This window comes from Lysinibacillus sp. Bpr_S20, from assembly GCF_023337835.1.
Classification (GTDB): Bacteria; Bacillota; Bacilli; order Bacillales_A; family Planococcaceae; genus Lysinibacillus.
In genome coordinates, this window is the sequence record NZ_JALNLQ010000002.1 from 1 (window position 1) to 115,343 (window position 115,343).

Annotated in this window: 99 protein-coding genes, 1 rRNA gene, 2 pseudogenes, 2 riboswitches and 1 other annotated feature; of the genes and pseudogenes, 70 read left to right on the forward strand and 32 right to left on the reverse strand. The window is 38.1% G+C overall.

All coding sequences use genetic code 11. The features are described 5' to 3' along the window. Window positions 1-261 precede the first annotated feature (261 nt). The 3 genes and pseudogenes from rrf (at window position 262) to MWJ95_RS04675 (ending at window position 2,270) form a co-directional block, all read left to right on the forward strand. A 5S ribosomal RNA gene (rrf, locus tag MWJ95_RS04665) occupies window positions 262-377 on the forward strand. Between the two features lie 227 nt (window positions 378-604). Then, window positions 605-877: pseudogene (locus tag MWJ95_RS04670) on the forward strand (MFS transporter); the annotation flags it as partial. A gap of 184 nt (window positions 878-1,061) precedes the next feature. Further along, a complete protein-coding gene (locus MWJ95_RS04675; RefSeq protein ID WP_249104549.1) occupies window positions 1,062-2,270 on the forward strand; it encodes an alpha/beta hydrolase in 1,209 nt (402 codons plus the stop codon). A gap of 391 nt (window positions 2,271-2,661) precedes the next feature. Here the strand turns inward: MWJ95_RS04675 and helD are convergent, their stop codons facing one another. Further along, complete coding sequence (gene helD, locus MWJ95_RS04680; protein WP_249104551.1) at window positions 2,662-4,887, reverse strand: RNA polymerase recycling motor HelD; 2,226 nt, start codon at window positions 4,885-4,887, stop codon at window positions 2,662-2,664. A 169-nt stretch (window positions 4,888-5,056) separates the two neighbouring features. On the opposite strand from helD, the gene MWJ95_RS04685 reads away from it, so the two are divergent. Continuing rightward, the gene (locus MWJ95_RS04685) at window positions 5,057-5,776 is read left to right on the forward strand and encodes a glycerophosphodiester phosphodiesterase (protein WP_249104553.1); all 720 of its coding nucleotides are present in this window, start codon (window positions 5,057-5,059) and stop codon (window positions 5,774-5,776) included. Window positions 5,777-6,476: 700 nt separating this feature from the next. Here the strand turns inward: MWJ95_RS04685 and MWJ95_RS04690 are convergent. Beyond that, window positions 6,477-7,499: a DUF2804 domain-containing protein gene (locus MWJ95_RS04690; protein WP_249075282.1), complete on the reverse strand. Its 1,023-nt coding sequence runs from the start codon at window positions 7,497-7,499 to the stop codon at window positions 6,477-6,479. Window positions 7,500-7,681: 182 nt separating this feature from the next. Here MWJ95_RS04690 and MWJ95_RS04695 point away from each other — a divergent pair, with 182 nt between their 5' ends. Together MWJ95_RS04695 and MWJ95_RS04700 are read left to right on the forward strand one after the other, a co-directional pair. Beyond that, a complete protein-coding gene (locus tag MWJ95_RS04695; protein ID WP_249075281.1) occupies window positions 7,682-8,176 on the forward strand; it encodes an amidase domain-containing protein in 495 nt (164 codons plus the stop codon). Window positions 8,177-8,541: 365 nt separating this feature from the next. Next, window positions 8,542-9,114, forward strand: a complete 573-nt coding sequence (locus MWJ95_RS04700) for a nitroreductase family protein (protein ID WP_249075280.1) — start codon at window positions 8,542-8,544, stop codon at window positions 9,112-9,114. Window positions 9,115-9,159: 45 nt separating this feature from the next. Here MWJ95_RS04700 and MWJ95_RS04705 read toward each other — a convergent pair whose 3' ends face one another. After that, window positions 9,160-10,542: a dipeptidase gene (locus MWJ95_RS04705; protein ID WP_249104555.1), complete on the reverse strand. Its 1,383-nt coding sequence runs from the start codon at window positions 10,540-10,542 to the stop codon at window positions 9,160-9,162. Window positions 10,543-10,773: 231 nt separating this feature from the next. Between MWJ95_RS04705 and MWJ95_RS04710 the strand changes: the two genes are divergently transcribed. Further along, entirely contained in the window at window positions 10,774-10,962 is a 189-nt protein-coding gene (locus MWJ95_RS04710; protein WP_249104557.1) for a hypothetical protein, read from the forward strand. A 283-nt stretch (window positions 10,963-11,245) separates the two neighbouring features. Here the strand turns inward: MWJ95_RS04710 and MWJ95_RS04715 are convergent, their stop codons facing one another. Further along, window positions 11,246-12,115 carry a DMT family transporter gene (locus MWJ95_RS04715; RefSeq protein WP_249104559.1) on the reverse strand — a complete coding sequence of 290 codons (870 nt, stop codon included), beginning with the start codon at window positions 12,113-12,115 and terminating at the stop codon, window positions 11,246-11,248. 556 nt (window positions 12,116-12,671) lie between these two features. Here MWJ95_RS04715 and MWJ95_RS04720 point away from each other — a divergent pair. Continuing rightward, on the forward strand, window positions 12,672-13,220 hold the full coding sequence (locus tag MWJ95_RS04720) for an RNA polymerase sigma factor (protein WP_249075277.1): 549 nt from the start codon (window positions 12,672-12,674) through the stop codon (window positions 13,218-13,220). Between the two features lie 496 nt (window positions 13,221-13,716). Here the strand turns inward: MWJ95_RS04720 and MWJ95_RS04725 are convergent, their stop codons facing one another. The 6 genes from MWJ95_RS04725 to MWJ95_RS04750 all read right to left on the reverse strand — a co-directional run bounded on the left by MWJ95_RS04725 (window position 13,717) and on the right by MWJ95_RS04750 (window position 18,367). Next, complete coding sequence (locus tag MWJ95_RS04725) at window positions 13,717-14,160, reverse strand: MarR family winged helix-turn-helix transcriptional regulator (protein WP_249075276.1); 444 nt, start codon at window positions 14,158-14,160, stop codon at window positions 13,717-13,719. Between the two features lie 23 nt (window positions 14,161-14,183). Beyond that, the gene (spx, locus tag MWJ95_RS04730; protein ID WP_249075275.1) at window positions 14,184-14,588 is read right to left on the reverse strand and encodes a transcriptional regulator Spx; all 405 of its coding nucleotides are present in this window, start codon (window positions 14,586-14,588) and stop codon (window positions 14,184-14,186) included. Between the two features lie 353 nt (window positions 14,589-14,941). Then, a complete protein-coding gene (locus MWJ95_RS04735; protein ID WP_249104561.1) occupies window positions 14,942-15,265 on the reverse strand; it encodes a hypothetical protein in 324 nt (107 codons plus the stop codon). 75 nt (window positions 15,266-15,340) lie between these two features. Further along, window positions 15,341-16,906 (reverse strand): ABC-F family ATP-binding cassette domain-containing protein, encoded by a 1,566-nt coding sequence (locus tag MWJ95_RS04740; RefSeq protein WP_249075273.1) that lies wholly within the window; start codon window positions 16,904-16,906, stop codon window positions 15,341-15,343. A gap of 39 nt (window positions 16,907-16,945) precedes the next feature. Beyond that, entirely contained in the window at window positions 16,946-17,131 is a 186-nt protein-coding gene (locus MWJ95_RS04745) for an SE1832 family protein (RefSeq protein ID WP_249104562.1), read from the reverse strand. A gap of 189 nt (window positions 17,132-17,320) precedes the next feature. Continuing rightward, on the reverse strand, window positions 17,321-18,367 hold the full coding sequence (locus MWJ95_RS04750) for a PseG/SpsG family protein (RefSeq protein WP_249075271.1): 1,047 nt from the start codon (window positions 18,365-18,367) through the stop codon (window positions 17,321-17,323). A gap of 288 nt (window positions 18,368-18,655) precedes the next feature. On the opposite strand from MWJ95_RS04750, the gene MWJ95_RS04755 reads away from it, so the two are divergent. The 31 genes from MWJ95_RS04755 to MWJ95_RS04905 all read left to right on the forward strand — a co-directional run bounded on the left by MWJ95_RS04755 (window position 18,656) and on the right by MWJ95_RS04905 (window position 57,785). After that, window positions 18,656-19,501 carry an NAD(P)H-binding protein gene (locus MWJ95_RS04755; protein WP_249104564.1) on the forward strand — a complete coding sequence of 282 codons (846 nt, stop codon included), beginning with the start codon at window positions 18,656-18,658 and terminating at the stop codon, window positions 19,499-19,501. Window positions 19,502-19,844: 343 nt separating this feature from the next. Beyond that, window positions 19,845-20,399 (forward strand): NADPH-dependent FMN reductase, encoded by a 555-nt coding sequence (locus MWJ95_RS04760; protein ID WP_249075269.1) that lies wholly within the window; start codon window positions 19,845-19,847, stop codon window positions 20,397-20,399. 121 nt (window positions 20,400-20,520) lie between these two features. Beyond that, window positions 20,521-24,303, forward strand: coding sequence for a DEAD/DEAH box helicase (locus MWJ95_RS04765; protein WP_249104566.1), 3,783 nt, complete (start codon window positions 20,521-20,523; stop codon window positions 24,301-24,303). A gap of 1 nt (window position 24,304) precedes the next feature. After that, a complete protein-coding gene (locus MWJ95_RS04770; protein ID WP_249075267.1) occupies window positions 24,305-25,063 on the forward strand; it encodes a hypothetical protein in 759 nt (252 codons plus the stop codon). 274 nt (window positions 25,064-25,337) lie between these two features. Further along, the gene (locus tag MWJ95_RS04775; protein ID WP_249104568.1) at window positions 25,338-26,411 is read left to right on the forward strand and encodes a glycosyltransferase; all 1,074 of its coding nucleotides are present in this window, start codon (window positions 25,338-25,340) and stop codon (window positions 26,409-26,411) included. 771 nt (window positions 26,412-27,182) lie between these two features. After that, entirely contained in the window at window positions 27,183-28,808 is a 1,626-nt protein-coding gene (locus MWJ95_RS04780) for an S-layer homology domain-containing protein (RefSeq protein ID WP_249104570.1), read from the forward strand. A 246-nt stretch (window positions 28,809-29,054) separates the two neighbouring features. Continuing rightward, window positions 29,055-31,247 carry a DNA topoisomerase III gene (locus MWJ95_RS04785; protein WP_249075264.1) on the forward strand — a complete coding sequence of 731 codons (2,193 nt, stop codon included), beginning with the start codon at window positions 29,055-29,057 and terminating at the stop codon, window positions 31,245-31,247. Between the two features lie 174 nt (window positions 31,248-31,421). Beyond that, entirely contained in the window at window positions 31,422-32,288 is an 867-nt protein-coding gene (locus MWJ95_RS04790; protein ID WP_249104920.1) for a MurR/RpiR family transcriptional regulator, read from the forward strand. Window positions 32,289-32,293: 5 nt separating this feature from the next. Further along, window positions 32,294-33,409 carry a M20 peptidase aminoacylase family protein gene (locus MWJ95_RS04795; protein ID WP_249104572.1) on the forward strand — a complete coding sequence of 372 codons (1,116 nt, stop codon included), beginning with the start codon at window positions 32,294-32,296 and terminating at the stop codon, window positions 33,407-33,409. Window positions 33,410-33,446: 37 nt separating this feature from the next. Then, complete coding sequence (locus MWJ95_RS04800) at window positions 33,447-34,295, forward strand: GNAT family N-acetyltransferase (protein ID WP_349294136.1); 849 nt, start codon at window positions 33,447-33,449, stop codon at window positions 34,293-34,295. Further along, window positions 34,270-35,376, forward strand: coding sequence for an o-succinylbenzoate synthase (gene menC / locus MWJ95_RS04805; RefSeq protein ID WP_249075261.1), 1,107 nt, complete (start codon window positions 34,270-34,272; stop codon window positions 35,374-35,376). Before MWJ95_RS04800 ends, menC begins: the two co-directional genes overlap by 26 nt. Window positions 35,377-35,433: 57 nt before the next feature. Continuing rightward, window positions 35,434-36,486: a YkvI family membrane protein gene (locus MWJ95_RS04810; RefSeq protein ID WP_249075260.1), complete on the forward strand. Its 1,053-nt coding sequence runs from the start codon at window positions 35,434-35,436 to the stop codon at window positions 36,484-36,486. A gap of 644 nt (window positions 36,487-37,130) precedes the next feature. Then, window positions 37,131-37,781 carry a TetR/AcrR family transcriptional regulator gene (locus tag MWJ95_RS04815; protein WP_249104923.1) on the forward strand — a complete coding sequence of 217 codons (651 nt, stop codon included), beginning with the start codon at window positions 37,131-37,133 and terminating at the stop codon, window positions 37,779-37,781. A 211-nt stretch (window positions 37,782-37,992) separates the two neighbouring features. Continuing rightward, a complete protein-coding gene (locus tag MWJ95_RS04820) occupies window positions 37,993-39,135 on the forward strand; it encodes an acyl-CoA dehydrogenase (RefSeq protein WP_249075259.1) in 1,143 nt (380 codons plus the stop codon). A gap of 33 nt (window positions 39,136-39,168) precedes the next feature. Then, the gene (locus MWJ95_RS04825; RefSeq protein ID WP_249104575.1) at window positions 39,169-40,803 is read left to right on the forward strand and encodes an AMP-binding protein; all 1,635 of its coding nucleotides are present in this window, start codon (window positions 39,169-39,171) and stop codon (window positions 40,801-40,803) included. Window positions 40,804-40,818: 15 nt separating this feature from the next. Next, window positions 40,819-42,177 carry an acetyl-CoA carboxylase biotin carboxylase subunit gene (locus MWJ95_RS04830; protein ID WP_249104578.1) on the forward strand — a complete coding sequence of 453 codons (1,359 nt, stop codon included), beginning with the start codon at window positions 40,819-40,821 and terminating at the stop codon, window positions 42,175-42,177. An 80-nt stretch (window positions 42,178-42,257) separates the two neighbouring features. Further along, the gene (locus MWJ95_RS04835; protein WP_249075256.1) at window positions 42,258-42,470 is read left to right on the forward strand and encodes an acetyl-CoA carboxylase biotin carboxyl carrier protein subunit; all 213 of its coding nucleotides are present in this window, start codon (window positions 42,258-42,260) and stop codon (window positions 42,468-42,470) included. Between the two features lie 15 nt (window positions 42,471-42,485). Next, a complete protein-coding gene (locus tag MWJ95_RS04840; protein WP_249104580.1) occupies window positions 42,486-43,403 on the forward strand; it encodes a hydroxymethylglutaryl-CoA lyase in 918 nt (305 codons plus the stop codon). Then, complete coding sequence (locus MWJ95_RS04845; RefSeq protein ID WP_249104581.1) at window positions 43,400-44,182, forward strand: enoyl-CoA hydratase; 783 nt, start codon at window positions 43,400-43,402, stop codon at window positions 44,180-44,182. Before MWJ95_RS04840 ends, MWJ95_RS04845 begins: the two co-directional genes overlap by 4 nt. A gap of 477 nt (window positions 44,183-44,659) precedes the next feature. Next, window positions 44,660-46,198, forward strand: a complete 1,539-nt coding sequence (locus MWJ95_RS04850) for an acyl-CoA carboxylase subunit beta (protein WP_249075253.1) — start codon at window positions 44,660-44,662, stop codon at window positions 46,196-46,198. A 196-nt stretch (window positions 46,199-46,394) separates the two neighbouring features. Beyond that, on the forward strand, window positions 46,395-46,949 hold the full coding sequence (locus MWJ95_RS04855; RefSeq protein WP_249104584.1) for a VanZ family protein: 555 nt from the start codon (window positions 46,395-46,397) through the stop codon (window positions 46,947-46,949). Window positions 46,950-47,193: 244 nt separating this feature from the next. Beyond that, window positions 47,194-47,934, forward strand: a complete 741-nt coding sequence (locus MWJ95_RS04860; RefSeq protein ID WP_249104586.1) for a hypothetical protein — start codon at window positions 47,194-47,196, stop codon at window positions 47,932-47,934. A gap of 25 nt (window positions 47,935-47,959) precedes the next feature. Beyond that, a complete protein-coding gene (gene ybaK, locus MWJ95_RS04865) occupies window positions 47,960-48,454 on the forward strand; it encodes a Cys-tRNA(Pro) deacylase (protein WP_249104587.1) in 495 nt (164 codons plus the stop codon). 418 nt (window positions 48,455-48,872) lie between these two features. Next, window positions 48,873-49,454, forward strand: coding sequence for a glycosidase (locus tag MWJ95_RS04870; protein ID WP_249075290.1), 582 nt, complete (start codon window positions 48,873-48,875; stop codon window positions 49,452-49,454). 113 nt (window positions 49,455-49,567) lie between these two features. Continuing rightward, complete coding sequence (locus MWJ95_RS04875; RefSeq protein ID WP_249075249.1) at window positions 49,568-50,455, forward strand: ABC transporter ATP-binding protein; 888 nt, start codon at window positions 49,568-49,570, stop codon at window positions 50,453-50,455. Further along, window positions 50,456-51,661, forward strand: a complete 1,206-nt coding sequence (locus tag MWJ95_RS04880; RefSeq protein ID WP_249104589.1) for an ABC transporter permease — start codon at window positions 50,456-50,458, stop codon at window positions 51,659-51,661. Between the two features lie 299 nt (window positions 51,662-51,960). Further along, window positions 51,961-53,262, forward strand: a complete 1,302-nt coding sequence (locus tag MWJ95_RS04885) for a sensor histidine kinase (RefSeq protein WP_249104591.1) — start codon at window positions 51,961-51,963, stop codon at window positions 53,260-53,262. 22 nt (window positions 53,263-53,284) lie between these two features. Then, a complete protein-coding gene (locus MWJ95_RS04890) occupies window positions 53,285-54,586 on the forward strand; it encodes a sensor histidine kinase (protein WP_249104593.1) in 1,302 nt (433 codons plus the stop codon). Between the two features lie 5 nt (window positions 54,587-54,591). Then, complete coding sequence (locus tag MWJ95_RS04895) at window positions 54,592-55,311, forward strand: LytR/AlgR family response regulator transcription factor (RefSeq protein WP_249104595.1); 720 nt, start codon at window positions 54,592-54,594, stop codon at window positions 55,309-55,311. A gap of 139 nt (window positions 55,312-55,450) precedes the next feature. Continuing rightward, window positions 55,451-56,527, forward strand: a complete 1,077-nt coding sequence (locus MWJ95_RS04900; protein WP_249075245.1) for a nucleotide kinase — start codon at window positions 55,451-55,453, stop codon at window positions 56,525-56,527. A 58-nt stretch (window positions 56,528-56,585) separates the two neighbouring features. Then, window positions 56,586-57,785: a glycine C-acetyltransferase gene (locus MWJ95_RS04905; protein WP_249104597.1), complete on the forward strand. Its 1,200-nt coding sequence runs from the start codon at window positions 56,586-56,588 to the stop codon at window positions 57,783-57,785. A 444-nt stretch (window positions 57,786-58,229) separates the two neighbouring features. Here MWJ95_RS04905 and MWJ95_RS04910 read toward each other — a convergent pair whose 3' ends face one another. The 5 genes from MWJ95_RS04910 to MWJ95_RS04930 all read right to left on the reverse strand — a co-directional run bounded on the left by MWJ95_RS04910 (window position 58,230) and on the right by MWJ95_RS04930 (window position 63,548). After that, window positions 58,230-59,390 carry an alpha-hydroxy acid oxidase gene (locus MWJ95_RS04910; RefSeq protein ID WP_249104599.1) on the reverse strand — a complete coding sequence of 387 codons (1,161 nt, stop codon included), beginning with the start codon at window positions 59,388-59,390 and terminating at the stop codon, window positions 58,230-58,232. A 13-nt stretch (window positions 59,391-59,403) separates the two neighbouring features. Then, window positions 59,404-60,075, reverse strand: a complete 672-nt coding sequence (locus MWJ95_RS04915; RefSeq protein WP_249075241.1) for a methionine ABC transporter permease — start codon at window positions 60,073-60,075, stop codon at window positions 59,404-59,406. Continuing rightward, window positions 60,068-61,093, reverse strand: a complete 1,026-nt coding sequence (locus MWJ95_RS04920; protein ID WP_249104601.1) for a methionine ABC transporter ATP-binding protein — start codon at window positions 61,091-61,093, stop codon at window positions 60,068-60,070. The genes MWJ95_RS04915 and MWJ95_RS04920 overlap by 8 nt, the downstream gene beginning before the upstream one ends. Window positions 61,094-61,182: 89 nt before the next feature. Next, window positions 61,183-62,010, reverse strand: a complete 828-nt coding sequence (locus MWJ95_RS04925) for a MetQ/NlpA family ABC transporter substrate-binding protein (protein WP_249075239.1) — start codon at window positions 62,008-62,010, stop codon at window positions 61,183-61,185. 88 nt (window positions 62,011-62,098) lie between these two features. Continuing rightward, window positions 62,099-62,203, reverse strand: a riboswitch (SAM riboswitch). 181 nt (window positions 62,204-62,384) lie between these two features. Continuing rightward, complete coding sequence (locus MWJ95_RS04930; RefSeq protein ID WP_249104603.1) at window positions 62,385-63,548, reverse strand: pyridoxal phosphate-dependent aminotransferase; 1,164 nt, start codon at window positions 63,546-63,548, stop codon at window positions 62,385-62,387. 107 nt (window positions 63,549-63,655) lie between these two features. Here MWJ95_RS04930 and MWJ95_RS04935 point away from each other — a divergent pair, with 107 nt between their 5' ends. From MWJ95_RS04935 to MWJ95_RS04945, 3 genes are read left to right on the forward strand one after another with little or no spacing between them, the layout of a single operon-like run. After that, window positions 63,656-64,450: a PhzF family phenazine biosynthesis protein gene (locus MWJ95_RS04935; protein ID WP_249104605.1), complete on the forward strand. Its 795-nt coding sequence runs from the start codon at window positions 63,656-63,658 to the stop codon at window positions 64,448-64,450. A 50-nt stretch (window positions 64,451-64,500) separates the two neighbouring features. After that, window positions 64,501-65,295, forward strand: coding sequence for a carbon-nitrogen family hydrolase (locus MWJ95_RS04940; RefSeq protein ID WP_249075236.1), 795 nt, complete (start codon window positions 64,501-64,503; stop codon window positions 65,293-65,295). Window positions 65,296-65,344: 49 nt separating this feature from the next. Next, the gene (locus tag MWJ95_RS04945; RefSeq protein WP_249104607.1) at window positions 65,345-65,599 is read left to right on the forward strand and encodes a hypothetical protein; all 255 of its coding nucleotides are present in this window, start codon (window positions 65,345-65,347) and stop codon (window positions 65,597-65,599) included. Here the strand turns inward: MWJ95_RS04945 and MWJ95_RS04950 are convergent. Further along, window positions 65,571-67,139, reverse strand: coding sequence for a PucR family transcriptional regulator (locus MWJ95_RS04950; protein WP_249075234.1), 1,569 nt, complete (start codon window positions 67,137-67,139; stop codon window positions 65,571-65,573). The genes MWJ95_RS04945 and MWJ95_RS04950 overlap by 29 nt on opposite strands. A gap of 225 nt (window positions 67,140-67,364) precedes the next feature. On the opposite strand from MWJ95_RS04950, the gene MWJ95_RS04955 reads away from it, so the two are divergent. Genes MWJ95_RS04955 through MWJ95_RS04965 form a run of 3 tightly spaced genes read left to right on the forward strand, consistent with a single transcriptional unit; the run spans window position 67,365 to window position 71,710 of the window. Further along, the gene (locus MWJ95_RS04955; RefSeq protein ID WP_249104609.1) at window positions 67,365-68,774 is read left to right on the forward strand and encodes an amino acid permease; all 1,410 of its coding nucleotides are present in this window, start codon (window positions 67,365-67,367) and stop codon (window positions 68,772-68,774) included. 23 nt (window positions 68,775-68,797) lie between these two features. Continuing rightward, window positions 68,798-70,327, forward strand: a complete 1,530-nt coding sequence (locus MWJ95_RS04960) for a CoA-acylating methylmalonate-semialdehyde dehydrogenase (RefSeq protein WP_249104610.1) — start codon at window positions 68,798-68,800, stop codon at window positions 70,325-70,327. A gap of 24 nt (window positions 70,328-70,351) precedes the next feature. Then, complete coding sequence (locus tag MWJ95_RS04965) at window positions 70,352-71,710, forward strand: aspartate aminotransferase family protein (RefSeq protein WP_249075232.1); 1,359 nt, start codon at window positions 70,352-70,354, stop codon at window positions 71,708-71,710. A gap of 402 nt (window positions 71,711-72,112) precedes the next feature. Here the strand turns inward: MWJ95_RS04965 and MWJ95_RS04970 are convergent, their stop codons facing one another. After that, complete coding sequence (locus MWJ95_RS04970; protein WP_249104612.1) at window positions 72,113-73,282, reverse strand: FtsW/RodA/SpoVE family cell cycle protein; 1,170 nt, start codon at window positions 73,280-73,282, stop codon at window positions 72,113-72,115. A gap of 382 nt (window positions 73,283-73,664) precedes the next feature. On the opposite strand from MWJ95_RS04970, the gene MWJ95_RS04975 reads away from it, so the two are divergent. The 3 genes from MWJ95_RS04975 (at window position 73,665) to MWJ95_RS04985 (ending at window position 78,718) form a co-directional block, all read left to right on the forward strand. Then, complete coding sequence (locus tag MWJ95_RS04975) at window positions 73,665-75,335, forward strand: methyl-accepting chemotaxis protein (protein WP_249104615.1); 1,671 nt, start codon at window positions 73,665-73,667, stop codon at window positions 75,333-75,335. 352 nt (window positions 75,336-75,687) lie between these two features. After that, window positions 75,688-76,641 (forward strand): L-threonine 3-dehydrogenase, encoded by a 954-nt coding sequence (locus tag MWJ95_RS04980; RefSeq protein ID WP_249075229.1) that lies wholly within the window; start codon window positions 75,688-75,690, stop codon window positions 76,639-76,641. 451 nt (window positions 76,642-77,092) lie between these two features. Beyond that, complete coding sequence (locus tag MWJ95_RS04985) at window positions 77,093-78,718, forward strand: long-chain fatty acid--CoA ligase (RefSeq protein WP_249104924.1); 1,626 nt, start codon at window positions 77,093-77,095, stop codon at window positions 78,716-78,718. 43 nt (window positions 78,719-78,761) lie between these two features. Here the strand turns inward: MWJ95_RS04985 and trpB are convergent, their stop codons facing one another. The 4 genes from trpB to MWJ95_RS05005 all read right to left on the reverse strand — a co-directional run bounded on the left by trpB (window position 78,762) and on the right by MWJ95_RS05005 (window position 82,208). Continuing rightward, on the reverse strand, window positions 78,762-79,925 hold the full coding sequence (gene trpB, locus MWJ95_RS04990) for a tryptophan synthase subunit beta (protein ID WP_249075228.1): 1,164 nt from the start codon (window positions 79,923-79,925) through the stop codon (window positions 78,762-78,764). Between the two features lie 59 nt (window positions 79,926-79,984). After that, window positions 79,985-80,184: a binding site (T-box leader), on the reverse strand. Window positions 80,185-80,658: 474 nt separating this feature from the next. Next, window positions 80,659-81,141, reverse strand: coding sequence for a QueT transporter family protein (locus MWJ95_RS04995; RefSeq protein WP_249104617.1), 483 nt, complete (start codon window positions 81,139-81,141; stop codon window positions 80,659-80,661). Window positions 81,142-81,147: 6 nt separating this feature from the next. Next, window positions 81,148-81,192: riboswitch (PreQ1 riboswitch) on the reverse strand. A 285-nt stretch (window positions 81,193-81,477) separates the two neighbouring features. Next, entirely contained in the window at window positions 81,478-81,873 is a 396-nt protein-coding gene (locus tag MWJ95_RS05000) for a DUF1259 domain-containing protein (RefSeq protein ID WP_249075226.1), read from the reverse strand. Between the two features lie 80 nt (window positions 81,874-81,953). Beyond that, window positions 81,954-82,208 carry a hypothetical protein gene (locus MWJ95_RS05005; RefSeq protein WP_249075225.1) on the reverse strand — a complete coding sequence of 85 codons (255 nt, stop codon included), beginning with the start codon at window positions 82,206-82,208 and terminating at the stop codon, window positions 81,954-81,956. Between the two features lie 300 nt (window positions 82,209-82,508). On the opposite strand from MWJ95_RS05005, the gene MWJ95_RS05010 reads away from it, so the two are divergent. The 7 genes from MWJ95_RS05010 (at window position 82,509) to MWJ95_RS05040 (ending at window position 91,058) form a co-directional block, all read left to right on the forward strand. After that, window positions 82,509-83,201 (forward strand): ABC transporter ATP-binding protein, encoded by a 693-nt coding sequence (locus tag MWJ95_RS05010; protein ID WP_249104619.1) that lies wholly within the window; start codon window positions 82,509-82,511, stop codon window positions 83,199-83,201. A 17-nt stretch (window positions 83,202-83,218) separates the two neighbouring features. Further along, window positions 83,219-85,414, forward strand: a complete 2,196-nt coding sequence (locus MWJ95_RS05015) for an FtsX-like permease family protein (protein ID WP_249104622.1) — start codon at window positions 83,219-83,221, stop codon at window positions 85,412-85,414. Further along, window positions 85,411-85,983, forward strand: a complete 573-nt coding sequence (locus tag MWJ95_RS05020; protein ID WP_249075222.1) for a TetR/AcrR family transcriptional regulator — start codon at window positions 85,411-85,413, stop codon at window positions 85,981-85,983. The genes MWJ95_RS05015 and MWJ95_RS05020 overlap by 4 nt, the downstream gene beginning before the upstream one ends. Window positions 85,984-86,334: 351 nt before the next feature. Beyond that, window positions 86,335-87,354, forward strand: a complete 1,020-nt coding sequence (locus MWJ95_RS05025; protein WP_249104624.1) for an ABC transporter substrate-binding protein — start codon at window positions 86,335-86,337, stop codon at window positions 87,352-87,354. Between the two features lie 716 nt (window positions 87,355-88,070). Next, window positions 88,071-89,102, forward strand: coding sequence for an ABC transporter permease (locus MWJ95_RS05030; RefSeq protein ID WP_249075220.1), 1,032 nt, complete (start codon window positions 88,071-88,073; stop codon window positions 89,100-89,102). Further along, the gene (locus tag MWJ95_RS05035; protein ID WP_249075219.1) at window positions 89,095-89,889 is read left to right on the forward strand and encodes an ABC transporter ATP-binding protein; all 795 of its coding nucleotides are present in this window, start codon (window positions 89,095-89,097) and stop codon (window positions 89,887-89,889) included. Before MWJ95_RS05030 ends, MWJ95_RS05035 begins: the two co-directional genes overlap by 8 nt. A gap of 311 nt (window positions 89,890-90,200) precedes the next feature. Then, entirely contained in the window at window positions 90,201-91,058 is an 858-nt protein-coding gene (locus tag MWJ95_RS05040; protein WP_249104626.1) for a nuclease-related domain-containing protein, read from the forward strand. 274 nt (window positions 91,059-91,332) lie between these two features. On the opposite strand, the gene ilvA is transcribed toward MWJ95_RS05040, so the two are convergent. After that, window positions 91,333-92,595, reverse strand: coding sequence for a threonine ammonia-lyase IlvA (gene ilvA, locus MWJ95_RS05045; RefSeq protein WP_249075217.1), 1,263 nt, complete (start codon window positions 92,593-92,595; stop codon window positions 91,333-91,335). Between the two features lie 235 nt (window positions 92,596-92,830). Here ilvA and MWJ95_RS05050 point away from each other — a divergent pair, with 235 nt between their 5' ends. Beyond that, window positions 92,831-93,574 carry a TerC family protein gene (locus tag MWJ95_RS05050; RefSeq protein ID WP_249075216.1) on the forward strand — a complete coding sequence of 248 codons (744 nt, stop codon included), beginning with the start codon at window positions 92,831-92,833 and terminating at the stop codon, window positions 93,572-93,574. A 48-nt stretch (window positions 93,575-93,622) separates the two neighbouring features. Here the strand turns inward: MWJ95_RS05050 and bshB2 are convergent, their stop codons facing one another. The 3 genes from bshB2 to MWJ95_RS05065 form a co-directional block, all read right to left on the reverse strand. After that, the gene (gene bshB2 / locus MWJ95_RS05055) at window positions 93,623-94,312 is read right to left on the reverse strand and encodes a bacillithiol biosynthesis deacetylase BshB2 (RefSeq protein ID WP_249075215.1); all 690 of its coding nucleotides are present in this window, start codon (window positions 94,310-94,312) and stop codon (window positions 93,623-93,625) included. Between the two features lie 13 nt (window positions 94,313-94,325). Further along, window positions 94,326-94,676, reverse strand: a complete 351-nt coding sequence (locus MWJ95_RS05060) for a YojF family protein (protein WP_049667947.1) — start codon at window positions 94,674-94,676, stop codon at window positions 94,326-94,328. A 664-nt stretch (window positions 94,677-95,340) separates the two neighbouring features. Further along, a complete protein-coding gene (locus tag MWJ95_RS05065; protein WP_249075214.1) occupies window positions 95,341-95,667 on the reverse strand; it encodes a hypothetical protein in 327 nt (108 codons plus the stop codon). A 186-nt stretch (window positions 95,668-95,853) separates the two neighbouring features. Here MWJ95_RS05065 and MWJ95_RS05070 point away from each other — a divergent pair, with 186 nt between their 5' ends. After that, the gene (locus MWJ95_RS05070; RefSeq protein ID WP_249075213.1) at window positions 95,854-96,405 is read left to right on the forward strand and encodes an acyl-CoA thioesterase; all 552 of its coding nucleotides are present in this window, start codon (window positions 95,854-95,856) and stop codon (window positions 96,403-96,405) included. Window positions 96,406-96,442: 37 nt separating this feature from the next. Here the strand turns inward: MWJ95_RS05070 and thiD are convergent, their stop codons facing one another. Beyond that, complete coding sequence (gene thiD / locus MWJ95_RS05075) at window positions 96,443-97,273, reverse strand: bifunctional hydroxymethylpyrimidine kinase/phosphomethylpyrimidine kinase (protein ID WP_249075212.1); 831 nt, start codon at window positions 97,271-97,273, stop codon at window positions 96,443-96,445. Between the two features lie 235 nt (window positions 97,274-97,508). On the opposite strand from thiD, the gene MWJ95_RS05080 reads away from it, so the two are divergent. The 5 genes from MWJ95_RS05080 to MWJ95_RS05100 all read left to right on the forward strand — a co-directional run bounded on the left by MWJ95_RS05080 (window position 97,509) and on the right by MWJ95_RS05100 (window position 100,451). Further along, complete coding sequence (locus MWJ95_RS05080; protein ID WP_249075211.1) at window positions 97,509-98,186, forward strand: uracil-DNA glycosylase; 678 nt, start codon at window positions 97,509-97,511, stop codon at window positions 98,184-98,186. An 81-nt stretch (window positions 98,187-98,267) separates the two neighbouring features. Continuing rightward, entirely contained in the window at window positions 98,268-98,447 is a 180-nt protein-coding gene (locus MWJ95_RS05085; RefSeq protein ID WP_249075210.1) for a uracil-DNA glycosylase, read from the forward strand. After that, a complete protein-coding gene (locus MWJ95_RS05090) occupies window positions 98,444-98,710 on the forward strand; it encodes a YwdI family protein (RefSeq protein ID WP_249075209.1) in 267 nt (88 codons plus the stop codon). The genes MWJ95_RS05085 and MWJ95_RS05090 overlap by 4 nt, the downstream gene beginning before the upstream one ends. Before the next feature lie 27 nt (window positions 98,711-98,737). After that, window positions 98,738-99,118 (forward strand): DUF423 domain-containing protein, encoded by a 381-nt coding sequence (locus tag MWJ95_RS05095; RefSeq protein WP_249075208.1) that lies wholly within the window; start codon window positions 98,738-98,740, stop codon window positions 99,116-99,118. 154 nt (window positions 99,119-99,272) lie between these two features. Next, on the forward strand, window positions 99,273-100,451 hold the full coding sequence (locus MWJ95_RS05100; protein ID WP_249075207.1) for a M20 family metallopeptidase: 1,179 nt from the start codon (window positions 99,273-99,275) through the stop codon (window positions 100,449-100,451). Window positions 100,452-100,724: 273 nt separating this feature from the next. Here the strand turns inward: MWJ95_RS05100 and gerQ are convergent, their stop codons facing one another. Then, a complete protein-coding gene (gerQ, locus tag MWJ95_RS05105; protein WP_249075206.1) occupies window positions 100,725-101,066 on the reverse strand; it encodes a spore coat protein GerQ in 342 nt (113 codons plus the stop codon). A 21-nt stretch (window positions 101,067-101,087) separates the two neighbouring features. After that, a pseudogene (locus tag MWJ95_RS05110) lies at window positions 101,088-101,469 on the reverse strand (cell wall hydrolase). A 331-nt stretch (window positions 101,470-101,800) separates the two neighbouring features. Between MWJ95_RS05110 and MWJ95_RS05115 the strand changes: the two are divergent. Together MWJ95_RS05115 and MWJ95_RS05120 are read left to right on the forward strand one after the other, a co-directional pair. Next, complete coding sequence (locus tag MWJ95_RS05115) at window positions 101,801-101,971, forward strand: hypothetical protein (protein WP_249104628.1); 171 nt, start codon at window positions 101,801-101,803, stop codon at window positions 101,969-101,971. A 168-nt stretch (window positions 101,972-102,139) separates the two neighbouring features. After that, on the forward strand, window positions 102,140-102,322 hold the full coding sequence (locus tag MWJ95_RS05120) for a hypothetical protein (protein WP_249075205.1): 183 nt from the start codon (window positions 102,140-102,142) through the stop codon (window positions 102,320-102,322). 42 nt (window positions 102,323-102,364) lie between these two features. Here the strand turns inward: MWJ95_RS05120 and hemQ are convergent, their stop codons facing one another. Further along, complete coding sequence (hemQ, locus tag MWJ95_RS05125) at window positions 102,365-103,114, reverse strand: hydrogen peroxide-dependent heme synthase (protein WP_249104630.1); 750 nt, start codon at window positions 103,112-103,114, stop codon at window positions 102,365-102,367. A 157-nt stretch (window positions 103,115-103,271) separates the two neighbouring features. Here hemQ and lipL point away from each other — a divergent pair, with 157 nt between their 5' ends. After that, window positions 103,272-104,108 carry an octanoyl-[GcvH]:protein N-octanoyltransferase gene (gene lipL / locus MWJ95_RS05130; protein ID WP_249104632.1) on the forward strand — a complete coding sequence of 279 codons (837 nt, stop codon included), beginning with the start codon at window positions 103,272-103,274 and terminating at the stop codon, window positions 104,106-104,108. Between the two features lie 34 nt (window positions 104,109-104,142). Here lipL and MWJ95_RS05135 read toward each other — a convergent pair whose 3' ends face one another. Continuing rightward, window positions 104,143-104,790, reverse strand: coding sequence for an RsfA family transcriptional regulator (locus MWJ95_RS05135; protein WP_249075202.1), 648 nt, complete (start codon window positions 104,788-104,790; stop codon window positions 104,143-104,145). A gap of 359 nt (window positions 104,791-105,149) precedes the next feature. Here MWJ95_RS05135 and MWJ95_RS05140 point away from each other — a divergent pair, with 359 nt between their 5' ends. The 4 genes from MWJ95_RS05140 (at window position 105,150) to MWJ95_RS24425 (ending at window position 113,238) form a co-directional block, all read left to right on the forward strand. Continuing rightward, window positions 105,150-105,374 (forward strand): YuzB family protein, encoded by a 225-nt coding sequence (locus MWJ95_RS05140; RefSeq protein WP_049667962.1) that lies wholly within the window; start codon window positions 105,150-105,152, stop codon window positions 105,372-105,374. Window positions 105,375-105,807: 433 nt separating this feature from the next. Beyond that, window positions 105,808-106,002 carry a hypothetical protein gene (locus MWJ95_RS05145; protein ID WP_249104634.1) on the forward strand — a complete coding sequence of 65 codons (195 nt, stop codon included), beginning with the start codon at window positions 105,808-105,810 and terminating at the stop codon, window positions 106,000-106,002. Window positions 106,003-106,077: 75 nt separating this feature from the next. Further along, window positions 106,078-107,451, forward strand: a complete 1,374-nt coding sequence (locus MWJ95_RS05150; RefSeq protein ID WP_374110221.1) for an HD domain-containing protein — start codon at window positions 106,078-106,080, stop codon at window positions 107,449-107,451. Window positions 107,452-107,952: 501 nt separating this feature from the next. Next, window positions 107,953-113,238, forward strand: coding sequence for a collagen binding domain-containing protein (locus MWJ95_RS24425; protein WP_283175719.1), 5,286 nt, complete (start codon window positions 107,953-107,955; stop codon window positions 113,236-113,238). A 48-nt stretch (window positions 113,239-113,286) separates the two neighbouring features. On the opposite strand, the gene MWJ95_RS05165 is transcribed toward MWJ95_RS24425, so the two are convergent. Both MWJ95_RS05165 and MWJ95_RS05170 read right to left on the reverse strand, forming a co-directional pair. Beyond that, entirely contained in the window at window positions 113,287-113,955 is a 669-nt protein-coding gene (locus MWJ95_RS05165) for a class A sortase (protein ID WP_249075200.1), read from the reverse strand. A gap of 224 nt (window positions 113,956-114,179) precedes the next feature. After that, window positions 114,180-114,365 carry a 2-hydroxymuconate tautomerase gene (locus MWJ95_RS05170; protein WP_053484500.1) on the reverse strand — a complete coding sequence of 62 codons (186 nt, stop codon included), beginning with the start codon at window positions 114,363-114,365 and terminating at the stop codon, window positions 114,180-114,182. A 335-nt stretch (window positions 114,366-114,700) separates the two neighbouring features. Here MWJ95_RS05170 and MWJ95_RS05175 point away from each other — a divergent pair, with 335 nt between their 5' ends. Next, complete coding sequence (locus MWJ95_RS05175; RefSeq protein WP_249104637.1) at window positions 114,701-115,219, forward strand: YwhD family protein; 519 nt, start codon at window positions 114,701-114,703, stop codon at window positions 115,217-115,219. Window positions 115,220-115,343: the final 124 nt, after the last annotated feature.

The window sequence follows — 115,343 nt, forward strand, 5'->3', positions numbered from 1 at the left end:
AGGTAGATAGGTTCGAGGTGGAAGTGTGGTGACACATGGAGCTGACGAATACTAATCGATCGAGGACTTAACCAAAACGTTTGAAACATTCAATGCACCGTTTATCCAGTTTTGAAAGAACAACTCTTTCAATAAAGGGTTTCAAGATACGAGTAGTTCGAGGAAACGATGGAGAGAGGGAAGGAGCGTACTCAAGTACGTGACTGACTGAACGACAGAAGCTGACGAAGAAATACGACGTATATTGAAAGCCGACAATAGTCTAGTGATGATGGCAAAGAGGTCACACCCGTTCCCATACCGAACACGGAAGTTAAGCTCTTTAGCGCCGATGGTAGTTGGGGGCTTCCCCCTGTGAGAGTAGGACGTCGCTAGGCATTTAAAAAAAGTCGAGGATTTATTCCTCGGCTTTTTTCTATGAATACTTCATAGCTCTATAGAATATAAAGATGAAGTGTGAATGACTATTAAAGTATTGGAAATGTTAAAATAAGGTTTCTTTTGTATCTGAAAAAGCAGATGAAAGTAACAACCATGCATATGGGATGTATCGAAATTTGATACATCTCTTTTTTATGTACACCCGTTATTTGTATGAATTATAGGTGAAAGAATAAGTTATTCTCTATCTCAAGTAGCTGGCGCAATTGGCACAGCGATATTTATATCTAAAATGACAACAGGTACAAATAAATATATGGAAAGCGCGGCAAATCCAATGGATCCAGTTGAAAAGTTAAATGGTTTAACAGCTGGTTTCCAAGGGGCATTTACGCTTGGAGTAATCTTTATAATTGTCGCCCTTGTGGTATCGTTTTTCTTAAAAGGACAGAAAAAGAAAGTAAAAGCCGCTCAGCTCATATACAATGAAAATTAGAAGGGCCTAAATTTTGTATTGTAATTTAATATGGCTCATAAACTAAAGTTGTGGATGATATTTTGAAAATGTATGCCATGTGTTGATTGGAGTGGAGGCTGGGCGACTCCAGAGAAGGGCCTAGTCAGAACGGAAATCAACCAACCGTTATGTGATGAGCCTTAATATGGAGAGGGATGAAGAAATGGATCAGGGACAACTAAAACAACTAGCCTCATGGAGGCCTAGAGGTTTTATTCAATGGTTACTGACGGTTCTTGCAGTAATTGCATTTGCTTTTATTAGCATTCTGACATACTATATTTGGAATCCAAGGGGCCTTCCGAACATAATGAGTCTCCTTGGAGCGATTGCAATGGTTACGCCTAAGTTTTTATTAAGTATAACTGTTGTGATATTAATTTTAGTAGGGTTAGCTGTTTGGAGAAAAGCGTTAATAGCTTGGATAATCTTGATTCCTTTAGTTTTACTATTAAGTTTTCTAACCGTAGAGCCAATCATTAAAATGTCAAACTATGCTAAAAATGAAAATGTTTCCTCCTCCCTTATTTCTCATTTTTTTGGTAAGATAGAAATAACATCCAAATTCATACAGGATATCGTGTACGGAACAACTCCTGATGGTGTGGAATTAAAGCTTGATGTATGGCCAGCTCAAGGAGATTCAAAAAAATCACTTCAACCAGCTGTTGTAAAAGTACATGGAGGCGGATGGGTTGAAGGGAATAAAGGGAATACGCCAAATTGGAATCAATGGTTAAGTGAATTAGGATATACGGTGTTTGATGTGGAATATCGTATGCCTCCTCAAGCAGGATGGAAAGATGAAGTAGCCGATGTGAAATCTGCAATTGGATGGGTAGCAGAACATGCGGATACTTATAATATCGATCCCAAAAAAATAAACGTCATGGGAGATTCAGCCGGTGGAAATCTAGCTATGTTAGCTGCATATAGTATGGGAGATACAAAGTTGCCTCCTTCAATAAATGTATCAGCAGTACCTATCAATTCTGTGATTAACATATATGGACCGGCAGATATGACGGAGTTTTATAAAAATAATCCTAGTCCTGACTATGTGCAAGATGTGATGAGAAAATATATTGGGGGTACACCCTCACAATTTCCTGATCGTTATAAAATACTTTCTCCGATTAGTTACATTCAGGAAAACGCTCCTCCTACTATTACACTCTTAGGAGCAAGTGATCGAATTGTTCCAGAAGAACAGGCTGAAATTTTGGATAGGAAGCTAAAAGAAAATAACGTTCCCTATGAACTTTATCTTCTTCCAAGAGCCGATCATGTTTTTGATGCAGTACCCAATAGCTTGAGCGCTCAATTTGCTTATGAAAAAGTAAAAGCCTTTCTTCAAAAGAATAATAAATAAAATATAAAGGAGAGTAATTAAAAGGTTGTATTAATATGATTCTCCTTAGCGGGGGAAACGTCATTTTTTCCTTCTCATAAAAGAGTAGACAAATGTGTCCACCTGTAGAAGATGAGCATGAACATATCTATCCATATTGGCAAGCTATTCTTTTTATCATAATTTTGTAACTATCTTCATATAGTATTACTAAGCCTATGAAAGGAGTCGTTATCATGCGCATGCCGGCACTACCTAAAAAGAAGTCTCCTCCAAGGGAAGCACCAAGGTCATGGTGGAAAGTTGTAAAAGCGTATTTATCCAGAGGGAGGTTTTACCGTTTACCACCTCGGAATCGATAAATGAGCATTAAATGTTCGATGTAAAAAAAGTCGCCTAAATAGCGACTTTTTTATTCTAATAGAAATGTATTTTTGGTTGGACCGATTAAATAAAGTTCATGCATGGCTCGAGTGAGTGCCACATAAAGCAGCTTGCGATCAATCTTCGTATCGTAGAAAGGTGTATCGAAGGCAGCTACAATCACAGCATCGAATTCAAGCCCCTTTGCTAAATGACTCGGAACTACGAGCAATAATTCCTGATTGATAGACTCATTTTCAGTTAGAAGCTGAGAATCAATTTTTTTGTCTTTTAATGCTTGCTGCATTGAAATTGCCTCTGAAGTCGTTTTACAAATTAAAGCAATAGATTGATGTCCATTGGCTCGAATGGCTTCAAAAATTTCTTTAATTTGCATGGCATCAAATGATTGTGCCTGAACATAGGTAGGGACATTGCCATGACGAACTACTGGCTCAACTAATGGAAGCTGTTCATCCATTTGTGCTAAAACCTTGTTAGCAACCTCCATAATTTCAATGGTTGTTCGATAGCTTTTTTGAAGTGTTCTAAAGCTTGCTCTAGGGAAAAGATTTTGGACAGGTTCCCAGGCAGTAAGGGAACGATAGCTATGAATTCCTTGTGCTAAATCACCGACCATCGTAAACATATCAGTTTCAAGCCCGGTCTTTAAAGCAGCAAGCTGAAATAAACTATAGTCCTGTACTTCATCGATGAAAACGACACGCATTTTCCATTCATCTGGAATGCCCTTTATACGAGCTTGTAAATAATAAAGGGCGGCTAAATCTTCGAGCACCCATTGTTCTTTAAAATGTGCCTGTAAAAATTGCTGTTGCTCAAGATAATGCCATTCTGGTGCAAGCTCTGCTAAAAGCTCAGCATTTGTGAGAAGCGTACGATAGAGTGTCTTAATGTTATGTTTAGAGAATCTTCGCATATAAACGGTTGCAGTTGATTTTGCAGCGCTCTCAATAGCAGGAATACGTTCATCTCGCTCATCAATAAACTTAGTGACAACACGACGACGTTTGGCATCATCACGAATTCCATCAAGTGCTTTGCCAAGTGCCTCATCATATTTTTTATGGAGTGTATTTAAAATAGCCTGTTTCTTTTGACGGGCATGGCTTGCAAGCACTTTTTTAATATGTGCCAGTCTTTTTTCAATTGGCATATAAGAAAACTCATATAAAAATAGCTTTTTTAGATGTGAGGCACGCATAATGCAATATTTTTCAATGAAAACATCCTCAAATTGGTTGGCAATTTCCTGCTCGATCTTTTGAACATATCGTTCTATTACATCACGATAATAAAGAGAGCCCTTCATTTCGGATATCCAAGAATTTCTCTGTTGGGGTCCTCCCGCAACAAGAGATTCTAATTGTTCATTAGGATTTTGAAGTTTTAGTTTTAGCTTAGTCGCAGCAAGAACATAATCAGTAAAGGTTGTTTGACAAATTTTATCGACACCAAGCTCTGGTAAAACATCCCCAATATAATCGATAAATAACTTATTCGGTGCTAAAATCATGAGCTGCTCAGGGTTAAAATGTTCACCCATTGTGTAGAGGAAGTAAGATATTCGGTGTAGGGCAATGGTTGTTTTTCCACTACCAGCAGCACCCTGTACGATAATAGGCTGACGAAGATGTGCTCGTATAATATCGTTTTGTTCCTTTTGAATGGTGGAGACGATTTCTGTCAAACGCACATCTGCTTTTCCAGCTAATGCTTCTTGCAGTAATTCATCGTTTGTTGTTAAATCAATATCTCGTAAATCAAGCAGTTCACCATCATTAATTTTATATTGTCGTTTGGCAAATAGGTGTCCCTTATGGATTTCTCCACGAACATCATATTCCATATCCCCAAGGCGACCATCATAATAGACGTTTGCTACTGGTGAACGCCAATCGACGATAATAGGCTCGTGGGTTTCTCGATGAAACAAAGAAGTTTTTCCTATATAAAGAAACTCTTCTGGATCTCCTGTCTTTTGAAAATGAATTCGGGCAAAGTATGGCTTTTTTTGAATAGCCTCTAAGCCTTCCTTTTGGTTTCGAGCCATTTCAAAGAAACGTGCATTTGCTAGGATATTTATATAGCCTAAACTTGAATCTAAATAATCAAGATCTGCCATCGACTTACGAATATTCTCCTGAGCAGATTGCAAACCTCTTTGCGATTCATTTAAAATTTGCTGCATGTAATTTTTGGTGTAAGCTAATCGTTCCACTTCAGCCTGAAAATCTGGATGTTGTGCAGTCATTTTTTAGCACCTCCTATGTACTTACATTTTCAAGTAGATTCTCATACTACTATATAAAATATTTACCATCAAGTGAAATTGTATTAGGCTTATTTTGGGAGAAGGTAAACGGAAATTTAATGCCCATCAGCTAATCGGTTGAGGGTGGATAAAATAGGAGGTTTTCAGATTGGACATTTTTGCCCATAGAGGTGTTTCGGCACATTACCCAGAAAATACTATGGCTGCTTTTGTAGCCGCGTCAAAACTACCGATTACAGGAATTGAATTAGATGTTCATTTAACTGCGGATAGGGAGTTAGTCGTTATTCATGATGAAACAATCGATCGTACATCTAATGGCTCTGGCTACGTAAAGGATTATACGCTACAAGAACTTCGTGCATTTGATTTTGGTTCATGGTTTTCTTCTAAATTTGAGGATGAACGCATACCCACTCTAGGAGACATTTTAGAGCTATTAGCTGGTACCAATCACCTTATTAATATTGAGCTCAAAACCGATGTATTTCCATATGACGGGATAGAAGCACTTGTGATTAGGGAGGTTGCTGCATTTCAAATGACAGAGAGAGTGATCATTTCCTCCTTTAATCATGAATCTATTCAGATTGTCTCACAAAGAGCACCATATATTGAAAAAGCGGCACTGTTTGCAGAAATTTTAGTTGATTTTAACGGCTACACAGCTCAAATCCCAGCAGATGCTATACATGTCAGCTTACCTACAGCATTTCGAAGATCCATTCAAGAAGCTCTTAATGAAGGAGCAACTGTGCGTGTATATACAGTTAATGATGTCGAGTACGCAAAGCAATTACGACAGATCGGTGTACAAGGACTATTTACAGATGACCCGGAGAAAATAGTGTCTGCGTTGATAGGATAGAAATCGGAGCAGGTGATAGGAAAGCGATAGCGACGGAAAGAAGAGCCAAAGTGACGGATAGAAATCAGAGCGACGGAAAGAAGAGCCGAAGCGACGGAAATAACGGTCAAAGCGACGGAAAGAAAGTCAAGAGCGACGGAAAGAAGAGCCAAGGTGACGGATAGAAATCAGAGCAACGGAAAGAAGAGCCGAAGCGACGGAAATAACGGTCAAGGTGACGGAAAGAAGAGCCGAAGCGACGGATAGAAATCAGAGCGACGGAAAGAAGAGCCGAGGTGACGGAAAGAAAGTCAAGGTGACGGAAAGAAAGTCAAGAGCGATGGAAAGAAGAGCCAAGGTGACGGATAGAGTGGCCAGGGCGACGGAAAGAAGAGCCAAGGTGACGGATAGAGTGGCCAGGGCGACGGAAAGAAAGCCGAGGTGACGGATAGAAATCAGAGCGACGGAAAGAAGAGCCGAAGCGACGGAAAGAAAGTCAAGGTGACGGATAGAAAATCAAGAGCGACGGAAAGAATCGTCAAAGCCGAGGATAGAGCAGCGAAAAGCGTGGATAGAATAGTCAAAATCGTGGATAGCCTCGCCAAATCCGCGGATATTCGCTATGCGTGAGCTTTTTCGGATTTAACGCGCTGAGGATGTATGAATGTCAGTGCGTTAAATCCTAGTATACGAAGAATATAGCAGATGGAAATTCAAGTTCTTACCATTTTACGCGATTTTCTTCGATACTGCCTAGCATTTGTTTGATGACAAGTGTTTCGCCATTGTCTAGTAATATGGAGCCATCGTAGTAGCCAAACATTTGATGAACTTCAGATTTTATGAGGCCAGCTTTTGTTACGGCAACACGCTCGAAAAATGGGGAGAATGTTAATGAAACTTGGTTAGTGAATTTAGTCTTAATTTTCCATCGTTGCATTAAATCCTCTTGATTATATTTGAACAATACATCTTCATGTATTTTGGTCATTTTGCCTTCGACGAAAACTGCATTTTCGGTCATGCCAGTTCCATCTGTCCACTTGCCGCCTAAATTGAGTCCGATTCGTCTACCTCGAACTCGCTGTGATGCCATTCCCCAAGTCCATGTGGATTGGCGCGGCCAAACGCCACGACTGTATTCTAGTACAGAGAAATTTTCCTCGGAGGAAAATGTAAAACGGCGAGTACCAATCGACACTAATCCAGAAGTAGGAAGTATATGATGCTTTCCTGTAAATTGGAATGTTTTACGATTCCAAGGAATGACTACATTCAATGACTCATCTGTAGGCGGATGCTGAATGACAAGCTTTGCACATAAGGTATCTCCATCAAAGTCCGGGATCGAAACGGATAGGTGAGTTTCATTTTGTACATATGTCATATCGATCATCATTTCACTATTTTTGAAGGTTACTGAATCTAGTACCTGTGTAGGCATTTTTAACTTTCCACCAAATGGAATTGTGATTGTTTTTTCAAAGTAGCGTTGTGTTTCATATTCAAGGAAATAGACGAAGCAGACCGCTGCGTAGTCGAGATGGCTAATAGTAGCTGAGAAGATGATCTCATCACCGTAGACACACCAATAATTCCATTTCTTTTTGCGCATGATATGGCCACTTAAATTGCTGTTTATGAGAGGTTTGCGTGCAAATCCGATGGCAGCTGGATTTAAATTACCTTTTTTATCGCATAAAAGAGTAGGTTGTATAATTTCTTTCTCAGCATGCTGCTTCACATTTAACATCCCTTCTGGTTCATAAAATAAAAATCTATAATTCCATACCCTTATTGTAGCAAAAACTATCTTAAAATTGGAAAAGTTAGTGCCAATTCAGACCACATTCGACATTTTTATGAATAAGGACCTAGCTAATAGAATTTCCTCCTTATACATATGTTGAACTAAGGAGGGGAAGCGTGGCAAAAATGTATAACAGACAGGCTGCTGTGCAGTATGCAAACTTGTGGTGGAACAGGCGTAATCCAGCATTTCCGAATTTTACTGTTGATTGTACAAACTATATATCCCAATGTTTACTTGCTGGAGGAGCACCAATGCGGGGGGCTCCAAACAGGGGGAAAGGTTGGTGGGTTCAACATGGAAATTGGAGCTTTAGCTGGTCTGTTGCACATTCCCTTAGATGGTATCTGGAAGGTTCGACAACGGGGTTGAAGGGTAAGCGTGTACAATCTGCTGAAGAATTAGATCTTGGAGATATCATTTTTTTGGATTTTCAAGGTGATGGAAAGATTGATCATTCCGTCATTGTGACGAGTATCCAAAATGGTGTTCCTTATGTGAATGCACATACTTCCGACAGTATTCAACGACCTTATTTTTATGAAGATTCTACGGCCTATACACCAAGCATGACTTATTACTTCATTCATATAGAGGATAGTTTTGCTTAAGGTGATAGCAGTGTTAAAGCTCATGGTTTTGTGATAATGTTAAGGGTAGGAGATATTCATTTCGCCTTGGCGTAATTGTTGTTGTTGTTGTTGTTGTTGTTGCTGTCGCTACGCTTTCGCACAGATAGACAATGCGTCCGGATGTTGAATTGTGCCCGCACAATTCATCCTTTGAAAATCCGTGATATCCGCCAGAGGCTTTGGGCCAACACGGTGTTGATTACTCAGTCGTTGCCTCACGACGTGGCGTACTTAGACTGAGTTCCTTTATTTCAGTAGTTGTCTGGATACCCAAAGAAAAGGAATTATATCTGAATGAAGATAAATCTTAATTATTGTAATGGTATAGAAGGAGATAAGAGTAAATGAGCGAACAATTTTTGACTGTTAGGGATGCGATTATTGAGCGTCGTTCTATTAAAAAATTTAATGGAAAGCCGGTAGAACGTGAAGATTTATTGGCCATTATTGACGATGCAGTGTGGGCACCGAATCATGGAAATCGAGAGCCTTGGCGTTTAGTCGTTGCTTGTGGTAAGGAGTTAGAGGCTCTTCATAATTTATTGCGTGATCTAGCGATACCGAAATGGCAGGAGCTTTCAAGTGAAGATTTAACGAAACAAATGACGAAATTCACATTACCAGGTGGCTATGCTTTTGTCATCGTTCCAGAGGATGCTCGACAAAAAGAGCGATTAGAAGATTACGCAGCGGCAAGTATGTTTATTCAAAATATTCAATTGCTAGCATGGGATAGAGGAATCGGTTCATGTTGGAAAACACCTGGGTTCCTAGATAACCCAAAATTCCGCGAAGCTCTAAAGGTTCAGCCGGGAGAGCGCGTCATTGCGATGTTACAGGTCGGTTATTTTGACGAAGTACCAAAAGGGAAAGAACGCAAAAAATCAGAAGATATCGTTACGATTTTTGGAGAGTAACATAGTAAAATCCCCTCATTAAAATTGATGAGGGGATTTGTCATTTTATTTTTGTAATGCAGCTACTTCGAATAAATAATCACTTAAAACACGTAATCCTTTATCGAAGTTTTCTAAATGGAAATGTTCATTTGGTGCATGGAAGTTTTCGCTTGATAAGCCGAAGCCCATTAGCACTACCGGCAATTCTAAAATTTCATCAAAGGCAGCCACGATAGGGATTGATCCTCCTCCGCGTGTGTAAGCAGTTGGCACGTTATAAACTTTTTCGTATGAGCGACCAGCAGCTTGAATAAATGGATGATCAAATGGTGTTAGGAATGGACGACCTTTATCGAATTCTGAGATTGTCACCTCAACGCCAGTTGGCTTATGTTTTTCAATATGTGCTTTTAATAGTGCTACAATTTCATTAGGCTCTTGATTTGGCACAAGACGGCATGTGATTTTTGCACCAGCCTCAGCAGGAAGTACTGTTTTAATGCCTTCACCTGAGAAGCCACCAAACACACCATTGACCTCTAATGTTGGACGTGCCCAAGTGCGTTCTAAATAGGAATAACCAGCTTCACCGAATAACTCCTTCACGCCAACTTCTTCCTTCACGGATTCTTCATCAAAGCCAAGTGCACGGTAAGCTTCACGTTCTTCTTCCGTTAATGATAAAACCTTATCGTAGAAGCCCTCCACTTGAATAGTGCCATGCTCATCACGGAAAGATGCTAAAATGTCAGCTAATGCATGAATAGCGTTTTGGACACCGCCACCGTAAAGACCAGAGTGAAGGTCACCTTTTGCACCACGAACATCAATTTGAACCCCGGTTAAGCCACGTAATCCATAGCATACCGCAGGCTTACCAGGACCATATAAACCTGTATCAGAAATCAAAATTAAATCGGCAGCTAGTTTCTCCTTATGCTCTTCAACATAGGCAGGAAGGTTAGGGCTACCAATCTCTTCTTCACCTTCATAGATGAATTTCACGTTTACTGGTAAAGTGCCCGTTGTTGCAAATAATGCTTCAATCATTTTTAAGTGCATAAACACTTGTCCTTTATCGTCACTAGCACCACGTGCAAATAGTTTGTTATCGCGGATTGTAGGGTTGAAAGGCTCAGTGTCCCATAAATTTAACGGGTCAACCGGCTGAACATCATAATGACCGTAAAATAGAATAGTTGGTTTACCCTCAGCATGTAACCAATCAGCATAAACAACAGGGTGACCTGCAGTTTGCGTAATGGAGATATTCTCAAGATTTAGCTTTTTAAAAGCGTTTGCTAGCCACTCAGCGGCATTTTGTATATCTCCTTTATGCTCTGATAAAGAACTAATACTTGGAATACGTAAAAATTCATTTAATTCATGTAAATGTGCTTCGCGATGTTCTGAGAAATACGCATCTAATTGCTGTAAATTTGTCATCTAGCATCCCTCTTTTCTAATATTTCGATAATAGAAATAGTATAGCATAATGTGGTTGGGGAATCTTGTTATAGCAATGGTTTCTAACGTTTTAATTAATGCTTTGCGTTACAGATAGTATAGCATTATGTGGCTGGGATTCTTGCTATAGCAATGGTTTCAATATTATTTTTTTCTAGGTATATAACAAGTGAAGGTGGGAAGAGGGATTCAGTTCAAAGGGGGTTTTAAATGTCTTCTACGACAACTTTAATCGAAGACTTCAACGTTTTTTATCGCTTTGAAAATGTATGGAATGGTTGCAACGCTGATGAAATGAATACGTTGATTTCACCGGATAAAGTAGTGCGGTGGGTAGGACCTGGTAATGATATTTCAGATTGGGGATACGAAGAGACTTGTAATGGTTGGGTAGTATAAACATTATGAAGGTCATGATCCAAAATGGCATTTTAAAGAATTGCATATTACACCTGGATCTGAATTATCTCAAACTAACCACTCGTATTTGAGTGGTTTTTATTATGCTCTATGAAGCGGGGGAGAGTCCATCTTGGTATCGATTTATTGGATCTGGAAAACTCATATACAGCAACATACTTATGGCGTTTTGTGAAATAAGCTTATCTATGAACTAAAGTAGAGCGGTCTTTAGCAACATAAAAAAAGCTGAATGAGAGAGATCATTCAGCTTTTAGTATGCTTACTCTCGAATAACCAATAGTACACCACTAAAGATTAATATAGTTCCAATCCAAAAGGGTACGCCGATTTGTTCTCCTAGTAATAGCCATCCTAGGAAGGTGCCGACGATTGGCTGAAAGAAGAAAAATAAACCTCCACTTGCGGCATTCAGCATCTGTAATCCACGATTCCACAGTAAGAAGCCGCACGCTGTAGAGATAACGCCTAAGTAAAGTAGGCCACCTAAGATGGATGGTTCTAACATAATGTGGAAGTCTAATTTTAGTAGTCGTGGAATAGCTAAAGGTGTTAAGACAATGATAGCGACAAGTGTTCCATAGCTAGTGACAACGATTTGTGAATACTGCTCCGGTACCCGTTTAATAAGAACGGACATCAGTGACCAAGTTAGGGCAGCAATTAGTAGAGCGACTCCACCTAATTGATATGATGAATCAATACGTGCACTACCTACGATCATATAGACTCCGAATGTCGCAAGAATAATAGAAACAGCTTTTTTTAAAGTGATTTTTTCTTTTAAAATGAATCTCGCAAAGACAACCATAAATGCCGGTGTCGTTGCTGTAATAATGGCTCCCATTTGAGCAGTAGACAGCATAGTACCTATTTCTTGGGCAACGATAGAAATCGTATTTCCGATGAACCCAATCATAAAGATTAACAGCCAGTCACGCTTATCAATTCGCCATGATTGTTTTGTAATAGTGCCAATAATGACCAAAGCAATGATTGCAATCATATAGCGCAGCCATACTAATTCTAAAGGTGGTACGGTATCGACAACTACTTTAACTACTACATACATGCCACCCCAAATGCTAGCAGCAAGTGATAAATATAAGGAACCTAATAAAGTTTTTTTCACGTTTTCCCCTCCGTTATCTCTAGATAATACTGTCCATAACGGAGATATGAAGATTCTCCGTTAAGGGAGAATCACTTCAGGTACATCGTGTTCGAATAATGGTGAGAAGATCATAATAGCCAGCCCCCTTTATAGTATTTCATTTATCATATAACAATTTTTTGAATTTGGTTAGAAAAAAATGGTCTGAATCAGATGAATTACCAAATTCAAATAATCCAATCAACTTTGCCTGGCATAAATGTATCTGTCGCTTCTGACGCATGTCAAAAAAGAATATTGAATCTCCTTTTTACATAGTTTTCTTCATTTATTTTTATAGATAATTTAAGGGAAAGTTATTGAATATACAATAAAAAAGAAGAGGGATGGGCGAGTTATGGAGCTTTTTTTCGAATAAAAAGTATAGTAATAAAACATTATTTACGAATATTACAAGTGAAAGCATTTAAGCTTACATGATTGTAATGTAATTGAAAGCCAATACGATAGAGTGTAATACATTATTTTGCGAGAATATGTATAGAAGCAAGAACAAGAAGCGGAGGAATACACAATGAATGAAAAATTAGAAGGCGTATACGAGGAATACAATCGTTACATATACCATTTATGTTTAAAACTTACTCGCAATAATGTAGAAGCTGAAGATTTAATGCAAGAAGTATGGGTAAAAGTTGTACGCTATGAGAATAGCGTTGCCGAGGTAGAGCATATTAAAGCTTGGCTAACAACAATTACAATGAATACATTTAGAGATCGCTATCGTAAAAAAACACGACGCAGTAAATACATGATGAACCAACCTGAAACATTAGACGTACCGATTTTAGATTTGGTTCCCAACAATGACATTTCAACAGAAGAAAAAATTGAAAAAGATGTTGTTACTAAATTGGTACAGGATAAAATGGGGCAATTAGATGCAATCTATCGTAAAACATTATGGTATTTCTACATAGACCAATATTCACTTGCTGAAATCTCTTCAATTATGAAAGTTTCAATTGGTACTGTGAAATCTCGTTTATTCCGTGCAAAAGCTCGTTTGAAGGAAATGCTAATGGCTGATGTATCCATAGTAGAGTCAGTGTTGCCAGCATAATGAAATGCATTGGTCGCACTAGCATAATTACTTAGACGGAAGGATTTGTTCGGCCAATTCGATAAAAGGTGCATTGCAAAACTATTTTGCGATGCATCTTTTTTTTATGGATTTTTATCGCCGATAATCCGAGATCAAATCCTAATATTGTGTAAAATTTGTCCAACTTAAATTGGAATTCGCCGCTAAAACTGTGAATTGAGCTGCTAACCAAAGGAGAAACGCCGCCAAAATATAAAGTTTCGCCGCTAACCAGGTAAAGAACGCCGCTAAACCTCGAAATTCCACCGCTAGGTACTAGACTTCCAAAGGAGCCAGAATCGCTGATAAAACACCGAACATCGCCGGTAAAAGAGCCAGAATCGCTGATAAAACCTCAAACATCGCTGATAAAAGCGAAGGGGAGGGGCAATCATCTAAGAAACCGTGCGAAAAGAAAAACACCTTAAACAGTTAGATTGCCCATCTAACTGTTTAAGGTGTGAAAATGAAGCTTTTACTCATATCGATTTTGTTCAGCATTGAGTAATTTTGAAAAAATATCACGCAATGTTTGTACTTCCTCAGCTGACAGCATCCCAAACATATTGTGTATAAGGTCGCTTACTTGCTGACGGGATTCTTCCAAAATATCTTCCCCATCAGCTGTAATTTTCAATTGAGATGCTCGTCGATCTGTTGCATGCTGAGTTTTTTCAATAAAGCCAGCATTAATCAGCTTACTAGTTAAAACAGTGACACCGCCTGTTGTCACTTTTAACCGATCAGCAATGGCAGAAGGGCGCTTTGGTCCCTCCTGCGATAAGTAGTCTAAAATTAAAATATGGGATTTTGAAAAGCCGAGTACATTATGATTATTCCACTCGTTTGCCCATTTACGCTCAATGGAAGATACTACTTCAAATAACGAGGTAATGGCTCTTTCTTTTTCTTGATCCATATAAGGTCAACTCCAAAACTGTTTTAACTTTCTTGTGCTAATCTTGTCATCGCGTCTAATTCATAGGCACGTACTTTACGTGGAATAAAACGACGGATGTCCATCTCATTGTAGCCAACTTGAATGCGTTTTTCATCAATTAAGATAGGGCTTCGTAACATTCTTGGATGAGCTTGAATGATAGCAAACAACTCTTGAATAGAGAGCTGGTCAATATCAACATTTAAATTTTTGAAATCATTTGAGTTAGTTGCAATAATTTCGTCTGTTCCATCCTCAGTCATGCTTAAAATTTCTTTAAATTCGGCAAGTGTTAGTGGATGTGAAGTAATACGTTTTTCTTTATATTCAATGTTGTGATCTTTTAACCATTTTAATGCTTTTCTGGATGAAGAACAGCTCGCTTGTGAATAAATAGTAACTGTCATTCTTCATTCCCCGCTTTCTTTTTTAGGATTATATATTTAATATATATCTTATTAGTAAGTTAATTAGGTTATACACATATCTTACTAGTAAGCTATATATAAATCAATAGTTATTTGAAAAATTTTATACAGAAATGAATTTTTTCTTCTACACTAAAATATACGCACCAAAGAGCGAAAAGTTTCACAAATTCGGCTTACAATGATGTAAGTTTACTTCATATAAATAATAGAACTTCATAGAATATCGGGAGCTGCTCTAATATAGAGAGCAATAGTCTGATTTAAAGGAGATAGATATATTGTTAATCCACTGATTATTTTTATGATTAAATGAAGGCTTTTATGCATAGTTAAATAAATTTTTGTTTCAAAAAAGAATGGTTTGGAAAGCTTGGGGAGTAGGGGAGCGCACATACTGCTAATGTTAAGTAGAAGAAGCGCACAGGTGAGCGAGAGATTTGTTCGGGTAGGCCGAAAAAGTGATCGGGTCCACCGAAAAACTGCTCTGGTAAGCCAGAAAAGTGATCGGGTACACCGAAGAACTGCTCGGGTAGGCCAGAAAAGTGATCAGGTGAACGGAAAAACTGCTCGGGTAAACGAGAGAACTGATCAGGTACCCCGAAGAAATCCTTAAAATAATCGCTCGAGTATAGTTCCTGACAAACGTTACCCATACTCGAGGCACAAAAAAGAGGGCAGCTCAGTGTGATCCTTCAATCACACTGGGCTGCCCATATTAATACTATTTTCTAGCTTTGTTGTCCTGAAGTAAACCAGTCTTGGACATTCCAAACCTTTGTTGCTAAACCTTCGTAGAAATCAGGTTCATGGCTTACTAGTACGATTGTGCCTTTGAATTCTTTCATGGCACGTTTTAGTTCTTCTTTTGCATCGACATCCAAGTGGTTTGTCGGTTCGTCAAAAATAAGCCAGTTTGCTTCTTCCATCATGAGTTTACATAAACGTACTTTAGCTTGTTCACCACCAGATAGAGAATTAAGTGGGCGAGTAATATGCTCAGTTTTTAGTCCTGCGCGTGCTAATGCTGCACGTACTTGTGCTTGCTCCATAGAGGGGAAAGCGTTCCATACATCATCAATTGGCGTAATTTTTTCAGCTTTTACTTCTTGTTCGAAGTATGATGGGTAAAGATAGTCACCGCGAATCACTTTTCCATCTAGCGGATTTATTTTGCCTAGCATTGTTTTTAATAATGTTGATTTACCGACACCATTCATACCGACTAAAGCAATTTTTTCCCCACGTTCAATAGCAAATGTTAGTGGAGGTAGTAACGGCTTTTCTTTGTCATATCCAATGACTAAGTTTTCAGCCTCTACTACATAACGACTAGAAGAGCGTGCCTCTTTAAAGCCGAATTCAGGCTTAACAGCTGTTTCAGGACGGTCGATACGCTCTAAGCGGTCAAGCTGCTTGGCGCGAGATTTTGCACGACCAGTAGTGGAGTAGCGCGCTTTATTTTTCGCGATGAAATCCTCTTGTTTTTTAATGAATTCCTGTTGTTTTTCATAGGCATCGATATGCTGACGTTTATTGATTTCAGCAAGTTCTAAAAACTTTTCATATGTCGCAGTATAGCGAGTCAATTTTGAAAATTCTAATTGGAAGATAACATCTACTGTCTCATTCATAAATTCAGTATCGTGCGAAATTAATAAGAAGGCGTGTGGATAGTTCTTTAAATAGTTTTTCAACCATGTAATATGCTCTTCATCTAGATAGTTCGTTGGCTCATCTAGTAATAATACTTTTGGTTTTTCAAGTAATAGCTTAGCTAGCAAAACCTTTGTACGTTGACCACCGGAAAGAGCAGCAACATCACGTTCCAAGCCGATTGCATCAAGACCAAGACCTCGCGCAACCTCTTCAATTTTCATATCAAGAGAATAGAAATCTCCTGCATCCAGAGCATCTTGCACCTCAGCCATTTGCTCTAGTAAATCTTCTAATTCTTCAGGTGTTGCCTCAGCCATTTTTCCTGTAATTTCGTTGAGTTCTTCTTCTTTTTTATATAAAGGAAGAAAAGCGTCACGTAATGCATCACGCATAGTTCGTCCAGCTGTCAATACAGTATGTTGGTCTAAATAGCCGTAATGTGTTCCTGGCAGCCACTCAACTTTACCTGTATCGTGGATTGTTTGGCCCGTAATGATGCCCATTAATGTTGACTTACCAACACCGTTTGCACCTACAAGACCAATATGATCACCTTCAACTAGACGGAAGGAGACATCTTTAAAAAGCGTGCGGTCACCGAAAGAATGACCTAAATTTTCAACTGTTAATATTGCCATATATATTCCTCCGAGATAGCGGCTGTATACCGCTAGATATTAAAGTTCTGCTAATTGTTTATTTAATTCAGCTAGCTTTGTTTCCATATTTGCAAGACGTTGCTCTGCTTTTGCTACTTGATCATTATGACCTGTAGATTCAAGCTTCTCAATGTCGCCTTGTAAATTCATATAGTCCATTTTTAGCTCTCTAATTTGATATTCAATATCACTTTTTGATGGCATGGTGATTGCTCCTTTATGTGTTTATTATAATGAATGCGTGTAAAAGCGATGGAGGTTTTTTTATCCCCCACCGCTTATTAGTTACTATCAATCGGGTACTTATGTTGCTTGAATCCACTTCGTATAATTAAAGATAAACGAAAGTGAAAAATTCTACTATATTGTATCATATTCACCTTCAAAGAATCACTAAGTAGAAGCGATATTGTGGCGATCGTAAGCGAAATCTAAAAGCAATGACTGTAATGCTTCATTATTACTTGCTAAATTGAGCTGGCGTTGTTTTTTAACAGCTCGTTCGCTTCGAGCCTCATGTAATAAAAATTCCATGACTGCGTTTTGAATTTGTGATTGCTTCATTTTACGACCTAGTCCAAGGTGAATAAAGCCGTTCTGTTCGCGTGGGAAGGCGTGTAATAGCTCTGCCTCAGTTTGTGCAAGGGTAATACAAGGTACACCATAAGAGGCGATTTTGTAAGGTGTATAGTTAGCATTACAAATAATAACATCTGCTTTTGGTAATAGTTTGAGGAGTGCATTTTTATCACGTAGAATGGCAGTATTACGACGACTGAGCACCATCATTTGCAAATCATCTGTTGCATGTTGATAGCTATCATCAATCATCACTGTAATTTGTAGTGGGATTTGTAGCTGCGTTAAGTGTCGAAGAGTACGGTATGTTAGGTTATGCTCGTCCCCATCCTCAAAAGCAACAACAATATGAGGTGGGTTTTCAGGTGTTTTACATTCTGGTCTATCCTCAAAATTTTGAAAAGCTTGTGGTAATGCGAAGTTGAAACTACCACCAATATAATGGGATGGTAAATAATCTTTAACTTCTTGATAGAGTGCTAGCAATACACAGTCACAGGCTTGACCACCCTCACCAAAATCATCAAAATGAATGATTGTTTTGCAGAAAGGTCGTAAATTTTGAACTTGCCAGCTTTCAGAGTTACGGCCATCTCTTACAATTAAATCAGGCTGAATACTCTTCATTTGCTTTGGTAGCTCATCGAAATGTTCAAATAAGATTGGCGAGAGATTTTCATTCATTAAAATTTGAATTCCATCATTTGAAGGGGTTTTGACAAATATGAAAACTTTTTCATTTGTAAGTTGCTTTGCCAGCGTGGCCACCCGTTCAAAAGGATACAGCCCTTTATCGATACAGCTTTCAATAATGAAAACAATCGTCTTTTTTAGTTCCATTTTTTGAGTTTCGTTTTGCAAATGTATCCCATCCTTTCATCCGTCTATTTAAACTATGGTCAATGATGGGCAAGTATGTGTAAAAAATTAGGATTAGATAATTTATGACATAATGTGAAAAAGAGGAGGATAGCTGCCTGCCTGAAAATAGTTTTTCAAAACTCCTAAAATTAAATAGCTCCCTCATTAACCGATAAATAAAGTAGAGTTTGTAAAAATATACATAGGATATATTTAGCTTTTCAGCAAAACCTTTGTTCCAGCAGTACGACTACTGGGGTGAACGATCTTTAGAAGGAGGTACAATCAATGGGAATGCGCGCAGCGATTGTTGTAGGGGCTACTGGATTAACAGGTACCTCTTTAGTAGAACAATTATGTGAAAATGATGAATATGTTTCAGTTACGGTTATTACACGAAGAGCGCCAGCATATACGCATCCAAAGCTAGAAGTTAAAATTCGTAATTTTGATGCTTTAGAGGAAAAAGATATCGAATTTGCACATGAGCTATATTGTTGTTTAGGGACAACGATTAAAAAGGCAGGATCTCGTGAGGCATTTGAGAAAGTAGATTTTGAATATCCACTAACTATTGCCTCATTAGCCAAAAATCGAGGGATCCCACATATGCTAGTTATTACAGCTATGGGGGCAAATGAAAATTCTCCATTCTATTATAATCGAGTAAAAGGAAAGCTTGAACATGATCTTATGGAGCTAGGCTTACAGAGACTTTCGATTATTCGTCCATCTTTATTGGTTGGGGAGAGAGAAGAATTTCGCTTTGGTGAAAAAGCGGGAGAGAAAGTTTTAAAGCTGGCAAAACCACTATTAGTTGGTCCTTTAAAACGTACGAGAGCTATAGAAGCTTCTCAGGTTGCGAAGGCGATGCTAGTTATTGCACTGTACGGCGATAAACAGCCGGTTACAATTTACCAATCTCAGGAATTGGCTCAGCTAGATTTTCCCGAAGCGCAGGATGAGGATGTTTCAAGGGAGCAATTATTTAATTGGGAGAAGCGCAAATCATTAAGTCCTAGCGGTGAAGAAGATAAAGTAAACCGTGAAGTCTTGATTAATCGAGGTAAATTTAAAATAGAAGAAACCGTTGTAGATAAGGAAGTAAAATTCCAACGTCGTGAGGATAAATAAAGGTCCATCATCGAAATTTCTTTATTAAAATGTATTCAATGCAGATAAGTTGATTGGAGTGGAGGCTGGGCGACTCCTTGGGGATCAGCGTCACAGATGAGACCCTGCAGCGAAGCGAAGCGGCTCATCGGACGCCCCCAGGAAAGCGCCCAGCCGGAACGGAAATCAACTCCACGTTATGAGCCAAATATTATTTTAATAACTTTTAGAAATCATATTTCTTGTGTAGACTACGTTCCGCCTAAAGACTGAATTTACGGTTTTAACCACTACATTTCTTTCCGTGCCTCTTTTCATTTGTTACAATATTATTGTAGAAGATAAATGTGGAGGCAAAGTGAAAATGAAAATTTTACTCGTTGATGGCACGATGTTCGGTCGTAAAACAGGTGCTATTTTAGAGCAAGTGGAGCAATATATTAAAGAATTAGATGCAAGTTTCGAATTAGAAATTATGCATTTTAGTCAATATAAACATCAAATTGTAGACGGTTCGCCGTTAAATGATGATATGAAGGAAATGATTCAAAAGTTCGAGGAAGCGGATGCGTATATTATCGCTACACCGATTTTCCAAGCATCAATTCCGGGTGTATTAAAAAATGCATTTGACTTCTTACATCCGAAAACAATGCGTTATAAGCCTGTATCGATCGTGGCAAATGGTGGAACGTATCAACACCATTTAGTAGTAGAAAATCAGTTGAAACCAATTTTAGACTACTTCCGTGCACTTGTAACTCCGAACTATGTATACACACACACATCTCATTTTGATGCAGATAATCATATTGTCGATGAAGATGTTCATAATCGTTTACGTGAATTGGCGCGTGTTTTTGTGCAGTATTGTGAAATGAGCAAAACATTGCCGAAAGAACCGATTGATCAACATTAATATAAAATCTTTATCCCTTGCGCGGTGGAAGGAAATCACTGTGCAGGGGATTTTTCTTTTCAAGTATTCTTTTATGATGTGATAAAATAGAACTTTAGTGAAACGGAAGGGAGGGCTGCTCATGCAGGACATCGCTATACTAGAAAAACAACGCTGTAGTCTAATATTGACTAATAAAGCGAAGGAAGCGGTAGAGGAATGCTCAGCAAATGAGCATGCCTTTTTTGCCTTACAAAAAACATTCACCGTCTATATCGAAAAGCGCAAAGCAAAAACAGTTGGTGAAACATTTTTATCGATTTATTTTAATGCGGAGCAAAATGAAAAGTTAACGGACGTCCTTGCAGAGAAAACAGCCATTATGGATTGTGTGCTAAAGGTTGAAGGATTATTAGCTACAAATATTCGTTTTGTACATATGCGTGGCCCCATCAATACAAACCGACGCTTACCGGCAGCATTACAACTTGTCACAAGACCTAATAATGGAGCAGGGATTCCGCTTGATCTTCATAAAAAAATAAGAGAGCTACCAATAGCCGAGGAGCGCACAGAATATGTGAAAAAGCGTATTTCGAGCTGGGAAGGCTATTTAAAAATTCAAGAACGCGATGCGACAATTGATGATATTCATACAGAATTTAAACAAAGCTATTTTAATGAGGATTTTACTAGGCTAACCATTGTCTGCCCTTATATAAAATCAAAGGAATGGAAGAAGCTTGAAGGATTAAGTGTAAGCATTCAAGGGGTACGCGGTGAAATTGGACAAGTATTAAAGGCTAGTGCAGGGAAGCAGACAGTAGAAATCGACTTAAAGCCTTTTGTGCAGGATTTAGCACGTAAAGATCATCTTAATCTTCGTTCAAAGCAAGCGAGCTTTAGTAATTTTGCGACATTGAGTCAAATAAGACGATTACGCAATGGTTTTACAAAGCTAGAAAAAGGCGAGGCAGTTAACCCTAGCTTAGAGACGATCCTATTCGAAAAACGTCCAACTGTCCGAACAGCAAAGCTTCGAGAGGATATTGTTTTTCACAATAATTTAAACGAATATCAGCGACGAGCTGTTTTAGGAGCACTGTCTGTTGAAGATTTGTATGTCATTCAAGGACCTCCTGGCACAGGGAAGACAACCGTTATTTCTGAAATTTGCCAGCAAAATGTCAAGGCGGGTTTAAAAACTCTCGTAGCTTCTCAATCAAATCTAGCCGTAGATAATGCTTTAGGACGACTTCTTTCTAATCAAGAAATTCGAATTTTACGCTACGGTAGAACGGAAAGTATTGAAGAAGAGGGTAAAAAATTTATAGAGGAAAATGTTGCGCTTCATTGGCGTGAGCAAACACTCTCAGCGATTGAAGAGGAAATCACAGCTTTTACTGCACGTGAACAGGAACTAAAATCAAGTATTGTCAAAGCTGAAGAAGAGCTAGAAAAGCTTGAGACATGGCTTGAGGAGCTAACGAAAGAAATAGCTGCGAAAGAACAGGCTGCAATTGACGAGCCAATTTTACAGCAGGAAATACAGGCGTTAAAGAAAGAATTAAAGGCTGCAAAAGCTGAACAGCAGGAAAGCGAAGCACATAAAGAGCATTACGAAAAACAGCTAGCGCAAATTGAACCGGCTGTAAAGAAGCTTGAGCAAACCCTTGCTGAAAGCCCATCTATAGAGCAACTAAAGCTTACGATCGAGGAAACGACACAGAAAATTGAGCAATTGGAAGCAGCTGCTCAATATAAGGAGCTGCAAGAGCAAAAGCAGCATCTAACACTGCAGTTCAAAGATATCCAATCGAAATATGAAGAGGAAAATAAGCGTCTTCAATTAATGAAGGAAGCCGAAAAATATATCGGTACTTTAACGTCCTATGAGCGAATCGAACGATTTTTACAACATTATCAAATTCGCCCGTCCTATGTGCTGTCACAGCAAATTAGTCGTTTGCAACATTTAGAGGATGCCAAAGATTTAGAGGCGTGGGCAACCATCAATTCACGTCTACAAAAAGCGATTGCAAAGCTGGAGTCGTTGGTATCTGATGAAGAAAAAGAACGTGCCCTTGCTAAAAGTAGAGTGCAGCAAGTTCAATCGTTTTCATTGCAAAATCTAACAGGAGTTTTTGCGCAGCTCAATACAGCGTTTCAGGATGATCAAACACCACCTGCCGAGCAAATTGAGAGTTTCTTGCTCGGATTATATATGCGTCGTGATTTTGTCTGGCAAAAAGGCGTAGCTCTTAAACAACAACAAGAGCACAAAGATCGGGAATTTGAGTCCTTACGTAAAGGTATTGGTGGCTTAATACATCAAGAATGCGCAATTACAAGCTTTGATGTTCAAAGCATACAGCGACAATTGCAGCCATTTTTACAGCATACAGAACGACTACAGCAGCTAGCAGAGACATTCCATATTGATGCTGAGCCAGAAGATTCTGTAGAGCATTTAAAAATGCTTGTTTCACAATCGAAATCTTCTCTTCAAACAGCACATCAACAGCTAGAGGCGGTAGAGTATGCTAATACACAGCTCCTACCAAAGAAAGCAGCCCTTCAAACAGCGCAGACTAGCTTACAAGAGGTTGAACAACAGCTAGCGCAATTAGAAGAAAATATAAAAGAAATTAATATAGCTGGATTGAAGAAGGAGAAGCAGCTCTTAGCCTGCACAAAGCTCTTACAATCAACACCAGAGCGTACTCACAAGGAAGTAGAGGAAGCAATTGCATCCTCCAAAACAGCCATCGTGGAATTACAACGTAAGGAACAGCAGCTACCTCTTCGAAAAAAATTACAAGAGCAATGGCGTGACAAGCTACATAACGCTACAGAATATGATTTAGATGAAATTCGTAAATTATATGTGCGCCATGCGAATGTTATCGGTACAACATGCGTCGCTTCAGCAAGTAAGGAATTTATGGAGAACTACCCGACATTTGATGTTGTCATTATTGATGAAGTATCAAAGGCCACACCACCAGAGCTATTATTACCGATGCTTAAAGGTAAAAAAGTTATTTTAGTGGGCGATCATCATCAATTACCTCCTCTACTTGGAGACGATACATTGGAGGAAACGTTAAAGGCGATGCTCGATGAAAATCCAAACTTTGACGGCGCGCAAGAGTTGAAAAATTTGCTGCGTGAATCACTATTTGAACGCTTATTTAATAATCTACCGCAAACGCATAAGCAAATGCTGGCATTGCAATACCGAATGCATGAGAAAATTATGCACAGTATTACACCATTTTACGCGAAAGAAGAAAATGGTCTACAATGTGGTTTACCAGATTCAGATGCAGCGCGAGACCATTGTCTTGAAGGACAATTTGTTAACCGTGATGATCATTTGCTATGGGTTGATATTCCAACCGAGAAACCTTATTTAGAGGAGCAAGTAAAGGGTGGAACGAGTCGTTACAATGAAGGTGAATTGCAAACAATTCGACGTATTTTAATCGATTTGAATACATCTGTTATTGAAGCGAAAGCAGCTGGACGGATGCCTAAGGATGCACAAAAAAGCGTTGGCGTTATTAGCTTCTACGGGGAGCAGGTCAAGAAAATTAATCGCCTTCTGCAACAAGAATTACAGCTACCACATCTTCAATTTAGAACTGGGACAGTTGATAAGTTCCAAGGTATGGAGATGGACGTTATATTAGTTAGTATGGTACGTAATACGCCTAAAGGGGGAGACGTTGGCTTCGCAAGAGATTATCGCCGCTTAAACGTCGCCTTATCTCGTGCGCGAGAGCTATTATTACTTGTCGGAAGTGCTGAGATGTTTGCCAAACGTGCGAAACATCCAGATACACGAGAGATGTACAGTAATCTGTTAGAGACAGTGAAATCCTATAACGGCTTACGTAATCATGAAGGACAGGTGATATAGATTGTCAAAATTGCAACAGCGCTTAATACGTGAACTTCAGCAAAATCGCAATATTAAAATCGTCAAAACCGATGAATGGAGCATCCCAATTCGAACAGTAGAAGTAACCTATGAGCCAGTTCGTCGTTCCACAATGGATGTTTTGATGTCGATGTTGTTAATCAGCATACAGGAAGCGGATTTTGCCAATGCACAGGATTTAAGTGAGTTATTACTAGTCGATCCGTTATTTATTGAGGATTTAGTATCGAAAATGTCTCGAGTAAGTCTCATTGAGCAAAAGGAAGGCTTCTATCGATTGACATCTAAAGGACAGCAGCAACTGGAACGTGGTATTTTTGAAGAGGAGCTAGATGTAGAAATGGCTAATCTTTACTATAGCCCATGCCATCTTACATTTCTTGCTGTCGACGAAGACAATATGGAAGAATACGACGACCTACCAGAGCTATATCGCTATGTAGATGAAGAGGCTGAGAAGCAAGAGCATTTTGAAGAAGCAATGTTAATAGAAGCATTACAGCAAGAGGATGACAAAGAAGCTGTAGCAGGAGCCTCTCAAAAAATAATTGCCAAAATTGTTCAAACCGACGCTAAACAAATCAATGATAGCCCATGCCTAGAATTTGTCCTGCACGATAAAGAACAAGATATTTTATTCGTTCGTATATGGAATACGCTGTTAAACCAATGGGATTCACACCTAGAACAACAGCTCACAGAAAAAGAACAACTAGAGTGGCGTAAGCAATACTTATAAAACAAAAAACGAACGCGTGATGCGTTCGTTTTTTTTGCGCTTTTCGAGGTGTTTGTCGATAAAACGGAAAAGTTGGGTGATAAATTATAAAAGTTGGGTGATAAATTATAAAAGTTGGGTGATAAATTATAAAAGTTGGGTGATAAATTATAAAAGTTAGGTGATAAATTATAAAAGTTGGTCGATAAATTCAAAAAGTAAGGCGATAAAATAGTAAAAGGCCTCGATAAATTTTTGAGCGTGCATATATTATTACTAAAAAAGGAGGGGATCGATGTTTACGATTAGTTTATGTATGATTGTCAAAAATGAGGAATGTATTATTGAAAGATGCCTAGACTCTGTTCAACATTTAGTGGATGAAATCAATATTATTGATACAGGTTCAACTGATCGTACAAAAGATATCGTCCAAAATTATACCTCTCGAATTTTCGATTTTGCCTGGTGTGATGACTTTGCCAAAGCTCGTAACTTTTCCTTTCAGCAAGCTACGAAAGATTTTATCTTATGGCTCGACGCTGATGATGTGATCACAACAGAACATCAGCAAAAGTTCCTTCAGCTTAAGCAGTCGCTGTATTACCCTAATGTCGATGCAGTTTCTATGGATTATTATGTAACACTCGATGCCGATGGTTGTGTCGAAGTAAGTGAAAAAAGATTTCGGCTTGTAAAACGTGCACGTAATTTTCAGTGGCAGGGTGCCGTCCATGAGTATTTAGATATAACGGGCCAGCTCTATCATAGCGATATAGCAGTTACCCATTTGCCAAGAAAAAGTGATATTCATCGCAATATTACTATTTATGAACGTTTAAAGAAAGAAGGGCACCCATTTTCAGCTAGAGAAACATTTCATTACGCTAATGAACTCAAAAATCATCATCGATTTTTAGAAGCTATCAATCACTATCAGATTTTCCTTGATTCCACAAAAGGCTCTGCTGATGATCAAATTCAAGCTTGCTTCAATTTAGCCGATTGCTACAAACAGCTACAAAATTCAAAACAAGCCACACAAGCTATTTTACAATCATTATTATATGATCGACCAAGGCCAGAAGCATGTTGTCGAATTGGTCACTTTTTTATGGAGCAATTGAAAAATAAAGAAGCTATTTACTGGTATTCGCAAGCATTACAGCAGCCTATAGAACAGACAATGGCCATTCACAACTATGCTTATTCCACATGGCTTCCGCATTTTCAGTTAAGCTTGCTATATAATCGCTTGCGTCTCTATGAAAATGCATATCAGCATAATGAGGCAGCGCGTAAATATAAGCCAAAGGATCAACGGATACTAGACAACCGCAAATACTTGTTAAGTCAGTTAAAGAAGTAAGCCGTTATGGAAAGGGAACATCAATAAAATTAATATATATACCGTAACCAATTAACATCGATACAAAAACAACAATCGTCATAAAAATCACATTCCGAGGTCTGAAAGTTCGAGCATCCATTCATTCATCTCCTTTAAAATTCGTGAACATTCTGTTAACTCAACATATGTTTTAAGAGATTGAGTATGACGTTCACGTATACATTTTTTTGAAGCATATAAAAGAGCAAATTCACAAATAATGTGGATTTGCTTTTTACATTGATCGTCTTATTCAATCAGACCCCATGGTGTACCTGATCACTTTTCAGGGAAACCCGATCAGATCTTGAGAGTACCTGATCACTTTTCGGGGAAACCCGATCAGATCTTGAGAGTACCTGATCACTTTTCGGGGAAACCCGATCAGATCTTGAGAGTACCTGATCACTTTTCGGGGAAACCCGATCAGATCTTGAGAGTACCTGATCACTTTTCGGGGAAACCCGGTCAGATCCCGTGAGTACCTGATCACTTTTCGGGGGAACCCGATCAAATCTCGAGGGAAGCTGATCACTTTTCGGGGAAACCCGATCAGATCCCATGTGTACCTGATCATTTTTTCAAGCTACCCGATCATTTTCGCTGTCTTAACCAATTCTCATTAGTTTATAACCCGAAGTATGAGACAAATCGTGTTTTTTCTATTTATACAGTAGAGTAACTAGCAACGATAATGTATAATTATTATTTTTATCAAAGATTTAATAGTTTTTAGAAAAGGAGAAATAGATGAAGAAAATAGTATTTTTTGTGTTTTTATTAATGGCGATGTCTTCTGTTTCAGTTTTTGCTGAGGGGACATATGAGGACGAAGTATTATCTAAAGCGGAATTATGGAAGGAAAATAGTAAGGTAACGATTTGGGGGGAATATAAAATCGAAGTGCCAAAAGAAGCCACTTATGAATTTACTTTTACGGATCCAACCGCGAGTTATACTACTCTGGATCTTAACATTGGTTGGGGAGCGTTAGTTTCAAGAATGGAGACATCGAAGTATGATGGGGATAAATCTAAAACGGTTCATAGGATTCGTTTGAAGAAAGGCACATACGATGCACATCTTTATAATAAAGTATCAGAGGTTTCTTACAAAATAGTGAACGATATAAAATTAGATACAGAGCCAAACAACGATTATGAAAGTGCCAATGTCATTCCACTGAATACAGTTATCTATGGACGCAACAATCAAAATTCTACAGATCATGATTACTTTCGATTTACATTAAATGAACCGAAGAAAGTTACATTGCAGTTAAATGAACAATTTATAACAACGCCTGGGGATAAATACAATGCTCGTTTAATGGATGAAAAGAAGAAAAAGATTTTAGATTTAAATGCAAGTTGGTACGTAAATAGTTCCTCAGCATATTTGCCAGCGGGAACGTATTATATAGAAATTAGTACAGATCCATATCTAAGCGTGAACAAAGACTATCAATTTACTGTGAAAACAGAGAACCTTCCAAATACAGTCGTTGAAGCGTTATTTAGACCTACGATTTTACAATATAATCAAACGGTATCAGGCATTGTTTCAGTAGCTAAAGATTACTTTGATTTTGATGAGTATCAAGTGAAGCATACAAGTAAAAATCCATTTGTTATTTTTACGACGTCGAACAATCCAATAAGTATTGAGCTACGCAAATGGGATGAACAAACATCATACTATGAACCTACTCCCTATAAATATACTGCTAATGGAAATAAAGCTTGGTCTCAGCAATTGCCTGAAGGAAACTATCAGCTAGATATTACAACGAATGCATCGATGAACAAAGATATCGATTATACAATCCGTTATGAGTCTATTCTTTTTACAGATGTGACAACGAACCATCCTTACCGTCTGCAAATAGAAGAATTAGCGAATAAAGAGATTGTTAAAGGGTATGGCGATGCAATATTTAAACCGAATGACTCCATTTTGAGAAAACATGTTTTTTCTATGATTAGTCGTATTGAAGGATTTGAGCTTGCACCTATTCGAGAAATGAAAAGCTTTAAAGACTTAAGTGATCAAGACAGCTACTATGAAATCATTAAACCATTTTATGAAGCTGGCATTATTGATGGTAGTGGAGACAATATGAACCCCAATCAGTATCTTACAAGAGCACAGCTTGCAAAAATACTGGTGAATGCTTTTGATTTACATTTAGTTGGAGAACCCGTAGCCTTTAAGGATGTCCAAGCTACAAATGAATTTAATCCATATATTCAAATTTTAGCTTCGCATAACATTACAACAGGTTCAAATGGTAATTTTATGCCTAACCAGCCAGTAAGTCGCCAACATTTTGCCGTTTTTTTATCTCGTACATTAAAAATGCTAAATAATGAATAAAAAGATACTTCCACATGTAGAGCAAAAGATCAAGAGTAAGACACTAGCCTTTGTAGACTTTAATGTTTACGAAGGTTTATTTACTTGTATGGCCTTACTCTATTCTGTTGAGTAAAATGACAATCAATATTTGTAAGTTACCATTTGTACCAGATGATGATAGCAACTTGTAATAGGTCGTATAGGTGTAACCGATCGCTATATGCTATATTTAGGATATGGATTGTAAGAAAGGGTGTTAAACGGATGGCAAAGAGCCTTGTATTAGCAGAAAAACCTTCAGTAGCACGCGATATTGCGAATGTATTGAAGTGTCATAAAAAAGGAAATGGCTTTTTAGAGGGCGATAAATATATCGTAACGTGGGCATTAGGGCATTTAGTAACGCTAGCCGATCCAGAGAGCTACGATGAAAAATATAAAAAATGGAATTTAGAAGACCTACCGATGCTACCAGAGCGTCTAAAATTAACAACGATTAAACAGACGAGCAAACAATACAATGCAGTAAAATCACAGCTTACTCGTAACGATGTAAACGAAATTATTATTGCAACAGATGCTGGTCGTGAGGGTGAGCTTGTAGCACGTTGGATTATTGAACGTGCGAAAGTAAATAAGCCGATTAAACGTTTATGGATTTCATCTGTTACAGATAAAGCCATTAAAGAAGGATTTGCTAATTTAAAACCAGGTAAAAACTACGATAACCTATATGCTGCTGCGGTTGCTCGTTCTGAAGCGGATTGGTATATCGGATTAAACGCGACACGTGCATTAACGACAAGATTTAATGCACAGCTAAACTGTGGCCGTGTTCAAACGCCAACTGTTGCGATGATAGCTGCACGCGAAGATGAAATTAAAAACTTTAAACCACAAACGTACTACGGTATTGAAGCACAAACAGATTCGTTAAAGCTTACATGGCAAGATGCAAATGGTAATTCACGTAGTTTCAACAAAGAAAAAGTGGACGTTATTGTCAAAGCACTAGGCAATCAAGATGCAAAAATTGCTTCAATTGATCGCAAGCCGAAAAAATCATTTGCCCCAGGTCTTTATGATTTAACAGAATTACAGCGAGATGCCAATAAACTATTTGGCTATTCGGCAAAAGAAACATTAAATATTATGCAAAAGCTATATGAATCTCATAAAGTGCTAACATATCCGCGAACAGATTCACGTTATTTATCATCTGATATTATAGGCACATTACCTGAGCGTCTAAAAGCATGTGGCATCGGCGAATATCGTACATTAACGAATAAAATTTTAACAAAGCCGATTAAAGCGAATAAATCATTTGTGGATGACAGTAAAGTGTCTGATCACCACGCGATCATCCCAACTGAGGGCTATGTGAACGTATCTGCATTCAATGATAAAGAGCGTAAAATATATGATTTAGTAGTAAAACGATTTTTAGCTGTGTTATTCCCAGCGCAAGAATATGAGCAATTAACCGTCCAAGCACAAATCGGGCATGAGAAATTTATTGCTAAAGGGAAAACCGTTATCAATGCTGGTTGGAAAGAAGTATATCAAAATCGTTTTGATGATGAGGAATCAACGGATGATGTCAAAGAACAACTGCTTCCTCGTTTAGAACAAGGACAAGTATTAAAAACAAAGCTAATTGCCCAAACATCTGGTCAAACAAAGCCACCTGCACGTTTTACCGAGGCAACATTACTATCAGCGATGGAAAATCCTACGAAGTATATGGAGACGAACGACAAGAAGCTTGCAGATACGTTGAAATCAACTGGAGGATTAGGGACAGTTGCAACACGTGCAGATATTATCGAAAAGCTATTTAATTCATTCCTAATCGAAAAACGTGGCGGCAAAGAAATTTACATTACATCTAAAGGTCGTCAGTTGCTTGATTTAGTGCCAGAAGAATTACGCTCTCCAGCGACAACAGCCGAATGGGAGCAAAAGCTTGAGTTAATTTCAAAAGGTAAGCTGAAAAAAGATGTGTTCATCAACGAAATGAAAAAGCACACGAAAGAAATAGTTACAGAAATTAAAGCGAGTGATAAAAAATATAAGCATGACAATATCTCAACAAAATCCTGCCCTGATTGTGGCAAGCCAATGCTTGAAGTCAACGGTAAAAAAGGCAAGATGCTTGTTTGCCAAGATCGTGAATGTGGTCACCGTAAAAACGTATCACGTGTCACAAACGCAAGATGTCCACAATGTAAGAAAAAGCTAGAACTACGCGGTGAAGGCGACGGCCAAATTTTCGTATGTAAATGTGGTTATCGTGAAAAGTTATCTGCATTTGAAGCCCGACGTAAAAAAGAGGGCGGCGGCAAAGTAGATAAGCGCAGTGTACAAAAATACATGAAACAGCAAGAAAAAGAAGCAGAACCTTTGAACAATGCTTTTGCAGATTTGTTAAAAGGGATGAAGTTTGATGAATAGTTATAAATAAAAAAAGCGGGAGTGTTAAATAAATTAACATTCCCGCTTTTTTGTTCGTTATAAACAGAAATTTCAGAAAATATATTGAATTAAGAAAATAAGTATGCTACTGTATGTAACATGAAAATGAAGTTTAAACTTCAAAAAATAAAATGAGAAGGATGTACTTCTTTGATGGACAATCAAACAATTCAACAAGTCATTCAACATAAATATCAGGAACTTTCAAAGAGTCAGCAAAAGGTAGCGATCTTCATCCTCAAAAATTTGCAGACTGTCGGTGTTCATTCTGCTGCATATGTCGGGGACAAGGCCGGGGTAAGCGAAACGACGGTTATCCGCTTTTGCTACGCGATAGGATTATCGGGTTATGCTGAGTTGCAGCGGGAGATCACGATGCATTTATTCAATGACGGAAAGGCAAGTAGCTTGCAAAATTATTTGCAATCCAAGCAGGCACTATTTGAAACGCCACGTTTTTATGAAAAAACGATGGAAAAGGATGCATCGAGTATTTTAAATGTTGCTAAAAATATTAACGAGGAAGATTTTGATCGTGCTTCGTACCTACTGCATACGAAGAAGAAAGTCTATATTGTTGGCAATGGGTCCTCCCGTTTAGCGGCACAATGGCTGCATTTTACATTAAATATGCTACGTCCTAACGTAGTTCTTTTAGATTTTGAAACTAGTGAAATCGTTAGGGCTTTACAAGAAATTGATGAGGATAGTGTGGTCATTATTTTATCGTTCCATCGTTATTTTAAAGAACCGATACAATTTGCGGCTGAAATTCAAGGGAAAAATTGTGAGATTATCGGTATTACAGATTCTAAAATTGCACCTATCACGCAATATGCAACGATAACCTTTGTGAATGAACAACAAGAAATGTCTACGATTGACGCAATGCCATCATTGATCTCATTTTTAAATACACTAATTGCAGGTATGACTGCACAAGATCACGACTATTATGAAAATCAACGAATAAAATATGATGATTTCCAAAATAGCTTTTTAGCAAATCGATGGAGTTGAATACTATGAATCAAGTTTTACAAAACTTACAGCCGAGATTGGCTGATATTTTTACACATCTTCATGAGCATCCGGAAATTAGCTGGCAGGAAAAGAAGACAACGCAATATATCGCCAATATATTGAAGGAGGCACAGATGGAACCTCAGTTGTTTGAGGATATGACGGGATTGTATGTAGATATTGGGGAAGGGATACCGAGAGTCGGATTTCGTACGGATATTGATGCACTATGGCAGGAAGTTGATGGCAAATTTCAAGCTAATCATTCTTGCGGTCATGATGGTCACATGACGATGGCTATTGGAACGGCACTGGTGTTAAAGGACATGGAGCATTTACTCCCCGGCGCAGTACGTATTCTTTTTCAGCCTGCTGAAGAAAAGGCACAGGGTGCTCGTGCATTCGTTGAGAAGGGACTTATTGATAATCTAGAATACTTATTCGGTGTCCATGTTCGCCCGTTAAAAGAATTACAAGACGGAACGTATGCCCCAGCATTGTACCATGGTGCGGCAAAGCTTTTTACTGGGACCATTATTGGGGAAGAGGCACATGGCGCAAGACCTGAACTCGGTATTAACGTCATTGAGGTAGGGGCCGCAATTGTCGAAGGGTTACAAAAAATATGGACAGACCCCAACGTCTCTGCGTCAGTCAAAATGACACAATTTAATGCAGGAGGAGCTTCTACAAACATTATTCCGGGAAAAGCAACATTTAGTATTGATGCACGAGCACAAACAAATGAAGTAATGGAAGCAATCACGATTGGTGTTGAACGTGTAAAGGCATCGGTGGAAGCGATGTATGGTGCCAAAATTTCTTTAAATGTAGATGCTCATATTGTTGCTGCGTTAGTGAATGATGAGGCATTACAACATATGAATTCAGCTATTGTCGATACGGTTGGTGAAAAAGCATGCGCTTCACCAGTCGTCACTCCTGGAGGAGAAGATTTTCATTTTTATACGTATGAGCGTCCGAACCTTAAAGCAACAATGCTTGGCTTAGGTTGTGGTGTAACACCAGGATTACACCATCCGAAAATGACGTTTAATCGAGAGCGGCTTATTACGGGAGTGAACATTATCACGAGAGCTATTTTACGGGCTTTATAGGCCCTAGCCATCAATAGGGGATAAAGAATAGAAAGAAGTGAGAGTATTGATTGACATAAGGGAAATAAAGACAATTAAACAGCTGGAGCAAGTTCAGCAATTGGAATATAACGTTTGGGGAATGCCTTCAATTCCCATTCATCAAACTTTAACGGCTGTAAAAAATGGCGGTATCGTTGTTGGTGCCTATGATGGTGATCAATTGGTTGGCTTTAGCTATGGCTTTTCAGGATTTCGAGAGGGCAAAAGCTATTTATGTTCCCATATGTTGGGGATAGACGAAAATTACCGCTCCAAAGGAATAGGTGAACAATTAAAATATGCCCAGCAAGCTATTGCTATTGAGCGGGGCTACGATTTAATGGTGTGGACGTTTGATCCGCTGGAAACAAGAAATGGTTTTCTTAATCTGTCAAAATTAAATGGTATTTGTTATACGTATATAGAAAACTGCTACGGTGAAATGCAGGATGGATTAAATAAAGGACTCCCTTCAGATCGTTTTGAGGTGTGCTGGTATATAACCTCTGATTACGTAAGTAAAAATGTTTCAATAGATACAGATGGCGCCATACCAGTTGCAAGCTGTGTACAAAATGAACAGGGATTCCTACGTTTAGAAATAACTGAAAATTTAAAATACGATAGAGATTTATATACGCTACCTGTACCAAAGGATTTTCAAGCATTAAAGCTGCAAGACCCGGCATTAGCATTGGACTGGCGCTTTAAAACGCGACATATTTTACAACGGTTATTTGCACAAGGTTATGCGGCTATTCAATTGCAGCAGCAAGAACATTACAACGAATATGTCCTCGTAAAATTAGAAATTTTAAATCTGGAAGGAGCAAACCAATATGAAAATCACGGAAATTACCATTAGACATTTAAAAATGAAATTAAAAGAACCATTTACAACTAGCTTTGGCACATTTGAGGATAAAGATTTTTTAGTTTTAGAGGCAAAGGATGAAGCAGGAACAATCGGGTGGGGGGAATCTGTAGCGTTCCATTCTCCTTGGTACAATGAGGAAACATTACAAACGAACTGGCATATGCTGGAAGATTTTTTAATTCCTCTTATTTTAAATAAAGAGCTTCAGCATCCGGATGAGGTCAATGAATTATTTAAACCAATTCGCAAAAATAATATGGCGAAATCGACTATTGAAGGTGCAATCTGGGATATTTATGCCCAACAGACGAATCAATCACTGGCAGCTGCACTTGGCGGCAAAAAGGACAATATTGAAGTAGGGATCAGTATCGGTATTCAAAAATCAATTGAGGACTTAGTAGCGTTAGTAGATGGTTTTGTTAAAGAAGGCTATAAACGCATGAAAATCAAAATCAAGCCAGGTTGGGATGTAGAAGTAATGCGTACATTACGAGAAGCGTTCCCTAATGTGGCATTTATGGCGGATGCGAACTCAGCTTATAGCCTGTCAGATGCTGAAACACTTAAGCAACTAGATGCTTTTAATCTAACTATGATTGAGCAGCCATTAGCGTCAGATGACATCATTGACCACGCAGCGTTGCAAAAATTAATCGATACGCCAATCTGCTTGGATGAAAGTATCCATTCATTGGAGGATGCACGTAAAGCTGTTGAGTTAGGCAGTACTAAAATTATTAACATTAAGATTGGTAGAGTTGGTGGCCTAACAGAAGCGAAGAAAATACATGATTATTGTGAGGCAAATAACATTCCAGTTTGGTGTGGAGGCATGCTGGAGTCTGGTATTGGTCGAGCACATAATGTGGCGTTAACTACATTATCGAATTTTATTTTACCTGGAGATACTGCAGGCTCAAGTCGTTATTGGGAAAAGGATATCATTGACCCAGAAGTTGTAGTGAAGGACGGCTATATTGAGGTTCCTCAAAAAGCAGGTATTGGCTATGACGTAAATAGAGAGACGATCGATATGTTCACGGTTGCACAGAAAACATATAAATAAGAAGTATATTTCGTTAGGAAGCCTATGAATATAATTGATTAGATAAGCAGGTGTTCTATGAAAAAAAGTTGGCAGATAGGTGGCGCATTTGTAGGATTAATCGTTGGTGCTGGTTTTGCTTCAGGACAGGAGATTATGCAATACTTTACGAGCTTTGGCCTTTACGGTATAGCGGGAGGAATTGTGGCCACAATTGCATTTGCCTTTTTAGGGATGAGTTTAGCGCAATTAGGTGCAAATTCACAGACAACATCTCATAAAGAGGTTATCTATCAAATTGGTGGACGTTATGTTGGGGCTATATTAGATATTGTCATTACATTCTTCTTATTTGGTGTAGCAGTTGTAATGTTTGCTGGATCGGGGTCAACATTTGAGCAAATGTTTGGGATAAACCCGATGATTGGCAGTGTTTTTATGGTCATCATGACGATTTTAACATTGCTATTAAACGTTAAAAATATTATTAATATAATAGCATTAGTGACACCATATTTAATGGGAATTGTGTTTATTATTTTAATTTACTCCATATTTACAATGGATTTAACAATTGCAGAACAGAATGTGTTAGCGAAAGAGCAAACATCTGCGGCATCTAATTGGATACTAGGTGCACTTCTCTACGTATCTTATAACATAGCTGCTGGTACTGCGATGTTAATCGTTATGGGGGGAACAGTAAAAGAGCGTAAGATTGCCGGTTTAGGCGGTTTTCTTGGTGGTTTAATGCTCGGTATTTTAATCATACTTATTAATATTGCCTTGTTCGTTAAAATGGATGTGGTTGGTGGGACGGCGATGCCAACATTAGAGCTAGCAAAACAGATTCATCCTGTAGTGGGTATCTTAATGTCTATTGCTTTATTAGGCATGATGTACAATACAGCTGTAGGAATGCTTTATGCATTTACAGTACGCTTTATAGCGCCTGACCATCAATATTTTAAAATAGGAATCGTGGTGATTGGTTTAATAGGCTTTGTGGCGAGTTTAGTAGGGTTCACGACATTAGTTGGAAAGGTATATTCAACAATGGGGTATTTAGGCTTTGCATTAATCATTGCGATTATCATCTCGTGGCTACGTAAAATACCAAAAGCTTCATAACTATGTTTTGAGATTCTCTAGTGTTTTTGTACAGCGCTAGGGAATTTTTTTGCAATTTTAGTCATAAAAATAAGGCGTGAAACATACAATAATTGTATGTTTGTTCATTCGGGATGTTTTCTGAAATTCTGCTTTATGTAAAATAAATTCTCGTAATTTTAAATAAAATCTATTTTGTTGCTAGACACTAATTTTTCTGGGTGCTATATTAATGGTGTCATAGTTTTTTAATAATTAGGAAAATAAAGGGTCGTCATAATGTTAAAACTTACGTTATAGTGATGTGCCATACAAGTGATTTCTAATAAATTGTTCCAACATCGGAAGTTTGGGATGACATTTTCTTAAAACGTATACCATGTAAATAAGTTGATTGGAGTGGAGGCTGGGCGACTCCTTGGGGATCAGCGATAGGGGAACGAAGGCTAAAAGCATCACATCCTGTGATAACGCCTTCGTGACCAACATCGTGTTGGCCCGAGACCCTGCAGCGAAGCGGATGTTTTCTGTGCGAAAGCGAAGCGGCAGCAACAAAGCGCCCAGCCGGAACGGAAATCAACCACACATTATGGCCATGACCTAAAACCTTTTCTAATTATAAGAGGTGATGGAGTAAAGAGTAATAAGAAGGATGATAGATGCCTATGGTAAAGAAAACATTAAAACAACGTATTGTTGACGCTTCTGTAGTGCTATTTCAGCAAGATGGCTATCACAATGTAACTGTTGATCGCATTGTTGAATATATTGGTGCATCAAAGGGTGGATTTTATCATAATTTTAAATCGAAAGATGAATTGTTGTATGAAATTCACGATGTATTTATTTCATATGTGATTAAACAGTCACAAGAGGCATATGACAAATACGATACACCAATTACACGTTTATGTGCGATGCTGCAAACACTGACCAAAGTATTTGATATGTATCAAGCACATATTACTGTTTTTTATGAGGAAAGCCGTTCATTACCTGAAGAATATAGTGAAATTATTCATGAAAAACGAGATCAATATCGGGATATTTTACAAAAAGTCATAGAGGAAGGCCAGCAAACAAAGGATTTCCGTACAGAACTACCTTGTACTATTGTAACGATGGCTATTGTGGGGATGATTAACTGGACATATAAATGGTTTAAGCAATCGGGTCCTTTAACAATGGAGGAAATTACAGAAGTCTTTACGGATATGGTATTGCGTGCGATTGTCACTGAACAAGCAATGGATGAAGCCGTTCAATTTATGGTCAAGGGGGAGCCAGCAGTAGAGACTGGTTTTATTAATACTTAAAACAAACCGACTAGTCGGTATTAACTTCTTTCAACCGGTCTCAACCCCCGTTGAAAGAGAGGATGCGTTAGCACTACGCTTTCGCGCAAAAAACATTGTGTTGGCCCAAAGCCGATTCCGGACGCAATTATGCCGAGGCATAATTGATTTTTTACAACTATCATCTGAAACGAAATCCGCTATGGCAAATTAAACATTAGGGGGACTGGGGATGAACTTTGAACTAACGAAAGAGCAAGTGATGATTCGAGACATGGTGCGTGATTTTGCTGAAAATGAAATTAAACCGTATGCTCGTGAGGTTGACGAGACATCGACGATGAGAATAGAGAGCTTTAAAAAGATGGCAGAGCTTGGCTTATTAGGAATCCCGTTTCCTGAAGAGTACGGTGGGTCAGGTGGAGATACGGTATCCTACGCACTTGCTGTTGAAGAAATCGGTCGTGCATGTGGCGGTACAGGATTAAGCTATGCAGCAGCAGTTAGCCTAGGTGCTTCGCCTATTTACAATTTTGGTACAGAGGAGCAAAAGCAGGAATGGCTAGTTCCGTTAGCGAAAGGGGAAACATTAGGTTCGTTTGGCCTAACAGAGCCTAATGCAGGTTCAGATGCTGGGGGGACACGGACAACAGCCGTAATTGATGGTGATGATTACATCATTAATGGTGAAAAATGCTGGATCACAAATGCTGGCTATGCACGTCAAATTATTGTGACAGCAGTGACAGGTAAACGTGAAGATGGGAAAAAAATTATCTCATCTATCATTGTACCAACTAACACTCCTGGCGTAACGATCAACTGCAATTACGACAAAATGGGCGTACGTGGCTCCAATACGTGTGAGATTATTTTGCAAAACGTTCGTGTACCAAGGGCTAATCTATTAGGGGATGAAAAACGCGGATTTAGCCAATTTTTAAATACGTTAGATGGAGGGCGTATTTCCATTGCTGCATTATCTGTAGGAATTGCACAGGCGGCTTATGAGAAAGCATTAAAATACGCAAAAGAACGTGAACAATTTGGTGCACCCATATCAAAACTTCAGGCAATTCAATTTAAATTAGCCGATATGGCAATGGAGATAGAGCTTGCGCGTACGTTAGTACATAAAGCGGCATGGCTTAAAGATCAAAAGAAACCATTCGGGAAGGAAGCGGCAATGGCAAAATTATTTGCTTCTGAAATGGGCTTCCGTACTTGTAATCAAGCCATTCAAATTCATGGTGGTTCAGGGTATATGAAAGAATACGACGTAGAACGTCATCTGCGTGACATTAAGTTAATGGAAATCGGTGAGGGAACGTCTGAAATTCAACGTCTCGTTATTTCTCGTCTAATTGGCTGTTAATCATCTTAAGTAGCATAAATAAGGAGGATTTTCATGGCAGAACTTGTGTATCAAACTATTGGTCAATTGCTAGATGAACAATCTGAAAAGTATCCACAGCGGGAAGCATTAGTGTATGCAGACAGGGATTTACGAATGACCTACGAGGAGCTCAATCGGCAAAGTCGTTTGGTAGCTAGAGGGTTGATGGCTCTTGGAATAGAGAAGAGTGAGCATATTGCAGTATGGACGACCAATGTCCCGGAATGGGTGCAGCTACAATTTGCTACAGGTAAAATGGGTGCTCCAATCGTCACTGTAAACACTAATTATCGTTCAAGCGAGTTGGAATATTTATTGAAGCAATCCGATGCAAAAACGATTATTTTAATTGAAAATTATCGAGACCATTCTTTTATGAATACACTGCAAGAGTTATGTCCAGAGCTTGATCATTGTGAACCGGGTAATTTGCAATCAAAGCGACTACCCTTATTGAAAAATGTTATTTTAATTGGCGAGACAAAATACCCTGGCGTGCTAAATTGGTCTGATGTGTTATCTGCTGCAGAGCAAATAACTGAAGAGCAATTAGATCAAAGACAGCAGGCACTTCATTATGATGATGTTATTAATATTCAATATACATCGGGAACAACAGGTTTTCCGAAAGGTGTTATGTTAACGCATTATAACTTAGTCAATAATGCGATTAATATTGCAGAATGTATGCGTTTAACTTATGAAGATCGCTTGTGCATTCCTGTCCCATTCTTCCATTGCTTTGGCTGTGTAATTGGGACATTAGCCATTACAACGAGTGGCGGAACGATGGTACCAGTTCAGGAATTCTCACCTACTGAGGTGCTACAAACTGTTGAAAAAGAGAAATGTACGGCGCTACATGGCGTACCAACGATGTTCATTAGTGAACTTAATTTACCGAATTTTTCGTCTTTCGATCTATCAACGTTGCGTACGGGAGTAATGGCTGGCTCTAACTGTCCTATCGAAGTTATGAAAGCTGTTATCGACAAAATGGGGATGAAGGATGTTACGATCTGCTACGGGCAAACAGAAGCCTCACCTGTTATTACACAAACAAGAGCTGATGACCCACTATTGTTAAAGGTAGAAACCGTGGGCCGCGCATTGCCAAATCTAGAAGTTAAAATTGTCATTCCTGGTACAAACGAAGAAGCTGCGCCGAATGAACAAGGGGAGTTATGTACGAGAGGCTACCATGTCATGAAAGGTTACTATAAAAACCCAGAAGAAACGCTTCTTGCAATAGATAAAGATAACTGGCTGCATACAGGGGATTTGGCAACGATGGATGAGGCGGGCTATGTACGTGTAACAGGTCGTTTAAAAGATATGATTATTCGGGGCGGTGAAAATTTATCGCCTAGAGAAATTGAAGAATTCCTTTATACACATCCAAAAATTGCAGATGTACAGGTTGCGGGCGTTCCTGATCCCGTTTATGGAGAAGAAGCGGCAGCTTGGATTATTTTGCGAGAAGGAGAGCAGGCAACAGAAGAAGAGATTCGAGATTATTGTCGGGATAAAATTTCTAGACATAAAATACCACGACATATTTTCTTTATCGATGACTATCCGATGACTGCATCAGGAAAAGTTCAAAAGTATAGATTAAGAGAGAGTTTCGGTGCAACAGTGAAGTAAGGAGGGGGCAGTGTTATGTTCAAGAAGGTTTTAATTGCAAATCGTGGAGAGATCGCTAGACGTGTTATAAGGACATGCAAACGACTAAATGTTCAAACAGTTGCGGTGTATTCCGAGGCAGATGCTGAAAGCTTACATGTGAAGGACGCGGATGAGGCGTTCTGTATCGGAAAACCACCTGTTGCACAAAGCTATTTAAATATTGATCGTATTCTTGAAGTGGCGAAGGAAAGCGGTGCTGACGCTGTTCATCCCGGCTATGGCTTATTATCAGAAAACGCTGAGTTTGCTAAACGTTGTACGGAGGCGGGCCTTGTTTTTATTGGACCAAGCGCGGACGTTATAGCTTCGATGGGTAGTAAATTAGAAGCACGGAAAACAATGAAGGCAGCAGGTGTACCAATTGTTGAAGGTGTAGAAGCACCTTTGAAAGATGTAGCAGACGCTATAGAAATTGCATCCCGACTAGGCTATCCGATTATGTTAAAAGCCTCTGCTGGTGGTGGGGGTATCGGCATGCAGCTCGTTGAAAATGCAGAGGAATTGGCAAAAGCCTTTGAGGGCAATCAAAAACGTGCACAGTCATTCTTTGGTGATGGCACGATGTATATGGAACGTTTTATTGCGAATCCTCATCACGTCGAGGTGCAAATTATGGCGGACCATGATGGCAATGTCGTCCCACTATTTGAACGTGAGTGCTCGATTCAACGTAGAAATCAAAAAGTAGTTGAGGAAGCACCATCTCCTTTCATTTCTGAAGAAACAAGAAAACGTATGCTAGATGCGTCGGTCAAGGCAGTGCAACATATTGGCTATGTGAATGCCGGCACGATTGAGTATTTAGTAGATGCAGAGCAAAACTTTTATTTCTTAGAGATGAATACGCGTTTACAGGTGGAGCATCCCGTGACTGAGGAAATTACAAATCTGGATCTTGTAGAAGCGCAATTAAAGATCGCGGCAAAACAACCGCTGGCATTTACGCGCGATAGCATACAAAGAAAAGGACATGCGATTGAAGTACGCATTTACGCAGAAAATCCGTCGACCTTTTTCCCTTCTCCAGGGACAATTACTGCTTTTGAATTGCCTACAGGCGAAGGCATTCGCCATGAATGTGGCGTAGAGGCTGGCACTACGGTAACACCTTTTTACGATCCGATGATTAGCAAGTTGGTAGTGTGGGGAGAAACACGAACAATTGCCTGTGAAAGACTTATTGAGGCACTTCAAGCGTATAAAGTAGAAGGAATTCAAACAAATATTCCAATGCTACTGAAAACAGTCACACATGAACAATTTTTAAAAGGCTATACAACTACTAAATTTGTAGATGAATATTATCTACCTCAATTAGCAGAGACAAAATAAATACATTAAAGGCATTCGCACTTTAATAACGAGTGCGAATGCGTTATCTAAAACATTAATGACACTTGGAGGGATTGACAATGGCAACAGTGAAAGCGAGTATGGCAGGGACAGTATGGAAAATCGTTGTAGCAGAGGGCGAGAAAGTGACAGCAGGACAAGATGTAGCAATTTTAGAGTCGATGAAAATGGAGATTCCAATTGCAGCAGAAGAAGATGGCGTGGTTACAAAAATCATTGCGAGCGAAGGGGATTTTATTAACGTTGATGATGATATTTTAGAAATCGAATAATAAGGAGGTTTCTTTATGCAGCTACCAAAGCATGTAACGTTAAAGGAAGTAGGTCCCCGTGACGGTTTGCAAAATGAGAAAACGCATATTGCAACTGCCGATAAAGTACATCTAGTAAATTTACTTAGTCAAACTGGATTGAAATATATCGAGGTCACTTCTTTTGTACATCCGAAGTGGATTCCACAGCTGGCTGATGCAGTGGAGGTACTTCAAGCCATTAAACGCCAAAAAGATATCACATATGCGGCACTAGTACCGAACATGCGTGGCTTAGAACGTGCATTGCAGGCTGAAGTAGATGAAGTGAGCGTGTTTATGTCGGCCAGCGAAAGCCATAATCAAAGTAATATTAATAAATCGATTAATGAAACATTTCCGATCTTACAGGAAGTTGTGGTAGGAGCAAAGGCAGCATATAAAAATGTACGAGGCTATATCTCAACAGTGATTGGGTGCCCGTATGAAGGCTACATACATCCAGAAAAGGTTTTACGAGTAACGGAGAAATTATTCGAAATGGGCGTCGATGAAATTTCACTTGGTGACACGATTGGTGTTGGTGTACCGACACAGGTGGAAAATCTTTTAGAAGAATTGCTAAAAAGATATCCTGCAGAAAATTTCGCGATGCATTTTCATGATACACGTGGTACAGCACTAGCGAATATTGTTCAATCTTTAGAAATGGGCATTACGAAGTTTGATAGTGCGCTTGGTGGACTCGGAGGCTGTCCGTATGCCAAAGGAGCATCAGGTAATGTAGCCACGGAGGATTTATTGTATTTATTAGATGAAATGGGTATTAAAACGGGTGTAGAACGGAATAAAGTGCTAGAGGCGGCACTCTTTATTGAACAGAAACTAGGAAAGGACGTTGCTTCTAAACAAATGGCGATTGTCCGTAATGAAAGGAGTGCGAGTCAATTATGACGCAACTCGTTCGTTTTGAGGTAGTAGATCATTGCATTGGGCTTATTACACTTTCAAGACCTGAAGCGGCGAATGCAATGTCTATACAATTACTCCAAGAACTTAGCACGACACTCGACAACATAAATGGCGATCCGGCAGTGAGAGTCGTCTTACTAACGGGAGCAGGGGAAAAAGCTTTTTGCGCAGGCGCAGATTTAAAAGAGCGTAAAGGGATGCCAGACCGACAAGTAAAGCAGATCGTGCAATTAATCGGGGCAACAGTGGCAAAAGTAGAGGCACTCGCTCAACCAGTTATCGCCGTACTAAATGGTGTTGCTTTTGGTGGTGGGCTCGAACTAGCATTAGCCTGTGATTTACGTCTGGCTGCTGCCCATTCAAAGATAGGTCTTACGGAAACATCTCTCGGCATCATCCCAGGGGCAGGAGGTACACAACGACTTCCACGATTGATTGGTATTGGAAAAGCGAAGGAATTAATTTATACAGCACGTCGATTAAACGCAGAGGAAGCAAGAAGCTACGGTATTGTTGAGTATGTTTATGAGGGACATGAAATACTTGAAAAGGCACAGCAGCTTGCACTTGAAATGGCCAAAAATGCGCCACTTTCTTTAGTACAGGCGAAAATTGCCATGAATCAAGGTGTTGAAGTAGATTTAGCTACGGGCTTAAAAATCGAATCACTTGCATATAATGCTCTGATTCCTACAGAAGATCGATTAGAGGGCTTACTAGCTTTCCAGGAAAAGCGAACACCGCAATATGTAGGGAAATAAAAGGAGGCATTTAACCAAAAGGCAAAGTCATGGCTAAATCAAAAGTTGAAGATAATCTATGCCACGATTACAAGTTAATTGGAGTAGAGACTGGGCGACTCCTTGGGGATCAGCGATAGGGGAACGAAGGCTAAAACCATCACATCCTGTGATAACGCCTTCGTGACCAACATCGGTGCTGCTGCCGCTACGTTGCACTCACGCTTTCGCGCAAAAAACATCTGTTGGCCCGAGACCCTGGAGCGAGCAACGCGAGTGAAGCGGCTCATCGGACGCCCCCAGGAAGCTCTGCTCTGCGCGAAAGCGAAGCGTCAGCGGCAAAGCGCCCGGTCGGAACGGAAATCAACCTCACACTTTGTTTATGATCTGAAATCTAAGTGAATTTATTATAATTATGGAATGTAAGAGAGAAGAAATACGAAGGGTAAAGTAATTATGCTAAGGCGTAACCGATTTGGGCAAAAGGAGGAATTAACGATGAGCAATGTACCGACAGAAAATACGACGAAAACAATGAAGGAACAAATTTTAGCAGGGGGCCTGCCAAAATATCACGATAAAAATGCACAGCAAGGAAAGCTATTTGTACGTGAACGACTCGAATTATTACTAGATGATGGACTACAATCGGAGGATGGCTTGTATGCAAACTGCTTAGCAGGTGACTTACCAGCAGATGGCGTTGTAACTGGAATCGGTAAAATCCATGGCCGCACTGTTTGTGTATTAGCGAACGATTCGACGATTAAAGCTGGCTCTTGGGGTAAACGTACAGTAGAAAAAATGATTCGTATTCAGGAAACAGCAGAAAAGCTAAATTGCCCATTGTTGTATCTAGTCGATTCGGCAGGTGCACGTATTACTGACCAATTGGAAATGTTCCCTGGTCGAAGAGGTGCAGGACGCATTTTCTATAATCAGGTGAAGCTTTCAGGTAAAATTCCCCAAATATGCTTACTGTTTGGACCTTCCGCAGCAGGAGGTGCATACATCCCTGCATTCTGCGATATTGTAGTTATGGTAGAGGGTAATGCATCGATGTATTTAGGATCTCCACGTATGGCAGAAATGGTTATAGGTGAGAAGGTAGATTTGGAAACGATGGGTGGAGCGAAAATGCACTGTTCTGTTTCCGGTTGCGGAGATGTGCTTGCTAAAACAGAGCAAGAAGCAATTGCCTATGCTCGTAAATATTTAAGCTATTTCCCGAACAATTATGCGGAGCGCAGTAAGGTAGAGGCTCCAAAACCACCAGCTATATTTGATAAATCGATTGATGAACTAATACCGAAAAATCAAAACGTTCCTTTTGATATGTATAAGCTAATAGAACGGATTATTGATGAAGATTCGTTTTGTGAAGTGAAAAAATTATTCGCTCCAGAATTAATTACAGGACTAGGACGCATTAATGGGCAATCTGTCGGAATAATCGCCAATCAACCGCGCGTCAAGGGGGGCGTTTTATTCCACGATTCAGCTGATAAAGCAGCAAAGTTCATTTCACTTTGTGATGCGTTTAATATTCCGCTTCTTTTCCTCGCAGATGTACCGGGCTTTATGATTGGTACGCAAGTTGAAAAAGCAGGGATTATACGCCATGGAGCGAAAATGATTTTTGCAATGAGCGAGGCAACTGTCCCTAAATTAACGGTCATTGTCCGTAAGGCATATGGTGCAGGGCTGTATGCAATGGCAGGTCCTGCTTTTGAGCCAGACTGTTGCATTGCACTATCCAATGCGCAAATTGCTGTAATGGGTCCTGAAGCCGCGGTCAATGCAGTTTATGCCAATAAAATTGCTGAACTCCCAAAAGAGGAGCAAGCAAGCTTTATTGCAGAAAAGCGCAAGGAATATCAAGAGGAAATCGATGTCTATCGCCTAGCTTCCGAGCTTATCATTGACGATGTCATTGAGCCAAATGATTTAAGAAAAGCACTCGAATCACGTTTAGAGCTCTATATGTCAAAATATCTATTATTCTCGGAACGTAAACATGGAGTAAATCCAGTATAAAGCATGAAAAAATGCTGTCTCAGTTAATGGAGGCAGCTTTTTTATTGTGAGCTTTTCTTTCTAATTGAACCTGGACAGACGTATAGTATAAGGGGAAAAAATAAAAACGTTTGACCTAACTTATTTTTACCCCTTGCTTGGTGAAGAGGTGCATATTAAAATGATGAGAGGATCAAGGGAAGTAGGTGGTATAGGCATGGCAAAAAATAATATACAGGGTAGTGCCAAGCTACCGTTACCTTATCGTTCACTGATAGATACATATTATTTACCGATAAAGGTAACAGGTTGGATATTTTTTTGCATCTATTCCGTCATAGCTTTTTATAAACTGGTGATTGATCGTCTAGTGAATGTAGTCGTGATTTTGTTCCATGGCGAATACTCTCTTGGTGATTTAGGGCTGTTTGATTACAGCAACTGGCAATTAACGACGAATTTTGTTCCCTTTGATACAATTCTTCGTTATATAAATTACTCTCAGTATTTTAATTTTGACATCATTATTATTAATTTGCTCGGCAACTTATTAATATTTACTCCAATGGGCTTTTTACTACCGCTATTATCAAAAAAGTGTCGTAAAGCTTGGAAAGTTATTTGTATAGGCTTTTTCTCTAGTCTAGCGGTAGAAACCATCCAGTTTATTTTTAGAGTTGGATCGGCAGATATCGATGATCTGATTTTAAATACCCTGGGAGCATGGCTTGGCTACCTAGCCTATAAAAGTATATTGATTAAAAATAGATAAAACAGTCCTTACTAAAGGGCTGTTTTTTAGTGGCGAATTAACACCATAAACTATTAAATGAATAGAATATCACAAGCTTATGAAGGTCTATATGCCTTATTTATCGAAATTTATTTATTTCTTTAGAAGCTTAGTATTCATTTACTCTTGAATTTGATTAAGAAAATTCCGATAATTAGGATACAGAAACTATCATATTTATTACGTAACTTTCATATTAAATTAGAAAGCCGAGGTGAATCATATGAAACTATCAAGTTTAATAGAACTAGAAAGAATGTCATCACAATATAATCGTAAAAAGATTTTACAGCGAAAACAAGCAGATGATGCATATCGAAAAAACTCATTGTATTTCCAGCCAAAGAAAAATCCGTTATTGCTTGAGCTCGAAAATCTACTTTTAGGGCGTACAGATCAAGATCTCTACGAGCAGCAAAAAGAGGAATCTAAAGAAGTCACGCCTCGACAGCAAACAATCATGCAGGATTTACAACAAACGAAAAAGAATGTGCTCGCTCATGAGCAAACGCAAAAAGCTGAAGCTCTTGAATATTCACAGATAGAGGATTTAGATGAAGAAGCGCCTTTTGGAGATGATGTGAATGCCAATGAACTGTTCCAAACGTTAGAGAAGGTAAGGACTGCAGCATTAGCACCCGCACAGCCATCACCACAGGATTTACGTGTTGCGGCAAGTGCAAATGCTCAATTACTTCACATGCAGGGGCAACTAAATGATCAAGAGTTAGATGAAAGGGAGCCTTCTTTTGTACGTGAAACTATTGAAGTTAAAGTACCTGAACGTTTTTTGAAAGAATTGAAATTAGACCCATTTGCAGATACAATTTTCGGTAAGAGTTATGCAGAGGCCTATAAGGCGCGAACATTTAAATACGCTTCTGAAAAATATGCGACTCATATACAAATGGCGAAAGACGGCTATCAACCAGGAAATGACCCTAAGTTCTCTATGATAGCCTAATGCTGGAGATGGGAGTTTTTTTAACATGGCTAAAGCAAAGCATGCGAAAACAAATGCAATAAGATTATTGGAGCAACAAAAAATACAATTCGAAGTAATTGAATATGAGACTGGTGACGGTCAAGTTGACGGAATTTCGGTTGCTGAAAAAATTGGCCACCCAGTTTCTCGTGTTTTCAAGACATTAGTAGCAAAGGCAAGTGCACAAAAACTTTTTGTATTTGTTATTCCTGTAGCAGATGAGCTCGATTTAAAAGCTGCTGCAAAGGTTGTAGGAGAAAAGAAAATCGACATGCTCCCAGTCAAGGAATTACTTGGCTATACAGGCTATGTGCGAGGCGGATGCTCTCCAGTCGGCATGAAAAAGCTTTATCCAACTATCATCGATGCATCGGCTCAAGAGCAAGAGGAAATTATTGTGAGTGCCGGGAAAATCGGCATGCAAATCCACGTACAACTAGATGATTTAGTCGCCGTTACAAAGGCAAAGCTCGCACCAATTACCACTACCCAAGCATGATAGGTTGGGTAGTTTTTTATTGGGCTTTTAAGTAGTAACAGTTGAAAAAGATTGCTTGGTTATGGTTATCCGCTTGGCGATGTGGAAGAAACGCTTAGGTTACTTGGCAAACTGTTCAGGTAAGCAAAGAGTTCGTTCGGGTAGCTCGGTAAATTGCTCGGCTAAGTCGAATAAGCCCTTTATATCCGTTCAATCTCGATAGTCTGAATGCTTTTCCTTTACATTGTAAATACGCATATGGGACCTCCTGTAAATAAGAAAGTATACGTTCATGATTGCATGAACGTATTTTTTTATTAAAAAAGAACAATAATGTGCAATTAATTAGTTTTGAAGAGCACTTAAACAATAAAAAGAAAAACAAAAGTATAGTGTAGTTAAGGTAATTCTCAGACGGAAAGGGGGGGATGTTTTGAAAGTGTTAATTGTTTCAACGTCAACTTTATTTATTGAAGCATTACAAATAGCTATTCGTGATAGGCGTTCAACTTGGCAAGTAGATACTTATCAAATTCAAACTCCTATATTTGATCAAACCTTGATGAAAAAAATTAAAGAACAATGCCTTGATATTGTGGTAGTGGAAGCAACTAATCAACATTTTACAATGACAATTGATAGTTTGAAGAAATTAAAATGTCCAGAAATAGACATCATGTTACTTGTGGATTCAAGGATGGGTGAGGTCTACCATCACCTAAAAGATGAAGAAAGGTGGACCAGTGTTACTAAAAATACAAGTCTGGACGAATTTTTAATATTGTTGGAATCATTTGGATGTAATATACCTGATTTACCAGATGTCTCTTTAAGGGAGGTGGATAAAAAGATACTAAAAGAGTTAGCGGTAGGTCACTCATTTGAATTTATCCAACGTACACAAGAGCTATCGGCTGAAGAAATAGATCAGTCACTTTATCGAATTAATACTTATTTTAAAGTACCAAATTATATAGAATCCATTGTTAAAGCATTTGAACAGAAAATAATTACAAATTGAACATGCGAAGGAGGAAAATTAATATGAAAAAAGTTTTAGGTCTTTTAGGTGGATTAATTATTGGCATCGTTGTTATTGCTATCATAAAAATGGTTAATTAGGAGAGATGCTTTATGACATTTAAAATCGAAAATTTAAATAAAAGCTTTGGTGATAAAAAAGCAGTAAACAATATTTCAATTCGATTAGAAGAAGGGCAAATATTAGGCATGCTTGGTCGAAATGGTGCCGGAAAAACAACTACCATTCGAATGATGTTAGAGTTAATTCCGAAAGATAGTGGACAAATTTTATGGAAAGGAAAACCTTTCTCCAAGAAGAACTTAAAAATTGGTTATTTACCAGAAGAGCGTGGTCTTTATGCGAAAATGAACGTTTTAGATCAAATTATTTATTTTGGTATGTTAGAAGGAATGGATAAAAAAGAAGCTAAAAGAGAGGCCCTAAAATGGTTAGAAAAGCTTGAAATCTCTTATGCAGCAAAGAAGCGCACTGAACAATTATCTAAAGGAAATCAGCAAAAAGTACAATTAATTACAGCAATTATACATGATCCGGAGTTTATCATATTAGATGAACCTTTCAGCGGGTTAGATCCAGTCAATGCTGATATGTTAAAAAGTGTTGTAAAAGAATTAATCGCTCAAAAGAAAACAATTATTTTCTGTAGTCATCAAATGGATCAAGTTGAATCATTTTGTAACCAAATTTGTATTTTGAAAGATGGGGATTTAATTGTGTCAGATCAATTATCAGCTGTAAAAAAATCTTATGATTATCGTTATTTAGAATTAGATACAACAGCTAACATTAAAGATTACTTAGCTTTGAAACAATATAAATTCACACAAGAAAATAATCGTTATAAATTGCGTATTCCACGAAATGATAAAATCCATCAAACGATTCGGGAAATTGATGAAAAGTTTGATTTACAAGGAGTTTCATTGAAAGAACCAAGTTTACATGAAATCTTTATTGAACGAACAGGGGGGGCGTAAATGCGCAATTTTAGCATTGTATTTAATAACGTTTTCAAAGAGGCTGTAAAAACAAAGGCATATTTATATATGACGATTGGTTTAGTAGGATTGAGTTTACTTCTCTTTGCCTCACCATCTATCATGAAAGTCTTTACTTCGAACAGTCCGGATGAGACTTATAAAATTGTCAATCAAACATCTTTAGAACTATCTGAAAAAGAGTTAACAGGGTTAGCCGGAAGCTGGACAATAGTAGAAAATGCGAATATAGAAGACCTAAAAGAAGATATAAAAACTAAGGAATTAACTGGATTCTTTGTATTAGAAGATCAAACGAATGTAATGCAATTGAATATCTACATGCCGAAAGTAAACAATGAAGTGCTACTTACGTTAGAATCTTATATTAAACAAAAGAAAGTAGCGTCAATTGTTGCTAAACAATCGATTGACACGGGTGTCGTTCAAGAATTGAATACACCACTCCAAAGCAGTGTTCAATCGTTATATGAAACAGAACCAAATGCGTTGTTTATTATTTACGGTTTAATAACTATTATGTTCTTTTCTATTTCAATATACGGTAACAACGTTGCAACAGCGATTGCATCTGAAAAATCTTCACGTGTCATGGAAGTCATGATTACAAAAGTGGCACCAGTCCCTATGATGTACGGGAAAATTTTAGGCATTGGTTTAGCTAGTTTAACACAATTATTTATTTTTATGGGTGCCCTTTTATTATGGGCAAACGTAGGTATTTTTGAAGTTCCTGAAGGCTCGTTTGTACAAGCTGTAATGGAAACTATTACATGGGGAACAGCAGGGTATATTCTTATTTTCTGTACCATTGGATACTTTATCTATGCAACTTTGTATGCAATTGTTGGATCCATGATAAGCCGCCCGGATGATTTAGCAAGTGCATCGATGCCAATTATGATTATATTAATGGCGAGTTTAGTAGTAGAGATGCTCTTTGTAGTGGATTCTCCAGAAGGAACGATGACGAATATAACTTCTTACATTCCATTTACGGCACCAACGAGTGTATTGATTCGTATTGTATATAATACGATTTCACCAATCGAAATTGCTGTTTCGCTATTAGTAATGATATCTTTTATTGCTTTATTTGCAGCAGTGGCAGCGAAAATCTATCCAAAAGGCGTTTTAAAATCAGATAGCTTAACATTTAAACAACTAATTCAATTTAATAGATAGTCCTGCGATTATAAGAACAAAATGTCAAGATCTTTTGTTATCAAAGGGCAAAAAGAATAATTGCTCTAGTTTATAGCAAAACTTAAACAAAATAGTGAACAGCCCGTAGCCACAATTGCTGGTTATGGGCGATTTTTGTACGTGGTAGCACGCGATGGGATGAACTTGTGGATGCATTTTTATATGGAGATTCTTGTAGAATGGAAGGATGAAATAGAATTTCCAGAAGAAATTAAAAGTACAGAATTTTTTAAAATGAAATATAATGGTCTTATAGTAAAATGTTAGGAGTATGATAAATGGATGTACTAACAGGAAAAATGCTACTAATGAGCATTATTCAGTTTTCTATGATGCTATTTTTCTGTACATATATTTTAGACTTATATTGGTCAAAAAAACAGTTGATTACTATTATAATTATTATATTTTTGCCAACTTTTTTGTTGTTCCCGTTTATTGGTGCGTGGTCAATGTTATATTGTTTATCGCTATTAGCTATCATGATGTATCGAGAAACAAAAGTTGTTATGAACATTCTTCATGTGTGTATGGCACTGATACTTTTAGTAATAGGGGACAATATTTCTAACATACTGACTTTTCGGTTGTTTAATGGGATAGGGAATGAGCAACTATCAATAATTAGTTATTTCTTTTTTTATATAGTATTTGGTCTAATATTTGCTTTTTGTTACAAAAGAATTGTGAAATATTTGATAAGTCGCTGGGTAATTAATAGCTTTGTTTCGTATATTTCGGTATTCCTTGGTATTACAACAGTCGTTTTTATGTACATCAATATCATGGCAATAGACTATGACAATTTCTATGAAAGTGTTCAAAATAATTTAGCGATGTTCCTAATTTATTTTGTATTACTTTCAATTAGTGTATTTGTCGTTTTATATTTAGCATTTAAACAATATAAAATGAAGCAACGTGAGCAAGAAATGAAAAACTTCGAATCCTATGTTACATCAATTGAACAAATTAACCAAGATATGCGCAAATTTAAACATGACTACATTAATATTTTATCTTCACTGCGTACATTTATTGATGATAAAAACTATGAAGGTCTACATACATACTTCTATGATCATATTTTAGAAGCGAATCATCATGAACAACTAAATCAACAAGCGATGATGATGCTAAATAACTTAAAAATAAACAGTTTAAAAGGGTTAGTGACCACGAAAATTTTACAAGCCCAATCACATCATGTACCGTTTTATATTGAAATTGTTGAGGAGATTACTGATATTGATGTAGATCCAATTCTTTTAAATCGCATGGTCGGCATTCTACTAGATAATGGGATTGAAGCTGCACGAGGAGTTGAAAATGGCGAAGTACGAATGGCGTTTATCCACATGGGTGAGGTTGTCTTATTAGTTGTGAGTAACACATTTGATAAGAAAATAGCTATAAAGGTACATGAAATTTATCAAGAAGGCTTTTCAACAAAGGGAGAAGAGCGAGGTTTAGGCTTAGCTAATTTACGTCAAATGACAAATGATTTACATAACGTCAATTTGAACACGAAAATTAGTCCTCCTTATTTTATTCAAGAAGTCGGGTTTCGAAAGGGATAGATAGTATAAAAAGGTGATTAAAGTGGATATAACGATTGAATTTCTACTAATAATAAACATTATTCAATATTTTATAATGCTCTTTTTCTGTAAATATGTATTAGACTTAAATTTTTCAAAAAAACAATTTCTATTTATTATACTTATGCTATTTTTACCAACAGATATATTATTTCTATTTATTGGACCAATATCTACCTTATACTATGTATTGATATTAGCAATCATGATTTATCGAGAAACAAAAGTTGTTATGAACATTCTTCATGTGTTTATGGCGCTTATTTTTTTAGTAATTGGCGATAACATATCGTATATAATTGCTTTTCGTTTACTTAATGAAGTAGGAAATGAGGAGCTAATTGTAATCGGCTATTTCTTATTTTTAATAGTATTTGCCATAATATTCGCCTTTTGTTACAAACGAATTTTGAAATATTTGATTGATCGTTGGGTATTTAATAGCTATGTTTCGTATATTTCGGTATTCCTTGGTGTTGCTACAGTCGTTTTTATGTACATCAATATCATGGCAATAGACTATGACAATTTCTATGAAAGTGTTCAAAATAATTTAGCGATGTTCCTAATTTATTTTGTATTACTTTCAATTAGTGTATTTGTCGTTTTATATTTAGCATTTAAACAATATAAAATGAAGCAACGTGAGCAAGAAATGAAAAACTTCGAATCCTATGTTGCATCAATTGAACAAATTAACCAAGATATGCGCAAGTTTAAACATGACTACATTAATATTTTATCTTCACTGCGTACATTTATTGATGATAAAAACTATGAAGGTCTACATACATACTTCTATGATCATATTTTAGAAGCGAATCATCATGAACAACTAAATCAACAAGCGATGATGATGCTAAATAACTTAAAAATAAACAGTTTAAAAGGGTTAGTGACCACGAAAATTTTACAAGCCCAATCACATCATGTACCGTTTTATATTGAAATTGTTGAGGAGATTACTGATATTGATGTAGATCCAATTCTTTTAAATCGCATGGTCGGCATTCTACTAGATAATGCGATTGAAGCTGCACGAGGAGTTGAAAATGGCGAAGTACGAATGGCGTTTATCCACATGGGTGAGGTTGTCTTATTAGTTGTGAGTAACACATTTGATAAGAAAATAGCTATAAAGGTACATGAAATTTATCAAGAAGGCTTTTCAACAAAGGGAGAAAATCGAGGTTTAGGCTTAGCTAATTTACGTCAAATAACAAATGATTTACATAACGTCAATTTGAACACGAAAATTAGTTCCCCTTATTTTATTCAAGAAGTTGAGTTTCGAAAGGAGTAGATAAGATGGATATTATTATTTGCGAAGATGATATAGCTCAATTAGAAAGAGCAAAAAAAACAATCGAAAACTACGCTATGATTGAAGACAATGGGATGAAAATTGTGCTGGCCACTACAAATCCTGATGATGTTCTAGCATTTTTAGAAAATGATAAAGCTGATTGCTATTTTTTAGATATAGATTTAAATCACGAAATTACAGGTATTGCATTAGGGACTAAGATTCGAGAAAAAGACCCTATTGCTAGTCTAGTATATATTACAACACATGCAGAAATGAGTTATCTTACATTTATTTATAAACTGGCTGCGTTAGATTTTATCATTAAAGATCACCCAGACTTGTTAAAAGATAAATTATTATCTACTTTGAAAGAAGCGCATCGACGTTATTTAAAAATAGGGGAACAAGATAACATTCAAAAATTTCAAATTAAAACAACAGGGCGTACTCATAATATTGACTTTCAAAATGTTTATTTTTTCGAAGCTTCCCCAGGCTCACATAAAATTATTTTACATTTAGAAAATGAACATCTTGAATTTTACGGTCGATTGAAGGATTATGAAGATTTACATGAAGATTTTTATCGTTGTCACAAATCGTTTATTGTAAATAGAAGCAAAATTAAAAATATCGATTCAAAGGAAAGAATCATTTTTTTAGATAATGGTGAAGTTTGTTATGTCTCAACTCGACTTATTAAAGGTTTAATGAAGTAAGGGCAAAATTTGTAGCCTTCTCTTTTAGTGAATGTTGTTGCTAAAAAGAGAAGGCTATATTTTTTTCACCCTCTGTAGGTTTTCATTTTTTAAAAGGTTCCTTCATATAATGCAAGGCATAAGAAAAGGGGGAGCGTTATTGAACGGAAATGTGACCTACTATTATGGACACGCACTGACTGGGCAAGGAATTAAACATTTATATAAAGAAATGATGGATGAAGCTGAATTAGTTTATATTTTGCAGGGTGCACCGACGTTTAAAGGATCAGAGCTTCTTAAAGAGCTGGGGTATTATTATGTGAAGCAAGGCTTTGCGGTGGAATGGTTTAAGCATGCGTTGCTGGAGGATATTGTTGAAGCAGTGTATGTTCAAGGATGTAATCGACTATTTGTATGGTCATCGGGGTGGGGGATTGAACCGATTCTCCTTGGCACAAAGCATCGGGTGATGTCATTTTATGATTGTTTAGAAGAAGTCCAACTTGAAAAGGTTGGTGAACAGCTTGCGGATGCAATGACGGAACGAGAGTCATGGCGCGAGAAGTGTATTTCAAAGCTTAATAGCGCTATAAAGATTCATGATGATTGGGAAGCTGTCACACAAAGCTGCATGAACTGGCAGGCATTAAATGATCAGGTTGAAAATTTAAAGACAGATATTTTCCAATCAATGGTCTTAAATAAAACTGGTATGCGCACGCATCGCTTACTCGGAACATTAACACCGAGGGGGGCTGAAAATACAGTAGATAGCATAACAAAAAATGTAGCTCGAAGATTGATGATCAAAGGGAAGCCCGGTACGGGGAAATCTTCGTTAATGAAAGGTTTAGCAGATGAAGCCAATGCGAGAGGGCTCGATGCGCAAATTATTTGGTGTGGCTTGGATTCAAACTCTGTTGACATGGTTATTATTCCGGAATTGAATTTTTGCATCTTTGATAGTACAGATCCACATGTCTTTGAACCTCAGGTCGGAAGACAAGGAGATGAAATTTTCGATATAGGGGTACATTGCGCAATTTCACAGGAAGCAGAAGCTAAAATTGAAGATATTCGGGCAAAGTATAAAGAAGCAATGCAGGATGCAATGGGTTATTCGAAGCGTTATGCGGAAGCAGAGTATATGGTCCGTCGATTAATCGATAATTGTGTATCATCATCTCTTTGGCGAGAAAAAACTGCCCCACTATTCGAAAGATTAACAAAGTAATTTTTCTACTAGCATGCTTGTGCTACACTAGGAACTAGAATAGTGTTCCTAGGAAAGGATGATACGCTTGTCAAAAGTATTGAATGCATTTTTAGATGAAAACCTACAAGCCTTACGCAATCAAGGCTTATACAACGAAATTGATCCAGTAGAGGGAGCAAACGGCCCAACTATTCAGGTACGTGGCAAAAATCTAATTAATCTATCCTCAAACAACTATCTTGGCTTAGCAACGAATGAAGATTTAAAGCGTATTGCAAAAGAAACAATTGAGATATACGGTGTGGGGGCTGGAGCAGTCCGTACGATTAATGGCACACTTGATTTACATGTAAAATTAGAGGAAAAGCTCGCTAAGTTTAAAGGAACAGAGGCAGCGATCTCTTACCAATCAGGTTTTAACTGTAATATGGCAGCTATTTCAGCTGTTATGGATAAAAATGATGCGATTCTTTCAGACCAATTAAACCATGCATCGATTATTGATGGCTGTCGTTTATCACGTGCGAAAATCATTGCCTATCATCACTCTGATATGGACGATTTACGTGCGAAGGCAAAGGAAGCAAAAGAATCAGGCTTATACAATAAAATCATGGTCATTTCTGATGGTGTATTCTCAATGGATGGTGATATTGCAAAATTACCAGAAATCGTTGAGATTGCAAAAGAGTTTGATTTAATAACATATGTCGATGATGCACACGGTTCAGGTGTAATGGGTAAAGGAAAAGGTACTGTAAAGCATTTCGGTTTAGAAAAAGAAATTGATTTCCAAATTGGTACACTTTCTAAAGCAATTGGTGTTGTTGGTGGATATGTAGCAGGTAAGAAAAATTTAATTGACTGGCTGAAAGTACGTTCTCGTCCGTTTTTATTCTCAACGGCATTACCACCAGGTGATGTTGCTGCGATTACAGCGGCAGTGCAAATGCTAATTGACTCAACGGAGCTTCACGATAAGCTTTGGGAAAATGGCGATTATTTAAAAGCAGGTCTTGCTAAACTAGGCTTTAATATTGGTGCATCTGAAACGCCAATCACACCATGTATTATTGGTGATGAAAAGCTTACGCAGGAATTTTCTCGTCGCCTATTTGAAGAGGGCGTCTATGCTAAATCAATCGTTTTCCCAACGGTTCCAAAAGGCACAGGACGTGTTCGTAACATGCCTACAGCGGCACATACAAAAGAAATGCTGGACGACGCTCTAGCAATCTATGAAAAAGTAGGCCGTGAACTAGGCGTTATTCAATAAAAAATGGGGCTGCCTCAATAGGAGGTAGCCCCTTTTAGTTTTATATGGATAAATAAGGCAAAGTGATAAATAAGGCAAAGTGATAGATGGGTCAAAGTGATAGATAGAAGACAGAGCGACTGATAGAAGAGCCGAAGCGGATAGAAGAGTTAAAAGCGTGGATAGAACCGTCAAAAGCGTGGATAAAAGAGCCAAAGTGACGGATAAAAGAGCCGAAGTGACGGAAAGAAAGCAAAGTGACGGATAGAAAGGCAAAGCGACGGAAAGAAGAGCTGAAGTGACGGATAAAAGAGCCGAAGTGACGGAAAGAAAGCAAAGCGACGGATAGAAAAGGCAAAGTGACGGATAGAAGAACCAAAGCGACGAAAAGCTACCCCGAAATGCCGGGGTAGCTTTATTTTAAGTGAGTGACTTTCGCTGTTTGTAGCGTTCATCTGTATTCATTCATTGACGATCGGTTACATCTTTTTTCACCATTGTGATATTACGTAGTTGCTTTATAGATATTGCCCCCGCTAATGCGAGCGAGACTTTTAATTCATCATATAAATTTGTCATTACTTTTTCGACGCCTTGCTGTCCTTCTAATGCAAGTCCGTAGACGAAGGGACGACCTATGGCAACAGCATCTGCTCCTAAGGCGAGTGCCTTAAGAGCGTCCATACCACGATACACACCGCTATCTAAAATAACAGGAATTTGTCTCTTTACGGCTTTTACAATGCTTGGGAGTGCGTCAAGTGAACCAATTACGCCATCCAATTGGCGACCGCCATGGTTCGATACGATGATACCGTCGATGCCGTTTTCTATAGCTAGCTTGGCGTCTTCAGGGTGTAAGATTCCTTTTAATAAAATAGGGAGATTAGAACGGCGCTTTAATTCACGTACATTCTCCCAATTTAATGTTGGATGGAAGATATTTTGCAAAACACCCTGTATATATGACTCAAATGAATCATCTGGTAAGGAAGCCGTAAAAACAGGGTCATTCATATAGTTTCCTCGTGCATACCCAAGCTTTAATGGTGAAAATTGATTGCGCACATCTTCTTCACGCCAGCCAAGCATGACTGTATCTACAGTTAAAACAATAGCTTCAAAACCAGCAGCCTCGGCTCGAGCGGCCATACTATAGGCAATTTCCTCATTTGTTGACCAATATAATTGAAACCATTTAGTAGCCGCGGGAGCCGTTTGAGCTACATCTTCAAGTGCGTAACTTGAAACTGTACTTTGGATATAAGGAATTTTTAATTGCTCAGCTGCACGTGCAACGGCAAGCTCTCCTTCTTCATGCGCCATTTTGTTCATGCCAACAGGAGCAAATAAGAACGGAGTTGGATGTACTTTTCCGAATAGTTCAACCGATGTGTTAATACTTGAAACATCATGTAAAAAGCGTGGAATAATAGAGTATTTTTCAAAGGCTGCACGGTTATTTCGCAATGTTTGCTCACCGCCAGCACCTGAACGGATGTAGCCAAACGGACCAGCTTCCATCTTGTCTGCAACGGCTTTTTCTAAATCTGCAAAGCAAATAGGGAAGGGGGCTTGGGCTTTAATATTTTTTAACAGTAGATCGCCATCTGTTGTTTTTGTCATCGAAATCCTCCTATTAATCTTTTTTTAGTTTCACGGCAAAGCGGTTACCTATCGATTGAATACTTTGAACAAGGATGATTAGGATAAACACTGTCGCATACATCACATCGACCTCATAGCGTAAGTGTCCATAACGGTATGCGAGATCACCTAAACCACCAGCGCCAACCATTCCTGCCATGGCTGTTGCTCCAATAAGACCGATTGTGGCAATCGTTAAACCTAAAATAATGGATGGGCGAGCCTCACGTAGTAGGACATTCCAAATGATATGACGGCGTTTAATGCCCATTGCTGTATAAGCTTCCACAACACCTGGATCAACTTCTAAAAGTGCAGTTTCCATAAGTCGCGCAATATAAGGCGCTGTATATACAACAAGCGGCACGATAACACCTTTTACACCAATAGTTGTGCCGACGATTAGCTTTGTGAACGGTAAAATGAAGAATAGTAAAATAATGAACGGTACAGAGCGAATAATATTAATAAATAAATTGAAAAATTGATAGAGAAATTTATTTTCAAACGATTGCCCCGGACGAGTCAAAACGATTAATAGTCCTAAAGGAATCCCAATTAAAATAGAGAAGAATAATGAAATCCCGACCATTTGAAAGGTTTCGATAATAGATTTCCAAATAACATCTGACCAATCTGCAAAGAAGCTTTGTATACTATTCATGTAATTCGCCTCCTAACTCCTCAACGTCTACCCCGTTTTCTTTAAAATACTTCAGTGCCTTTTCTACGATATGCGCCTTACCATGTAGATGCACGACAATATTACCAACAATGCCGTTTTTTAATTCAATGATATTGGCTGTTAATATATTTGGTTGTACATCATAGACTTTGCTCACTTCTGCAAGTAATGGTTTCCCTGTACTTTCACCAAGGAATGTTAAACGAATCACACTTCCCGAGACATTTAATTGCTTGATAAGAGAAGGAGATAAGTTGCGTTGAGATATGGTATTTAAAAACTTTCGGGTCGTTAAATGCTGAGGCTTTGAAAAGAGTTCTATAGCAGATCCATTTTCCACAACCGTCCCTGATTCAAGAACGGATACATCATCGCAAATTTTTTGAATAACATTCATTTCATGTGTAATGAGTAAAATAGTGATGCCCAGCTCACGATTAATTTTCAAGAGAAGATCAAGAATAGCGTCAGTTGTTTCGGGGTCGAGAGCACTTGTTGCTTCATCACTGAGTAAAATCTCAGGTTCTTGGGCAAGGGCCCGTGCGATAGCGACACGTTGCTTTTGCCCCCCTGAAAGCTGACTAGGGTAACTATCTAATTTCTCTGTTAGGCCAACAATTTCTGCATATTTTGCAACGCGTTGTTTCACCTCAGAGTCACTATAGCCAAGAAGCTTTAATGGTACCGAGATATTGTTGTATACGGTTGCTGTTTTTAAAAGGTTAAAATGTTGAAAGATCATGCCGATTTTTTGACGGGTTTTACGAAGGTCGTTAAGAGAAAGGGAAGTAATATCTACATGATCAATCAATACTCTTCCTGTTGTTGGACGCTCTAATAAATTGACACAGCGTATAAGGGTACTTTTTCCGGCACCACTGTAGCCAATAACTCCATGGATTTCACCTTTTTTGACATGCAAGTTAATACCATCTACTGCTTTGACGATACCTTTTTTAGTTTTAAATTCTTTTGTTATATTTTCTAATTGAATCATCTGTGATATCTCCTTTCTAAGCCCTTCTATAAATCAAGAATCTGCTAGTCTCGCAGATTCTTGATTTTATGAAAGGTCCTTAATTGTTACTACCAGCCTGGAATAACAGAACCTTTGAATTCTTCTTCAATAAATTTGCGTACTTCATCCGATTGATAAGCTTCAACAAATTTCTTTATTGTTGGATCATTCTTGTTTTCTGCACGTACCACAATGTAATTAACATATGGAGAGTCAGTAGATTCTAAAAGAATGGAGTCTTTTTTAGGATTAATGCCTGCATCAAGAGCGAAGTTCGTATTAATTGCTGCTAGATCTACTTCACTAAGCTGCTTTGGAATTTGTGCAGCCTCTAATTCAATGAATTTCAAATTCTTTTTGTTTTCTTCCACATCGCGAATAGATGCTGTTAAGTCTGCACCGTCTTTTAATTTAATATAGCCTGCCTCTTGAAGGACGAATAGGGCACGGGCTCCGTTTGTTGGGTCGTTTGGTAATCCGAATGTTGCACCATCAGGAACTGCATCCAATGATTTATATTTCTCAGAGTATATGCCCATAGGATTTAAAATTGTTTTTGCTACTGGCACTAAATCTGTATTGTGATCTTTGTTAAATGCATCGAGGAATGGCTTGTGTTGATAATTATTTACATCAAGATCACCTTCGGCTAACGATGTATTTGGTAACACATAATCAGAGAAAGTTTTTAGTTCTACCTCTAAGCCATTTTTTTTAGCAACTTTTGCGGCAACCTCTGTAATTTGTTCGTGTGGTCCAGAAGTTACACCTACTACAATCTTATTCTCATTAATAGCCTTACTTTCTTTACTATCTTCTTTAGAACCACAGCCTACTAATGCAGCTACCAGTGTGAGACTCGCTAAACCTAATAAAATTTTGTTTTTCTTTTTCATGAAACATACCTCCAAAGTTGTATTATCGGTTTGTAAAAATAAAAAAAACCTTCTTATAAACTAAGAGAGGCTCATGAAAAATTGTCCTCTCTTATCTTTCAAACGATGATCGTTTGCAGGATTTAGCACCTTCCTTAAAAAAGGAGGTTGCCGAGCTTCATAGGGCCAGTCCCTCAGCTACTCTTGATAAGAGATTTATAATATTTTTTTGTAAATCCGATAGAACTAATATAAATTATAGGATATTGTAAGTCAATTGAATTTTTAAAATTTTTTATTTTATTATAATATTTAGCCGCGAAAGAATTGCTAAAACTGTCCCATAGCAAGTTTGAAACAGTTTTTCGAAAGTAGGGGATTGCAATGCTCATGAGCTAAAATAAGTTTAATTTTTCAATTCTGCTGATTGCTTCGCGTAAGCGGTCTTCGCTAACAAGTAAACCAACCCGTACATAGCCTTCGCCGTATTGACCGAAGCCATTGCCTGCAGCTACTGCAATATCAGCTTTGTCTAGCAATATATCGGTAAATTGTTCACTCGTAAAACCAAGTGGAACAGGGAGCCATGCAAAGAAAGAGCCTTTTGGTGCTGTGACTTGCCAACCAATTCGCTTAGCTTCTTTGATCAGGACGTTTCGCCGGCGCTCATAAGTCGTTCTTAGCTGATCAGCACAACTCTGGGAAGCAGTAAGTGCAACTGCCGCGGCTTGTTGCACTGCAGGGAATTGACTACAAAATAGATGATCTTGAATAAGGTTAATGGCTGCAACAATATCAGGATTACCAACTGCAAAACCTATGCGCCAGCCTGCCATATTATACGTTTTGGATAATGTATACATTTCGATACCGACATCTTTAGCACCATCAGCCTGCAGGAAGCTGATAGGTTGATTGCCGTCAAATCCAATCGCCCCGTAGGCAAAATCATGTGATACGATGATGTTATGCTTTTTTGCAAAGCGTACTGTTTCCTCGAAAAATTCTAGTGTTGCAGTACCTCCAGTTGGGTTGTTTGGGTAATTCAAGTAAAGAAGCTTTGCCTTTTCTTTAACTTCATCGGATAAAGCATTATAATCAGGCAGGAAATTGTTTTCTGCAAAAAGTGGCATGACTTCAAAATTAACATCACCCAATACGACACCAGATAAGTAATCTGGATATCCGGGATCAGGTAATAGCATTGTATCACCGGGATTTAAAACGGCTAACGGTAGCTCAACAAGGCCAATTTTCGTACCACCGAGAATAGCAACCTCTGTTTCAGGGTCAATATCCACATTGTATTGACGTTTGTAGAAGTCTGCTGCGGCCACTCGTAATTCTGCTATGCCACGAAATGGAGAGTATTTATGATTTTGAGGATTTTCTGCCGCCTCCTGTAATGCTTGAATAATGTGTGAAGGAGTGGGTTGATCTGGATTTCCTTGACCAAGATTGATAACATCACGCCCTTCAGCAAGAGCAGCGTTTACTTTTTGCACAAGTGCTGCAAAAAATTGAGTTGGGAGTTGCTGTAGTTTTTTTGAGAATTCCATGCACGACCACCTTTTTCAGAATATAATAATTATTAAAGATATGATGCACATAATATTACTTTTTTTAGTAATTGTCTAGAGCCTAATAGTATATGAGGTGAGGAAAATTGAACAAAGTCTCGTATTTTATCGTCAATGCTTTTACTACAGAGCTTTACAAGGGAAATCCCGCGGCAGTCTGTTTACTAGATTCAGCAATACCTGATTCAACCATGCAGAAAATGGCTCAGGAGATCCCCGTACCAACAACAGCTTTTGTTCAAAAGAAGGATAATGATTTCTCTCTTAGATGGTTTACGCCAGCGAAGGAAATACCGATTTGTGGACATGGAACAATCGCTAGCGCTTTTTTGCTCTGGAAACTAGGAATTGTACCCGTGGATTCTCCAATTATATTCCAGACTGTAAGTGGCCCTTTGCAAGCAAATTGGTTGAATGAACTAGTTGAGATAACAATTCAAAAGTATCGATTAGAAGAGATTGAATGTCCTTTGGAGCTTGAGGAATGGCTTGGTGTGAAACCAATATATGTGGGGAAAACAGAGTTGGATTATATAGTGGAGCTGCGTCACGAAGAGGATATTGCAGATTTTAAAGCTGATTTTGATGCGATGAAACAGTTCCCTGTGCGTGGTGTTTGTATAACGAGTTGTTCTAAGAATGAAGGGATTGATATTGTCTCAAGATTTTTTTCTCCAGCACAAGGCATTGATGAAGACCATGTAAATGGTTCCACTCATGGTGCGTTAGGACCGTACTGGTGTGAAAAATTATCAAAAGAAAGCATCGTGAGCAAACAGCTTTCAAAACGCGGTGGTGTATTGTACGTTACACCCAAAATAAAAGATGTTGCAATTGCGGGTTCGGCGATTCAAGTATTAAGTGGTGAAATATTCATCTAAAATCGTTGTAGTATAAAATATAAAAAGTACTGTCTTGAGGAGGCATAACAATGAAAATAGGTTGTATCCAATTAAACGTAGGCTTTGGCAAAGTAGAAGAAAATTTTGCTCGTGCAGAGGACAAAATTCGTGAAGCGGCAAAACAAGGTGCAGAAATTATTGTGCTACCGGAAATGTGGAATTCAGGCTATGCACTTGAAAGATTATCTGAGCTTGCAGATGTGGATGGAGAGCGTTCGAAAGCATTTTTATCAGCTTTGGCAAAAGAGCTTAGCGTACATATTGTTGGTGGCTCTGTTTCAACGAAGAAGGGCGATAAATTTTACAACACAATGTATACGTTTGATAAGAATGGCGAGTTAGTAGGTGAATATAGCAAGGCACATCTTTTCCGCTTAATGGACGAGCATTTATATTTAGAAGCTGGGGATGAAATGAATCGCTTTGCCCTAGGAGATATTGAGGCTGCAGGCGTAATTTGCTATGATATCCGCTTCCCGGAATGGCTACGCGCTCACGCCTTAGAGGGTGCAAAAGTATTATTTGTACCGGCACAATGGCCGACACCACGTATCGATCATTGGAAAACGTTGCTGCAAGCACGTGCCATTGAAAATCAATGCTTCGTCATCGCTGTTAATCGAATTTCTAGAAAGGTAGAAAACTTCAATGGTCAATCAATGATTATTCAACCGTGGGGCGAAGTACTTTGGGTTGGCGCAGAGGACGAAGAAGTAGCTGTCATCGACGTGGACTTTTCGATTGTCGATGAAGTACGCGGCCGAATTCCTGTTTATGACGACCGCAGACCTGGATTATACAACGGAGTAGTTACTGAAAAATAAAATCTGGTAGCACGCTCAAGAAACAAAGTAATCTTGAGTGTGCTAACCGATGAATATCGCCGCTAAACTGATGAATATCGCCGCTAAACTGATGAATATCGCCGCTAAACCGATGAATATCGCCGCTAAACCGATGAATATCGCCGCTAAACTGATGAATATCGCCGCTAAACCGATGAATATCGCCGCTAAACTGATGAATATCGCTGATAAATCGATGAACAACGCTGATAAACCTGCGAACATCGCCGGTAACCCAATCAACAACTATAAAATTAGTTTTTTTCCTCAATTAAAGAATTAGCAAGCAACATAAATTCAAGTGTAATGCGATTATGGCCCTTCATAAAATTTTCCCCTAGGAGACTTTCAAGCTTTTTTAAACGATGGTAGAGTGTTTGGCGTACGATGAACAGTTGGTTGGCTGTTTGTTGTTTGGAGCCATTCGTTTGCAAGTATACCTGCAGCGTTTCTAATAGCTTACTATTATACTTTTTGTCGTATTCAATAACGGGCTGCAAATAATCTTGAATTACTTCCTGTAGGTTTACTTGCATCTGTAATTTATAGATGAGGTGATATAAATGTAAATCATCGTAAAAATAAGATGTTGTTTGTACTTTACTGCAAATATACAATGTTTCGAGTGCCGTTTGATAGCTCTTTGGGATTTCTTCTACATCTGCCACAACTTTGCCAATTGCGACTTGATAACCTTGGACCATTTGCTTCTTATAAAAATCGGTTTTTTGAAGGGAAGAAACTAATGTATTTAATAATTCGCGACTCGATTTACTATCCTTCGTATGGAGTAAAATAAAAATGACATAGCTTTTTCTTTCGAATAAAAATGGAATAAATCCATTTTGCTCGAAAAGGTTTCGATAGTAGAGCTTACTATAGACAATATCTTCTTGCACTTTAGAGACGGCATTAGGAGTGGCTAAAATAAAAACGGCACTGCTAGAAAGTTTATAGTTAGAATGATGCGTGACGATAAATTTATAAATTTCCTCTTTTGATAGTTTTTGATCGATCCAATCCGCTAAAATGGAGGCATCCTCAATGTCCCTTTTCTCTTCAATATAAAATTCTCTCATTAACAGCTGTGCTAGCGCAGTCGCTGTACGGTCTAAAATAAGTAATTCGAACTCTGAGAATAGACCATCCTCTCTATAAAGCGTTAAATCTGCGTAAAGCTGGTCAAAAATAAAGATTGGTTCATTTTTAAATACAGGTGCTGATTTTTTCACCGTTAAAAGTTGTTGGCGCTTATTATGCGGCATATTCGGGAACAAGATAGGCTCGCGACCTTTAATTGAAAAGATAATTTGTGTCTTTAATTCACTATACATATTTTGTAAAATGTCTTCTGCGTTTTGCCCGAGTAGAGCATTTTTATTTAATGTTTGAGAGTAAGATTCTAAAGTAGAGATCATTAAATATTGCTGATTCATAATTTGACTATGTAAATCCTGTGTAATGCGGACAAAAGGAACAGTATCGTGAAAAACGATAATAGGGAAGTTGTGACGGTTAGCAAGAGCTACAATTACTTCGGGGATATTCCGGATGTAGCTGCCGTATTCAATGCACAATGCGGCGCAATTTTTATTGATTAAGGATTCTACAAAAAAGATAAAATCCTCTATGCGTTGTTGAAGGGTAATCCCTGTTGTTAAAACTAATTCATCACCAGCTAAAAAATTATCTACTTGTATATTTTCAATGACATGGGCCCACTTAACAATTCGTAATAATCCATCTTCACCAGCTACGACCTCGGCACTTTGAAAGTATGTGTTTTCTAATACATCCTTTACTTGAAGCTTAAATTGACTCATTTTATCCTCCTTCCTTTTAACATAGATCGTTATTCGGTTTTCTTTATTACGTGTGATTTTTGCTTAAATAAACGTGAATATCGTTTCTTGAGAATGTTTAGTCTATTTTACATTATGTTTAAAACAAATGTATAGAATTTTACAGTTTGTCTATACCTTCGTTTCTGTATAACATGTAAAATTTTTGTAAACGTTAATCCAATCTAATAAAAGAGGTGGATGTGTATGGAGCAACAGACGCAATTACAGAGAGGGTTAAAGAAAAGGCATATGACGATGATCGCTATTGCCGGGGTTATCGGAGCCGGTCTTTTTATGGGGAGTGGCTCCGTGATTAACTTAGCAGGACCTGGCGCAATTTTATCTTATATCTTTGCAGGTATTATCGTTATTCTTGTCATGCGAATGCTTGGAGAAATGGCAGCTGTCAATCCAACAAGTGGGTCTTTTGCGCATTATGCACATGAAGCAATTGGTCCGTGGGCTGGCTTTATGATTGGTTGGTTATATTGGTTTTTCTGGGTTGTTGCGATTGCTTTAGAGGCAACGGCAGCTGCTGCGATTATTCAATATTGGTATGATGGGATTCCGTTATGGCTACTAAGTCTTTTACTAACAGTTGCACTTACTTTAACAAATGTCCTTTCCGTAAAAGCTTTTGGTGAATTTGAATATTGGTTCTCTCTTATTAAGGTTGCAAGTATTATAGCGTTTCTGGCACTTGGTGCATTTATTATCTTTGGGATCGCGCCTAATTTTGATGCGGTGGGTACTTCCAATTTAATCGGCGAGGGAGGCTTTTTACCGAATGGTTTCGGCTCTGTCTTGATGGGAGTAGTCATTGTTATTTTCTCCTTTATGGGCACAGAGATTGTTGCGATTGCGGCAGGGGAATCTGACGAACCGTTAGCAGCAGTGACAAAAGCTACTAATTCAATTACTTGGCGTATTTTGATCTTCTACGTTGGGTCGATCACAGTAGTTGTCACATTATTACCTTGGCATTCCTCTGATATTTTAACAAGTCCCTATGTAGCAGTGTTGGATTACATCGGCATTCCGGCAGCTGCGCAAATCATGAATTTTGTTGTCTTAACGGCGGTTTTATCGTGCTTAAACTCCGCGCTTTATGCGACATCGAGAATGGTATTTTCTTTAGCGGAAAAGGGGGAGGCCCCAAAAGCATTTTTGAAATTAAATAAAAAAGGTGCACCTGTTAATGCCATAATAACGGCGACATTCTTCTCTTATATCGCCGTTATTATGAACTATGTTTCTCCAGATAAAGTATTTATGTTTTTACTTAGTTCATGTAGTGCAATTACGCTGATTCTTTACTTAATCATTGCTTTTTCACAATTAAAAATGCGCCGGAAATTTGAGAAAGAAAACCCGGAGCTATTAAAAGTGAAAATGTGGTTGTTCCCGTATTTAACGTATTTCACAATACTGGCTACAACAGCATTACTAATCGCTATGTTCTTTATTGAATCGATGCGTTCACAAATTTTATTTACATGTGTAGTAGTGACAGTCGTGATGATTTTCTATTTAGTTACACAAAAGAAAAAGGCGTCAGACCCAGTAGATGAAGCGAGTTCTATTTTCCAAAAGGAAGAATTAGATTTTGAATAACATAATTGAGGAGTGGGGAAATTATGACAGTTCAGCAAAAAGTGAAAACGCTATCACATTTTATCAATGGTGTTGAAACAGCAGGTACTAGTGGTCGTTACTCGGAAGTTTTTAATCCAACAACAGGAGAAGTTATTGCACAAGTTCCATTTGCGACTAGTGATGAGGTAAAACAGGCTATCCAGCTAGCGAAGGCAGCCTTCCCATCATGGAAAAAGACATCGATTGGTAAACGGGTCGAAGTATTGCATCGTTTCCGTCAGTTATTAGTAGAAAGACAGGATGAGCTCATTGAACTCATTTGTGAGGAAAGTGGGAAAACGAAGGAAGATGCTAAAGGCGAAATTGTTCGTGGTATTGAATCTGTAGATATGGCAATAAGTGCCCCGCAAATGCTGAAGGGGGAGTACTCGGTTAATGTAGGTGGCAATATTAATGCCTTTTCTGCAAAAGCCCCACTTGGAGTTGTTGCAACAATTGCTCCATTTAATTTCCCTGTTATGGTGCCACTGGCGATTACAAGTATGGCAGTTGCGGTAGGGAATGCCGTTATTTTAAAGCCGTCTGAGCGTGTGCCAATTTCGGCATTATATATAAGTAAGTTATGGAAAGAAGCAGGACTGCCAGATGGGATTTGGACAGTCATTAATGGTGATAAAGAGGCGGTTAATGAACTACTAGAAAATAAAGAGATTCAGGCAATTTCATTTGTTGGATCGACGCCTGTTGCAGAGTACATTTATCAAACAGGAACAAAGCACAATAAGCGTGTTGCTGCATTTGGTGGCGGGAAGAACTTTATGATTGTTATGCCAGATGCAAATCTAGAGCAAACAGCAAATGCCTTTTTAGGTGCAGCATATGGAGCGGCGTCACAGCGTTGTATGGCCATTTCAGGAGCAATCGTCGTTGGGAAAGATACTGAACAACGCTTTACAGAGATATTAAAGGAGAAAATCTTGCAATTAAAGGTTGGCCCATATACAGATGTTGAGGTAGACTTTGGCCCAGTTATTACACAGCAATCAAAAGATACCATTCTTCGATATATCGATGGTGCTATCGAGGAGGGAGCTAATCTTGTAACGGACGGTCGAAATCCGAAAATATGCGAAACGTCTAACGGCTTTTACCTTGGTCCGACATTGTTGAATAATGTAACGCCACAGATGACTATTTTTAAAGAGGAGGTTTTTGGTCCTGCACGGATCGTTGTAGGCGTTGAAACTTTACAAGAAGCGATTGATTTGGTTAATGATCACGAACTTGGGAATGGTGTCACGATGTTTACGAGTAGCGGATCGGCAGCGCGTAAATTCCAAGAAGAAATTGAAGTAGGTATGGTAGGCGTTAATGTCCCGATTCCGATTCCGGTTGGCTATCACAACTTTGGCGGATGGAAGCGTTCTAAGTTTGGCGAAGGGCACATGTTTGGACCTGACCAAGCACGTTTCTTTACGAAAGCAAAAACAATTTCTGAACGCTGGCCAGATGAAACAGAGGATACGACAAGTTCATTCGCGTTCCCAAGCAATAACGATGTGAATAAGTGAAACTAACTAAAGGGGTGTATAGATATGGTTCAAGTAAATCTTAAAAATGATATTTTAAAGAAAGATGAACAATATGTATGGCATTCAATGAAACCTTACAATCCACAAGCAACCTATGTAGTAGAAAAATCAAACGGTGCAAGGATTGTTGATACAGATGGCGTTGAATATATCGATGCTATGGCAGGATTATGGTGTGTAAATGTAGGCTATGGACGTAAGGAATTAGCAGATGTTGCACACGAGCAGATGATGAAAAACGCCTATGCGCCTTTATCACAGGGGCATTTACCAGCGGTTGAACTTGCTGAAAAGATTAATGAAATGCTTGGTGGAGATTATGTTATTTTCTTCTCTAATAGTGGTTCAGAGGCGAATGAAACTGCGTTTAAAATTGCACGTCAGTATCATCAACAAAAAGGAGAAAGCTCTCGCTATAAAATAGTTTCTCGCTATCGTGCCTATCATGGCAATTCTTTTGGAGCATTGGCTGCGACAGGGCAAGCGGAACGAAAATATAAATATGAACCATTAGCACCTGGCTTTGTACATGTAGCACCACCTGATCAATATCGAGAACATGAAAGTGAAACACTAGCTCCGACAGATTTAGCAAGCGTAAAGGCTGTCGATAAGACGATGACATGGGAGCTAAGTGAAACAATAGCCGCAATGATTTTAGAGCCAATTATTACAGGTGGGGGCGTTATTATGCCGCCGGAGAACTATTTAAAGGGCATTGAAGAAGTATGTAAAAAACATGGGGCTTTAATGATTGTAGACGAAGTTATTTGTGGCTTCGGTCGAACAGGTAAGCCATTTGGATTTATGAACTACGGTGTGAAACCAGATATTATTACGATGGCAAAAGGGATTACAAGTGCCTATTTACCATTATCAGCTACAGCGGTTAAACGGGAAATTTATGAGGCATTCACTGGGTCTGATGCATACGGTTATTTCCGTCACGTCAATACATTTGGAGGATCACCAGTCGCATGTGCGGTCGCATTAAAAAATATTGAGATTCTCCAACAAGAAGCATTGTTTGAAAGATCTACTGAGGTTGGAGCAACTACCCTTCAAGCACTTCAGAAAGCATTGGGCACTCACCCGAATGTTGGGGATGTTCGAGGCAAAGGTTTATTAATAGGCATCGAGTTAGTGACAGATAAAACATCGAAGGAGCCTTTACCAGTAGATAAAGTAAATGCTGTTATTGCTGCATGTAAGGAGCAGGGGGTTATTATAGGTAAAAATGGAGCAACTGTTGCAGGCTTTAATAACGTATTAACGTTATCTCCGCCACTAAATATTGTACAAGAGGATCTCGATACAATATTAAAAGTTGTCATTGATAATATCCGTAAAGTGGAGCTTTAATTAGTGTATAAAATATAAAAGTTAAGCTGTCTCAAAAGTTGTAGTAAAACTTTTGAGACAGCTTTTTTAGTGTTTTATAGCATAAGAAAGGCTAAGCGTAATATGAGTATGAATAAAACTCCTCCTGTTAGAGCAAGTAATAATCAATTTCGCCTTGGCGTAATTGTAGCTGTCGCTTTGCTTTCGCTACAGATAAACAATGCGTCTGGATTTTGAATTGTGCCTGCACATTTCATTCCTTTCAAAATCCGTGACATCCGCCGGAGGCATTATCTTCATTCAGTAGGTGTTAGACGTTCGCTAAAAAGGAATCATATCAGTGTTCATCTAATCACCTTCAAAGGTATGAGTCTTCTACTGAATGAAGATAAAATTCTCTTTTTTAAAGTATCACAATTCACCTTACTCTTTTGTTGTTTTAAACATGTAGCCACTATATGATTTGTAAATAATCATCACAATGCCTATTAACATGAAATTTGATATGAGTGAACTTCCGCCATAGCTTAAAAATGGCAATGTCATACCAGTTACAGGTAAAAGGCCAATTGTCATACCGATATTCTGTGTAATTTGGAAGGCTAATAAACTAGAAATCCCTGCTCCCATCAGCGTCATAAATGGATCCTTTGCTTCTACTGTAATGAGAACAATACGGTAAATGACAAAAAATAAAAGCGTAATGACAAATGCACCTCCGATGAATCCGATCTCTTCAGCAATGTTTGCAAAAATGAAATCTGTATGCTTTTCCACGACATATACATCATTTTTCATGTAACCTTTTCCAGTAAACTGTCCTGTACCAATTGCCGAAAATCCCTGCCTTGTTTGAAAAGATGAGTCTGGATATTCATGAGGTTGCAACCAGCCATAAATTCGAGAAATTTGATGTCCTGATAATTTATTTAAAATTTTATCTGTAAAAAAATCATTGAATTTTACATAAAGAATAACCACAACGCTAAGAATTGATACTGGGATAGCTGTAAAGATGATCAGTAATTTTTTTTGCATACCTGAAAAGAAAAGCATTGGTACAATCATCGACATATAAATCATTACCATGCCCGTATCAGGCTGCTTATAAACAGCAAGCATAGGCGGAAGAGTGAGAGCAGCAATTATGAAGAGGAGTCGCATATCGGTTAAAAAGGTAGGGCGCTCATATTTTTCTCGATGGGCAACAATGACCTTACTAACAACGATTAGAAGCGCGAACTTTAAAAACTCTGAAGGCTGGAATGATCCTAACACTGGAACTTGGTACCAACGCTTCGCTTCATTTACAGTTCTGGCTATACTCTCGGGTGCAATAAACAAGCCAAATGTTAACAAGACCATCGCCCAATAAAATGGCCAGCCAATCTTTTTTAGTTGCTCAATATCAAGCGTAGCTACTCCATACATAACTAAAAATCCGATTAGGTAATAAATAAACTGCTTTTTAATAAACGAGCTTGTATACTGCTCAAATACCGTACTACTGGAATGAACAAAGAGACAACTAATGATACCGAGCAATGTCAAGCTAATGACTAAACCTTTATCTAATTTATTGATTTGTAACACGCAAACACCTCTCTTTTGATCAATGAAAACATTCGTAGCTGCCGCTACATTAACACTTTGTTGAATGAAGATAAACCATACTATTAATAGACAACGATAGAAAATGCGGAAGGTTGCGAGTTAAATGATTATTGTGATTATTGTAGGGTTTAAATCGATTTTACTATTTTGTTCATTTACCATCTAAGTCTCTACGTGTGTGTTTGTAGGATTTTTAATATGACATTTGATCGATTCGTTTGTGGGAGTAAAGTATTGGGAGGTTGCTCGCGAATGCTGAGGATAAGATCTACTTTTCGTGCAATCTTTACAAAAACATAACACTAGCTTTATATCTTCATACTATTATTATTGGTAAGAGTTGGAGAAGGAGCCGAGGGAGATGCATTTTTTTCGATACATAATGGTGAAGGACAAATTACTTATATTGATGTTTGTTTGTGTACTATCGAATATTTTGTTAGGTATTTTTAGTATTGATTATTTACGAAAAATGTCATGGCATGCAAGTGAAAGCTATTCAGAAGGACTTGTACCGATTGGATGGTTAAATGAACTTGAAGAATCACAACGACAAGTAGATTATTTAGTGGATTCAGCTGGAGCTTATCAAGAAATGACGGTCATTTTAAAAAATGCTGAGCAGCCTTTAGATCATTTAGATAGTCTAGAAATCGATAAAAAAATGACCCATCAGTTGAATAAATTTAAGGCATTATTAGCACAGCAGGTAGCATTGATCGATAACTATAAGCAATTGGGTCAAAATGAACAACGACAATTTTATGTTCAGTCTTATTTGCCTGTAAGTAAACAAAGTCATTCATTATTAGAAGAAACGCAAAGCTATTTAGTTCAGAGGGCTAAGGAACAGCAACAAGCCTACCAGAAAGATGTGCAATTTGGTTATTGGTTATTAGGCGGAGTATGTTTATTTGTTGTTTTATTAGTAATCTGTATAGGGCTCATCGCCACAAAAGCTGTGAATATACCAACTCGTCAATTGAAATCATTATTAAAGCGTGCAGAGCAAGGGGATTTCACAGCGAATGCTAGCTATGTGGCGCAGGATGAGCTTGGCGAGGTAGTATTGTCTTACAATCAAATGGTAACAGAGGTGAAAAGACTCCTTCATACAGTATCAAATAGTGCACATGAGGTTGAAGAAATGACCGGGAAACTGCACGAATCGTCCGAACAGTCGTCTAATACGACGCACAAAATTGCAAAGGATGTAAAGTCTATTTCTCATTCAACGGCTGCTTCTACGGAAAAATTAGCTTCCAATACAGCATCTCTAGAGGAAGTGCTAAATGGTGTGCAAGTAATATTGGAAAAAGTACAGGTAGTAGAAAATTTTGCTCATAAAACGGCACGTAATGCAGAAAGTGGTACGGAAATTGTACAGGCAAATTTAACACAAATACAGGCTATAAAGCGTGCAGTTGAAAAATCGAATACAGCTATTTTTAATCTTGTAGAAAGAGCAGCTACGATCGATCAAATGGTCGAAGAGATTGAAAAAATTACCGCTCAAACAAACCTCCTAGCCTTAAATGCATCTATTGAGGCTGCAAGAGCAGGGGAGCATGGTAAAGGTTTTGCGGTTGTGGCCAATGAAGTTCGCAAGCTTGCGGAGCAAACTGTTCATGCAACGCAAACGATCACGTCCATTGTACAAAACATTCATTTAGATTCTAGCTATGCTGTGCAGATGATGGAGGGGGTGTTAGTGGCAACAGAAAAGGGTGTGCAAGTTACAGGGGATACGGCAACAAGCTTTGATCAAATTTTAGAAAAAGTACATACAATGAAGCCATATATAATGGAAGTATCAGCAACCGTTCAAGAAATTGCCGACCATACGAAAAAGGTTAGTGAAGATGCGTTGATGCTAACAGCATTTTCTGATACGAATGCGGCATCAACTAAACATGTAGCTGTTCTAACAGCCGATCAATTAACTGCTCAGCAGCAATTCCATGATTATATTAAAGAACTACATAAAGTATCAAAAGTTTTACAAATAGCCGTAAACCGTTTCTCCATTTAATTTTATGTTGTCCTAAAGTCAGGGACCTTTCTTTGTTTACAAAGAAGGTTCTTTTTTTTGACAAGTAGGTGAGCGTTTCATGTTATAGAACAAGAGAAATAAATAAATAGATGTATTCTTGGGATGTACATATGTATTTTGTTTATTTTATAAGCACAATATTTCGGAGGCCCCATATACTGATGATAAAGGATTTTTTATTCTGTTTTTAAAAATTGAAAATATTATGGTTGTATTTTTAATGTGAACAAATTATAATGATATTCATCGGAAGTGTTAGTAAATCAATGTTTGTTTATATATTATTGTACTTTCTGAAAGTACAATTGTTCACAGGTGGAGGTTTGGAGAAATGAAAAAGATAATGGTTACAGGAGCACTAGGTCAAATAGGTTCTGAGCTTGTAGAAAAACTTCGTAGTATTTATGGAGAGGACAATGTATTAGCGACGGATATTCGGAAGCTTGAGCATTCTAAGGGTCCATTTGCAGTGTTGGATGTGACAGATGGACAAAGAATGCATGATCTGGCGAAGGATTTTGGTGCAGATACAATGATGCATTTAGCGGCGTTATTATCAGCAACAGCGGAAAGAAATCCGTTACTGGCGTGGAATTTAAATATGGGTGGCTTAATGAATGCGTTAGAGGTTTCGCGTGAGTTAAACTTACAATTTTTCACACCAAGCTCAATAGGCGCGTTCGGCCCATCGACACCGAAGGATAATACGCCACAGGATACATTACAGCGACCAACAACAATGTATGGGGTAAATAAAGTTGCGGGTGAGCTATTATGCGATTATTATTTCGACCGTTTTGGTGTAGATACTCGTGGTGTGCGCTTCCCAGGGTTAATTTCCTACGTAACTCCTCCGGGGGGTGGTACGACAGATTATGCAGTAGAAATCTTTTATGAGGCGATCAAACAAGGTAAATATACTTCCTATATCCAAGAAGGTACGTACATGGACATGATGTACATGCCAGATGCATTGCAGGCTATTGTAGATGTAATGGAAGCCGATAGTAACAAACTAATACATCGCAACGCCTTTAATATCACTGCAATGAGCTTTGAGCCATCTGAAATTGCAGCGGAAATTAAAAAGCATGTACCACATTTCCGTATGGATTATCATGTAGATCCAGTACGTCAAGCGATAGCAGATAGCTGGCCAAATTCTTTAAATATAGAAGCAGCGCAAAAAGAATGGGGCTTTAAAGCACAGTATGATTTAGCAAAAATGACAGTTGATATGCTAGAAAAATTAAAAATCAAGCTACAAACAAAAGCTTGTTCATAAATAAATATTCCCAACAATCGGACGAAGAATTTAGTGTTCTTCGTCTTTTTTTATTTTGTAGGGTAATCAAGATTAGGATGACATTTGTTAAACGTATCTATGTAAAAGGTTGATTGGAGTGGAGATAGGGCAACTCCTCGGGGATCAGCGATAGGGAACAAAGGCTAAGAGCATCACATCCTATGATAACGCCTTACAAATGTTTTATCTGTGCGAAAGCGAAGCGTCAGCAACAAAGCGCTCAGTCGGAACGGAAATCACCCCCAGTTATGCGAATAAGTTATTTTAGAAAAAGTTAACAATAAAAAGAAAAATACTGGAATATATAGCTTAATTTGCGATTTTAAAATATAATCGTATTCAGAATATTAATAGTATTCTATTAAAATACTATTAATATTTCACAAAGGTAAAAAAGGGAGTTCACAAGAAGAGGGGATGGATGATTTTTATGATGCAAACGCCGTTAGTATTAACAAGCTTTTTTAAACGGGCAGAAACCTATTTTGCGAGAAAGACGATCATTTCTCGGACAAGCCCACAAAAGATTCATCGTTTAACCTATGGGGAATGGGCGAAAAGGACACGTCGCTTAGCAGATGGGCTTACAAAACTAGGGATGACAAGAGGGACGAAGATCGGCTCCTTTGCCTGGAATCAGCATCGCCACTTAGAAGCTTATTTTGCAGTACCGTGTTCTGGCGCTGTTTTGCACATGGTGAATATTCGTTTATCAGAAGAGCATTTAACTTATATTATTAATCATGCAGAAGATGAGATTTTAATGATTGATGTGGATATGCTACCAGTTATTGAAAACATTGCGTCGGAGCTTAAGACAGTGAAACATTATATTATTATGACGGATGAGGATACTTTGCCAGAAACGACATTACCGAATGCCTTATCCTATGAGGATTTATTAGCAGCAGCAGATGAAAACTTTGAATTCCCAGAGGATATAGGGGAAGAAGAACCTGCTGGCATGTGCTATACGAGTGCTACAACGGGAAATCCTAAAGGGGTTGTTTATTCACATCGAGGTTTAGTACTACATAGTATGATGCTGAGTATGTCTGATTCAATGGGCATTTCTGAGCGTGATGTTGTGATGCCAATTGTACCGATGTTTCATGCAAATGCATGGGGTTTACCATTTGCTAGTGTCAATGTAGGTGCTACACAAGTTTTACCTGGCCCGCAATTCACATCGGCAATCATTTTGGATTTAGTGGAGCAGGAGAAAGTTACATTAACTGCTGGAGTGCCGACAATTTGGATGGGAGCGTTACAGGAACAGGAGAAGCGTGAGCGAGATATAAGTTCGCTACGAGCTATTTGTTGTGGTGGCTCTGCTTCACCTACTCGACTTATTCGTACATTTGAAGAGCAGTATGGTATTCCGTATATCGTCGTGTACGGAATGACTGAAACAACGCCGATAGTAGCGCTATCAAATTATATGTCTTGGATGGAAGAATGGCCAATTGAAAAGCGTATTGAATCGCGAGCAATGCAAGGAATGACAATGGCCGGTATTGAATCGAGTATTATAAATGACAATGGAGAAGTGCCATGGGATGGTGAGACCATGGGAGAGTTACGCTTGCGGGGTCCGTGGATTTCACACGAATATTATCGTGATGAACGTACAACTGATGCGTATCGAGATGGTTGGTTATATACAGGAGACATTGCGGTACGTACAGAGGATGGCTTTATCAAAATAATGGATCGTACAAAGGATTTAATTAAATCGGGTGGGGAGTGGATATCCTCCGTTGATTTAGAAAATGCGTTAATGACACATGATGCGGTTTTGGAAGCGGCAGTTATTGCAATTCCACATGTCAAATGGCAAGAACGCCCGCTAGCTTGCGTAGTGTTGAAGGAAGGAATGTCAGTAAGTGGAGAGGAGCTTCTTGCATTTTTAGGAAGTCAATTTGCAAAATGGTGGGTACCGGATGATGTAGTATTTTTAGATGAAATTCCAAAAACATCAGTTGGGAAGTTTTTGAAAGCTAAGCTTCGAGATAATGTAGCAGAAATTTATCCGAAATTAGCTTCATTCGTATAGTTAAAAGAGCGATTTCCACAAAAGGAAGTCGCTCTTTCATTTTTTATCTACTTAACATTTGGAATACTTGTTCCACGTCTTTGTCTCCGCGGCCAGAAATATTGATAATAATGCTTTCTTCCGAAGATAATGTTGGTGCAAGCTTAAGGGCATGGGCAACTGCGTGGGAGCTTTCAAGTGCAGGAATGATCCCTTCAACTTTTGACAGCACTTGGAATGCTTCGAGCACCTCTTCATTCGTCACGGTTACATATTCTCCACGACCAATTGTTTTTAAATAGCTATGCTCTGGGCCAGCTCCAGGATAATCTAGTCCAGCGGCAATCGAATAGGTAGGTAGTGGATTGCCCTCTGCATCTTGCAGTACTAAACATTTGAAGCCGTGTAATTCACCCGGTGTGCCTTTATTTAATGTGGCAGCTTTATCAGGTTCAATACCGATGAGGCGAACATTTTCATCTGCAATATATTCTGCAAACGCACCAATCGCATTACTACCACCGCCAACACAAGCGAGTACTGCTGCTGGTAGCTTGCCTTCTTTTTCTAAAATTTGTTCGCGACTTTCACGGCTAATGACCGATTGAAAATGTTTGACCATTGAAGGGAATGGATGAGGCCCAACAGCGGAACCTAGTAAATAGAAAGTCGTTTCATAGTTTTCAACTAAATCAGCAAATGCTTCATCCACTGCATCTTTTAGTCGTCCTTGACCTTTATCAACAGCTACTACCTTGGCACCAAGAAGCTCCATACGGAAGACGTTTAGTGCTTGACGTTTTGTATCCTCTAATCCCATATAAATGGTGCAATCTATCCCGAACATTGCACAGGCAGTTGCTGTTGCTACACCATGCTGTCCCGCACCTGTTTCGGCGATCACACGATTAGCACCCATGCGCTTTGCCAACAAAATCTGCCCAAGAACGTTGTTAATTTTATGTGAACCTGTATGGTTAAGATCTTCACGCTTTAAATAAATTTTTGCGCCACCTAATTGTTTTGTTAAATTTTCAGCAAAATAAAGTGGAGATTTGCGCCCAACATATTCACGGAAATAATAATCTAGCTCTTTATTAAAGTCTTCATCGTCTTTATACTTTTGGAAGTTTTCATCTAAAATAGTTAATACATTTTGAAGCTCATCAGGAACAAAGCTACCTCCAAATTCACCGAAATATCCTTTTTTCTCTGCTACTTTACTCATCTACTCTCGACTCCTCTTTCTAATTTTCCCAATAAAAAAAGTCACTACAATCCTTCTATAAAAAGGACGAGTAACCGTGGTGCCACCTTCATTCGCAAAAATGCGCGCTTTCGTACTCCGGTAACGGGGAGTAATTTCGTCCTCACATTTGATGAGGCTGCTCCAAAGTCCATTCACAAGTTTGTACTACTGATTTGCACCAACCATCAGCTCTCTTTAAGTACGACCTCTTGCTACTATTCTTTTTCCTAGCATTTGTTGAAATGAATTGTAAAGTATTTTCAGAATAGTGTCAAAGCGTGCTGTGCAAATTATTCCCCTGCATAATTGTGCGAGCCCGCTGAGAAAAATTAACGGGCAAGCTATGTTATGAAGGATATAATGCATTAATTACTAACTGATAAAGTTCTTTAATTCTTTATACGGTTACGTTAGAAACTATAATGAATGTATTAAAAGAAAGGAGAAATCTTAAAATCATCGGGGTAAAAGAAAGCGTGACTAAAATAATAGAATGATACATTGCGTTGTTTTCCGAAGCATCGCTCGCCCGCGGAAAGCGAGCGGAATGCTTCGGAAAACAACAATAGAGTCAAAGCGCCAAATGAAAAAAGCGAGGTATTCGACGATTTAATCGTTGAATACCTCGTAATGTGAGAAGATAGGGACATTTTCAGTGCCCTCGATGAAACCGTCCTCTTTTTATTAAATACGGCTCGATAAGATCCGTCAGTTAAATCAAGTTTTTGAAGTTTAAGCGTTTATTCAGTGCATACATAATCGGCGCACCTACTGCTAAGACAACAAATTCACCTGCAGCAACAGTTAACCATGTCCAGAAGAATGGTAATTCTAATGCTAAGTTCAATTCAAAAGCAATGATAAACATTGTGCATGTAAATAAAAATGTATTGATGACTAAACGTGCCCAAATATTTTTGACAATCTTACAAATAAGAATGAACAACCCAAGGGTAATCATCGAATGGCCCACACCGAAGACTAAATCGTACATGCCGAGTGGTGAAAATATATTGGAGATAAATACACCAATAATAATTCCGACGGCAAAACGGGGATTGAAGGCAACTAAATGGTTAAACATTTCAGATAGACGGAATTGTACCTCTGTAAAGCCAAATGATCCGACTAATAATGTAACAGCAATGTAGAGTGCTGCAATAATGCCGCTCGTTGCTAAAAATTTTATTTTCATATTCATTTCTCCTTAGTTTTTTTACGTGGGATGGTTACGAACCACGTGAAGCAAAAGCAATCATATCAATGTTCATGCTTACTTGTAAATAGCGATGAGTAAAAAAAACGCAGAAATTCATAGTGCTAAAGGTAATATTTTGCTTTTGTCATTGCTCATTAATAAGACAGGTGTGTATGAACAGGATTTGAATTTTGAATCCATGACAAGGGGCTTGTACACTTGTTTCTTTACAGATGGAATGAAATTGGACTATAGATGAGAAGCAACCACTAAAGGAGAGTTCAGCCATATCAAAAAAGAACTGTTCTAAGCAGTTCTTTTAAAGTGACCGTTTTAGTAGTTTTTTAAAACACGAAAAGCTTGAGCAAACTTTTGGGCAAAGATTAGTGGGGGTTCTATTGATTGAAAATGAACGTATAAAATAACGGGGTCCGAATATATCCAGTGATTATGAACAGCACTTATAATCAAATTATTTTCAGCAAGTACCTTAACAAACGGAGGTAATTCCTCTTGGAGTACTACAACTTCACCTAAGTTAAGTGCATTCCCATATATATCAAGCGATTCGAATGTAATCCCAGCATGAAGTGCACTACGACTTGGGCGACCTTGAATCTTCACATTAAGGTTGCGATTCAGTTTTACTGAGCATACGCCATGTTCCATAGAAGCTTTTCCGTTTACAATCTGTGCAAATTTTGTACACATATCTTGAAAGCTTTGCATTTAGACACCCCTACTTTTTTTAAGGAGGAGTCTTGGAGTGGAAGTAGTAGGTCAAAATATCACGATTTTAATAGAACAGGTTACTCCTCTAAAATATTTTTAATTTCCTCTATTTCAATAATAATATCGTCTAGTTGTTTCTTGAATTCATCTGTATATTCTAATTCTCCATCTAATTCTTTTGTATATTCTAAGGCATTTAAGGCAAAATCAAGAGCAAATGCAAATAGACTGTCGCATAGATCAGAAATGATTGTGTCAATATTTCCTAAACTTGCACTTTGATTCTCTTGTGAATAAGAAGGCTGATTTACATTGATTTCATCATTATTCATAGTATTCCTCCTTTTTGAGAACAGCACTTTGTCTCATTTGCATCATATGCATGACATGTAAAAAAGGAGACTAGAAAGGACTATTATGTGTTGAAAAGTTAAGCCACATCTGACTAGGTGTGGCTTTTTACTATGCGTTGAAAATGTTTCGAAAATGGATTGTTTTGCAAAAACGATTGCGTAGAAGAACTTAAAATAATTATCAGAAATAGGCTTTTTTATTATTGACAAATTAATTAATCAATAATATTGTTTTGTTAATTGATTAATTAATTAATAAAAATCGTTTGGAGGTCTAACATGTTAAGAATAGAGAATTTGGTTAAAAGTTATCAAAATGGTCGTGAATTGCTTTATGCATTAAATGCTGTTTCATTGTCGATTGATGATGAGGAATTCGTTGTCATTCTAGGTCCTTCTGGATCCGGTAAATCTACACTGCTTAATGTAATTTCTGGTTTAGAGCAACCGGATTCAGGAAGTGTCACTTACGATGACTATGAGATTTGTGGATTAAATCAAAAAGAACTGACGCTATTTAGACGTGACAAAACGGCTTTCATTTTTCAAGCCTATTATTTACTCCCGTTTTTAACTGTAGAATCTAATATTAAAATGGGTGCTGATTTAAAAGGGAACAAAAATATTTCTGACATAATTGATGCTTTAGGACTTGGTGGATTAGAAAAACGTCTTCCTTATGAACTTTCGGGGGGACAACAACAACGAGTGTCTATTGCCCGTGCATTAGCGAAAAAACCGGATTTTTTGTTTTGTGATGAACCAACTGGAGCATTAGACGAAGAAACGAGCAAACAAATCTTAACTTTTTTGAAGCAGCTTCAAAAACAATTGAAATTTACCATTATTATGGTAACGCACAATGCTAGTATTGCTCAAATTGCAACAAAGGTAATCAAAATGACTAGCGGAAAAATTGTGGAAGTAACTAACAATGCTCATCCACGGGATGTTAATGAAATTACATGGTGAGAGAGGGAGTACATTTAATGAAATTTAAAAAACAGTATCCGCTAGTACTGGTTGTTGTCTGTGCAGTATTTATTTGTACGTTACTGGTTTTCTATCTTCAAAGCATAGACTCCATAAAGAAGGTACTTGCACATCAAAATCAGCAAGACTTTACGCTTACTCTACATGATGAGGGAATAATAACGGACCTTTCCAATAAGTATTCTTTCTCGTATGATCCGATGACATATAAAGTCATTTATGATGAAAAAAATGTATATCGTATTATGCAAAATACGCGCCACATTGATATTCCACTATATTCAGAAGGCGTTGCGCCCCAAAAAACAACTGAAATTGCAATAGATAAAAATTTTTCGCAGGACAATAAATTAGCATTAGGAGATCCAGTTACTATTGGCAATACAACATATTCAATTAGTGGGATTTTTACTTTACCGGACGCAATTTCACCACTGGTAGCTGATAATGGTGTTGGCTACAAACCTACTACTCAAGCATTAATTTTATGTAGTGAAGAAGTTTACTCAAATTGGGATGAACAGGAGAAAACAAGTTATGCGGGCCGCTTTTTAGAAAGTGTTTCTGAGGAACAGAAACAAACTAATCTAGAAGAAATGCTTATGGATTCACAGGTAAAGTCTGTGATGAGTAAAGAGGATAATCCACAAATACTTTCTGCATTAAGCGCAAAAGAAAAAATGTTTAAGATCAGTCTTATTAGTGCTTTAAGTTTCTTTGGTTTAACTGTGTTGGTGTTGCTTATTACTATCGTTATCCAGAGTATAACGGAGACGAAATCAACTATGGGTGTTTTAAAAGCACTTGGTTACGCTAGAATACAAATTGCTAAAAGATATTTCCTAATAGGACCTTTTGTGTTAATAGGCGCAGCTGTAGGATATTTAGTTTCCTATGTAGTTAGTCCTCTGTTCATTAATAGCATGAATGCTACATTTCTCGTGCCAAATGTTACACAAAATTTTGATCCTGTACAATTCATATTGTTTACAACAGTTCCCGCGCTGTTTTTCTTGGTAATGGCTTTTGTGATTGCGATATTCTCCTTACGTAAACCGCCATTAGAAATGATTCGTAATGGAACATCAGTAAAATTAAATTTCCTAGTTAAGCGAATAAGGATAACGAACCCGTTTAAAAAAGCAGTCTTTAAAGCCATCGTATTAAATAATATTCTATTAGTCTTTTTGGCCTTACTCACAGGCTTTATGGCTAGCGCTAATTTACAGATTGCTTTTTCTTTGCAAGCAATGTCTGATAAGGTATCCTCATTAACATTTAAAGGATCTGAATATAAAAGTAACGTACGATTCATTGAGGCGAAGGAAATGAAATTCTTAGACGCTGAAACACCTTATTTTTCAGAAGATTGTAAAATAGAGTTTCCAGATGGTGGCGTATTAAATAATGGCCAATTCATGGCTTTATCTAGTAGTCTTTCTCGCTTTAAGCTCTATAGTATACAGAAGCAGGAGACTATAGATATTTCCAAGCAGGAAGGCATTGTTGTGAATGATTGGATGCGTAAGAAATATGATTTGTCGGTTGGGGATACTGTAAAAATTTATGTAAATAATGTTGTTTATCAGTTACCTATAACGGCTATTGAGCAATCGGTATATGGGGAAGTAGTTTACAGCAATATGGACGTTGCCATCCATACGGGCCTTTTAGAAAAAGAAGAATATAATGGGGTATTTACTAAAGACAATGTCGAGTTTGACAGCAAGCGGCATCTGTTTGTTTCAAAATTTGAGGACGTATTATATGCAAGCTCTCAGCAAAAAGGTACGTATTTTGCACTGTCCTTTCTTTTTATCATAATTGGCTTGGCTTTAAGTATTTTAACGATTAGTATTGTCATGAAAATCATTATTTCCTCTAATCGTAAGTACTTAGCGATGATGAAAGCATTTGGCTATACAAATTTAGAATGCAATCGTATTGTCTTGTCTGGCTTTCGAATAATTGCCTACATCGGATTTATATTTGGAACCCTCTATGCTATTGTTGTAACTAAAATTTTATTTGGCTTATTGGCAAAAGCGTCTACCATAGCGATACCAATGACACCAGATAGTAAGGCAATAGCTCTTTCTCTTGTGATCTTTGCTGTTTCATACGAGGTCATTATGTTACTCTATAGAAAAAGCATGAATGCAGTATCGTTGCAGGAGGTTATGATGAAATGAATAAACGCCGCGAACAGAAGGAAGTTAGACGAGAGCAAATTCTAAACGCGGGCTTGGATTTGTTTATTAGAAATGGTTATCAAGGGACTACCACAAAAGAGATAGGGGATTCAGTAGGAATTAGCCAAGGATTAATGTTTCATTATTTCGGCTCTAAAGAAGAGGTATACCTTGAACTTTTGAACCGGGCTAAAATGGCTGATATTCATATTTCTGAAGAGGAATTAGAACAACCTTTAGTGTATTTAAATGCTATGGTTACGATGATACTAGATTCTTTTAATACTTATCCATTATCGGCAAAATTATTTATGTTAGTTGCTCAAACACTAATTGCAAGTAACTTACCGGATTCTATTCAACAAGTTGCTAGCGATCTGGCCGCATCTGAGAATTTCGAACGTTTAGTAAAAGAGGGTCAAGTTAAGGGAGTAATACGAGATGGTGATCCTAAAGCACTTGCAGGTTGTTTTTATTCAGCCATTCAAGGTGTTGCTCAAACGTACGTATGCTTCCCTGATATTCCGTTACCCCAAAGTAGTTGGTTAGTAGATATTTTGAAGAAGTAAAAGCGAAAAAAATACTGTTTGATGGCCTGACTTTTCTTATAGGGAATGTCAGGTTTTTTGTGTTTTACATAGATTTGGTATAGAAATTAAATGTCAGAAAAATAACTTCGCGAATTTGTCGAAAATATTTTTGTTATGTTAGAAAAAGAAATCAGTTTATAGAAATAGCGTAGTTTAGTAGTTTAAAGCGACAAATTTAGTGAAAAAATAAAATATTTTGTTAAATTTAAATGTCAGAACATTCATAATGTTGTTGACTAAGCTATATAATAAAGATAATATAGCGATACGTTCACACTTTGTTTGGATAAAGTGTGATAAATATCAAAGATAATATCGGGGGGATTATTTATGAGAAGTAATTTAAAAAAGCTTTCGTTCCTGTTATTTGGATTAGTTTTAATGCTTGCTGCTTGCGGTAGCAGTGGCTCTAATTCATCGGATTCGAAAGAGAAAGAAAAGAATAATGCCAGTGAGAGCAATGCAGATGACAAAACGTATAAAATCGGGATTACTCAAATTGTGGAGCATCCATCTTTAAATGCTGCGACTGATGGCTTTAAAAAGGCAATTGAAGATTCAGGGTTAAAAGTTGACTACGATCCACAAATAGCGCAAGGAGATAACAGCCTTAACACGACGATTGCAAACAATCTAGTAAGTGCCAACGTAGATTTGATTTTTGCAAACTCTACGCCTTCTGCACAAGCAGCAGCGACAGCTACTAGTGATATTCCCATTGTCTTCACGTCTGTAACAGATGCTGTTGGCGCACAGTTAATAGATTCAATGGAGAAGCCAGGGAAAAATGTAACAGGAACGATCGATTTACATCCTGATACTATTTCGAAAACAGTGGCATTCTTAAAAGAATTAGGCGCGAAAAAAGTAGGTATGGTTTACAATGCTGGTGAACAAAACTCAGTAGCACAAGTAAAAGAAGTGAAAAAGGTCATGGGCGAGCAAGGCCTAACAGTAGTTGAGGCATCTGCGGCAACTTCTGCGGAAGTAAAACAAGCTGCGGAATCATTAATCGGTAAAGCTGATGCATTCTATATCATTACTGATAATACAGTAGTTTCGGCTCTAGAGTCTGTCATTGATGTAGCGAATGCCAATAAATTACCACTAGTTGTAGGAGAGCTTGACTCTGTTGCACGTGGGGGCTTAGCTGCATATGGTTTTGAATATTATGACATCGGTTATGAAGCGGGGCAAATGGCTGTGAAGATTTTAAAAGGTGAAGCAAAACCTGCTGATATTCCAGCTCAATATCCACAAAAGTTAAAACTAGTCATCAATAAAAAAGTAGCAGATGGTTTAGGAATTGAAATTAAAGATTCTTGGGGTGCAGAGCTTTTAGAAAAGTAATGACCTAATTAAAACGAAGCGGGGGAGAACTAAAACTGCCCCCGCTTTATCTTCTTTTAGAGTAATAGTTTAAGGGTTTTTATGTAAGTTTTAGATCGGGGAAACTCCTATTAAATTGGTACATCATCATAGTGTAGGGTTGATTTCCGTTCCGACTGAGCGCTTTGTTGCTGCAGCTACGCTTTCGCACAGATAAAACATTTGTAGCTGACGCTTTGCTTTCGCTACAGAAAACATTTGCTGCTGCCGCTACGCTTTCGCACAGAGCAAAGCTTCCTGGGGGCGTCCGATGAGCCGCTTCGCTGCAGGGTCTCGGGCCAACAGATGTTTTTTGCGCGAAAGCGTAGTGCTAACGTAGCGGCAGCAGCATTGATGTTGGTCACGAAGGCGTTATCACAGGATGTGATGTTCTTAGCCTTCGTTCCCCTATCGCCGGTCCCCAAGGAGTCGCCCAGTCTCCACTCCAATCAACTTATATAAATTGAGTAGTATTAATATATATCATCTCCAACTTTTGGTGATGAGCTCATTATTTGAACAAATGGATTTGGTGAAAATTCCCGTGTGAGAGTATGGGGCCCATTCAGGCAACATGAGTGTTGGTCAAGAAGATTTTATCACAGAAGACGTTGCACTAATTTCATCTTAGAGAATGGATCTCAGGTAAGAATTTTTAATGAAAAATAGTTTAAGAAATTATGAGGGGATGATTCAATATGTTTTTAGCAATATTTGGTGCAATGGAGCAAGGGATCATCTATGCGATTATGGCACTTGGTGTGTATTTAACATTCCGCGTGTTAGATTTTCCGGATTTAACGGTTGATGGAAGCTTTGTAACAGGGGCGGCTACAGCAGCGACGATGATTCTGCTTGGCTACCACCCTATCTTAGCGACTTTGGTGGCAATTGTTGCTGGATTTATTGCTGGATGTATGACAGGAATTCTTCACACAAAGGGGAAAATTAATCCTCTATTATCAGGGATTTTAATGATGATTGCTTTGTATTCTATTAACCTACGTATTATGGGATCAACGGCAGAAAATACGATAGGTCGTCCAAATATTCCACTATTAAATTCAGAGACTTTATTTTCAAAGTTTCAAGCATTTTGGAGTAATTTAGGAATCGATACGGTATTAAATAACCTACTAAAAGGCTTCGGCGTACAGAAACTACCAGGAACATGGAGCACGATCATCGTCGTGTTAATCATCACAATTCTAATAAAGTTCATTGCAGACTGGTTCTTGAAAACAGAGATTGGTCTGGCTATTCGAGCAACTGGTGATAATAAGCGTATGATTCGTAGCTTCTCGGCAAATACAGATACACTTATTATTCTAGGGCTAGGACTTTCAAACGCACTTGTCGCATTTTCAGGTGCTTTAATCGCACAATATTCGAAGTTCTCGGATGTAAGTATGGGAATTGGGATGATCGTTATCGGCCTTGCATCTGTTATCATTGGTGAAGCAATTTTTGGTACAAAAACGATTATGCGTACAACTTTTGCTGTCATTGCTGGAGCTATCATTTACCGCATTATTCTAGCATTAGCATTACGAGTAGATTTCCTTGATTCTGGAGATATGAAATTAATAACAGCTATCATTGTAATTATAGCGCTGATTTTACCTCAATTTATTCATAAGAGTAAGGAGCGCAAACGCAAGGTGAAGCGCGCAGCAGAGAAGACACGAGTAAAGAAGCCGATTGAGCAGGGAGGGAAAGGCCTTGCTTAAATTACATGGCATTAATAAGATTTTCAATGAAGGTACCCCTGATGAAAAAATAGCACTTGCAGAAATTAATTTGCACTTAAAGCCAGGGGATTTCGTCACAATTATCGGTAGTAATGGTGCTGGTAAATCAACCATGATGAATATGGTTTCTGGCGCATTAACACCAGATTTCGGCACGGTTTCAATTGATGGGAATGAGGTAACTCCTTTACCAGAATATAAACGTTCTCACTATATCGGTCGCGTATTCCAGGATCCAATGGCTGGTACAGCACCAACAATGACGATTGAAGAAAATTTAGCATTAGCTTACTCGCGTAATAAGAGTAGAGGGATGCGTTTCGGTGTTGATAAAAAGCGTCGAGAATTTTTCAAGGAATCCTTACAGATGTTAGGCTTAAATTTGGAAAATCGCCTCTCTGCAAAAGTCGGCTTACTTTCTGGAGGGGAGCGTCAGGCGCTATCTCTTTTAATGGCAACATTCACGAAGCCTTCGATTTTATTGCTAGATGAGCACACGGCTGCACTTGACCCATCCCGTGCAGAGTTAATCACACGTATTACGAAATATTTAGTTGAGAAAGACAGCTTAACGACGTTAATGGTCACGCACAATATGCAACAAGCATTAGACTTAGGGAATCGCCTGATTATGATGGATAAAGGTCAAATTATTTTAGAGGTTGGCGAGGATCGTAAGCATGAATTAACCATTCCTGATTTAATGGCAGAGTTCGAACGTATCCGCGGTGAGAAAATGAACTCAGACCGTGCGTTACTAGGATAATAAATGATAAAACGCTCATACTTCGGTGTGAGCGTTTTTCTGCTAGATGTCGATATTTTTAGGAAGTTGGGTGATAAATTAAAAAAGTTGGTCGATAAATCGATAAAGTTGGTAGATAAACTAAAAAAGTTGGTAGATAAATAATCAAAAGTTCTCGATAAATATGGGAAAGTGTTTGCATTATAATCTAGCGAAAGGAGGTGAAAACATGTTACTGAAAAAACGGGAAATTTCATCGAAACAACTCATATTAGAAATGCTTGAAAGGCGATTGCCTAAATCTCACCCAAAGTCTACTTACTATTCAAGAAATGTTAAATAGAACAAGAGCAGGGTATGCAGGTGAGCAAAGAGTAGATCAGGAATGGCAAAATATCTATTTGGAGCATATGTATTATTTATTGCATGATGTTGTGCTAAAAGCTGAAGGTGGATCCATACATCAAATAGATACATTATTGATGTCGCAAAATTTTATTTTAATAGTGGAAATCAAAAATATCGTTGGTCATATAGAATATATGGAAGATCATCATCAATTTATTCGGATTACTTCTGAAGGCAAAGTCGACGGCTTTCGTAATCCCTTTGATCAAGTGAAGCGGCATGCTAGGTTTTTGCGTCAAATTTTTCAAAAAGCGGGCTATCATATACCGATTATATATATGATTGTCTCTGCAAATCCGAATATGATAATGACGTCCAGTTTATCGGCGCAGCCTATTATTCATGTGAGTGGCTTGGCAGAAAAGGTAGAGCAGTTGTTTTTACGCTATTCACGAGTCTGTTTGAGTGAAAAAGATTTAGAACATATCGTTGAACACATTCTAAAGAAGCATGAACCAACACAATGGATACCAGATATCGAGTGGGGTGAACTAAGAAAAGGGGCATTATGCTCGCAGTGTGAGTATCAGCATAAGGTACGGTATTTCTATGGGAAATGGCGTTGTAGCAAGTGTCAACGGATAGATAATAAATCGATGCTAGTAGCATTACAAGATTATCAGCTAATGCTGGGAAACAATATTTCTAATGAGCAATTTCGTAATTTTTTTGATATTGACTCAGAGAGAATAGCTTATTACTTATTGAAAAAGTTAAAGTTTGAAGTGGTTGGTGAAAATAAAAATAGAAAATATATAATTCCTGCTAAATTATTAGATTAAATGTAAGCGACGCAAACTATCGGTGCGGTCAGATAGTGTCGCCAGTAAGGTAGATGTCGATATTATTGGAAAGTTGGGTGATAAATTAAAAAAGTTGGTCGATAAATCGATAAAGTTGGTAGATAAACTAAAAAAGTTAGTAGATAAACTAGAAAAGTTGGTGGATAAACTAAAAAGTTGGGCGATAAACAATCAAAAGTTCTCGATAAATCTCAAAAGTGCCTCTATAAACCTAAAAAAGCCACACTCACATAGCAAGTGTGACCCTTTATTATTAGACTAATAAGCCAAATAGTTGGATGTCGTTGTTTACTTCTTTGTATTTGAATCCGAATTCGTTCATGCGTGCGAGTAATCCTTCGTAATCTTTACGATTGCCAAGCTCGATACCGACTAAGGCAGGACCACTTTCTTTGTTGTTTTTCTTTGTATATTCGAAAGTTGTAATGTCATCGTTCGGTCCTACAACGCTTGTTAGGAATTGGCGAAGTGCGCCTGCACGCTGTGGGAAGCTTACGATGAAGTAATATAGTAAACCTTCGTGGATTAAAGATTTTTCTTTAATCTCCTGCATACGACCGATGTCATTATTACCACCACTAATGATGATAACGACTGATTTCCCTTTAATTTCCTCTTTATAAGAGTCAAGTGCTGCTACAGACAATGCTCCTGCAGGCTCTGCAATAATCGCGTGTTTGTTATAAAGATCTAAAATCGTTGTACAGACTTTTCCTTCTGGTACTAATACAATGTCGTCTAAGTAGCGACGACAAACATCATAAGTGTGATGACCGACGCACTTTACCGCAGCACCGTCTACGAATTTATCAATCCAATCAAGTGCTACTGCACCGCCTTCTTCAAATGCAGCCTTCATACTGCCCGCCCCAGAAGGCTCTACACCAATAATTTTGCTAGTAGGGGAAAGGTTTTTCACATAGGCAGAAACCCCTGACATTAAGCCGCCGCCACCAATACTACCAAATACGTAATCAATCGGCTCCTCTATATCATTCATAATTTCAACTGCGACTGTTCCTTGCCCAGCAATGACATCAAAATCATCAAATGGGTGAATAAAGATTTTATCGTGTTCATCACAGTGAGCTAATGCACTTTCGGCAGCATCATCAAAGGTATCACCTGCTAAAATAATTTCTGCATAATCTCGACCAAACATACGCACCTGGTCAATTTTTTGCTTAGGTGTTGTTTGAGGCATAAAAATACTTGCTTGAATTTTCAATTGTGCGCAGGCGTAGGCAACACCTTGAGCATGATTGCCAGCACTTGCGCAAACAACGCCAGCTTCACGAGCCTCTTCTTCAATTTTTTTAATCTTATAATAGGCACCACGAAGTTTAAATGAGCGTACATGCTGTAAATCTTCGCGTTTAAAATAAATATTAGCTCCATATTTCTCGGATAAATAGTCATTTTTTTGTAGCGGCGTGTGCACCACTACGTCTTTTAAGAAATGATGTGCAATCAAGATATTTTCTACTTGCACAGTTCTAGTGTCAGCAGCTTCCATAGTATCCATCCTCCGTTATACGTTTAAAACATTTATCTATGATAGCATATTTTATTTGCTTTTGGTTATTAATTTTTAGTAAATTCTAAATTTTCGGTGTCTACTTAATAAAAATGTAGAATAATTAAATTTCTTCGAGAATATTTTGTAGAAATAAAGGATACACCTATTTCCTCATAACGAAAATGGTCAAGCATATACTAGAATACCTTAGGACAAGTAGGAGGGTATGTAATTGGAAATCATTCAAGGAATTCTATCTACATACATTCAATTTTTCGATTGGGAAATGTGGAAAGAGATCTTATCTGACCCTGTATCTTGGGGGTTAATATCGACACTAGTGATAATAGAAGGTTTACTCTCGGCAGATAACGCACTTGTATTAGCCGTGCTAGTGAAGCATTTGCCAAACAAGCAACGCAAACGAGCATTAATGTACGGTATGTTGGGCGCCTATTTTTTCCGATTTTTATTTATCGGGATAGGGGTTTATTTAGTAGAGTTTTGGTATATTAAATTGCTAGGAGCTCTGTATTTAGGCTGGTTATGTGTCGCTCATTTCTTACAGATTGGGGAAGCGGATAGTGCTAGGGAAATGAAAAAATCAGGGCTGATGGTTCGTCTTTTCGGAACGTTTTGGGCAACAGTCATTTCTGTAGAACTGATGGATATTGCTTTTTCAATTGATGCGATTTTTGCTGCTTTTGCGATATCCAATCAAATTTGGATATTACTAGTCGGGGGAATGCTAGGTATTTTAATGATGAGGACTATTGCTGGCTTATTTTTAATCATTATTGAAAAAATACCAGAATTAGAGGCGACAGCGTTTATTATTATTGGAGTTATTGCCCTAAAAATGCTAGCCAGCGTTATCGGTATTCACGTTCCACACTATATGTTTTTTGTTGTGTTAATAATTATTTTCTTTATAACTTTCATTATTCATTTTTTAAAAAAGATGAAGGTTGCTTAACAATAAAACGGTTCTGTTCTCAATGGAGAGGACAGAACCGTTTTATTGTTAGTTTACATATTGATCAGGATTTATAATATAGAATTTTTCAATATTAAGCCAGCTTTCACTCATTGGCTCACCGTTATCGACGCGTTTTTCTGTTTCTTGCATCATCCAAGCTGTTTGGGATGCATGTGCTTTTAATGCGTTCACTTTATCCGCCTTCATTTCACGAATATCAACGATAACATGCGGCTCTCCATTTTTTTCAATGGTATCATTTGCAAAAGCACAGCCTAACACTTGTGGACGTGCAGCTTTTGGCATACGACGAACAGCTTCTACTACGGCACGCGCTGTTGCCTCGTGGTCAGGATGCACTGCAAAACCAGGTAAGAATGTGAAAATAAGTGAAGGCATTAACTCTTCTATTAAACCTTCAACAAGCTTTACCATTTTTTCATCGTCTTCAAATTCAATCGTTTTATCACGGAAACCAAGCATGCGTAAATCCTGTATACCCATAGCATCCGCTGCTGCGACAAGCTCTTTGCGTCGAATTTCTGGCAAGGATTCACGTGTTGCAAAAGGTGGATTTCCTAAATTACGCCCCATTTCGCCCAAAGTTAAGCAGGCATATGTAACAGGTGTATTCATTTTCTTTGTATAGTAGGCAATTGTTCCAGCAACTGAAAAAGCCTCATCATCTGGGTGAGGGTAAACAATTAAAATATGACGTTGTGGTTGTAAATTCAAAAAGTCGTCCCCCTTAATAAGTAAATGGCGTTTCGCTAATTTCTAGTGCAATCGCCAATTTACCTGAGTAGTCTAGTCCAGCCATTAATAAACGGCCTAAATCATCTAATTCAAAATGTGTGATGCCTTGAGCATAAACCCAGCCATGCGCCATTTTTAACCCGACACGATGGGGTGAATCATCTACCACTTTAGCAAGTTCATAGTTGATTTTTGCATTGCGAATAAAAGCACCTGCATTGAAAAATTTCTCATCATAGTGTGCTGCATAAGAACCGTTTGTCGTCTCAAGATGAATATAAACGTCTTTGTTGGCGAAAGAATTCAATAATTCCTGCAACGTCTTTACTTGTACTTCTTGCATCTTAACACTCCTCTCGATTGTTTCTCCTTTAAGTATAGTAAAAATAATTCACAAAGGGAAATTGAATGCCTAAGTAGTACTACATCAACGATAAACTTCTCCTTAAAGGAATCTCGAAGGCTTGTTTAACTTCTTTCAGCGGGGTCCCTAAACATCCACTGAAATAGGTTAAATCCTATGAAAAGCCTGAGTAACCAATATCGTACTGTGCTGCCGCTTCGCTTTCGAATCCACTGATCTAAAGCTTCCGAACGTTTTTGCCGAAGCATAATTGATTACACCTTTTAATCTATGAAGATTTTTTAAGCAAAATTCTTGAAAAAACTATAGAAATATATCAATATAATGAATGTGAAAGCAATTTTGTACAAAATGTGTCGTTTTGTATTGTATACGGTTTCACAAATGAAAAGATACTGAACATGATTTCTTCCTTAACTGACGGAAAGGCAGCGTATAATGTTGAAGGGAATTTTAACTAGGTAATAACGAATTCTATCTTGGTACAATAGATGACGTTCCTTCAACATGGTTATGTATAGCTGTAAAAAGGGAAGAAGACGGAAAGCTCATTATCATAGTATAGTAAAAAAGCCACGATTCTCTTTTATGACGGAGAATCGTGGCTTTTTATATTTAGTGGTTTATGGGGGTATGTATTTTTTTAATATCGGTTGAGTTTTCGTTCAATGGAATCTAGACGATTGTTAAGATGTGATAGATGCTTATGCATTTGTCTAAACTGTAAATTTTGATTTTGCGCGTCTGATGTTCTTGTCTGTTCGTTTTGCTCTTCTTCCTGCAATGCCAAAATGGTGGAGAGGGTTGCTAATGAATACCCTATTGTTAAAACCATTGAAGATATTAATTCCACTTTGGTAGACGTTATATCTCCATTCAGGAGACCTGTGTCTTCACCAAGGAGACCTGCTTCTTGACCACCTAGATTATTTGGATCAGCATTTATGTTTTGTTGTCTACGTCTTGCCATTTTTCTCCCTCCCATATACAGCTAATATATGGCATATGAAGTAGTAGCGTATCTTGTCCTAAGCATAAGAAGAAATAAACATCCCTCAATATAAAAAATTCGCAATTTTCTAACAATTTAATTGATTTTTATGGAAAAATAGAGCAATATAGTAGAAATAAACAGTAATTTCAAGGGGGAATAGATGTGAACAAAAAATTTAAATATTGTAAAGAATCTAGAGTCATGCGAACAAGTCGAGTTTTTCCGAATGATATTAACAATCATAATACACTGTTTGGTGGTCGATTAATGAGTGACATCGATCAAGTAGCCTCAATTTCAGCAGCTAAGCATAGTCGTAGAGATTGTGTGACGGCCTCAACGGATTCTGTAGACTTCTTGCATCCAATCCGCCCGACAGATTCTGTTTATTTCGAATCCTATGTAACGTGGACAGGGATATCTTCAATGGAGGTTTTCGTAAAGGTCATTTCCGAGAATTTAAAAACGGGAGAACGCAAGGTAGCGGCAACAGCATTATTAACCTTTGTTGCATTAGATGAAAATAATAAACCTGCCCCAGTTCCATATGTCATTCCAGAAACAGTAGAGGAGACAAAGCTACACGAAACTGCAGCTGAACGGGCGAAGGTACGTGCAGAGCGTAAAAAGGAAAGTAAGGCATTAGCACAATTCATTTCGATGAATGATCCATGGGATTATCGGCTCGAAATGATGGAGAACTATTATATGTAAAAGAGGCATCTGAAACTAATCAGATGCCTTTTCGCTTTTAAATTTCTGTTACTGTTACTTGTGGTGCACCGAAACGAGATTTTGCGCCGTGCATAACGGGTCCTACATAGTCATTTAATGCCCAACCGTGAGCGATTGCTGCTGAAACGAATTCTTTTGCTTCAATGACAGCCTCTTGTACTGAAAGACCATTTGCAAGATTTGCTGTTACTGAAGCAGCAAATGTACAGCCAGCCCCATGGTTATAAGTAGAAGCGACTTTTTCAGATTCTAATAAGTAGAATTTTTCACCGTCGAAGAATAGGTCAGTCGCTTTTTCAGTAGCTAACGCTTTTCCACCTTTAATGACAACAGCTTTAGCGCCAAGTTCATGAATTTTACGAGCTGTTATTTTCATTTCCTCGATTGTTTTTGGTGTTCCAGTTCCGGCTAATTGCCCAGCTTCAAACAGGTTAGGTGTTGTAACTGCAGCTAATGGTAAAAGATGTTGAATCATCGCATCTGTGTTACCAGGGTTCAATACTTCATCTTCTCCCTTGCAGACCATTACAGGGTCAATGACAACATTTGCTGTACCAGATTTTGCAATAGCATCGCCTGCAATACAAATAATTTCTTCCGTTGACAGCATGCCAGTTTTTATGGCGTCAATGCCTGTTGAAAGAGCTGTATCGATTTGTTTTTGTAAAAGCTCTGTTGGTAATGGTGTAACGTTATGAGTCCAACCGTTTGGATCCATTGTTACAACAACCGTTAATGCCACCATGCCATATGTGCCATGCTCCTGAAATGTTTTAAGATCGGCTTGCATACCTGCGCCGCCTGATGTATCTGAACCAGCAATCGTTAAAGTTTTTTTAAGAGTCATGTGGAAGATCTCCTTTATAAATGAATGTTTTAAAATTACCATCTAGTATAGTCTTATTCTGGATGTGTAAAAATAGTCAGAATTATATATTTTTATAAGGTCAGTTGAAGCAGAAGTCTCTCATCTCTAGTTTGTCTTAACATAAAACTGATGATGCCCAGGCATAAATGAATTGAAGCTTGAATTCAACTTTGTTTTTTTGTACCGTTGTAGAAGAGAAAGGGGCTTTATTACGATGAAACAAGTATTCCCGAACGATTGGCAAGCAATACTTGCAGAAGAAGTAGAAAAAAAATACTATACAAAGCTCTGTCAATTTGTAGAAAATGAGTATTCAACCCAAACAATTTATCCACCAATGAATGACATAATGAATGCATTTTATACGACAGCTTATCATGACGTAAAGGTCGTAATTTTAGGTCAGGATCCGTATCATGGACCAAACCAAGCACATGGATTAAGCTTTTCGGTCATGCCAGGAATCTCACATCCACCAAGCCTTCGAAATATGCTAAAAGAGTTACAGGATGATCTTGGTTGTCCTATTCCTCAAAACGGAACATTAACGAAATGGGCACAGCAAGGTGTAATGTTATTGAATACGGTTTTAACCGTTCGAGCGGGTCAGGCAAATTCCCATAAAGAACAAGGATGGGAGCAATTTACGGATGCGGTCATCGATAAATTAGCATCAAGAGATAAACCAATTATTTTTGTGCTTTGGGGTAAGCCAGCTCAACGTAAAAAACAATTAATTTGTAAATACTCAACACCACATATAATCTTAGAAGCGCCTCATCCAAGTCCACTAAGTGCTTATCGAGGTTTTTTCGGCAGTAAACCATACTCGAAAATCAATGCACAGTTAGAAGAATGGGGAGAGCAACCAATTGATTGGTGCTTAGCTTAGTAAACTTTGTTCGCCAAGGCGAAATTGATGCACTTACTGTTTCGTGTTACAGTTAATAATAGAAGAAAGCGGGGGGCAACGATGAAGGTAAATTGTTTCAAATGTCAATATTTTAAAGTAACATGGGACCCACAAACTCCACGAGCTTGTGTAGCATATGGCTTTAAAACAAAGCAAATACCATCCGTTGTCGTTAAACAATCCTCTGGCACGGACTGTCTGAAATTTGTGCCAAAAGTAGAAAGTAGGAGAATGCAATGATTCCTTATCAAGCCGTTATTCAACAACTTGAAAAACAATTATCCGGTGTCAAAAATGCCGGAGACGAACAACAAATTCGTGAAGCCTTAACAGCAATCCGAGCATTATGCGACGTAGTATTAGAAGCATCCAACGGCATTTCTAAAGCGCAGTCAAAGCATCTGCCACAAATGCTAGTGTCAGAGCCGAAGCAGACAAGTTTATATACAGCAAAAATTGAAGAAGAAGACGGAGCAAATGGTGATTCAATTTTTGACTTTTAAATATCTTTTGAAGGTAGGGAAAATGACATGAAAAAATTTATCGTGACTGGTGCACTTCACGGCTTTTTAGCGGTGGCGTTGGGTGCATTTGGTGCACATGCTTTAAAAGAAGTTTTAGACGATTATAGTCGCGGGATTTGGGAAACAGCTGTGCAGTATCAGATGTTTCAAGCCACAGCTATACTTATCATTGGTATTTTAATGAGCTCTAAACTACTAGGTGAGGTCAAGCAGTTAAATTTAGCTGGAATCTTTTTTAACCTAGGTATTGTCTTCTTTTCAGGAAGCTTATATGTGCTAGCAATCAGCGGCGTTAAAGTTCTAGGCGCTATTACACCAATTGGCGGGGTTCTATTTTTAGCTGGCTGGGTTCTAATTATCGTAGCTGCGCTTAAACATGCTCGGTAAAAATATATAGATAAAGTTACTCCCTTGCACTAAGTGTGAGGGAGTTTTTATTTTTTACAGAATGATCGTTTTAATTCCTATTTTTTTTGTAAGAATTTATAGTACACTATTATTATCAAATAAGTTCGACAAATCAGAAGTGAGGTTTTGTGATATGGAGAAACTTTTTACTTTGCTAGATAATAACTATGATGAAATGGTAGCGATTCGTCGTCATTTACATGAATATCCGGAATTATCCTTTGAAGAAGTGGAAACGCCAGCGTATGTAGCTGCTTTTCACCGAGCACTTGGACATGAAGTTCGTGAGCATGTAGGTGACCGTGGTGTTGTTGCTACTTTACGTGGAGGAAAGCCAGGTAAAACCGTGGCATTGCGCGCTGACTTTGACGCACTGGCAATTCAGGAGGAAAATGATGTCCCTTATAAGTCAAAAGTGGATGGTAAAATGCACGCATGTGGACATGATGGCCACACTGCCACATTACTGGGGCTTGCAAAAGCACTTCATGCAATGAAGGATGACATTGTAGGCAATGTCGTTTTTATTCATCAGCATGCAGAAGAAATGGCGCCAGGTGGAGCAAAGTCTATGATTGAAGATGGTTGTCTAGAGGGTGTAGATGTTATTTTCGGTACACATTTATGGGCACCAACACCATTAGGGGATATATTGGTGAGAGATGGAGCAATTATGGCTGCTGCGGATAAGGTGGAAATTACGATTCAAGGCAAGGGTGGTCATGGTGCGGAACCGCATCATTCTATTGATGCTGTTACTCTAGCGTCCCAGTTTGTTATCAATGCACAGCAGCTTATATCTCGCCGCATTGATCCATTAAAATCAGCCGTTTTAACAATCGGTCATTTTGAGGCCATTAATCCTTTCAATGTGATTGCTGAACGAGTAGTATTAGCTGGAACAGTCCGTACTTTTGAGGAGCAGGTGCGCAAACAAATGGAGCAAGAGCTTGAGGCCGTTTTAAATGCTACTTGTTTGGCCTTTGGTGCAAGCTATGATTTTCGTTATACGAGAGGCTATCCACCTGTTTACAACCATGCGAAAGAAACAGAATTTATTGCGCAACTTGCAGCAGATATACCAGGAGTAAAAAATATTATAACGTGCCCACCATTTATGATTGGAGAAGACTTTGCGTATTATTTAGAGAATGTACCAGGTACATTTTTCTTCACAGGTGCTAAAAAGCCAGAGTGGGAAGTGGCATATCCTCATCATCATGCACGGTTTGATTTTGATGAACGTGCCATGTTGATTGCTGCCAAAACATTAGGGAAAGCAACATGGCAGTTTTTACAAGAAAATCAATAACAAATAAAAATCGGCATGCTAGGAGGTGTCCTAACATGCCGATTTTTTGATCTAATGGCAAATATCCACGCAGAATCCTCATGACATACGAAAATATTTGCAGTGCAAGCAAGAATACCAGACCCAATTGGGATCTAGCGCAATTTGCAATGCGACGAAGCTTGAGTAAAACGGAGCGAAGGAGCAAACCGATATTCTGTTCTTATTTTATTCGCATATAGAGGAGCGGGATAGGACCATATAAAAAATATGAAATTATGAATAGTTTATTTCTTATGGATTTTGGTTAAAATAGGCCATTTCTTCATCATATTCAGCAAAATCAAAGTAAATCATTGGGAATAGGAAACGGTGATTCGATTTGAGTTCACGTATAATCACGTGATCTCGACCAGCAGCTTCTACAACGCCTCGCACAATTTTCACGTTTTTTCCTGGCTCAACAGCATGCTCGAAAGAAAAATGGAAGGTAGCGGGTTTTCCGCGATTCAAACGGAAAATATTTTCAATATACGATTGCTCCCGTCCAGTTGGTCGTGCTCCAGTCGTCTGTGGAGGCATTACCTGCGGAGGCATTTGTTGTTGCGTTGTTGGTGTCCAATAATAAGGCATCATAAGTTATCAACCTTCTTTCTTTTAGATTTGAGGACAATCCTCTTCGGTTGGCGAGAAGAAGCAATGTGCTTTGAATCTTCCCGTGTTCCACTGACCATACCATTGTGCTGGACAATCTCCCTCAGGTCTGAAAAACCATAGCAACGAGTCGCCGGATGGAATCTTTCGCCTTGAATAACTCTCTTCGCTAATCGAAGGTCTTGATCACGTGCTCGTTGATAAAAGTAGCCTTTTAGCGTCGCTTCAAAGCCCTCAGGACGTTGATAAACCATTTGTTCAATGGTACGAACATCCTTAAAATCTAAACAATCTGCTCGTACACGATTGACGCCAACATTGCCGACCATCAGCATACCAAGTTTCCTTCACCTTCTGCTTCAGCCCGCATAAGCCTTGCTAGCATAGCTGTTTGTGCCTCATTCGTCTTTATAACAGCGATTTTCACTCCTCCTCGCAGACAGTATATGCATGATGGTATTGTAGACATGTTCAATTTCGATGAAAGAAATTCACAATTTAAAATGACTAAGCATATATTAATAACGATGAGTAGTCTGTAAAAAAGAGGCAGACTAGGCACATCACCAACATGTGGGGGTGATTTCCGTTCCTACTTGGTACGTCTGTCATGCCGAGACATAATTGATAAATGGGTAAAAAGAGAATAGAAAATATCCGGGGGAACGTAGGATTAGAAATTGCATGTGTATGGAATACATGTGAGGTGACAGGGTATGGAGATTGGTGTTTGGATAGGTATTTTGTTGAGTGCTGTGCTGGCATTTTTAGTGGGCAGTTTTTACGGACAGCCACTCCATTGGTATCTTTTTATACTAATAATCGTAGTGGGATTTTTCATCCATACGATTATTTTAATTTTGAAGGTGAAGGATGAAAGGCCTTAAGGCACAGCACGCCATATGAAAATAAGAAAGTGTCATCGTAATGGGGTGACACTTTCTTATTTTTTTGATTGAGTAAGTGGAATTTGCTGTTTTGTAAGTATATTAAAAATAAACGGTGACATACTAAAGTTGGAAATTATTTTTTTGCTCTCATGAAGGAGTGTTATCATGCAAACTTTCGGGACGTTTGTAGCAATTATCATAAGTGCATTCATCGCCGTTGGAATAGCAGAATACTATCAGCAACCGTATAGTTGGTACTTAGTTTTCTTGATGATTCTAGCTGGTTTTTTTATTCATACAATTATTTTAATATTGGAATCAGAGAACAGCGAAGAAAACGAATATTAAAAAATGCGAGTCCGATTGGAGGACTCGCATTTTTATATTTAATTAGACAGTTAAGAATTTCACAAGTTTTTCTTGATCAAGAAGGTTACCAACGAAGAATGCACCGAACTCACCATAGCGGGCTGATACTTCATCGAAACGCATTTCATAGACTAATTTTTTGAATTGGAGTACGTCATCTGCGAATAATGTTACGCCCCATTCGTGATCGTCAAAGCCCACAGAGCCAGTAATAATTTGTTTAACTTTACCAGCATAGCCACGACCAATCATACCGTGAGAACGCATTAATGATTTGCGTTCATCCATTGAAAGCATATACCAGTTGTCATTGCCTTGACGACGCTTATCCATTGGATAGAAGCATACATGCTTAGCACGTGGAAGCTCAGGATATAGACGAGCACGTACATGTGGATTTTGGTAAGGATCTTCGTCTGAGTCACCTGCTAAATAGTTGGAAAGCTCTACAACAGATACATATGAATATGTAGGAATTGTAAAATCAGCAATCGCTAATTTATTGAATTCAGCTTCAAGCTCTTGTAACTCATCCATTGTTTCGCGTAATGTCATAATCATAAAGTCAGCTTTTTGACCAACAATTGCGTAAAATGCATGGGCACCTGTTTTAGCGATATCAGCTTCGTTTAATTTTTCTAAATAGGTAATGAATTCTTCTACTGCTGCTTGGCGTTCTTCGGCAGAAACTAGTTTCCATGAAGCCCAGTCGATTGAGCGAAAATCATGTAAAGCGTACCAACCATCTAAAGTAATTGCTGCTTCATTCATTATTAAAAACACTCCTTTATAAGTGAATAGCATTCAAAATTTAGTTTATCATAGTTTGTACAAAATCCCTAAGTTCATGACTGCATTTCACGAATTTGACACCATCCAAAGATAATGTATTCTAAAGAGAATAGATGTAAATAGAGGAGCTCCAATCATGAAAAGTATTTTACAACAGCCGATTTGGCGTTTTTACGATCAATCCATTAGCGCGAAGCAAAGATCGCCACTTGAATCCTTTGCAACCGACGATACGTTATGTCAGCTAGTTGGGCAATTAGCCTCTCCACCAACTATTCGTACATGGGTACATGATGCATCTGTTGTGCTTGGTATTCAGGATCACCGTCTACCCTATGTGCAGCAGGGCATGGACTTGCTCAAAGCACGTGGCTATCATCCTATTGTACGCAATTCAGGCGGATTAGCCGTTGTGCTGGATGAAGGTGTATTGAATATTTCTATTGTTTTATCTGAACAAACGGAAGCGCTAAGTATTAATGATGGCTATGATGTAATGGTAGCCCTAGTAAAGGAATTATTCCCTGAAGTAGCGGATCAAATCGAAGCCTATGAAATTGTAGGCTCCTATTGTCCAGGATCCTATGATTTAAGTATAGAAGGAAAGAAATTTGCTGGTATATCGCAAAGACGCTTACGTCAAGGGGTAGCAGTGCAAATTTATTTATGTATTGAAGGAAGCGGATCAGATCGAGCGGCGCTCATTCGAGACTTTTACAAGGAAAGTCTAAAAGGAGAGGAAACGAAATTTACGTATCCTACTATTGTCCCTAATGTGATGGCGTCGTTATCAGAACTGATTGATGCCTCATTAACGGTGGAAGCCGTTGTGATCCGTTTACAGCAGCTTCTTAACAATATGGCAGAAGAAATTCGAGTTGAATCTTTCCATGATGAAGAATTAACGCTCTATGCATTTTATTTACAACGTATTTTAGAACGGAATACGAAAATGCTTGATCGGAAACTGTAATCATCAATCATTTCCAAGAAAAAAAGCGATGCTGCTAATTAAGCGCATCGCCATTTTCTTGTGCATAAGGGCTACTTACAACAAGATTGCCGTTTTTCTCCATTTTGAAAACAGGTGCAATTCGTTCTTCCTCTTCATCTAGTGTTACTAGTCGTCTAGCGCGGTTCATAATTTGTACAAATTGCTCGTAATCTTTTCGAATAGCTCTATTTTCCTCTTCTAGCTGTGTAATGGTTTTCTCTAGTTTTTTATTTTTCTCAGATGTTACGTGTACTAGTTGTCTCCATTTTGTAGACTCATTACCTACTTCACCAGAGTGCTGTAAACGTAATAAATAAGCTATGACAATATCGAGATTTAATGCAGAAAGAGGAATGGATTTACCCTCTGCGCCACTACTATTAACTGTAAACATACTAGAAGCACGGCGTCTTGCTGGAGCTCCCAACACTCGCATTCTTTCTTTTCTTTCTTTTTTTGCTTCTGCTAATTGTTCCTCGTATTCTTTGCGAACAACAGCATTCCAACGAAAGCCACATGCAGCAGCAGTACGATTTAAAGCGTCACCAGCTTCTTCAAAGGCATTTAATTGTGTACTACCTTCCGTTACATGGCGAATTACCGCCTCTGCTAATAATTCATCGTTTTCTTCTAACCAAGCATCTTGTCTAACTTTACTCATATTAAAATCCTCCCACCTTTATTTGGAACTTTTATTTACAACTAGCATGACCAATCTTTTAACCTTTTATTCATCCATGTGGAAGGAATTATGCTTGAATACAAGGGGAAAAATGCGATACAATACCCGATGTAGGTTTGTACGTATGCTACATACTTAAATATGTGAAAGTCATACGATCAATAGAAACGAATTTTTGAATCATTTATGCCTCGGCATTTGTGCATGCACAAAGAACTTCTTCCCGATTCATCTCATCCTCTATAGAGGGGGAAGACTTCTGTAGCTGCCGCTGTGCTTTCGCTACAAATTGCTAAAAGAAGTTAAAAAAATACTATATAGAAAGGGTTGTTGACACAATGGCAAACGAATTTAAAGTTTGCGATGAATGTCAGGCCGTTAACTTAAAAACGTTAATTCCAAAATTAAAGGAAATCGATCCTGATGCAACCATCGAAATTGGCTGTCATTCCTATTGTGGCCCGGGACGTAAAAAAACATTTACCTTTGTAAATAGTCGACCTGTTGCTGCATTAACGGAAGAAGAACTAATGGAAAAGGTTTTAGCAAAGTTAAAGAAATAAGTAAAACAAAGCGCTATCTTCACTAGTCTAGTTGAAGATAGTTTTTGTTTTTTTGGCTGTTTTTTTATCGACGGATAGAAAAGTAAGAGCGACGGAAAGAACTATCGAAGTGACGGAAAGAAGAGCCAGAGAGACGGAAGGCCAATGAAGCGGCGGGAAGCTTCACGTTATGCCTTACCCCAACATTGATGTTGAAGCTGGTTCATCATCAAAGTTAGGAATAGTATTGGCCAAAACGTATTCCATATATATGTTGATTGGAGTGGAGGCTGGGCGACTCCTTGGGGATTAGCGATAGGGGAACGAAGGCTAAAACCATCACATCCTGTGATAACGCCTTCGTGACCAACATCATGCTGCTGTCGCTGCGTTAACACTACGCTTTCGCGCAAAAAACATCTGTTGGCCCGAGACCCTGGAGCGAGCAACGCGAGTGAAGCGGCTCATCGGACGCCCCCAGGAAGCTCTGCTCTGCGCGAAAGCGAAGCGTCAGCGGCAATGTTTTATCTGTGCGAAAGCGAAGCGACAGCAACAAATGTTTTCTGTAGCGAAAGCAAAGCGGCAGCTACAAAGCGCCCAGCCGGAACGGAAATCAACCCCACGTTATGATGATAAGTATGGAAATTAGGTCAATAGAAACCTAAAATAAGACAAGAATACAGCGAGTTAGGTTGATAGTCTCTATAATTAAAAGTAAATATGTATGCTAGTCCTATATTTATCGCATATAATAGAACAAATAGGAAACGGGGGTGCTGTACAATTGACACATTATGCAAAAGCTAAATTACAAGAGGAAAAAGTATTTAAGGATCCAGTACATCGCTATGTGCATGTACGGGATCAAGTGATTTGGGATCTAGTGGGTACGAAGGAATTTCAGCGATTACGTCGAATTCGCCAGCTAGGTACAACGTTTTTAGTATTCCATGGAGCAGAGCATAGCCGCTTTAGTCATTCGCTTGGCGTTTACGAAATTGTACGCCGCATAGTAGATGATATTTTTGCTGGTCGTCCTGAATGGGATGAAGATGAACGACTGCTTGTGCTTTGTGCAGCCCTATTACACGACTTAGGGCATGGACCATTTTCACATGCTTTTGAAAATGTCTTTGAGCTTGATCATGAATTTTATACAAGACAAATTTTGCTTGGCGATACAGAAGTGAATGCAGTATTAAAAAAAGTATCTACTGATTTTCCGGAGAAAGTATCGCAGGTCATTGAAAAAACATATCCGAATAAACAGGTAGTCAGTTTAATATCCAGTCAAATAGACGCTGATCGTATGGATTATTTACAGCGTGATGCTTATTTCACTGGCGTAAGCTATGGTCATTTTGATATGGAACGTATTTTAAGAGTGATGCGTCCACGAAAAAATCAGGTCGTTATTAAGGCGACGGGCATGCATGCGGTAGAGGATTATATCATGAGCCGCTATCAAATGTACTTACAAATTTATTTCCACCCAGTATCTCGCAGTGCAGAAGTTGTCTTAAATAATATTTTAAAACGAGCTAAACAACTGAGCTTGGCAGGCTACAAATTTAAGCACGAGCCAACACACTTTTTAGCATTTTTCCGTAACTCCATTACGCTTGAAGACTATCTTGCATTAGATGAGAGTATTCTTTTTACATATTTTCAACTTTGGATGCAAGAAGATGATGCTATATTAAGTGACTTAAGCCGCCGATTTGTAAACCGAAAGCTATTTCAGTACATCGATTTAGATCCAGGTGTAGAGCTAGATAAATATCAAAAATTACAAGATCTTTTCAAGGAAGCTGATTTAAATCCAGAATATTATCTTGTCCACGATACGACGGCAGATTTACCTTATGACTTTTATCGACCAGGAGAGGAAGAAGTACGTGTCCCTATTTTCTTAGAAATGAAAAATGGAGATCTACGAGAGCTTTCACGGGAATCTATTATTGTTGATTCTATTTCTGGCCGCATGAAGCGAGATCATAAAATATATTTCCCACTAGATTTCCTAGAGGACAACAGTACCCATCCTGCTGTGAAAAAACAAATATTAGCTTTACTGCAACGGCAAGGGAAAAATTAATAAAAAAATTTTTTTGTATAAAAATATGTATAAAAAAATAAATGGAATTAAAAGCATTCCAACATATCTATAGTGAAAAACAGCGAAAGTACTCTAATTGAGTTATTTTCGCTGTTTTTTTGTTGTTGTATAAAGATGAAAAAAGTGGAAACTATATAGAAGTTTTTAGAATTTTATAAATAGAAAGTCCGGGATTGTTTAGTATTTGTTTAGTATAATCGTTTATAATGAGTCGAAAACCCTAAGAGGGGTGAGGCCTATTACTAAAAGTGACGCAAAAGTACTATGGATATATTCGAATTGCACATAACACATACATAAGTCATCGTAAGTGCCTATTCGTGAGTATTTATTCGAGTGTATTCATATAGACGACCATTAAATAGAAGGGAAGAGGGACCAACCTATTGTTTGCGGCATACTTTTCAGCATCACGAAAAAATGCAACGTCGTCAGCAAACGCCAACAGGTAGCTCTCGGAACTTAGAAAAGGAGAGAAACATGCAAAAATTAAAAAAAGTAAACATAGCAATAATCTTAATGCTACTCGTATTCCAAACAATATTATCGCCGATATCAGTGTTTGCAGTAGAGCAAGAACAACCTGTAGCACCTGCAGTTGAATTTGGAGATGATGGCATTGGTTCCGCAGGTGAAGTCGAACAACCTGAAACACAAAAAGAGCCTGGAAATGGTGAAGTGATTAGTCCTGGTTCCACGGGTGTAGGAGACCAACCTGGAACATCAAACGAACCTGGAAATGGTGAAGGGACTAGTCCTGGTTCCACAGGCGTAGGAGACCAACCTGAAAAAGAGTCTGGAAATGGTGAAGGGACTAGTCCTGGTTCCGCAAGCGAGGGAGAACAATCTGAAACACAAGAACCTGGAAATGATGATGTTAGTGGTGAAGGAGAAAATCCAAATGGAGATTTGGAAGAAGAAACTACACCACCATCATATGATCCAACTATGCCTGTTGATGTAATTAAAAATGTTGAGTTTACTGTGAATGGAACAAAGGTTAATTCAAATGAAAGTATTAATGTTACTAATGGACAATCTGCAGAGTTTAAATTTCATTTAGAACTAGCAGCGGGACATAACTATGGTCCAGGTACAACTTTAACGTACACTTTGCCAGCTATTTTTGAAGATATCACATTCCCAAATGGAACAGCTTATGGTGAGGTAGGTACTATTTCGAAAAGTGGAAATGATATTGTAATCACATTCAACGAAGCTTTACGAGATGATGTAGGAACGGGTGCAGCCCTTGAACTAGGTGCATACTTTAGCGTACAAGCAAACTTTGCAAGCGATAATACGAAATGGGAAGAAACAATTAGTTTACCGGGTACTGAAAACATCCAGTTGAATTTCCAACCTAAAACGAGCGGTGAACCTGTTACCAAATCAGGTGTAGCAGATAATGGTGGGAAAAATAGTAAGTTTATTGACTGGAAAGTTGAAGTTAATACAGATTTAGGCGTTAATAAAGATTCTGGTATTACAAATTTTGTTGATACACTAGGTGAAGCACATACATTTAAACAAGATTCTGTAAAAATAACAAAGTTAAATGTATCACCTAATGGAACAAAAACAGACTCTAATGACCCTGTCACTGTGACTCCAATCTTTGATGGAAACACAATGACAATTGCATTGCCGAATGAAAAGCATACTGCTTACCGTATTGAGTACAAAACAGAAGTTGGGGACCCAGGTAACGTTAAAAGTGCAGACTTTAAAAATGGGGCTACTTATAATGGAAAATCCGCTCCTACAACAGTAACGGTAGACTTTGGTGAACCATTAGCAAAAACGCACTCAGGTCCTACGGCTAGTGATTTAGCAACATATTGGACAATTAATTACAACTTCAATAACCGCAATATTTCACAGGAAAACGCGGTACTAATTGACAGCTGGACTGAAACACAAAAATTAGTTGGAAATATACAAGTATTTGAGGCAGATGGTGCGGCTGCCACTATTCCTTACGAAGTTAAGATTGCAGATGGTGGACATAGCTTTGAATTAATATTTAAAGCTCCTGTAACAAAACCATATGTTATCAAATATGCAACAAAGCCAAAAGACGAAGTGTATCCAACAGAGAGTTTTACGGTAGAAAATGTAGTAGCACGCCCAGATATGTCGGGAGAGGTAAAAGATACCTCTTATTATAATAAAGGGGATTTGTTACTAAACAAAGCTGCTACTGGTGTTAACTATCAAAACAAAACGATGTCATGGAAGATTGTGGCGAACCAAGCAGGCTATGAATTAGCTGAAGAAACGAAGTTTGTTGATACTTTTACAGATAAAAATCTAAAATTAATAGAAAATACTTTAAAAGTAAAAGTGGGTAATAAATTAGTTAGTGATAAAGATTACACGTTAAGTATTAATAACGATGATAAAACTGGATTTACAATTACTTTAAAGAATGTAATAAATGAACCTATCGAAATTACGTATGATACAGAATACGATATTCGACATGTTGGCGCAAATACAATTGAATATAATAATAAAGTAACAATGACAAATAAGAATTTACTGAATTCTTCATCCGCTTCAGCGAAACAAGATATTCGATCTGAACAAAAAACAAATGGTAAAAAAGAAGGTTATTATAATTACGAAACAAAAACTTTCTATTGGGATGTTGAATTTAACTTTAACTACAATTCTTTAAAAAATGCAGTGTTTGAGGATAAATTACCAGATACACAAGAAATTAAAAATATTGTAGTGCAAAAAGGTGAACTAGATGAAAATGGTGTTTTTAAAGAAACAGAAACAATAACTATTCCAAACACTTCAGGGAAACCGAACGAAATTAAGCTAGTATTCCCGGATATTATTAATAGTCCATATAAAGTAACATATGAATCAGTAAATGCAGATGGCATTTTCCCGCATGGTAAACCAGTAAGTATTAAAAATACAGCTACATTAACAAGCGATGATGGTGATAATGCATCGTGGTCAAAAACAGTTAATGTCAATCATACAGACAAAATTTTAAACAAAAGGGGTCATCAAGCTGAACTTGGTTCTGCAGTAGCTCAGTGGAACTTTGAGTTTAACTACGCACAATCAAAATTAGACAATGTAGTCATTACCGACACAGTGGGTAAAGATGATGAAGGTAACCCAGAACAATTGATTTTAGAAGATACATTTAAAGTATATAAAGTTGCATTGTCTGGAAAAACTCCAAATAATCCAACTGAAGAGAAGACACTTTTAGATCCAAGTAAGTATACGTTAAATGTAGATATGAAAAATGGTACATTCACTCTTAATTTAGGTAATGTAACTGAAGCATACTATGTAGAATACGACACAGTATTTACAGGTGAATCAGGCTCTAATGCTAAAAATGAAGTAGAAGTAAGCTATCAAGGTAGCAGCCAAACAAGTGGAAAAGATAGTTGGTTAATTAAAGAATTTAAGTATGGTAATCAAGCATCAACAGTTAAAGTACCATTTGTTATTATAAAAACGAATGCTGCAACAGGCGAAGTAATGAAAGATGTTGAGTTTACTTTATACAGCCAATACACAGGTGATAAACCATTAGTTAGCGCTAAAACAAATAAAAACGGTGTATTAGACTTCGGATTAAAATTTGCTGAAGGTAAATATACATTAAAAGAAACGAAAGTTGCTGGTTTTGATAATCCGGATGTAATCTTTACATTAAATCGTGATGAAAAAGCAACATCAGGTCCTTTTGAGGGTAAACAAATTGTTGAAATCGCCAACATACCAGAAAGTCCATTGAAATGTTCACTGTTTGAATTAACAGTACACGATATTGACGGCAAATTAGTGGATGGAACAGTAACATTGGTAAGTAAAGCGACGGGATTGTCAGAAAATCATACTGTTGAAAACGGTAAAGTTACTTTTACTCCAGACCAAATTAAAGCAGGTCAGTACGATGTTATTTACAATGGTGAGACGTTAAAGACGATTACAGTAGAGTTCAACGACAACTGTAAAGAGAGCATTCAACCAGCACCAAAGTGCGAAAACTTCACAATCGTGGTTGAAGATACAGATGGAAACATCCGTACAAATATTAAAGAGCTAACATTAAAATCAGATACTACAGAAGTAAAGGCATCAACTGACGCATCAGGTAAGTTTATTTTTGAATCAAACAAAATCAATCCTGATAATGGCGTGAAGCCAGGTGAGTACATGGTTTACGAAGGTAAACAATTCTTAGGCACAGTAACTTTAACGTATACAGAAGACTGTGGTCATGAATTTATCGTTAAAGAATTACCAAAATGTGAAGAGTTTGAATTAACTGTAAAAGATGTGGATGGTAATAAAATTACTGATGGCACTACAACAATCGTTGTTAAAGATGCTGACGATGACGAAATTATTAGCATAACAACTACGACAGGTGTTATAAAATTACCTGATTTGGAACCAGGTGCTTACACAGTTGAAGTAAATGGTGAAGAAATTGGTGCTTTCGAAACAAATATCGAATGTGAAAAAACAGTTCAGCCAGCACCAAAATGTGAACTATTTACATTAACAGTGAAGGATGAAAATGGCAATCCACGCCCTAATGTTAGCAATATCACAATCAAAGATACAAAGGGAGCAATTATTGCTACTAACCAAACAACAAATGAATTAGGTCAAATTACGATTCAACCTAATGAAATTCCGTCAGGTGACTATGTTGTGTATCAAGGTGATCTATACATTGGTCAAATAACTGTTAAATACTCAGAAAGTTGTAAAGCAGAAGTATCAGCAGCGCCTGCTTGTCCAGATTTCACATTAACAGTACAAACTGAATTTGGAACACCTAATGTGAATGCAAAGATCACAATAAAAGATGCTAAAGGTAATATCGTAAAAGGTGCAGACAACAGTGAAGTTTTAACAACTAGTTTCGCTGGAACGATTGTATTGCCAAAAGATGCAATTAAACAAGGTACGTACAATGTATACGAGGGAAGTCGTTTAATTGGCTCGTTTACTGTAAAAGATAAATGTTCGGCATTAGTAAAACCTTCATCAACAGGTGGAGGCGGTGGCTGGACGCCTGACCCAGATCCAGATCCGGAAAAACCAGTTGATCCAGAAAAACCAAATCCAGATCCGGAAAAACCAGTTGATCCAGAAAAACCAAATCCAGATCCGGAGAAACCAGTTGATCCAGAAAAACCAAATCCAGATCCGGAGAAACCAGTTGATCCAGGAAAACCAGATCCAGATCCGGAGAAACCAGTTGATCCAGGAAAACCAGATCCAGATCCGGAGAAACCAGTTGATCCAGAAAAACCGACTCCAGATCCGGAAAAACCGGTTAAACCAGAAAAACCGACTCCAGAACCAGAGAAGCCAGTTAATCCAACAAACCCAGGTGGTTCAGATAACCAAACAGATCCAAAAGATCCAGCAGACTCTGAAAAACCATCTGTACAAGAAGTCATTGATCAAGGAAAAGAGTTAAAGCCGTACAATCCTTCTACAGCAGATAAAGACACACTAGATGAATATAAGGATTTCCTCGATAAATACAACCAGTTATCTAAAGAGGAACAGGCGGAAGTAGGGAAATACCTTGATATTGACAAAATCAAAGCGGATGCTAAAGAAATGGAAGCGCAGTTAATGGCGCAAGGCAAACTGCCACAAACAAATGGAGCAAACCAAACAGCTCTTACACTAATTGGTGTGGCTCTCGTTCTAGGTGCATTATTCTTATTGCGTCGTCGCAATACAGAAGTGAAATAATTTACAATCAGAAAGCCCCAAGACCAAAATCTTGGGGCTTTTCTTATGCTAGAAAGTTTCTGATAGTTTTGCAGGCGCTTTGTCGAATGGATATTGCTCGACAAACTTTGCTTGAACGGCAAGTCGTTTCGTACCCTGATCAGCACATGTAACGAGGGTTAAAATAGTTTTATTAGGGATATCATCAATAACATAAACATCCGTGGCAGCGATGATTTCCTTGGTTGTTATTTTGTACTCATAAATATTCGTTAAATCTGTTAAATAAATCGTGTCTCCTATACTTGCCTTGTATAAAGGGCTAAATAAAATATCTTTTTCCTCAAAGTAATGACCTGCTAATGCGTAGTTTCCTTGTCCAAGTTTTTGATTAGGCTTCATGGTACCTGCACCAACGGCAAGAGAGGCATTTCCAACTCCTTTGACGATAGGGAGTTTCATATCCACACTAGGGACTACGATACTACCGATGACAGGCATTTGATTGGCGGTTGTTTGAGCTTTTAAAACTTCCGCAATGGATAGAGATTGCACTGCTTCAAATTCAAAATCAGCATCCGCATTATTGTTTTTTGCAATATCCTCTGCACTGTAATCAGCTGTATTTAATTGATGACTCAAATGAGCGATAATTGCATTTTGAATGGGGTTAATAAAAATAAGCAAGAGACCAACGATGAGCATACAAATGAGTAGTAGCAGTTTTATTTTTTTCATTTTATAAATCACATCCTAGTATTGAAGTTATAATAGTTCAAAACCGCCGCTAAAATGGAGGGAATCGCCGGTAAAAGTACAAATACCGCCGCTAAAGTCGAGAGAATCGCCGGTAAAAGTACAAGTACCGCCGATAAAACTGATAAAACCGAAAAAACGTCCATAACAAGAGGCTACCATACGTAAAAATGGGTAGAGCTTTTAAACTCTACCCGTTTTTATCTTTATTTATCGCTGAAGCGTACGCCTGCAACACCGTAATGGTTTTTAGACATTTCTTCGATGAAGACTGTTACATTTTCTGGTGGCGCATTAACTGTACGAGAAACGGCTTCTGTTACTTCTTTTACGAGTGCACGTTTCTGTTCTTCTGTACGACCTTCAAGCATTTTCACTGTTACGTATGGCATAATATTGCCTCCTTTATTGAATAATGTTGTATAGTAAGTTTATCTCCATTCAATAGAAGACTTCAACCTCTGAGGGTGGTAAGATGAATGCAGGCGTGGTTTTTTCCAAACACCTACTGAATGAAGATAAAGATGCTACGGATTTTGAATGAAATGAATTGTGAAGGCACAATTCAAAATCTGTACGCCATTACGCCAAGGCGAAATGGATAAGGAAATAGAAACTTCTTACTTGTATGTAGGCATTTGCGCAATGCCAGTGTCGCGTTTATGACGGCACGAATGCGCTTAACTATGCTTTACTTTTATAATAGCAGAACGGAGGTAGTTAAAGTATGGCAAATGAAGAAAAACCAAAACAAAAAATGGGCTTTACCATTATTAAAAATGACCCAACAGATGGCCATAAGGGATTTGGGATCGGTTCGCTTTCGCTTGAAAACGTATCGCCAGTCATTATCGATATAGAAGAGGGGACAGCATCAGTAGAAATCGGCGCTATGCATGCTCGCAGTGATGTGGAACGGGGTATTAAATTTACGACAGATCGTGCTGATTCAGAAGGTGGGAAACCATATTGGTTAGTATGGGTGACGATAGACCATAAAGCGGATGGGCCTTACTATGCAGGTGTAACGGCGTGTGAAATGGTAGTGAATCGAGAAAAACGTCGAGGCTATAAAATTTTAGCTGATCATGTGAATAAAATGGATAAATCTATGAAGCGTCATATTATTGTAGAGCATATGGATGAACCATCTAAAAAGGTGTTAGCTTCTTTCCTAGAAGAACTTAATCCGGATTTATGGGCACGTAGTGAGGAGCAATTGCGTCAAGATTTATTTGTTTCATGATACCTGACGCATAGTGATTGGACCTGCAATAATTGAACAATATGTGACATTTTGCAATCGTTTTCGATATAAGGTTGAAAGTGGGTTTGAAACAAAGTAAACTTGATGCAGAGCTTACATTTTA

Bases quoted from the DNA above. Each gene is read 5' to 3' on its own strand.
- MWJ95_RS04675 (WP_249104549.1), top strand. From the start codon at position 1,062: ATGGATCAGGGACAACTAAAACAACTAGCCTCATGGAGGCCTAGAGGT.
- helD (WP_249104551.1), bottom strand. From the start codon at position 4,887: ATGACTGCACAACATCCAGATTTTCAGGCTGAAGTGGAACGATTAGCT.
- MWJ95_RS04700 (WP_249075280.1), top strand. From the start codon at position 8,542: ATGAGCGAACAATTTTTGACTGTTAGGGATGCGATTATTGAGCGTCGT.
- MWJ95_RS04705 (WP_249104555.1), bottom strand. From the start codon at position 10,542: ATGACAAATTTACAGCAATTAGATGCGTATTTCTCAGAACATCGCGAA.
- MWJ95_RS04710 (WP_249104557.1), top strand. From the start codon at position 10,774: ATGTCTTCTACGACAACTTTAATCGAAGACTTCAACGTTTTTTATCGC.
- MWJ95_RS04720 (WP_249075277.1), top strand. From the start codon at position 12,672: ATGAATGAAAAATTAGAAGGCGTATACGAGGAATACAATCGTTACATA.
- MWJ95_RS04725 (WP_249075276.1), bottom strand. From the start codon at position 14,160: ATGGATCAAGAAAAAGAAAGAGCCATTACCTCGTTATTTGAAGTAGTA.
- spx (WP_249075275.1), bottom strand. From the start codon at position 14,588: ATGACAGTTACTATTTATTCACAAGCGAGCTGTTCTTCATCCAGAAAA.
- MWJ95_RS04735 (WP_249104561.1), bottom strand. From the start codon at position 15,265: ATGGGTAACGTTTGTCAGGAACTATACTCGAGCGATTATTTTAAGGAT.
- MWJ95_RS04740 (WP_249075273.1), bottom strand. From the start codon at position 16,906: ATGGCAATATTAACAGTTGAAAATTTAGGTCATTCTTTCGGTGACCGC.
- MWJ95_RS04745 (WP_249104562.1), bottom strand. From the start codon at position 17,131: ATGCCATCAAAAAGTGATATTGAATATCAAATTAGAGAGCTAAAAATG.
- MWJ95_RS04755 (WP_249104564.1), top strand. From the start codon at position 18,656: ATGGGAATGCGCGCAGCGATTGTTGTAGGGGCTACTGGATTAACAGGT.
- MWJ95_RS04760 (WP_249075269.1), top strand. From the start codon at position 19,845: ATGAAAATTTTACTCGTTGATGGCACGATGTTCGGTCGTAAAACAGGT.
- MWJ95_RS04765 (WP_249104566.1), top strand. From the start codon at position 20,521: ATGCAGGACATCGCTATACTAGAAAAACAACGCTGTAGTCTAATATTG.
- MWJ95_RS04775 (WP_249104568.1), top strand. From the start codon at position 25,338: ATGTTTACGATTAGTTTATGTATGATTGTCAAAAATGAGGAATGTATT.
- MWJ95_RS04780 (WP_249104570.1), top strand. From the start codon at position 27,183: ATGAAGAAAATAGTATTTTTTGTGTTTTTATTAATGGCGATGTCTTCT.
- MWJ95_RS04785 (WP_249075264.1), top strand. From the start codon at position 29,055: ATGGCAAAGAGCCTTGTATTAGCAGAAAAACCTTCAGTAGCACGCGAT.
- MWJ95_RS04790 (WP_249104920.1), top strand. From the start codon at position 31,422: ATGGACAATCAAACAATTCAACAAGTCATTCAACATAAATATCAGGAA.
- MWJ95_RS04795 (WP_249104572.1), top strand. From the start codon at position 32,294: ATGAATCAAGTTTTACAAAACTTACAGCCGAGATTGGCTGATATTTTT.
- menC (WP_249075261.1), top strand. From the start codon at position 34,270: ATGAAAATCACGGAAATTACCATTAGACATTTAAAAATGAAATTAAAA.
- MWJ95_RS04810 (WP_249075260.1), top strand. From the start codon at position 35,434: ATGAAAAAAAGTTGGCAGATAGGTGGCGCATTTGTAGGATTAATCGTT.
- MWJ95_RS04815 (WP_249104923.1), top strand. From the start codon at position 37,131: ATGGTAAAGAAAACATTAAAACAACGTATTGTTGACGCTTCTGTAGTG.
- MWJ95_RS04820 (WP_249075259.1), top strand. From the start codon at position 37,993: ATGAACTTTGAACTAACGAAAGAGCAAGTGATGATTCGAGACATGGTG.
- MWJ95_RS04825 (WP_249104575.1), top strand. From the start codon at position 39,169: ATGGCAGAACTTGTGTATCAAACTATTGGTCAATTGCTAGATGAACAA.
- MWJ95_RS04830 (WP_249104578.1), top strand. From the start codon at position 40,819: ATGTTCAAGAAGGTTTTAATTGCAAATCGTGGAGAGATCGCTAGACGT.
- MWJ95_RS04835 (WP_249075256.1), top strand. From the start codon at position 42,258: ATGGCAACAGTGAAAGCGAGTATGGCAGGGACAGTATGGAAAATCGTT.
- MWJ95_RS04840 (WP_249104580.1), top strand. From the start codon at position 42,486: ATGCAGCTACCAAAGCATGTAACGTTAAAGGAAGTAGGTCCCCGTGAC.
- MWJ95_RS04845 (WP_249104581.1), top strand. From the start codon at position 43,400: ATGACGCAACTCGTTCGTTTTGAGGTAGTAGATCATTGCATTGGGCTT.
- MWJ95_RS04850 (WP_249075253.1), top strand. From the start codon at position 44,660: ATGAGCAATGTACCGACAGAAAATACGACGAAAACAATGAAGGAACAA.
- MWJ95_RS04855 (WP_249104584.1), top strand. From the start codon at position 46,395: ATGGCAAAAAATAATATACAGGGTAGTGCCAAGCTACCGTTACCTTAT.
- MWJ95_RS04860 (WP_249104586.1), top strand. From the start codon at position 47,194: ATGAAACTATCAAGTTTAATAGAACTAGAAAGAATGTCATCACAATAT.
- ybaK (WP_249104587.1), top strand. From the start codon at position 47,960: ATGGCTAAAGCAAAGCATGCGAAAACAAATGCAATAAGATTATTGGAG.
- MWJ95_RS04875 (WP_249075249.1), top strand. From the start codon at position 49,568: ATGACATTTAAAATCGAAAATTTAAATAAAAGCTTTGGTGATAAAAAA.
- MWJ95_RS04880 (WP_249104589.1), top strand. From the start codon at position 50,456: ATGCGCAATTTTAGCATTGTATTTAATAACGTTTTCAAAGAGGCTGTA.
- MWJ95_RS04885 (WP_249104591.1), top strand. From the start codon at position 51,961: ATGGATGTACTAACAGGAAAAATGCTACTAATGAGCATTATTCAGTTT.
- MWJ95_RS04895 (WP_249104595.1), top strand. From the start codon at position 54,592: ATGGATATTATTATTTGCGAAGATGATATAGCTCAATTAGAAAGAGCA.
- MWJ95_RS04905 (WP_249104597.1), top strand. From the start codon at position 56,586: ATGATACGCTTGTCAAAAGTATTGAATGCATTTTTAGATGAAAACCTA.
- MWJ95_RS04910 (WP_249104599.1), bottom strand. From the start codon at position 59,390: ATGACAAAAACAACAGATGGCGATCTACTGTTAAAAAATATTAAAGCC.
- MWJ95_RS04915 (WP_249075241.1), bottom strand. From the start codon at position 60,075: ATGAATAGTATACAAAGCTTCTTTGCAGATTGGTCAGATGTTATTTGG.
- MWJ95_RS04920 (WP_249104601.1), bottom strand. From the start codon at position 61,093: ATGATTCAATTAGAAAATATAACAAAAGAATTTAAAACTAAAAAAGGT.
- MWJ95_RS04925 (WP_249075239.1), bottom strand. From the start codon at position 62,010: ATGAAAAAGAAAAACAAAATTTTATTAGGTTTAGCGAGTCTCACACTG.
- MWJ95_RS04930 (WP_249104603.1), bottom strand. From the start codon at position 63,548: ATGGAATTCTCAAAAAAACTACAGCAACTCCCAACTCAATTTTTTGCA.
- MWJ95_RS04940 (WP_249075236.1), top strand. From the start codon at position 64,501: ATGAAAATAGGTTGTATCCAATTAAACGTAGGCTTTGGCAAAGTAGAA.
- MWJ95_RS04945 (WP_249104607.1), top strand. From the start codon at position 65,345: ATGAATATCGCCGCTAAACTGATGAATATCGCCGCTAAACTGATGAAT.
- MWJ95_RS04950 (WP_249075234.1), bottom strand. From the start codon at position 67,139: ATGAGTCAATTTAAGCTTCAAGTAAAGGATGTATTAGAAAACACATAC.
- MWJ95_RS04955 (WP_249104609.1), top strand. From the start codon at position 67,365: ATGGAGCAACAGACGCAATTACAGAGAGGGTTAAAGAAAAGGCATATG.
- MWJ95_RS04960 (WP_249104610.1), top strand. From the start codon at position 68,798: ATGACAGTTCAGCAAAAAGTGAAAACGCTATCACATTTTATCAATGGT.
- MWJ95_RS04965 (WP_249075232.1), top strand. From the start codon at position 70,352: ATGGTTCAAGTAAATCTTAAAAATGATATTTTAAAGAAAGATGAACAA.
- MWJ95_RS04975 (WP_249104615.1), top strand. From the start codon at position 73,665: ATGCATTTTTTTCGATACATAATGGTGAAGGACAAATTACTTATATTG.
- MWJ95_RS04980 (WP_249075229.1), top strand. From the start codon at position 75,688: ATGAAAAAGATAATGGTTACAGGAGCACTAGGTCAAATAGGTTCTGAG.
- MWJ95_RS04985 (WP_249104924.1), top strand. From the start codon at position 77,093: ATGATGCAAACGCCGTTAGTATTAACAAGCTTTTTTAAACGGGCAGAA.
- trpB (WP_249075228.1), bottom strand. From the start codon at position 79,925: ATGAGTAAAGTAGCAGAGAAAAAAGGATATTTCGGTGAATTTGGAGGT.
- MWJ95_RS04995 (WP_249104617.1), bottom strand. From the start codon at position 81,141: ATGAAAATAAAATTTTTAGCAACGAGCGGCATTATTGCAGCACTCTAC.
- MWJ95_RS05000 (WP_249075226.1), bottom strand. From the start codon at position 81,873: ATGCAAAGCTTTCAAGATATGTGTACAAAATTTGCACAGATTGTAAAC.
- MWJ95_RS05005 (WP_249075225.1), bottom strand. From the start codon at position 82,208: ATGAATAATGATGAAATCAATGTAAATCAGCCTTCTTATTCACAAGAG.
- MWJ95_RS05010 (WP_249104619.1), top strand. From the start codon at position 82,509: ATGTTAAGAATAGAGAATTTGGTTAAAAGTTATCAAAATGGTCGTGAA.
- MWJ95_RS05015 (WP_249104622.1), top strand. From the start codon at position 83,219: ATGAAATTTAAAAAACAGTATCCGCTAGTACTGGTTGTTGTCTGTGCA.
- MWJ95_RS05020 (WP_249075222.1), top strand. From the start codon at position 85,411: ATGAATAAACGCCGCGAACAGAAGGAAGTTAGACGAGAGCAAATTCTA.
- MWJ95_RS05025 (WP_249104624.1), top strand. From the start codon at position 86,335: ATGAGAAGTAATTTAAAAAAGCTTTCGTTCCTGTTATTTGGATTAGTT.
- MWJ95_RS05030 (WP_249075220.1), top strand. From the start codon at position 88,071: ATGTTTTTAGCAATATTTGGTGCAATGGAGCAAGGGATCATCTATGCG.
- MWJ95_RS05040 (WP_249104626.1), top strand. From the start codon at position 90,201: ATGTTAAATAGAACAAGAGCAGGGTATGCAGGTGAGCAAAGAGTAGAT.
- ilvA (WP_249075217.1), bottom strand. From the start codon at position 92,595: ATGGAAGCTGCTGACACTAGAACTGTGCAAGTAGAAAATATCTTGATT.
- MWJ95_RS05060 (WP_049667947.1), bottom strand. From the start codon at position 94,676: ATGCAAGAAGTACAAGTAAAGACGTTGCAGGAATTATTGAATTCTTTC.
- MWJ95_RS05065 (WP_249075214.1), bottom strand. From the start codon at position 95,667: ATGGCAAGACGTAGACAACAAAACATAAATGCTGATCCAAATAATCTA.
- thiD (WP_249075212.1), bottom strand. From the start codon at position 97,273: ATGACTCTTAAAAAAACTTTAACGATTGCTGGTTCAGATACATCAGGC.
- MWJ95_RS05080 (WP_249075211.1), top strand. From the start codon at position 97,509: ATGAAACAAGTATTCCCGAACGATTGGCAAGCAATACTTGCAGAAGAA.
- MWJ95_RS05085 (WP_249075210.1), top strand. From the start codon at position 98,268: ATGAAGGTAAATTGTTTCAAATGTCAATATTTTAAAGTAACATGGGAC.
- MWJ95_RS05090 (WP_249075209.1), top strand. From the start codon at position 98,444: ATGATTCCTTATCAAGCCGTTATTCAACAACTTGAAAAACAATTATCC.
- MWJ95_RS05095 (WP_249075208.1), top strand. From the start codon at position 98,738: ATGAAAAAATTTATCGTGACTGGTGCACTTCACGGCTTTTTAGCGGTG.
- MWJ95_RS05100 (WP_249075207.1), top strand. From the start codon at position 99,273: ATGGAGAAACTTTTTACTTTGCTAGATAATAACTATGATGAAATGGTA.
- gerQ (WP_249075206.1), bottom strand. From the start codon at position 101,066: ATGATGCCTTATTATTGGACACCAACAACGCAACAACAAATGCCTCCG.
- MWJ95_RS05115 (WP_249104628.1), top strand. From the start codon at position 101,801: ATGGAGATTGGTGTTTGGATAGGTATTTTGTTGAGTGCTGTGCTGGCA.
- MWJ95_RS05120 (WP_249075205.1), top strand. From the start codon at position 102,140: ATGCAAACTTTCGGGACGTTTGTAGCAATTATCATAAGTGCATTCATC.
- hemQ (WP_249104630.1), bottom strand. From the start codon at position 103,114: ATGAATGAAGCAGCAATTACTTTAGATGGTTGGTACGCTTTACATGAT.
- lipL (WP_249104632.1), top strand. From the start codon at position 103,272: ATGAAAAGTATTTTACAACAGCCGATTTGGCGTTTTTACGATCAATCC.
- MWJ95_RS05135 (WP_249075202.1), bottom strand. From the start codon at position 104,790: ATGAGTAAAGTTAGACAAGATGCTTGGTTAGAAGAAAACGATGAATTA.
- MWJ95_RS05140 (WP_049667962.1), top strand. From the start codon at position 105,150: ATGGCAAACGAATTTAAAGTTTGCGATGAATGTCAGGCCGTTAACTTA.
- MWJ95_RS05150 (WP_374110221.1), top strand. From the start codon at position 106,078: ATGCTAGTCCTATATTTATCGCATATAATAGAACAAATAGGAAACGGG.
- MWJ95_RS24425 (WP_283175719.1), top strand. From the start codon at position 107,953: ATGCAAAAATTAAAAAAAGTAAACATAGCAATAATCTTAATGCTACTC.
- MWJ95_RS05165 (WP_249075200.1), bottom strand. From the start codon at position 113,955: ATGAAAAAAATAAAACTGCTACTACTCATTTGTATGCTCATCGTTGGT.
- MWJ95_RS05170 (WP_053484500.1), bottom strand. From the start codon at position 114,365: ATGCCATACGTAACAGTGAAAATGCTTGAAGGTCGTACAGAAGAACAG.
- MWJ95_RS05175 (WP_249104637.1), top strand. From the start codon at position 114,701: ATGGCAAATGAAGAAAAACCAAAACAAAAAATGGGCTTTACCATTATT.